The following is a 110206-nucleotide window of genomic DNA, read 5'->3' as shown; positions in this document are numbered from 1 at the left end:
CAAGGGCTTCGTGTCGATCTCCGTGCCGGTCGACAGCGTGGCGGCGACCGTCGCCGGAGGGCTGGGCGCGGCGGAGCGGACGATCGAGTTGATTACGCTGAACGCCGCCGGGCGGGTGCTGACCTCGACGGTCCCCGGCGCGGACGTCGAGCTCCACCTGCCCCCGGAGGACGGGCTGGCCGACCTCCTCGCGCAGCCCGGCCGCGTCCGGGTGGTGGCCGACGCCACGGGCGAGCGCAGGGCCTACGCGGTCGCCACGCTCGTCCCCGACGTGGCCTACGCGGTCGGCAGCTGGCCCGTCGCCTCGCAGACCCCGCCGTGGCTGTCCGCGCTGCGCTCGCTCGGGATGCCCTTGGCGATGTGGGCGACGTCGCTCGTGGTGGCGATCCTCGCGGTGGAGATGATGGTCGGACGCCCGATCCGGACCCTGTCGGACCAGATGCGCCGCTTCGCGCGGTCGCGCCGCCTCTCGGACTCGCCCGAGCTGGCCGGCGCGCCCGCCGAACTCGTGCGGATCGAGGACGACTTCCGCGACATGGCGGGGTCGATCCTGCGCGACGAGGCCACCCTCGAGGACAACCTCCGCGAGAAGAACGTGCTGCTGAAGGAGGTCCACCACCGGGTGAAGAACAACCTGCAGCTCATCTCGTCCGTCGTGAACATGGAGGGGCGGCGGGTCGCCGACGCCGCCGCGCGGGCGCCGCTCGGGCGGCTGCAGGACCGGATCATGGGGCTCGCGCTGGTGCACCGCGCGCTCTACCAGTCGGACGACCTCCACCGCATCGACCTCCGCCGCCTCCTGCGCGAGCTGGCCCAGCAGGCGGGGCAGGGCGGCGCCGCGCTCGGGCCCGCGCCGGCCGTGGAGGGCCCGGACGGGATCGCGCTGGACCCGGACCGCGCGGTCCCGCTCTCGCTGCTGGTGTCGGAGGCGCTGACCAACGCCCAGCGCCACGGCGCGGGCGGGGCGCGCATCCACGTCTCGGTCGAGGCGGGCGAGGTCCGGCTCCGGATCGAGAACCCCGTCGCCGCGGAGGGGGCCGGCGGCGCCGATGCCGAGCCGGGGGGCGCACGCCTCGGGTCGCAGCTGATCCGCGCCTTCGCGCAGCAGGTCGGCGGGCGGCTGGAGACCGGCGCCGACGGATCGGGAACCTACGCCGTCGAACTGCGCTTCCCCGAGGAGGCCAGCAAGCCACCGGCCAAGGATTACTGACATGGAACGGCGCGACGGTGCGGGCGAGCAGCCCCCCCCCGAGATCCACGTTACCGCCGCGGAGGCCTACCCCGCGTTCGAGCGCCACGTGCTGGGCGCGCGCGAGAGCGTGCTGTGCGCCTTCCGCATCTTCGACCTCTCCACCCGCCTGCGGACCGCCGAGGGGCAGGCGGTGGGGGGGGACTGGTTCGACCTAATCCTGCACGTGCTGCAGCGCGGCGTGGCGGTGAGGATCGTGCTGTCGGACTTCGACGGGGTCGTCGGCGAGGAGCTGCACGGCATGACGTGGCGGACGCTGCGCCAGGTCAGCGCGCTCCGCGAGCTGGCGCCGGCGGGCAGCCGCCTCGACGCGCATGCCTCGCTCCACCCCGCGACCATCGGCATGCTGCCGCGCCTGCTGCTCTGGCCGCGCGTGGACCGGATGCTGCGGGACAAGGCGGGGCGGCTGCTGAAGATGTCCGAGTCCCGCCGCGCGCGGTTCCGCTCGGAGCACCCGAACACCTCGCGGCTGCTGATGCTGGACGAGGACGCGGCGGGGCCGCGGCGCTGGCCCGTCCCGCCGCTCAGCCCGGTGACGCACCACCAGAAGGTCGCGGTGATCGACGACGAGATCGCCTACGTGGGCGGCCTCGACCTCAACGAGCGGCGCTGGGACACGCCCGCCCACGACCGGCCCGGCCCCGAGACGTGGCACGACGTCCACGTCACGCTGCGCGATCCCGCGACGGCGAAGGCCCTGCGCCGCCATGTCGAGGAGTTCGAGGCCGTGATCGCGGACGAGGCCGAGCCGTCGGACGCCGGCGGGCTGATCCTGCGCACGCTGTCGCAGAGGCGCAACTTCGACGGCATCCGCATGTCCCCCCGCCCGGTCCTGTCCGAGATCGCCGAGGCCCTGCACGACGCCATCGCCCGGGCCGAGCGCTTCGTCTACGTCGAGACGCAGTTCCTGCGCGACCGCCGGATCGCCGCCGCCTTGGCCGAGCGCGCCCGGGAGGTGCCGCAGCTGTCGCTGCTGGCGGTCGTGCCCGCCGCGCCGGAGGACGTGGCCTTCGAGGGGAACACCCGCGTGGACGCGCGCCTCGGGGTGTTCCTCCAGACGCGGGCGCTGCGGAAGCTGCAGGGCGCGTTCGGCGCCCGCCTCTACGTGGCGTCGCCCGCGCGGCGGGTGACGGCGCAGGGCTCCGGCCCCTCGATCATCCACGGCGCGCCGCTGATCTACCTGCACTCCAAGGTCACGGTCGTGGACGACGAGATCGCCGTGGTGGGCTCGGCCAACCTGAACGGGCGGAGCCTCTACTGGGACACGGAGGTCGCCGTGCCGATCCGGGGCGCGGCGGCGGGCGAGGTGCGGCGGCGCTGCATGTCGGGCATCCTCGGGCCGGGCGACTGGCCGGAGGAGTATCTCGACCCCAGCACCATGATCCGCGCGTGGCGGCGGCTGGGGGCGCACAACGCGGCGACCCGGCCCGAGGAGCGGCGCGGCTTCGTGCTGCCCCACGCGACGAAGCGGTGGCGCGATTTCGGGCAGGACGTGCCCGGCGTCCCCGAGGAGATGGTCTGAGACCGGACTTCGGGTTGCGCCCCGGCGGAGGGGGGGCGATGGTGCCGCGATGGACGGCCCCTTCGACGAGATGACCGACACGCCGGGGGCCGAGGGCGCCCGCGCGCCCTATCGCGCCTTCGCGGACTGGTTCCGCACCGAGGACCCCGCCCGCCTGCGGGCGAAGGCGCGGGAGGCCGACGACCAGTTCCGGCTGACGGGGATCACCTTCAACGTCTACGGCGAGAAGGACGCGGCGGAGCGGCTGATCCCGTTCGACATCGTGCCGCGCATCCTGTCGGCGCGGGAATGGTCGCGCCTGTCCAAGGGGATCGAGCAGCGGGTCCGCGCGCTCAACGCCTTCCTCCACGACATCCACCACCGGCAGGAGATCGTGCGCGCGGGGCGCGTGCCGGTGGACATGGTCGCCCGCAACGACGCCTTCCTGCCCGAGATGATCGGCGTGACGCCGCCGGGCGGCATCTACACCCACATCGTCGGCACGGACCTCGTGCGGACGGGGCCGGACCAGTTCTACGTGCTGGAGGACAACGCGCGCACGCCCTCGGGCGTCAGCTACATGCTGGAGAACCGCGAGACGATGCTCTCGATGTTCCCCGAGCTGTTCGCCCGCAACCGCGTGCAGCGGGTGTCGAACTATCCGCGGTCGCTGCGCCGCTCGCTGGAGGCCTCGGCGCCGCCCGCCTGCGACGGCGAGCCGGTGGTGGCGGTGCTGACGCCGGGCATCCACAACTCGGCCTACTACGAGCACTCGTTCCTCGCCGACCAGATGGGCGTGGAGCTGGTCGAGGGGTCGGACCTGCGCGTCGTGGACGGGCGCGTGGCGATGCGCACGACGCGCGGCTACACGCCGATCGACGTGCTCTACCGGCGGGTGGACGACGCCTTCCTCGACCCGCTTAACTTCCGCCCCGACTCGATGCTGGGCGTGCCGGGCATCTTCGACGTCTACCGCGCGGGCGGGATCACCATCGCCAATGCGCCCGGCACGGGCGTGGCCGACGACAAGGCGATCTACAGCTACATGCCCGAGATCGTGGAGTTCTACACCGGCGAGCGCCCGCTCCTCGAGAACGTGCCGACGTGGCGCTGCTCGGAGCCGGACGCGCTGGCCCACGTGCTCGACAACCTCGCCGACCTCGTCGTCAAGGAGGTGCACGGCTCGGGCGGCTACGGGATGCTGGTGGGGCCGGCGGCGTCGAAGAAGGAGATCGCCGCCTTCCGCGAGAAGCTGACCGCGCGGCCCGACAACTACATCGCGCAGCCGACGCTCGCGCTATCGACCTGCCCGATCTTCACCAAGAAGGGCCTCTCGCCCCGCCACGTCGACCTGCGCCCCTTCGTGCTGGTCTCGCCCGAGGGGATCGAGATCACGCCCGGCGGCCTGACGCGCGTGGCGCTGAAGAAGGGGTCGCTCGTGGTGAACTCGTCGCAGGGCGGCGGGACCAAGGACACGTGGGTGCTGGAGGAATGAGCGGCCGTCGGCGCAGGATCGCGGACGCGCTCGGGTGGCTCCTCCTCGCGCTCTGGTGCGGGGCGGTCGGCTTCGTGCTCGCGGGCGGGGAAGCCGGTCTCGTCCACCTCTACGCGCTCGGGGTCGCGGGCATGCTTTGCCTGTCCGCATGGCTGCGCGCGCGCCTCGGTCCGGGCGCCTTCAGGGGGAAGGCGGACTACGACCCGGTCTTCCCCGACATGGGGGGGCCGGACTGATGCTGGGCAAGACCGCCGGCGGCATCCTGTGGATGTTCCGCTACCTCGAGCGCTCCGAGAACCTCGCCCGCCTCGTCGAGACCGGCCAGCGCATCGCGCTGACCCGGCCCGACGCGGCGACCAGCGAGTGGACGAGCGTGCTCCAGACCTCGGCGACCCGCGCGGGCTACGACGCGCGCCACGAGGCCGTGGACGCCGAGGCGGTGATCGACTGGCTGCTGCGCGCGCCGGACAACCCGTCCTCCGTCCTGTCCTGCGTCGAGTCGGCGCGGACCAACGCGCGCCTCGTGCGCACGGCGCTGACCCGCGAGGTGTGGGAGGCGGTGAACGACGGCTGGATGTCGGCGCGGGACGCGCTGTCGCGCCGCGTCTCGGTGCGGGACATGCCGCGCGTCCTCGGGACGATCCGCTCCTCCTCGGGCTACGTGCGCGGCGCGCTGCACGGGACGATGCTGCGCGACGACGCCTACGACTTCGCGCGGCTCGGCACCTTCCTCGAGCGCGCCGACGCCACGGCCCGCCTGCTCGACGTGAAGTACTACGTGCTGCTGCCCTCGGCCTCCGGGCCGGGCTCGCGGCTCGACAACGCGCAATGGGAGGTGATCCTGCGGGGCGTGTCGGGCGAGGGCGCCTTCCGGCAGGTCCACGGGCGCAGGGGCGGGGCGGCGGAGATCGCGGCCTTCCTGATGCTCGACGGGCGGATGCCGCGCAGCCTCGCGTTCTGCGCCGACAAGATCGAGAGCAACCTGCGCTACCTCGAGGAGTGCTACTCGGCGCGGGGGCCGTCGCAGATCATGGCCGCGGACCTGCGCAAGCGGCTCGCCAAGACGACCATCGCCGGGGTGTTCGAGACCGGGCTACACGAGTTCCTGCAGGACTTCCTCACGGCCAACGTGGCCCTCGCCGCGCAGATCGAGCGCGACTACAGGTTCGTGGAATGACCCTCCTCCGCATCCGCCACGTCACCCGCTACCGCTACGACGAGCCGGTGCGCTACGGCCTGCAGCAGCTGCGCGTCACGCCCAAGAGCCGGGCGGGGCAGAAGGTGCTCGACTGGGACGTGACGGTCGAGGGCGGGCGGATCGAGACGGCCTTCGACGACAGCCACGCGAACCGGGTGCAGCTCGCCTCCGTCGACGAGGGCGCGACCGAGGTGGCCATCGTCGCCGAGGGGCGGGTCGAGGCGACGGACGGGTCCGGCGTGATCGGGGCGCATGGGGGCTACATGCCGCTGTGGATGTTCCTGCGGCCGACGGACCGGACGCGGGCGGGCAACGGCGTGCGGCGGCTCGCGGGGCAGGCGCGCGAGGCGGGCGGCGACGGCGCGCTCGACCGCCTGCACGCGCTCTCGGCCACGATTCGCGACGCGATCCCCTACGCCACCGGCTCGACCCATGTCGGCATGAGCGCCGAGGAGGCCGTCGATCACGGCACCGGCGTCTGCCAGGACCACGCCCACGTGTTCGTCGCCGCCTGCCGGTTCATGGACGTGCCCGCGCGCTACGTCTCGGGCTACCTGATGATGGACGACCGGGTGGCGCAGGACGCGACCCACGCGTGGGCCGAGGCGCATGTCCACGGGTTGGGCTGGGTCGGGTTCGACGTGTCGAACGGCATCTCGCCCGACGGGCGCTACGTCCGCGTGGCGACGGCGCTGGACTACGCCGCCGCCGCCCCCGTCACGGGGATGCGGCAGGGGGCGGGCGCGGAGCGGCTGGACGTCTCGGTCGAGGTCGAGCAGCAGCGCCAGCAGCAGCAGTCGATGAACGGCATGACCCAGTCGCAGGGCGACGGCGGGCAGTCGCAGGGCTGACGCCTAGCCCACGAAGGACCACGCCCCCGCCGCCTCCCACGGGCCGCCGCGGTAGTGCCAGAGGTCGAGCCCCTCGGCGGTCGCGTCGAAGGGCGCGAACCGGGCGCGGAGCATCTCCAGGGCGACGGCCACGGCCTCCTTGCGGGAGCGGTTCATCACCGTCGCGTGGGGCTTGCGCTTGGCCCGGTCCTGATCCGCGAGGGGGAAGGACCACTTGGTGGCCAGCCGTTCGCGCAGGCGGTGGAAGCCGTCCACCTCCAGCGCGATCGCGCCGCCCTGCGAGAAGGCGAGGATCCCCGCCGCCCGCGCGGGCATCGGCGCCGTGGCGCGCGCCACGGCCGCGCAGCCCGCCATCACCTCGTCCGGCCGGTCGTAGGGCAGGCGCTGGAACAGGGTGACGTGGGCGGGGATCACGTTGCGCGCCGCCGGGAAGAACGCGCGGCGCTCGACCTCGAGCCGGGACATCGCGTCCGCGTCGAGCCGCAGGGTCAGGATCATCGGGTCGGCCATGCGCCCCAACCCGCCCGCGCCCGACGGGTTGCGGCGGCGGGGGAGTCTCGCCAAGGGAGGCACGCAACTCGGGGATCTCCATGACCTACTGCATCGGCCTGCAACTCGACCGCGGCCTCGTCTTCCTGTCCGACACCCGCACCAACGCGGGCGTCGACAACGTGTCGACCTATCGCAAGACCTTCACGTGGGAGGTGCCGGGCGAGCGGGCGATGATCCTGATGACCGCCGGCAACCTCGCCACGACCCAGGCGGTGATCTCGCTCCTGGAGGAGCGCAACCTCGCGCCGAGCGAGCGCGAGCCGTCGCTTCTGTCGGTGCCGTCGATGTTCCAAGCGGCCCGGCTGGTCGGGGAGACCCTGCGGGAGGTGATCCAGTCGACGCGGGCGCCGCTCGAGAAGGAGGCGGGGTTCTCGGCCTCCATGATCCTCGGCGGGCAGGTGAAGGGCTCCCCGCCGCGCCTCTACCTCATCTACCCCGAGGGCAACTTCATCGAGGCCCAGCCCGAGACGCCGTTCTTCCAGATCGGCGAGACCAAGTACGGGCGTCCGATCCTCGTGCGCGCCTACGACCGGGACATGGGGTTCGAGCGCGCGGTGAAGCTCCTGATGGTGTCGTTCGACTCGACGATCCGGGCGAACCTGTCGGTCGGCACGCCGCTCGACCTGCAGGTGCTGGAGGCCGACGCGCTGCGGCTGGGCTACTCGCGGCGGATCGAGGACACGGACCCGGACTGGCGCGCGATCTCGGACGGCTGGGCGGGTGCGCTGCGGGCGGCGTTCGACAGCCTGCCCGACGTGGAGTTCTGAGGGCGGCGAGACGACGCGCGACTTCCCCCCGCCCGCGCCCTATGTCCGCCTCCATGCTCCGCGTCCGCGACCTCACCAAGGCCTTCGACACCGCCGACGGCCCGCTCCCGGTGCTGCGCGGGGTGTCGCTCGACCTCGCGCCCGGCGAGACGCTCGCGCTCACCGGCGAAAGCGGGTCGGGGAAGTCGACGCTGCTCTACCTCGTGGCGGGCCTCGACGCGCCCAGCTCGGGCACGATCGAGATCGGCGGACGGGCGCTCTCGGAGATGGACGACGCCGCGCGCGCGCGGCTGCGCCGGGCCGAGGTCGGGCTCGTGTTCCAGCAGTTCAACCTGATCCCCTCGCTCGACGTGGCCGCCAACCTCGCGTTCCACGCCCGCCTGAAGGGCGGGACGCCCGACGTCGCGCCGATGGCCGAGCGGCTGGGGCTGGCGGAGCACCTCTCGCGCTACCCCGAGCAGCTCTCCGGCGGGCAGCAGCAGCGGGTGGCGGTGGGACGGACGCTGATCGCGCGGCCTAGGCTGATCCTCGCGGACGAGCCGACGGGCAACCTCGACGAGGCGACGGGCGACGCGGTGCTGGACCTGCTGCGCGAGGCGGCGGAGGGCACGGGCGCGGCGCTGATGATGGTGACCCACAGCGAGCGGCTGGCCGGGCGCCTGTCGCGGCGGCTCCACCTGCGGGGCGGGGTGCTGGCGTGAGGGCGGCGCTGGGCGCGCTGCTGTCGCACTGGCGCAGGCACCCGCTGCAGGCGCTGACGCTGATCGTGGGCCTCGCGCTGGCCACCGGCCTGTGGACCGGCGTGCAGGCGATCAACGCGCAGGCGCGAACCTCCTACGATTGGGCGGCGGCGCAGCTGGGTCAGGACTCGCTGGAGCGGATCGTGCATCCCGGGCGCGACCTCGCGCTCGCCGACTTCGCCGCCTTCCGCCGCGCCGGCTGGCCGGTGACGCCCGTGCTGGAGGGGCGGGTGCGGGGCACGCGGGTGATCGGGATCGACCCCTTCACCGCGCCCCCGGGCGAGGGGGTGCCGGACCTGTCGGGGGCGGATGACCTGACCGCGTTCCTGACGGGCGAGCTGGCCTTCGGGGGCGCGGGCGCGGCGCTGCCCATCGCGGTGCGCCGCTTGGACGGCGTGGCGCCCGGGACGGCGGTGGCGGACATCGCCGCGGTGCAGCGCCTGCTCGGCACGGCGCGGATCGACCGTCTGCTCCTGCTGCCGGGGGTGGAGGGCGACCCGGCCTCGGTCGTCCCCGGCACGGCACGCGAGGCACCGCCCGCCGAGGGCGACCTCGACCGGCTGACGGACAGCTTCCACCTCAACCTCACGGCCTTCGGGCTGCTCGCCTTCGCGGTGGGGCTGTTCATCGTCAACGCCGCCATCGGTCTGGCCTTCGAGCAGCGGCGCCCCCTGTTCCGCACGCTGCGCGCCATCGGCCTGTCGGCCCGCGCGCTGACCGCGCTGCTGGCGGGGGAGCTGCTGATCCTGACCCTCGTCGCGGGGCTGATCGGCTGCGCGCTGGGCTACCTCGTGGCCGCCGCCCTGCTGCCCGGCGTGGCCGCGACGCTGGGCGGGCTCTACGGCGCCCCGGTCGACGGGGGCCTGACGCTGGCGCCGGCATGGTGGCTGACGGGGCTCGGGATGGCCGTCGCGGGGGCCGCGCTCGCCGGGGGGCAGTCGCTGTGGCAGCTCGCGCGCCTGCCGGTCCTCGCGCCCGCCATGCCGCGCGCATGGGCGCGGGCGCGGGCGGCGACGCTCCGGCGGCAGGGGGCGGGGGGCGTGGCGCTGCTCGCCGCGGCGGCGCTCCTCGGGGCGTTCGGGCAGGGGCTGGGCGCGGGCTTCGCGCTGCTCGGCGCGCTCCTCCTCGGGGCGGCGCTGCTCCTGCCGCCGCTGCTCGTCGCGGCCCTCGACGGGTTGTCCCGGCTCGTGCGCGGCCCGGTCGCCGAGTGGATGGTCGCCGACGCGCGCCAGCAGGTGCCCGGCCTGTCCCTCGCCCTGATGGCGCTGCTCCTCGCGCTCGCGGCGAACGTGGGCGTCGGCACGATGGTGGGCAGCTTCCGCGAGACCTTCACCGGCTGGCTGGACCAGCGGCTGGCCGCGCAGCTCTACGTCACCGGGGCGGACGAGGCGCAGGCGCGGGAGATCGCGGCCTTCGTGGGCGACCGGGCCGACGTGCTGCCCATCGTCTCGGTGCAGACCGACGTCGCGGGGGCGCCGGGCGAGCTGTTCGGCCAGCCCGACCACCCCATCTTCCGCGACGAGTGGCCGCTGCTCGACGCCGTGGCCGCGCCGTGGGACCGGCTGCACGCCGGCGAGGGCGCGCTGCTCAACGAGCAGACGGCGCGGCGGATGGACCTGTGGGCGGGCGACGCCGTCGACTTGGGCGGGACGGCGTGGGAGGTGCTGGGCGTGTATTCCGACTACGGCAACCCGCGGGGGCAGGCGATCCTCGGGCTCGGGGCGTTCGACGCGGCCTATCCGGAGGCGGACCGGCGGCGGCTGGCGCTCGTGACCGGGGACGCGGCGCTGCGCGACGATCTGGAGGCGCGGTTCGGCCTTCCGCCGGACCGGCTGGTCGACCAAGCGGGCATCAAGCGGTTCTCCCTCGACGTGTTCGAGCAGACCTTCGCGGTGACGCGGGCGCTGAACGTGCTGACGCTCGGGGTGGCGGGCTTCGCGCTGTGGGCCTCGCTGACGACGCTGGGGACGATGCGCCTGCCGCAGGTCGCGCCGGTCTGGGCGCTGGGGCTCACCCGCAGGGCCATCGCGCTGTCCGACCTCGCCCGCGCCACCCTGCTCGCCGCGCTGACGGCGGCGCTGGCCGTGCCGGTGGGGCTGGCGCTGGCGTGGGTGCTGCTGGCGGTGGTGAACGTGGCGGCCTTCGGGTGGCGGCTGCCGATGCTGGTCTATCCGGGGCAATGGCTGGAACTCGCCCTCTGGGCGCTGCTCGCCGCCGCGCTCGCCGCGCTGGTCCCGGCGTGGCGGCTCTGGCGCATGGCGCCCGCGCGGCTGGTCGGCGTGTTCGCGGGGGAGCGGTGATGCGCTGGCTGGTCCTCTGGCTCCTGTTTCCCGCGACCGCCCAAGCCCAAGGCTTCGCGGGCCTCGGCCAAGGCGGCGAGGGCTTCGCGCTGCCCGCGCCCGACCCGACCTTCGCCTTCCCCGAGGACCACGGGCCGCACCCGGACTACCGCATCGAGTGGTGGTACCTGACCGCCGTGCTCGACGGCGCGGACGGGCGCACCTACGGCATCCAGTGGACGCTGTTCCGCTCGGCCCTGACGCCGGAGGGGCCGCAGGTCTGGATGGGCCACAGCGGGATCACGACGCCCGACGCACACTTCACCGGCGAGACGCTCGCGCGCGGCGGGATCGGCCAGGCGGGGGTGACGGCGGCGCCCTTCGCGGCGTGGATCGACGACTTCGCGATGACCTCGACGGCGACCGACGGCGACGCCTACGACGCGCTCGCCGTCGCCGCGCGCGCGGGCGCGGCCTCCTACGCGCTGGACCTCGCCGCGACCGGCCCCCTGGTGTTCCACGGGGATGACGGCTTCTCCGTCAAGTCCGAGAGCGGGCAGGCGTCCTACTACTACTCGCAGCCCTTCTACGAGGTCGCGGGAACCCTCTCGCTCCCCGCCGGGGACGTGGCCGTGACGGGGCAGGGCTGGCTCGACCGGGAGTGGTCCTCGCAGCCCTTGGAGGGCGACCAGGAGGGCTGGGACTGGTTCTCGCTGCATCTCGACGACGGGCACCGCCTGATGGCGTTCCGCCTGCGGGGCGGCTCGCCCTTCCTCTACGCGACGTGGATCGCGCCCGACGGGACGGTCGAGGCGCTCTACGACGGCATCGAGATCGAGCCCTTGGAGACGGCCGGGGTCGAAGGGCGGGACGTGCCCGTCCGCTTCCGCCTCGCGATCCCGGCGAAGGGCGTGGACCTTGAGGTCGCGGCGGTGAACCCGGACTCGTGGCAGGCGACCCTGTTCCCCTACTGGGAGGGGCCGGTCGTCGCGGAAGGCAGCCACCGCGCCCGCGGCTACCTGGAGATGACGGGCTATGAGTGACCCCTTCGCCACCTTGGAGGGCACGCTCGCCCATGTCTGGCAGCGGCTCGGGCGCGGCACGGCGGACGCGCGCGACCCGTTCCGCTTCGTGACCTTGGCGACGGTCGGCGCGCGGGGGCCGCAGGCGCGGACCGTCGGGCTGCGCCGGGCGTCGCGGTCGGAGGCGGCGGTCGAGGTGCACAGCGACCTGCGGACCGAGAAGGTCGAGGCCCTCCGGCACGATCCCCGCGCGGAGATCCTCGCGTGGGATTCGCGGCGGCAGGTGCAGGTGCGGCTGGCCGGAGGGATGACGCTGATCCCCGCCGACCCCGACCGTTGGGCGCGGGTGCCCGAGGGGAGCCGCACGAACTACGGCACCGATCCCGCGCCGGGCACGCCCGTGGAGGCCCCGGAGGCGGTGGGCCGGACGCCGGAGATCGAGCGGTTCGTCGCCCTGCGCATGGCGGTGGCGCGCATCGACGTGGTGTCGCTGAAGCACGAGCCGCACCGGCGCGCGCTGTTCGTCGCGGCGGACGGGTTCGCGGGGGCGTGGACCGCGCCCTGACGCCGTCCCGGCCCGGCGGCCCGCGCCTACGTCATCCGCGCCTTGAGGGCCTCGGCTAGGTCCTCGATGGGCTCGCCGGTCTCGCGCGCGAGGCGCATGAGGCCGAACTGCACGCGCGCGACGTCCTGGTAGTAGCTCGTGAACACCCAATTCGTCGCCGCGCCCGCCACCGCGCCGATCACCGGGACGGCTTGGGCGGCGAGCTTCTGGCCCAACGGGATGGCGAAGCGGGGGGCGACGCGGGCGACCATGCTCTGGACCGTCTTGCCGGTCACCGTCAGGCGCAGGGTGAGGAAGGACAGGTCGGTGTCCTTGGCGTCGTCGAGCGGGCCGGAGGCGGCGAAGACGCGCACGCAGGCGGCGCGGGTGACGGGGTCGTCGGGGTCGAAGCCGTGCTCGTCCGCGATTCCTTGGATGGCGCGGAGGATCACCGTGGTCGTGACCGGCAGCTCCGCCAAGGCCGACGGCAGGCCGCCCGCGCCGCCGGCCGCGCCGGTGCCCAAGGTGACCGCGCGGGTCATCCAGTCGGAGGTGTCCGGGATACGCCCGCCGCGGGAGTAGGAGGCGGCGTCGAAGGCATGCTCGAGCGCGGCCTCGGTGGCCTTGGTGAGGCCCGTGCGGACCGCGTCGGGAAGGAAGCGGAGCAGCCCCTCGGCCTGGGTGCCGAGGGTGTTGAGCAGCTGCATGCCGACGCCGGACGCGCTCCGCATCCGGCGGGCGAGGCGGTCGAGCTCGGCCTCGCGGTCGAGCGCGGCGGGGACGGGCAGGTGCGAGGCGTCGGGCATGTTTCCCTCCGGGATCAGTCGGTTGTGGCGCGGGTCACGGGGCCCGTCACGCCGGTCCAGTCCCCAACGCCCAAGACCCGGCCGGGGTTCGTCGGGGGGGGCATCTCGACGCCGTGCAGGCGGCGGAAGCCGAAGCGGCGGTAGTAGGGCTCGTCGCCGACGAGGATGACGCGGGTGGGGGCGATGGACAGGACGGCGCCGATGAGCTGGGCGCCCAGCCCCTCGCCCTGCCGCGTCGGGTGCACGGCGACGGGGCCGAGGAGCAGGGCGGGGCGCGTCCCGACGGCGCAGGGCCACGTGCGGATCGCGCCCGCGATCGCCCCGCCGTCGCGGGCGACGAGGCACAGGGCGGGGACGGGATCGACGCCGTCCCGGAGGCGGTAGGACGACAGCGCGGTGCGCCCCGGTCCGAAGCAGAGGTCGAGCAGGGCCTCGACCTCCCACCAGTCCTCCGACGTCTCCGGCGCGATCTCCATGCGGCGGGGCTAGCAGGGCGGATTTCGGGGTGCACCCCCCGTGCGCGCCTCGTAGACCGGCGGGCAGACGAACCGGCAGAGGGAGTGCCCGATGTTCTACCGCCCCGAGGACGGCCACGGCCTGCCGCACAACCCGTTCAACGCCATCGTCGCGCCCCGCCCGATCGCGTGGGTGGGGACGCGCGGGCGCTTGGGCGACAACCTCGCGCCCTACTCGTTCTTCAACGCGGTGGCCTACGTGCCGCCCCAGGTGATGTTCGCCTCGACGAGCGCCAAGGACGACCGGGACGGGACCAAGGACAGCGTGGCGCAGATCGAGGAGACGGGGGTGTTCAGCATCTCAACGGTGGCGTTCGGGCAGCGGGACGTGATGAACCTGACCTCCGGCCCGCACCCGGCGGGCACGGACGAGTTCGCCTTGGCGGGCGTGGCGAAGGCCGAGTGCGAGACTATCGACGCCCCGCGCGTGGCCGACGCGCCCGCGACGCTGGAATGCCGTCTGACGCGCGTCGAGCGCCTGCCGGGCGCCGCGAACCGGGTCGTGTTCGGCGAGGTGGTGGGCGTTCACCTGCGCGACGACTGCGTGGTGGACGGGCGGTTCGATCTCACCGCGTTCGACGCGCTCGCCCGCTGCGGCTACCGCGACTACGCGGTGGTCCGCGACGTGTTCGAGCTGAAGCGGCCGGACGACTGAGGGCGGGCGACCACCATGGAGTTGATTGTGGTATTCGCCGGCCTAGTCGGGGTGATCCTGTTCTTCGCTCGGCCGGCGCGGCAGGATCGGCGCCGCGGGCCGCCGCCGCGGTCCCGGCCCCCGGCGCCGACGCGGGCCTCTCCGGCGCAGTCCAGACCTGCCGCGCCGCAGCGTGCGCCCCTGCCGACCGCTCCGTTCAGCGGGCGCTGCCATGTGATCGACGGGGACACGATCGTCGTCCGGGGGGTGCATGTGCGGCTCTTCGGTATCGACGCGCCCGAGATGGACCAGCCCTACGGGCAGAAGGCGAAGTGGGCCCTCGTGCGCCTGACCAAGGGGCTGCAGGTCACGGTCGAGCCGGATGGGGACCCGAGCTACGACAGGCTAGTCGGACGGTGCACCCTTCCCGACGGCACGGACCTGTCGGCGATGATGGTCGTCGAGGGGATGGCCTTGGATTGGGCCAAGTATTCCGGGGGGATCTATCGGGCGCTGGAGCCGGAGGGCGCGCGGAAGCGCATGTGGCGGGTCCGCGCCAAGCACGAAGGTCGCTTTCCGCCTGCTCGCGATCTGGCCGGCGCGACCGCGACGCGGCGCTGACGCGCCGGCCCAACGAACCCGCCTGCCGCTTTCCCCCCGAATCCCGCGCGCTACATGACGAATCCGTCAGGATGGCCTCCCTTGCGGGGGCCCCGTCGCCGTCGTTACGTGGCCGGGACGCGCCATCGGGTCCGCAAGGGAGGGACGCCATGAAGCTCTGGATCACGACCGCCGCCGTCGCGCTGGCGGCGCACGCGGCCTACGGCGAAAGCCACGAGACGGTCATCGAGACCCACGCCTACGTCAACTTCGGCGAGCCCGTGTACGGCCCCGACGCCGAGCGCCTCGCCTACGTGAACCCCGACGCGCCGAAGGGCGGCGAGATCAGCTTCTGGTCGCAGTCCACCTTCGACAGCTTCAACGGCTACACCCGCAAGGGCGTGGAGGAGACGAACGTCCGGTCCGTCATCCCCGAGAGCATCCTCGCCTCGACGGCGGACGACCCCTACGCGGCCTACTGCTACCTCTGCACGACGATGGAGTATCCCGAGGACCGCGCGTGGGTCATCTTCAACCTGCGCGAGGACGTCACGTGGTCGGACGGGGTGCCGCTGACCGCCGAGGACGTGGCCTTCTCCCACGAGATGACCTTGGAGCAGGGCCTGCCCGAGTTCGTGTCCGTGGTGGAGAACTTCGTCTCGGAGGTCGAGGTGCTCGGGCCGCACCGCGTGAAGTTCACCTTCAACGAGGACGCGCCGCTGCGCGACCGCGTCGGCTTCGCCGGCGGCAGCGTCTTCGCCAAGCACGACTTCGTGGCCGAGGACGGCACCGAGCTGCGCCGCCTCGACGAGACGCAGGACACCCCGTTCCTCGGGACCGGCCCCTACGTGCTGGGCGAGGTCGACATGGGCCGGTCGGTCACCTACGTGCGCGACGAGGACTGGTGGGGCGCCGACCACTGGATGAACGTCGGGCGCTGGAACTTCGACTCCGTGCGGGTCGAGGTGTTCGCGGACGCCGCCGCCGCGCTGGAGGGGTTCAAGGGCGGGGTCTACACGTTCCGCAACGAGAACTCCTCGAAGGAATGGGCCACCTCCTACGACTTCCCCGCCGTCGAGCGCGGCTGGGTCGAGAAGGTCGAGCTGCCCAACGGGGCGATCGGCCAGGCGCAGGGCTTCGTGTTCAACCTGCGCGACGAGAAGTGGCGGGACGCGCGGGTGCGCGACGCCGTGGCGATGATGCTGAACTTCGAGTGGGCCAACGAGACGCTGTTCTACGGCATCTACCAGCGGCCCGAGAGCTTCTGGCAGAACACCGACCTCCAGGCGGCGGGCCTGCCCTCGGCCGAGGAGGCGGCGCTCTTGCAGCCCCTGATCGACGAGGGTCTGCTCGACGCGTCCATCCTCGAGGAGGAGGCCCGCGCGCCCTTCGCCAACGACGCGGCGCAGAACGCGCCGGGCCGCCGGATGCTCCGCGCGGCGAGCCGCCTCCTCGACGAGGCAGGCTGGGAGACCGGGGACGACGGGCTGCGGCGCAAGGACGGCCAGACGCTGGAGGCGGTGTTCCTCCAGACCTCGCCCGCCTTCGACCGGATCGTGAACCCCTATGTCGAGAACCTGCGCCGGATCGGCGTCGACGCCCGGCTGGAGCGGGTCGACGTGAGCCAGTACATCGAGCGGCGGCGCGCCGGGGACTGGGACCTCGTGAACCACTCGCCGACGCAGGGCTACGAGCCGACGGTGACGGGTCTCAAGCAGTGGTTCCACTCCGACACGGCCGAGGACTCGTCGCGCAACCTTATGGCGCTGACCGACCCGGCGATCGACCGGCTGGTCGAGACCTTCGCCGACGCGGAGTCGCTGGAGGAGGTCACGGTGCGGGCCAACGCGCTGGACCGGGTGCTGCGCGCCTACGGCTTCTGGATCCCGCAATGGTACAAGGACGTGCACACGGTCGCCTACTGGGACATCTTCGACCATCCGGAGGATCTGCCGCCGCTCGCCTTGGGCGCGCTCGACTTCTGGTGGTACGACGCCGAGGCCCACGAACGCCTGCGCTCCGAAGGCGCGCCGATCTAACCCCCGATGGCCGCCTACATCCTCCGCCGCCTGCTGCTCATGATCCCCACGCTCTTGGGGATCATGGTCATCAACTTCACCCTCGTGCAGTTCGTGCCCGGTGGCCCCGTCGAGCAGATCATCGCGCAGCTGGAGGGCGGCGGCGACGTGTTCGAGGGCATCTCCGGCGGCGGATCGGAGATCGCGGAGGGGGGCGAGGGCTACGCGGGCGCGCGCGGCCTGCCGCAGGACTTCATCGAGGAGCTGGAGCGCCAGTTCGGCTTCGACAAGCCGCCCTTGGAGCGGTTCCTCGACATGATGTGGAACTACCTGCGCTTCGACTTCGGCGAGAGCTACTTCCGCTCCATCTCCGTGGTCGACCTCGTGCTGGAGAAGATGCCCGTCTCGATCACGCTGGGCCTGTGGTCGACGCTGCTGGCCTACCTGATCTCGATCCCGCTGGGCATCCGCAAGGCGGTGCGCGACGGGTCCAGCTTCGACACGTGGACCTCCGGCATCGTCATCGTGGCCTACGCGATCCCCGGCTTCCTCTTCGCCATCCTGCTGCTCGTGATGTTCGCGGGCGGGTCGTTCCTGCAGATCTTCCCGCTGCGCGGGCTGACGAGCGATAATTGGGAGCAGTTGAACGCGGGCCAGAAGGTGCTCGACTACCTGTGGCACATCGCGCTGCCCGTGACCGCCTCGACCATCTCGGCCTTCGCCGGCCTGACGCTGCTGACGAAGAACTCCTTCCTCGACGAGATCCGCAAGCAATACGTGACCACGGCCAAGGCCAAGGGGCTGTCCGAGGCACGCGTCCTCTACGGCCACGTGTTCCGCAACGCGATGCTGATCGTGATCTCGGGCTTCCCGGCGCTCTTCGTCAGCGTGTTCTTCGGCGGCTCGCTCATCATCGAGACGATCTTCTCGCTCGACGGGCTGGGGCGGCTTGGCTTCGAGGCCGCCGTCTCGCGCGACTACCCGGTGATGTTCGGCACGCTCTACGCCTTCGCGCTGATCGGGCTGGTGATGGGGCTGATCACGGACCTGACCTACATCTGGATCGACCCGCGCATCGACTTCGAGAGCCGGGAGACCTGAGATGGCGCTCTCCCCGCTCAACCGCCGCCGTCTAGCGAACTTCAAGGCGAACCGCCGCGCCTTCTGGTCCTTCTGGCTCTTCGCGGTGCTGTTCGGGCTGTCGCTGGTGGCGGAGCTGATCGCCAACGACAAGCCGCTGCTCGTGTCCTACCGCGGCGACCTGCACGTGCCCGTGTTCAACTTCTACCCGGAGACGGCCTTCGGCGGCGACTTCCGCACCGAGGCCGAATACCGCGAGGCGGAGGTCGAGTGCCTGATCGTGTCCGGCGGCCTCGAGGACTGCTTCGACTTCCCCGAGGAGGTGATCGATTCCGTGCAGGCGACCGGCACCTACGACGGCGAGAGCGTCGAGGCGGGCTGGCTGCTCTGGCCCGTCATCCCCTACAGCTACGACACGGTGAACGACATCGACGGGGCCGCGCCCTCCGCTCCGGACTCGCAGCACTGGCTGGGCACGGACGACACCGCGCGCGACGTGCTGGCGCGGGTGATCTACGGCTTCCGGCTGTCGGTGGCCTTCGCGCTGATCGTGACGTTCCTCACGTCGATCATCGGGATCGCGGCGGGCGCGGTGCAGGGCTTCTTCGGCGGGTGGATCGACCTGATCTTCCAGCGGATCATCGAGATCTGGGGCTCCACGCCCAGCCTCTACATCATCATCATCGTGGCCGCGATCCTGCCCATGAACTTCTGGCTGCTGGTCGGGCTGATGACGCTGTTCGGCTGGACGGCCCTCGTCGGCGTCGTCCGGGCCGAGTTCCTACGTGCGCGCAACTTCGAGTACGTGCGCGCCGCCCGCGCCCTGGGGGTCGGCAACGGCACGATCATGGCGCGCCACGTCCTGCCCAACGCGATGGTGGCGACGATCACCATGCTGCCCTTCATCGTGACGGGCACGATCGGGGGGCTGGCCTCGCTCGACTTCCTCGGCTTCGGCCTGCCGTCGTCGGCGCCCTCGCTGGGGGACCTCACGCTCCAGGCGAAGCAGAACCTGCAGGCCCCGTGGCTGGCCTTCACCGCCTTCTTCACCTTCGCGATCATGCTGTCGCTCCTGGTGTTCATCTTCGAGGGGGTCCGCGACGCCTTCGACCCGCGCAAGGTCTTCACCGTGGCGCCGGTGGCGGGGAAGAAGGCCGAGCCGCAGCCCGCGCTGGCGACCCCGGCGCAGGCGAGCAGCACGTCGTCGGAGGGGAACCAGTGAGCGGAAGTGTTGTCCCCTCAGCCCTTGGATGTCTGGCACTTGGTCTCGTGGTGTGGGCCTGCGTCCAAATGGCGGTGTTCCAATCGAACAACCCGGCTGCGCTCCGTTGGGGCGGCAGAGCAAGTGTCGGGAATGAGGATCTGGTCCAGGCGCACAAGCGCAGCATTTATGCTAAATGGGGCGCCGCTCTCATTCTCTTCATCCTTGCTGGCCTAGCCGCTCTCGCCTCGGGAGATGCCGCTTGACCCTCCTCCAAGTCCGCGACCTGCGCGTCACGTTTCGCCAAGGCGACTCGGTCACGAAGGCCGTACGCGGCGTCTCCTTCGACGTCGCCAAGGGCGAGACCGTCGCCCTCGTGGGCGAATCCGGCTCCGGCAAGTCGATCACCGCGCTCTCGACCGTGAACCTGCTGCCCGACAGCGCCGAGGTGGAGGGCTCCATCCTCTACGACGGCGCGCAGATGGTCGGCGCGGACGAGAAGGAGTTGCGCCGGGTGCGGGGCAACGACGTCTCGTTCATCTTCCAAGAGCCGATGACGTCGCTCAACCCGTTGCACACGATCGAGAAGCAGCTGGGCGAGTCGATTCGCGTGCACCAAGGGCTGGAAGGGTCGGCCATCCGGGCGCGCATCCTCGACCTGCTGACCAAGGTGGGCATCCCCGAGCCGGAGACGCGGCTGGCCTCCTACCCGCACCAGTTGTCGGGCGGGCAGCGGCAGCGGGTGATGATTGCCATGGCGCTGGCCAACGGGCCCAACCTGCTGATCGCGGACGAGCCGACCACGGCGCTGGACGTGACGATCCAAGCGCAGGTGCTGGAACTGCTCGCCTCGATCCAGCGCGAGGAGGGGCTGGCGATGCTGTTCATCACCCACGACCTCGGGATCGTGCGCCGCTTCGCCGACCGGGTCTGCGTGATGCGCCACGGCGAGATCGTGGAGGAGGGGCCGACGGTCGAGATCTTCGACGACCCGCAGCACGACTACACCCGGATGCTGCTCGACGCCGAGCCGGACGGGGCGCCCGAGCCGGTGGCGCCGGACGCGCCGGAGATCGCGTCGACGGACGGGCTGAAGATCTGGTTCCCGATCCAGCGCGGCCTGCTCAAGCGGACCGTGGGGCACGTGAAGGCGGTGAACGACGCCACGCTCTCGGTGCGGCGCGGCGAGACCGTGGGGATCGTGGGCGAGTCCGGGTCGGGCAAGACGACGCTCGCGCTGGCCATCATGCGCCTGATCTCGTCCGAGGGGCGGATCGTGTTCATGGGCCGCGACATCGACGGGCTGAAGAGCCGCCAGATGCGCCCGCTCCGCCAAGAGATGCAGATCGTGTTCCAGGACCCGTTCGGGTCGCTCTCGCCGCGGATGACGGTGGGCGAGATCGTGGCCGAGGGGCTGCGCCTGCACGACACGGGCGACGCGCGCCCCCACCGGGAGCAGGTGGCCGACATGCTGCGCGAGGTGGGCCTCGATCCCGAGGCGATGGACCGCTACCCGCACGAGTTCTCGGGCGGGCAGCGCCAGCGCATCGCCATCGCCCGCGCCATGATCCTGAAGCCGGAGCTGGTGGTGCTGGACGAGCCGACCTCCGCGCTCGACCAGACGGTGCAGGTGCAGGTGGTGGAGCTGCTGCGCGACCTGCAGCGCAAGCACGGGCTGGCCTACCTGTTCATCTCCCACGACCTGCGGGTCGTGCGCGCGCTGTCGCACCGGATCATGGTGATGAAACGGGGCGACGTGGTGGAGGCGGGCGAGGCGGCGCAGGTCTTCGACGCGCCGTCGCACCCCTACACCCGCGCGCTGATGGCGGCGGCCTTCGACCTTCAGGCGGACGCCGCGGCGGGCGTCTGACCCTCAGGCGCCGCGCATCACCTCGCAGTCCATGTCGCGCGCCGCGAGGCGCTGGCAGGCGCGCTGCGCCTCCGTCAGCGACAGGCCGAGGAACGAGGGGCGCCAGCCCCCCTGCACCACCTGGAGCCCCCGGATGGTGCCGTCGAGCGTCTCCAACTCGCGCATGGCCGCCGTGAGCAGGAGCTTGTCGGCGTCCGAGCGGGTCCGCCGCTTGCCCAGCACGATGCCGTAGTCGCGGTTGGGCGCGTCCGTGGTGACCACGCGCAGGGGACCGTCCTCGCCGGGGCGCATGGTCGGGCGCTGGGCCACCACGCGCTCGACGATGGTCGCGCCGTCCACGGCGGCCATCGCGCGCGTCTCCGGCTGGGGCGCTGCGGAGGCGGCCCAGACGACCTGCCGCATCGGCCCCGTCTCGGGGGTGGAGGCGCTGGCGATCACGAGGTCGTCCGCCGGCGCGCCGCCCGGCCGCATCCGGGGCCGCATGGAGGCGGCGGGCGCGCGCGGGCCGATGGTCGCCGTGGCGACGACGTCGGCCGCCGCCTCGGGGGCGGCGTCCCGCTCGCCCGACTCGGCGCGCTCGAAGCCCATGTCGAGCAGCTCCATCACCCGCTTGTTGCGCGTCGCCGTGGAGCGACCGCCGAACACCGTGGCGATGATCCGCGTCCCGTCGCGCTCGGCGGAGGCCACGAGGTTGAACCCGGCGGCGCGGGTGTAGCCGGTCTTGATGCCGTCGGCGCCGCGATAGGCGTCGAGCAGGCGCCGGTTGGTGTTGCGCACCTGCGTGACGCCCGCGTCGGTCGAGCGGCGCGAGAAGATGTTGTAGTAGGCCGGGTGGTCGCGGAAGAGGCGCATCCCCAGCGTCGTCATGTCCCGCGCGGTCGAGAGGTGGCCGGACATGGTGAGGCCGTGCGCGTTCTTGAACGTCGTGTGGTTCATCCCCAGCGCGCGGGCGGTGCGGTTCATGCGGCGCGCGAAGGCGTCCTCGGACCCGGCGATCGCCTCGCCGATGGCGGTGGCGGCGTCGTTGGCGGACTTCACCGCGGCCGCGCGGATCAGGTAGCGCAGCTTGATCCGCTGGCCCGCGCGCAGGCCCAGCTTGGAGGGCGGCTCGGCGGCGGCGTTGCGGGAGATGCGCACCTCGGTGTCGAGGCCGATCTCGCCCCGGCGCACGGCGTCGAACGCGATGTAGAGCGTCATCATCTTGGTGAGCGAGGCGGGATGCAGGCGCGTGTCGTGGTTGCGCGCGTGCAGGATCTCGCCCGAGCGCTCGTCGATCACCATCGCCGCGTAGGGCGCGGCCGCGGCCATGCCCGTCATCAGGATCAGCACGGCGCACAGCGCCGCCAGCCGCATGGTCACGGTTCTCATGAAATGCCTGCTCTGCCCGGTGAGCCGGTGGTTCGTGCCCCGGCTCGTGTTCTGTTTCGTCGACAGTAGCTTGCGCCGCGACGTAAAGACAGTGCTCAAACCCATTGCCCCAAAGACTCCCCATTCCGGGCGGGTCCCCGCCGCCCCCCGGCAGATGGGGTATGCGTGGGCAAGAGGGCCTACAACATGGGGGTGGGGGTCGTGGCGAAATTGCGGCACGATCCCGCGGAGGTCCGCCGATACCCTCCCCCCGGACCGACGGAGATTCGCTCATGCTGGACGAGACCGACCACCGAAAGCAGACCGCCAGCGCGTGGTTTCGCGCATTGCGCGACCGGATCGTGGAGCGGTTCGAGGCGCTGGAGGCGGCCCACGAATCAGGGCCGGGGTCGGACCTCCCGGTGGCGCGGTTCGAGGTCCGCGACACCAAGCGCACCGCCGAGGATGGCTCGGACGCGGGCGGCGGCCTGATGTCGGTGATGCGCGAGGGGCGGCTCTTCGAGAAGGTGGGCGTCAACTGGTCCGAGGTGCACGGCACGCTCCAGCCCCGCGCGGTGGCGGCGATGGCGGCGCGCAAGGACATCCCCGGCATGGCCGACGACCCGCGCTTCTGGGCGTCCGGCATCAGCCTCGTCGCGCACATGCGCAACCCGCACGTGCCGGCGGTCCATCTCAACACGCGGATGTTCTGGACGCCCCACGCGTCGTGGTTCGGCGGCGGGACGGACCTGAACCCCGCGCTGGAGTACGACGAGGACACGAGGCGTTTCCACGGCGTGCTGCGCGAGACCTGCGAGGCGCACGAGGCTGGGCGCTACGACCGGCTGAAGGCGTGGGCGGACGAGTACTTCTTCGTGCCGCACCGGGGCCGGGCGCGGGGCGTCGGCGGCATCTTCTACGACGACCTCGACACCGGCGACTGGGACGCGGACTTTGCCTTCACCAAGGCCGTGGGCGAGGCGTTCCTGCCCGCCTTCGTGCCGCTGGTGGAGCGGCGCAAGGACATGGCGTGGTCCGAGGACGACCGCGAGGCGCAGCTCGTCCACCGGGGCCTCTACGCGGAGTACAACCTCGTCTGGGACCGGGGCACCAAGTTCGGTCTGGAGACGGGGCACGACGCGAGCGCCGTGCTGATGAGCCTGCCGCCGCTGGCGCGCTGGCCCTGAGCGGGGAGGGGGCGCTGCCCCCGGCCCTCCGGGCCTCCCCCGAGGTATTTGAACCAAGATGAGGGGCAGGGGATCGCTCCGCCTGCCCCGGAGGACCAACGGCCCTCACCTTGGGCGGCCATCGGCTCCTCAGCCTGTACCGCGCGACCCTGGTGGGACGACGCCGGTAAAGGTGCGGTGAACGGCCCCCTCATCTTGGCGGAAATACCTCGGGGGAGCCGACCGGAGGGAGGCGGGGGCGGAGCCCCCTGAACGTCAGGCGCCCGTGCCGATCGGGCAGGTCACGCCCGTCCCGCCGATCCCGCAATAGCCGTTCGGGTTCTTCGACAGGTACTGCTGGTGGTAGTCCTCGGCGAGGTAGTAGTCCGGCGCGTCCACGATCTCCGTCGTGATCGCCCCGTAGCCCGCCGCGCGCAGGCGGGGCGCCATCTCGGCCCCGGTGCGCTCGGCGGCGGCCTTCTGCTCGGGCGAGTAGGCGTAGATGCCCGACCGGTACTGCGTGCCCACGTCGTTGCCCTGCCGCATGCCCTGGGTCGGGTCGTGGCCTTCCCAGAACACCTTCAGCAGATCCTCGTAGGTCGCCTTCGACGTGTCGTAGATGACGTGGACCACCTCGTTGTGGCCCGTGCGGCCCGAGCAGACTTCCTCGTAGGTGGCGTTGGGGGTGTAGCCGCCCGCGTAGCCCACGGTGGTCATCGTGACGCCCGGCACCTGCCAGAACATCCGCTCCACGCCCCAGAAGCAGCCCATGCCGAACATGGCCTGCGCCTCGCCCTCCTTCGGCTCGGTCCGCAGGGGCGTGCCGAAGACGTGGTGCGTCGTGGCGGTCGGGATCGGCGTGGCGCGGCCGGGCAGGGCGTCGTCGGCGCTCACCATCTCGGCCTTCTTGCGTTGGAAGAGGAACATGGGCGGTCTCCTTTCCGGACGATATGGGGCCGCTACTCCGCCGCCGCCAGTCGGGGGGCGAGCACGGTCTCGTGCCCCTCGACCGGGTGGCGCGGCACCAGCGTCGAGAGCGCGAGCGACGCGCCCGCCATCCCCGCCGCCGCCACGAACACCGCCATCGGCGAGGCGAGCCACAGGTAGCCGAGGCTCGCGGGCAGGAAGACCGCCGCGATGTGGTTGATGGTGAAGGCCACGGCCGCCGTGGGCGCGATGTCGGCGGGGTCGGCGATCTTCTGGAAGTAGGTCTTGATGGCCAGCGCGAGGGAGAAGAACACGTTGTTCGCCATGTAGAGGACGCAGGCCACCGCCACGCCCCAGTCGAACGCGTAGAGGCCCGCGTAGAGCACGAAGATCGTGCCCAGCCCCGCATACTCCACGATCAGCGCCGCGCGCTCGCCCCAGCGGCCCACGGCGCGCCCGATCAGGGGGGCGGAGACCATGTTGATGACGAGCGTCACCATGTAGAGCGCCGTGACCTCGTGCACCTCCAACCCGTAGCGCTCGACCATCATGAAGCCCGCGAAGACGATGAAGATCTGGCGCCGCGCGCCCGACATGAACTGCAGCGCGTAGTAGAGCCAGTAGCGGCGGCGCAGCACGATCTCGCGACGCTGGGGCGTGGCCTCGAACCGGGGGAAGACGGCCCACGCGATCAGCGCCACGACGGCGGTGAACCCGCCCGCGACCCAGTAGACGAGGTCGTAGGACAGGTCGAACGCGCGCCACGTCACCACGATCAGCCCGTAGGCCAGCAGCGTGGCGAAGGAGCCGACCGAGAGCAGGATGCCCAGCTTGCGCGGCGCCTCGGCCTTGGACAGCCACTGGAGCTGCAGGGATTGGTTGACCGTCTCGTAGTAGTGGTAGCCGACCGACGACAGGAACGTGATCCACAGGATGCCCGACAGGCTCGGGAACTGCGCCGTCAGCGCGGTGGTCACGCCCAGCAGGACGAGGGACGACAGCGCCAAGGTCTGCTCGCGCATCACGAAGAGGACCGCGATGACGCCGACCGCGAGGAATCCGGGGATCTCGCGGATCGTGTGGAGCCAGCCGATGTCCGAGCCGTCGAACGCGACCTCCTCGACGACGAAGTTGTTGAGCAGCGCCGACCACGTGGCGAACGCCACCGGCATGGCGAAGGCCATCAGCATCAGCAGCGCCTCGGGCCGGCGCCAGCGGGGCAGGGCGTGCGCGTCGGAGAGGCGGACGGTGGGCATGCGGATGCGCTACTCCCGCGGGGACGGTCTGTCCACGCGCGCTTCACGCGGGGGCGTCATTGAATAACCCTCGGGGCGCGGGCATCCGGACGGCGGATGGCGGGACGGGACTACTCCTTCGAGATCGGCGCGGACGCTGCCGATGCGCTGGCGCGCGCGGCGGTGGCCCGGCGCGGCGGCTGGGTCGTGGGCTTGGGCGCGGCGGCCTGCGCCGGCACAGCGGTGGCCGCCGCCGCGCTGCGCCCCGACTGGCCGTGGGCGCCGGTGGCCGCCTTGGCGCTCGGCGTCCTGCTGCTGGCATGGTTCGAGGCGGCGCGCGCGCGCGCCCGGCGGCGCGGCCCCCTCGTGTCCGGACCCGTGAAGGCCCGCATCGGGCGGCAGGGGGTGGACTGGCGGGCGGGGGCGGCCCGGCTGCAGGCGGGGTGGACCACCTTCGGGGCCCCGCGCTCGACCAAGGGCGACCTGCTGCTCTGGCGCGGGCCGGAGGACGTGCTGCCGATCCCCGCCGCCGCCCTCGCCGATCCGGCCCGCGCCGCCGAGAAGGTCCGCGCGTGGATCGCCCGGCGCGAGGGGGGCGCGTCGCTGGACCTGTCCTTCGACCTGCCCAAGCGCGGGCGGGCCCGCTGGACCCGCGCCGCCGCGCGGCCGGAGGGCCGCCGCGCGATCCTGCCGGACCTCCTCTTCGCGCTCGCGGTCCTGTGGCCCGTGGCGGTCTCGGCCTGGCCGGACTTCCCCGGGTGGGCCGTCCCGCTCCGCCTCGCCGTGATCGGGCTCCCGATGGGGCTGCTGCTGGCGCTGTCAGGCTGGGCGGGGCACCGCGCCCGCGCCTTGGCCCGGATGCGCGCGCCCGGCCTGCCGCATCGGTGGCGGGTCTCGCTGCGCCCCGAGGGGATGCGCGCCGAAGCCCCCGACCTCGTGATCGAGGCGCCGTGGACCAAGGGGATGCGCGCGGTGCCCACCTCGCTCGGCGTGGCGATCCTGCTCGACGGGGCGCGGATGGTGCCGCTGCCCGCCGCGGTGCTGGGCGACCTCTCCCCGCGCGAGGTCGCGCGGGTGGTGAACCGCTGGATCAGGCGCGGGCCGTGAGCCAGCCGATCGTCGCGCGCACCCGTGCGGGGAGGTGGTCGCGCGCGGGGTAGAGGGCCCATGCGGCGGCATCGAAGCCGGTCGGCGTCGCCTCCGCCTCCGAGACGACGGCGAGGCGGCCCGCGGCGAGATCCCCCGCCACGAGCCAGTCCGCCAAGAGCGCAACCCCGAGGCCCGCCCGCGCCGCCGCGCGCAGGGCGAGGGGGGAGGTGAAGGTCGCGCGGGGCGCGAGGGGGACGTCGCGCTCGCCCGCGCCGGTCCGGACGCGCCAGACCGGCGGCGCGCCGGGAAGCGCATGGACGAGCGCCCGCGCGGCGAGGACCTCGGGGTCGGCGCGTCCCGTGCCGGGCGCGGCCACGAGGCGATACCGCACCGGGTGCAGCTTGCGGGACACGAGGTCGCCGGTGGGCGCGGGTGCGAGGCGGACCGCGACGTCGATCCGCTCGCCGACGAGGTCGCGGGGCGCGTCGTCCAGCACGAGGTCCACGGCGAGGTCCGGGTGCCGCTCCAAGAGCGCGGGCAGGGCGGGGGCCAGCACCTCCGTGCCGTAGGCGACCGAGGCGGCGAGGCGCACCCGCCCGGTGACGCGGTCGGTGCCCGCGCGGGCCGCCTCCATCGCCGCCTCGATCCGGGCGGCGGGCTCCGCGACGTCCCGCAGGAACCGCGCGCCCGCCTCCGTCGGGGTCAGGCGGCGGGTCGAGCGGTGGAACAGGCGCGCCCCGATCCGCGCCTCGGCCTGCGCGACCGCGCGGGAGACCGTGGTGGGGTCGATCCCGTGGTGGCGGGCGGTGGCGGCGAGGCTGCCGAGGCGGGCCACGTCGAGCAGGAGATGCAGGGTCCGGGTGTCCATCCGTGCGGATCGTGCACGGGTGCCGGGCGGGGTCCAGCCCTGACGCGGGGCGCGCGGGTGGGGTAGGGGAGGGCGACAGAAGGAGCTTGCCCATGCAGATCGACGGCGCCCCCATCCTCATCACCGGCGCGAGCCGGGGCATCGGCGCGGCGACCGCGCGGCACCTCGCGGCGCGGGGCGCGAAGGTGGGGCTGGTGGCCCGCTCCGCCGCGCCGCTGGAGGCGTTGGCCGAGGAGACGGGCGGCCTCGCGCTGGCCTTGGACGTGGCCGACTGGGACGCCGTGGCGGGCGCCGTGGCGCGGATGGAGGCGGCGTTCGGCCCGGTGGCGGGGCTGGTCAACAACGCGGGGCTGATCGACCCGATCGCGCGGATCGAGGATAGCGACCCGAAGGCGTGGGCCACCGTCGTGAACGTGAACCTGACGGGCGCCTACAACGCCTTGCGAGCGGTGCTGCCGGGCATGGGCGCGCGGGGCACGGGGGTGGTCGTGAACATCTCGTCGGGGGCCGCGACGGGGGCCTTGGAGGGGTGGTCGCACTACTGCGCGACGAAGGCGGGGCTGCTTTCGCTGACCAAGGTGGCGGACAAGGAGATGGCGCCCAAGGGGGTGTCGGTCGTGGGGCTGTCGCCGGGGACGGTGGCCACAGAGATGCAGCGCGAGATCAAGGCGTCGGGGATCAATCCGGTGAGCCGGCTCGACTGGGAGGCGCACATCCCGGCGGAGGAGGTGGCGCAGGCGATCGGTTGGCTGTTCGAGGCGGGCGCTGCGCGGCACGCGGGCACCGACTTCAGCCTCAAGACGCCCGAGGGCCGGGCCGAGGTGGGGCTGCCCCCGAGAGGGTGAGCGCCGCGTGGCCAAGGCGACCCGAGGCGGCGTCCGCAGGGGGGCGCCCCCCGTGCATACGGCAGTGCGGCGCCCCGTTCGCGGCGCCGGGATGACCCTCGGTGCGGGTGGGCCGACGGATCAGGGGGCTCCGCCCCCGTCGCCTGACGGCGCCTCCCCCGGAATATTTCCGCCAAGAAAGGGGGGAGCGGGGGAGGGGCGGCGTCAGCTCGCCAGCACGTTCCGGAAGAGCCACGGGTCGGACTCGTCGATGTCCTCGGGGAAGTGCTGCCAGCGGTCCTTCAGCGGGGTCCAGTCGGTGTAGTGCGCCTCGACCGGTCCGAGGTAGGGCGTCTGGATCTCGAGGCAGCGGGCGTGGTCCATCTCGTCGGTCTCGACGATGCCCGCGCCGGGGTTCTCCAGCGCCCAGACCATCCCGGCGAGTACGGCGGACGTGACCTGCAGCGCGGTGGCGTTCTGGTCGGGGGCGAGGCGGACCGTCTCCTCGTTCGACAGGCGCGAGCCGTACCAGAGCGCGTTCTTGGCATGGCCGAAGAGCAGGACGCCCAGCTCGTCGATGCCCTCGACGATCTCGTCCTCGGTCAGGATGTGGTGCGCCTCTTGCTGACGGCCCGAGCCGAACATCTCGTGGAGCGACAGCACCGCGTCGTCGGCGGGGTGGTAGGCGTAGTGGCAGGTGGGGCGGAACTCCGGCGCGTCCACGGGGCCGAGCGTGTAGTAGTCCGCGATGGAGATCGCCTCGTTGTGGGTGACGAGGAAGCCGAACTGCGGCCCCGGCGTCGGGCACCACGTGTGGACGCGGGTGATCGCGCCGGGGCGGTCGAGCCAGATGGAGGCGCGGCAGCCCGTGTCGTGGCGGTGGCCGTTCTCGGGGAACCACGTCTCGTGGGTGCCCCAGCCCAGCTCGGCGGGCTGGAAGCCCTCGGCGATGAAGCCCTCGACCGACCACGTGTTGACGAAGGTGCCGCGCGGGCGGGGCGCGAGGCGGGCCTGCGTGTCGCGCTCGGCGATGTGGACGCCCTTGACCCCGAGGTCGCGCATCAGCGTGGCCCAGCCCGCGCGGTCGGCGGGGGCGGCGGCGTCCCGGCCCGTGTCGGCGGCCAGCCGGAGCAGCGCGGCCTTGACGAACCACGAGACCATGCCGGGGTTGGCGCCGCAGCAGGACACGGCGGTCGTGCCGCCGGGGTTGGCCGCCTTCTCGTCGCGGACGGCTTGGCGCAGGGCGTAGTTCGTGCGGGCCGCGTTGTCGGTGGTGTCGAAGTAGAAGCCGGCCCACGGCTCGACCACGGTGTCGATGTAGGGGACGCCGCGCGCGCGGCAGTGGCGCATCAGATCGAGCGAGGAGGTGTCGACCGAGAGGTTTACCACGAAGCCCGCGCCGGGGGTCATCACGGCATCGAGCTCCACGCGGTAGTTATCCGGCGTCAGCGCCACCTGCCGGCAGGCGATGCCGCGCGCCGCAAGGTCGGCGCAGGCGGCAGCGGACGGCTCGATGACGACGAGCTTCGACGCGTCGTGGCCGACGTGGCGCTGCAGCAGGGGCAGGAAGCCGCGCCCGATGGAGCCGAAGCCGATCATCACGACGGCGCCGTCGACGGTGGCGTGGATGGGGTGGTCGGGCATGAGGGGACTCCAAGGGCAGCGGGCGGACGCGACGGCGGGGCCTTAAGGCGCGCGCGGGGGGATCGGAACCCCCGATTCGCGAACCCGTTGGGCCGGGTCGTGCACCCGAACCGGAGCCCATGGACCCGATCGTGCTGATCCTCGGCCTCGTCGTGCTCGCGGCGGTGACGCTGGACTTCCTCGCCGTCACGGTGGGGGCGACCATGCGCGCCACCCTGACCGGCCATGTCGGCCACCTCGTGTTCATGGGGATGCGCGCGGCGGCGCGCTGGGGCGGAGAGGCGCTGTTCACCCGCGTCTCCGGCGTCGTGGTGATGAGCGCGGTGGCCACCGTCTGGATCGTCGGCACGTGGGTCGGATGGTCGCTGATCTACGGATCGTTCGCCGGGTCGCTGGCGATGGGCCCCACGGGGGTCGAGCCCGAGGCGCCGGACTTCGCCGCCCATACCGGCCACCTGCTCTCGACCTTGGGCGGCGCGCGGACGGCCCCGTCGGCCGCGCCGTGGGGGATCGTCGGCGTGCTCGTGGGCGTCAACGGGATGGTCGTGCTGACGGCGTCGGTGTCGTTCCTGCTCTCGGTGCGCCAGACGGTGCAGGCGGGGCGCGCCTTTGCGACCCTGCAGGATCTCGAGGCGCTCGATCCGGCGGAGGACCTGCCGCGCTTGGCAGAGCTGGTCGCGGGCCTGCACGCGGCGCCCTTCGCGCTGTGGTACGCCGCCCCCCGCCTCGATCGGCAGCTGCCCGCCGCGATCCTCGGCTTCGCGCGGGACTCCCACGCGCGGGGCGGGACGGCGTGGCGCCGGGTGGAGGTCGTGCTGCGCGACCTGCCGCACCTGCCGCAACGGGACGGGCCGCTGCTGCCCGTGCTTGCGGCGTGGGCGCAGGCGCACACCATCCAGAGGATGGACGAGGGCGAGGTCCGCGCGGCGGATGCCTGAAATGCGAACGGCCGCCCCCGGGGGGGCGGCCGTCGTCGGGGACCGTGACGGTCCGCCGGATCAGTTCTGCGCGTAGTACTCGATGACGAGGTTCGGCTCCATCTGCACCGCGAAGGGCACGTCGCCGAGGCCCGGGGTGCGGACGAACGACGCCGTCATCTTGTTGTGGTCCACCTCGAGGTAGTCGGGGACGTCGCGCTCGGCGAGTTGCGAGGCCTCCAGCACGAGGGCCAGCTGCTTGGACTTGTCGCGGACCGCGATCACGTCGCCCTCCTTCACGCGGTAGGAGGGGATGTTCACGCGCTGGCCGTTCACCGTGACGTGGCCGTGGTTCACGAACTGGCGCGCGGCGAAGATCGTGGCGACGAACTTGGCGCGGTAGACGACCGCGTCGAGACGGCGCTCCAGCAGGCCGATCAGGTTCTCGCCGGTGTCGCCGCGGACCCGCTGGGCCTCGGCGAAGATGCGCTTGAACTGCTTCTCGGTCAGGTCGCCGTAATGGCCCTTGAGCTTCTGCTTGGCGCGGAGCTGCAGGCCGAAGTCGGACATCTTGCCCTTGCGGCGCTGGCCGTGCTGGCCGGGGCCGTACTCGCGGCGGTTGACCGGGGACTTGGGGCGGCCCCAGACGTTCTCGCCCATGCGGCGGTCGAGCTTGTACTTGGCAGAGGTGCGTTTGGTCACCGTCTGATCTCCTTCGAGCGTGAAGGGCGTTGTCCTCTGCCTCCCCGTTCCCGGATCGGCCGACAGGCATCCCCTCGCGGGGGCCACCAACACCAATGGAGCGCGCCGTATGGGGCGGGTGGGGGAGGACGTCAAGCGGGGGCGCGGGCACGCGGGGCCGGACGTGGAAAGGGGTGGACGACCGCCGCCATCCACCCCATGCCTGCGCGTTCCGAACACCCCTCCCTCGGGAAATCCTGTCCGCGTTCCGCCCCTTCCCGCCGGTTGATCCGGCTGGGTTGCTCCGGTCACTGCCCGACCGTTGCGAGCGTTCTTAGGACGCCCGCGAATCGTCGGTCAACGGCGATTCCCGAATCGATGGAACTTTATCGAGCACCGATTCGTTGCCGTTCTTCGCCTTCTGGTTGAAAGCCCTTCGATCCCCGTGGGATATGGCGATTCCGCCCTCCGGCCACGTGACTCAACCGCCGATCAGCGCGTCCGTGTCGTAGCCGTTGAAGCGCAACACCTCGCGCGCGGCCCGCAGCCGGTCCGGCGGCATCGACGGGCTCCGGTCGAGGATCCACGCCGCCCGCCCGTCGGGGGACGCCACGACCGCCGAGCGGTAGGTCGCGTCGGCCCACAGGACCCAGAGGTCGCCTTCCCACGCGCCGTGGTCCAAGTCGGCGCGCAGGCGGCCGAGGCGCCCGTGCCGGAGCGTCCCGTCGATCCGGCGCACGGTCGCGCCGCCACCGTCCACGCAGGTCGTCCGCAGCGTCGCCACGTCGCCCGCGGGCGGCCCGACGCGCCAGCGGCCAGCGGCGCAGTCGTACTGGAACGCGACCGGCAGGCGCGCCGCCTCGTGCCACGTCCCGGCGAAGGCGCGCATCTCGAAGTCGGCCTTGGAGGCGACCGTCGCGTCCGCGTCGCGCCACGTCGGGGCGCGCGACGGCTCGGGGGGTGCGGCGGGGGCGCAGGCGGCGAGCGCGAGGGCGGCGAGGACGGCCCTCATCGCGGCATCGGGATCTCGACCATCGGGCTGCCAGCGAGGATCGCGCGGGCGCCGGGGGCCATGAGCTTGGACAGGGCCGGGTCGCGCGACCGCAGGCCCCCGGTGAAGGTGCCGTAGGCGGGCAGGATCAGGCGGTTGCCATCGTGCAGGAAGGCGGGGCGGCTGATCGCGCGGCCGCGGACGCGCAGGCTGGCCTTGGGGTGGTAGTGGCCCGACACCTCGTGCCGGCCCGCGTCGGTGGCGATGTGGACGAAGGATAGCGGGCCGCACTCCACCCCGTCGGCGGGGGTGCCGCCATAGGCGACGGGGGCGGGGTCGTGGTTGCCGGTGACCCACGTCCAGTCGACGGACTCGACCAGCCGCATGATCCACGCGCGGTGGTCGGGGTGCAGGCGGACGGCCGCCTCCATATCGTCGAAGCTGTCGCCCAGCGAGATGACGGCGCGGGGCTGCACGGCCTCCATGTCCTGCTCGAGGGTGCGGAGCGTGTCCTCCACCTCGTAGGGGGGCAACAGCATCCCCGACCGGCGGGCGATGCGCTCGGACTTGCCCAAGTGCAGGTCGCTGACCGTCAGCACGCCGGCGGCGGGCCACCAGAGCGCGCCGCTCGGCAGGGCCACCAGCCGTTCCCCCGCGAAGGCGAAGGCCTTCGTTCCGCTCATCCCGTCCCTCATGCGGCGACGGGAATCAGACCGCGATTCCGGCGGCAAGGGGGAGGGCGGGGGGATGCGCGGAAGTCGGCGCCTCATGTGGCGGGGCGGACTCGGCCGGGGCCGGGCGCGGTCACATGAAGCAGGGGGAGCTTCCGGCGCAGGTGCAGCCCGCGAGGGTCAGCGTCGGGAGCGCGAGGAGGAGGAGGAGCTTCATGGCGTCGTCTCCGGTGGGGTGCGAGCGGAGCCTAGCGGGCGACCCGGCCCCGCGCCACGCCCTCATTCGAGGCTGAGCCCCGCGTCGGCCATCAGTCGGGCCGCCTCCTCCTCGATCAGGCGGCTCTCGGCGCGGCCCTTGATGGGCACGCGGCCCCGTTCGAGGAAGAGCGGCGCGGAAAGCGGGGAGACCCGGTCCAGCGCCACGTGGTCGATGCGGTCGCCGATCGTCTCGAGCATCAGCTCGACGCGCCCGAAGTCGATATGGCCGCGCATCGCCTCCTCCTCGGTGATCTTCAGCATGAGGTGTTCGGGGTCGTAGCGGTGCAGCGTGTCGTAGAGGATGTCGCTGCTGAAGGTGGCCTGCTTTCCGCTCGTGCGCTTGCCGGGGAAGTTGCGGTCGATCAGCCCGGAGATGATGGCTGCGGCGCGGAACGTGCGCTTCATCACGGCGTTGCCCGCGAGCCACGTCTCCAGCGCTTCGTGCACGCCCTCGACCCGGAGGTAGGGGCGAATGTCGGCGACGGGCTCCAGCCCCCAGATCAGCGCGGCGTAGTCGGTGGCGACGAAGCCCAAGGGGTCGAGCCCGTCCTCCTCCATCCCCTTGGTGAGCAGGAGCGCCAGCGTCTGGTGCGCGTTCCGGCCCGCGAAGCCGTAGAAGCAGACGTGGTGGCGCCCGTCGCGGGGGAAGGTCTCCACCAGCAGGCGCCCGGGCTGCGGCAGCTTGGAGCGGTGCCGTTGCAGGTCGAGCCATTCGCGGGTGTGGCCGGGCAGGGCGGACCAGTGGGACGGGTCGGACAGGATCTCTTGGATGCGCTCGGCCAGTTGGACCGAGGTGGTCCACTTGTAGCCGATATAGGTGGCGATCTTCGGCTCCTTGTCGGGCTTGGGCGACACCTCGACGGTCATCTCGCGCATGTTCTCGTAGCGCACGACCTGGCCGCCCATGAGGAAGGTATCGCCGGGCGAGAGGGTGGTGGCGAAGCCCTCCTCGATCTCGCCCAAGGGCATCCCGCCGCGGCCCTTGAACCGGACCTTGAGCGTGTCGGTGTCGATGATCGTGCCGAGGTTCATGCGGATCTGGCGCGCGGCGCGCGGGTCGCGCAGGCCCCAGACGCCCGGCTCCCACTCCTTGAGGCGCTGGTAGCGGTCGTAGGCGCGCAGGGCGTAGCCGCCGGTGGCGACGAAGTTCAGGCACTCGTCGAACTGGGCGCGCGTGAGTTGGGAGTAGGGGCCGACGCTGGTGACCTCGGCGTAGAGGTCGTCGGCCCGGAACCGGCCCGCGCAGGCCACCAGCGCAATGTGCTGGCAGAGCACGTCGCGCGGGCCGTCGAGGCGGAGGTCACCGTCGAGTTGGCCCGCGCGCACGGCCTCGAGGGCGGCGGTGCACTCGATCACCTCGAAACGGTTGGCGGGGACGAGCCGGGCCTTGGACGGCGCGTTGTAGCGGTGGTTGGCGCGGCCGATCCGCTGGACGAGCTGCTTCACCTTCTTGGGCGCGCCGACTTGGATCACGAGGTCGACGTCGCCCCAGTCGATGCCGAGGTCCAGCGACGAGGTGGCGACGATGGCCTTGAGCTTGCCCTCCGCCATCGCCTGCTCGACCTTCACGCGCTGCTCGCGGGCCAGCGCGCCGTGGTGGATGCCGATGGGCAGGTCGCCCGCGTTCTCCATCCACAGCGCGTGGAAGAAGAGTTCGGCTTGGGCGCGGGTGTTGTGGAAGATGAGCGTCGTCTCGTGGCGGCGCACCTCGCGCAGGATCGAGGGGATGGCGTAGCGGCCCCCGGCGCCGGCCCAAGGCGGCGTCTCGGCGGTCTTGAGGATCTCGATGTCCGGCGGCGGGCCGGGATCGGCGTGAAGGATGGGGCAGGGGTCGGGGTGGCGGGCGAGGTAGTGGGCGATGACGGCGGGGTCGTCGACGGTGGCTGAGAGGCCGACGCGCTTGAGGTCGGGGGCCATCGCCTGGAGGCGGGAGAGGGCGAGCATGAGCTGGTCGCCGCGCTTGTTCTCGGCGAGCGCGTGGATCTCGTCGACGATGACGCGCTTGAGGCCTTTGAACGTGCGCGCCGCGTCCTCGTAGGAGGTCATCAGCGCGAGGGATTCCGGCGTCGTCAGCAGGATATGGGGCGGATCGGCGCGCTGGCGCTTGCGACGGGCCTGAGACGTGTCGCCGGTGCGGTCCTCGACCCGGACGGGCAGGCCCGCCTCCTCGATGGGGATCGAGAGGTTGCGGCGGATGTCGTTTGCCAGCGCCTTGAGCGGCGAGACGTAGAGGGTGTGCAGCCCCTCGTGGCCATGCTCGGTGATGTCGGCCAACGTGGGCAGGAAGCCCGCCAGCGTCTTGCCGCCCCCCGTGGGCGCGATCAGCAGGAGCGACGGCTCCTCCGCGCGCGCGAGCATCTCGCGCTGATGGGGGTGCAGCGTCCAGTGGCGCCGGGCCAGCCAGTCGGCCAGCGCGGGCGGCAGGAGGTCGTTGGGGAGGGGCGGTCCGTCCATGCCCCCTAGCTAGGGTCGGGGCGGGCAGGGGACAGGCCCCCGCCTGCCGCCCCGTCTCATCCGCGTCAGTGGGCGAAGTCCGTCTCGGCCACGAACAGGTTGGCCCATGCGCGGTCCACGAGGTCGGGCGTCATCTGGTAAGGGATCTGCTCGAAGTCGCAGATCGACTTGATCTGGTCGATCAGGAACGGCGCGTGGAAGTTCGCGTAGACGTTGTCGATCTCCGGGTAGCGCTTGCGCAGCATGTGCACGAGCGACGCCTCGTCGAGCGGGAGCTGCTTCTTCTTGGCGACCATGGCGAAGATCTTCAGGAAGTCCGCCTGCGACGGCCCGTCGATCAGCACCTTGTAGAAGATACGGCGCAGCGCCGCTTGGTCGAAGATCTTGTTGGGGTGGAAGTTGGTCGAGAACACCACGAGCGTGTCGAAGGGCACCTCGAACTTCTCGCCCGACTGCAGCGCGAGGATGTCGTAGCCCATCTCCATCGGGACGATCCAGCGGTTGATGAGCGCCTGGGGGGGCTCCTCCTGGCGTCCGAGGTCGTCGACGATGAACACGCCGCCCGAGGACTTGAGCTGGAGCGAGGCCTGATAGGTCCGCGCCACCTGGTTGTACTTCAGGTCCAGCATGTCGAGCGTCAGTTCGCCGCCGGTCATCACCGTCGGGCGCTGGCAGAGCAGGTAGCGGTCGTCGACCTTCATGCCCGCGCGGCGCAGCCCCTCGCCGTCGCCGGGCCGGGCGACGGGGGTGTGCACGATCGGGTCGAACACGGTGATGATCTGGCCAGAGTACTCGATCGCGTGGGGAACCCACACGTTGTCGCCCATCGCCGCGCGGATGCCCTCGGCGATGGAGGACTTCCCGTTGCCCGGCGGGCCGTACATCAGCACCGACCGCCCCGAGCCCACGGCGGGGCCCAGCTGGTCGATTAGGTCGGGGGGCAGGATCAGGTGCCCCATCGCCGCCAGCAGCTTCTCGCGGGTGAGGTGGATGTCGCGGATCGACTGTGCCTTGACCTGCGCCTTGTAGCGCTCCAGCGGCACCGGCATCGGGCCGAAATACTCGGACTGCGCAAGCGCGTCCGCCGCACGGGCCTTGCCGCCGTCGGTCAGCTGGAAGCCCATCTCGCCCGAGCCGCCCGCGTGGAGCGTGCCCGTCGCCTGCACAAGGTTCGCGTCGCGCAGCTGGTCGATCAGCTGCTGGGTCAGCGGGGGCGACATGCGGATGGCCGCCCCGATCTCGCGCGCCGTCTCGACGGAGGTGCGGAACATCGTCTTGAGCAGCACGTCGCGCATCGCGACGCCCGAAAGGCCCGTCTCGTCGAGGGTCTTGGGCGGGCGGGGGGCGGGGACCGTGGAGGTCGTGGCGGGATCGACGATGGCGTTCATGGCGCGCTCCTCAGGCGAGCCCCAGCGCGGCCGCGCCGAGGTAGCAGACCAGCGTGGCCGCGAGGGTGATGCCCATCGGGAAGTCCTTGGGCTCGTGCCACGACTGCCACTCCGGGGCGAGGCCGCGCACGGCGGGGACCGCGCGGGCCGTCCGGTGCGCGACGAAGGTCACGACGAGCAGGCCCGCGAACAGCAGTCCCACCTCCGCCGCGTCGCCGGGAGCGACGAAGGGCGCCATGGCGGCCGCGAACTTGGCGTCGCCCGCGCCCACGGCGCGGATCGCGTGGAGCACGAATCCCACGGCGAGGACGGCGGCGAACTGCAGCCAGCGCCAGCCGTACTCCGCCAGCGGCATCACGAAGGGCGCGGCGACCGCGAACAGGGCCATGAGCGCCAGCACCGCGACGTTGCGGATCTTCATCTCGCTCAGGTCGGTGTAGGCGACCCACGCGCAGACGGGCAGGGCGAGGAGGCCCAGCACGAGGCCTTGGGCGGCGGTGATCTCCAGCATGGCGGGGTCTCCTTTCGGCTCAGCCGAGCGCGTCGAGCGCGCGCTGCGCTGCGGCGAAGTGGCGGGGATGCGCGGCCATCGCCTCCTCGAGGAGGCTGCGGCCGGTCGACTCGTCGCCGCGCTTCACGGCGGCGAGGCCGGCGGTGTGGAGCAGCTGCGCGCGCTCCTCGCCGGTCATCGGGATCGCCGGGAGGTCGTAGACCCGGCGGCTGGCCCGCGCGAGGACGAGGTTGTTCTTGGCGGTGAACAGCGACGCGTCGTGGGTCAGCGCCTCGGCGAAGAGCCTCTCGGCCCCCGCGGCGTCCCCGCGGCTGAGCTTGGAGTAGCCCCAGTTGTTCAGCAGCGAGGCGGGCGTCGTCGTCAGCTCGGAGGCCACCTCGTAGTAGGTGTCGGCCTTGTTCCACTGCTGGAGGCTGTCTGCGATCATCGCCTCGAGGCGGTAGCGCTCGAAGGTCTCGTGCTGGGGGTCGACCCGGTCGAGCGTGGCCTTGGCGCGCGCCCAGTCGGAGGTGCGGACCAGCGAGTCGGCGAGCGCGACCTCGTCGGCGGGGCCGGCGTCCCCGTGGCGGACGACCTTCTGCCACGCGCCCACGGCCTCGGTGAAGCGCCCGGCGCGCACGAGGCTGACCGCGAGGCCGCGGTTCGACGCGAGGTCGGCGGGATCCTCCTGGACCTCGGCGGCGAAGAAGCTGACCGCCTCGGCGGGTTCCGCCACGGTGAGCATCACCTCGTGGAGGGTGCCCTTCTCGGCGTCGGCGGCCCCGGAGACCGCGCGGGAGACCTGTCCACCGCCTGCACAGGCGGACAAGGCCATCGCCCCCCCGAGGAGGGCGATCATCGTCAGATGGCGCATCTTGCGTCCTCTTTCACTGCTCGGGCCTTCGGTTATTGTCCTTGCGGGTCGCGAGGGGGCCGCATCTTGCGCGCGGCTCATGACGGAGGTCCCAAGACGTAGAGACCGCCGCCCTCGTGCCCGAGGGTGAAGGCTTCGTTATGCCCCGCATCGTAGCCGGGTTCGCCCAATCTGGCGAGACTTTCCGACAATCCGTCCCGCGCGAGCGTGTCCTCCGGGTCGAGGGCGAAGGCGAGGCGCAGCACGCGGCTGGCCTCGGCGGGGCGGTCGAGCGCGAGGAGCACGCGCCCGAACTCCGATTGGACGGCGGCGTCGCCGGGGGCGGACTCGGCCAAGGGGCGCAGCAGGCGCTCCGCTTGGCCCAGCCTCCCGAGGCCGACATTGGCCCGCGCCATGGCACGCACCACCTCCGGCGTGAGGCCGGCATGGCCCGCCGCGCGGGTCGCGTGCTCGAGCGCGGCCTCGGCGCGGCCGATCATCATCAGCTCCTCGCTGCGGTCGAGCGCGGCGCGCGCGCGCGGGCCGGTCGGCTTGGCGGCGAGCGTGCCGACGTGGAGGTCGGCGCGCTGCGCGACGTCCGCGCCGCAGCCCGCCGCGGCCGTCAGCGCCGCGACCGCGGCGATCCGGAGGGGCCCCCACCCCATCTCAGAAGCCCGCCCCGCCGCCCAGCTGGGTGGCGATGCCGTGGATCGACGGGCCGATCAGGATGATCAGCAGCGGCGGCACGCAGAACATCATCGTGCCGACCGTCAGCTTGGTGGGCAGGACGTTGGCCTTCTCCTCGGCGCGCATGACGCGCTTGTCGCGCATCTCGCCCGCGTAGACGCGCAGGGCGTCCGAGATCGAGGTGCCGAAGCTGGCCGACTGGATCAGCACGGTCACGAAGGAGGAGATGTCCTGGATGTCGCAGCGCTCGGCCATGGCCCGGAGCACGTCGGGCTTGTCCTTGCCTGCCTTCATCTCCTGGGCCACCAGCAGGAACTCGCCCGCGAGCGCGGGGAAGGTCGGCTCCATCTCGGTGGCGACGCGCAGGATCGACTGGTCGAGCGACTGGCCCGCCTCGACGCAGACGAGCAGCAGGTCCAGCGCGTCGGGGAAGGCGGCCTGGATCTCCTCCTGCCGCTTGGCGATGCGCTTGCCGAGCCAGTACTTCGGCCCGTAGTAGCCGACGACCCCCGGGCCGAGCGCGTAGAGGACGGTCATGTGCATGGGCTGCTCGCCCGCGAGCACGAGGACGTAGAGCACGCCGAGCGAGAGAAGGCCCATGCCGAGCACCAGCTGCGCGGCGTGGAGCGTGCGGACCGCGTCCTTGTGGGGGTAGCCCGCGCGGATCATCATCATCCGGGACTTGGACATCTCGTCCTTGTCCTCGGGCTCCAGCATCTTGGCGTACTTCGCGAGGATCTGGTTGCCCGCGCCGTAGCGGTTCAGCCGCTCCTCGGCGGCGGAGGCCTGCTCCTGGTCGACGCGGAGGCGCTCCATCGGGTCGATGCGCCGGCGCAGGATCAGCGGGATCGCGATCATCGCCATCAGGATGCCGGCCGCGCCCGCGCCGAAGATCAGCGCGTCGGGGCCGGTGAGAGCGGCGAGGATGGGTTCGAGGTGCTGCATGGGTCCCTCCTCAGACCTTGATGTTGACCATCATGCGCATGAACAGGACGTTCACGATCAGGAACACGACGACGACGGCGGCGAGCGGGATGAACATCGCGCTGTCCTTCACCCCGTCGTAGTAGTCGGGCTTGGCCACGTTGATCCCGACCATCGCGAGGATGGGGAAGACCGACAGGAAGATGCCGGACCACCGCGCCTCGGCGGTGATGGCCTTGACCTTGCGGAACAGCTTGAAGCGGGCGCGGATGACCTTCGACAGCCCCTCGAGGATCTCGGCGAGGTTGCCGCCCGACTTCTGCTGGATTGCCACGGCCACGGCGAGGAAGCGCATGTCCTGCAGGCCGGTGCGCTCGGCCAGGGCGCGCAGGGCCTCGGAGACGTCGCGCCCGTAGGCCGCCTCGTCGGCGATGAAGCCCATCTCGGAGCCCATGGGATCGGCGATCTCCTGGGCGACGATGCCGATGGCGGAGTTGAGCGGGTGGCCGACGCGCAGCGAGCGCACGATCAGCTCGACCGCGTCGGGGAGCTGCTCCTCCAGCATGGAGAGCCGGGTCTTGGCCTGCTTGTTGACCCACATGAACACGGCGCCGACGCCGAAGACCACAGACACGAGCATCCGGATCGGGAGCGAGGAGGCGGTCAGCACGGTCAGGAGCAGGAAGGCCACGACCACGAGCACGCACATCACGATGACCAGCATGGACGGCGCGAAGGCGAGGTTGGCTTTCTGCGCGCGCTCGGCGAGGAGCGAGTAGAGCGGGATCGAGCGGGCCTTGTCGTGCTGGCTCATCTCCTTGCGGAGCACGCTCATGACCTCGTCGCGCGACACCCCCTTCTCGAGCAGGGCGAGGCGGCGGTTCATGCGGCTGTTGAGCTTGATGCTCTTGCCGAACACCATGAGGTAGATCGCGCCGATCAGCAGGTAGATCGACGCGAAGATGGCGATGTAGATCAGCGGCTCGATGCTCAGCTGCATGGGGACCTCAGACGCTGGGTTCGTAGATGGAGGAGGGCAGGTCGTAGCCCCACTGCCGGAAGCGGTCGGCGTAGTGGCTGCGGATCCCGCTCGCGGTGAACTTGCCGATGATCTTGCCGTCCGGCTCCAGCCCGAGGCGCTCGTAGCGGAACACCTCCTGCAGGGTGATGACCTCGCCCTCCATGCCGGTCACCTCCGTGACGGAGACCATGCGGCGCGAGCCGTCCTGCAGGCGCGAGGCCTGCACGATGAGGTTCACGGCCGAGGAGATCTGGGCGCGCACGGCCTTGAGCGGCATCTCGATGCCGGCCATCGCGACCATGTTCTCGAGGCGCGAGATGCCGTCGCGGGCGTTGTTGGCGTGGATCGTCGTCATCGAGCCGTCGTGGCCGGTGTTCATCGCCTGCAGCATGTCGATGACCTCCTCGCCGCGGGTCTCGCCCACGATGATGCGGTCGGGGCGCATCCGCAGCGCGTTGCGCAGGCAGTCGCGCTGGGTGACGGCGCCCTTGCCCTCGACGTTGGGCGGGCGGCTCTCCATCCGGCCCACGTGGTCCTGCTGGAGCTGGAGCTCCGCGGTGTCCTCGATGGTCAGCACCCGCTCGGCATGGCCGATGAAGGACGACAGAGCGTTCAGCGTGGTCGTCTTGCCCGACCCCGTCCCGCCGGACACGATCACGTTGAGGCGGCAGGCCACGGCCGCTTGGAGGTAGGTGGCCATCTCCTCGGTGAAGGCGCCGAACTTGACGAGGTCGTCGACGGCCAGCTTCTCCTTCTTGAACTTCCGGATCGAGACGAGCGAGCCGTCGACCGCGACCGGCGGCACCATCGCGTTGAAGCGCGAGCCGTCCTTGAGGCGGGCGTCCACGTAGGGGTTCGACTCGTCGACGCGGCGGCCGACGGCGGACACGATCTTGTCGATGATCCGCATCAGGTGCCGCTCGTCCTTGAAGCGGATCGGCGACTTCTCGAGCTTGCCCGCGCGCTCGATGTAGATGTTGTGCGGGCCGTTCACGAGGATGTCGTTGACGCTGTCGTCCTTGAGCAGGGGCTCGAGCGGGCCGAGGCCCGTCACCTCGTCGAACAGCTCGGTGTTGAGGATGTCGCGGTCCTCGCGCCCGAGGATCACGCCCATGTCGGCGAGCTCCTCGGAGGTGATCGCGACGATCTCGGACTTGAGGGCGCCCGCCTCGGCCTTCTCCAGAGCGGAGAGGTTGAGGTTGTCGAGGAGGCGGTGGTGCATCTCCACCTTGAGCTCCTCGATCCGCTCGCGGCGGCGCAGGTTCTTGTCGGCGGGGACCGGCGCGGCCTCGACCTTGGCGGCGTCGGGCTTGCGCATCGCGGCCGGGGCGGGTCCGTCAGCCTTGGGCGCGGCCTTGCTCGGCGCCGCCTCGGGGGCGGCGTCGACCGGCGTGGCCTTGGCGATCTGGGGCTTCTTGTAGCGTTGGAACATGGGATCAGCCGAACTTCAGGCCGAAGATGGACTTCTTCTGTCCGGCCTCGGCGGTGACGGTCTCGCCGCGGACCTCGGCGACGATGGCGTCGGCCATCGCGCGCAACTCGCGGCGGAGCGGGTTCTTCGGGGCGGCCTCGCCCAGCATGACGCCTTGGTCGGCGGCGTCCTGCACGGCGGCCTTTCCGTCAGGGAGCATGTGGCCGAACTCGACCGACAGGGTCTCGGCCATGCGGTCGATCCGGCCCTTGGCCTGCAGGTCGCCCTTGCCCGGCGCGCGGTTGAGCATCCAGCCCAGCGAGGCGGGCGAGACCCCCTCGGAGCGGAGCAGCTTGCGCAGCCGCAGCGCGTTCTGCGCGGCGCGCACCTCGAGCTGCAGGACGCCGTGATACACGTCCGCCTCGCCCATGACCGCGTCGGTCCACTGGGTGACGCATTGCGGCATGTCGATGATCGTCACGTCGAAGCAGCTGCGCGCGAGCTTGAGCACGGCGAGCACGTCCTCGGCGGACACCATGTCGTAGGGCACGATCTCGGAGGGCGCCGTGAACACCTGCACGCCGCCCTTGTGGGCCGAGAGCGACTGGCGGAACGCCTGCTCGTCCATGGCGTCGGTGTCGGACAGGATCTCGAGGACCTGGCTCTTGCAGGGGAGGTCCATCAGCGTGGCGACGGAGCCGAACTGCAGGTCGAGGTCCATGATGCAGACCGAGAGCGGCTGCTGCCCCTTGGGGGTCTGGGCGACCTCCCACGCGAGGTTGGTGGCGATGGTGGTCGCGCCCACGCCGCCGGCGAGCCCGTGGAAGGCGACGACCCGGCTCTCGCGCCCGGTGCGACCGCCCGTGGCGGGCAGGCGCGGCGCGTCGGCGCCCTGCTCCTCGGCGGCGCGGGCGGCGGCCACCACCTGCGCCACCTCGGCGCGGTCCGACTGCAGCCGGTCGATGGTCTCGGCGAGCGCGGTCTCGGAGATGGGGTAGGGGGCGAAGTCGTCGGCGCCCACCCGCAGCAGCGCGTGCAGGCCCTGCGGCGACAGCGAGTCGGCGACGAGGATGATCTTGGGGCCGGCGGCCTTGGCGGCCTTCACGATGGCGAGGATGGCGTCGAGGTCGCCCTCGTCCGTGTCGTCGAGGGCGAACACCATGAGCTCCAGCCCGTCGGCGTCGCCCGCCGCGACGAAGACGTCCGCCTCCTCGAAGGTGAGGTCGCCCCACGCCTCGCCGAGGCAGGCCTCCATGCCGTCGATCAGCAGATCGTAGGCTTGGATGTCCCGACTCACCGTGACCGCGCGCAGGGGCGCGGGCTCGGGCTGCAAGGCGGCGGTTGCGGTCATGGCGTAAACCCTCGGCAGTCGGCCACGACCCGGGGTGCGGGGCGACCGGAACAATCGGTGCGCGGGACGCATCCGTCCCGCCGTCCGTTTCCGTGTCGCGGCCAAGTTGGGCGACATTGGGACGCAGAATATGAAAATGTTGGAAACGCGGACACGATGGCTGCCCCGCATTCGACGAAAATGCCCCCCGGAAATCCGGGGGGCATGTCGGGCGGCGTCGCGGCCGCGAGAGGGCGGGGTAGGGCCCTACTGGGCGCTGACCACGTACTGCCGGTAGACGATCCGGGCGTACTTGCCGTCGAGCGTCCGACCGTCGCCGGCCATGAAGCCGCCCACCTGCGTCACCGCGCGGCGGTTGGCGCGGCTCGGCCCGCCGGTGTTGACGACCAGCTCGGTCTCGCCCTCGGACACCACCGCCACGAGGCGGTCCGTCGAGACGCCTTGGGACGCGAGGTAGCGCACCACCGTCCGCGCCCGGCGCAGGCCGAGGTCGCGGTTGTAGCCCTCGGTGCCCACGGCGTCCGTGTGGCCGATGACGGAGAAGCGCACCTCGGGGAACTGGCGGATGAAGTGGGCCTGCCGGCGGAGGATCTCGCGGGCCCGTCCGTCGAGGTGGGAGCGGTTGAACGCGAAGTTCACCGTGTCCTGCACCGCCGCCGAGAAGCGGCCGTTCAGATGGGCCAGCGCCGCGCCTTGGCCCATGTGGACCTGCATGTTCTGCATGGTCGAGGCCCCGAGGTTCGGGTCGAGCAGCGTCTCGCCCGCGGGCCGGTTGAAGGAGGGCGCCGCGCAGGCGGCGGGGGCGGCGGCGAGCACGGCCAGCGCCGCGCGTCGGGTGAATCGATCGGTCATGTTCGCCTCCTCAGTCCAGCACGTAGCCGTAGTTCCCGGAGAAGTCCTGCTGCGCGGCCTCCGAGCGGGTCGAGAGCGTGGCCGCCGCGGGACGACCGCCGGAGACGCGCCCGTAGAGGAACAGCTCGTTCTCGGTGGGCGGGCGGATCCGGTCCGTCGGCAGCGCGAGCGCGTCGACCGACTTGGCGGGCGTGACCAGGTGCGCGGTCACGATGATCACGAGTTCGGTCTGCCGCCGCTGGTACGAGGCCGAGCGGAACAGCGCGCCGAGCACCGGCAGGTCGCCGAGGAACGGCACTTGGTTCGCGCTGTCGTTGAAGTCGTCCTGCAGGATGCCCGCGATGGCGAAGCTCTCGCCGTCGCGCATCTCGACGGTGGTGGTCGCGCGCCGCGCCGAGACGCCCGGCACGAGGCCACCGTTGACGCTGACCGCGTTGTCGAAGTCGATCGACGAGACCTCGGTCTGGAGCTGCAGGTTGATGATGTCCTGGTCGACCACGGTCGGCAGGAAATCGAGCGTAACGCCGAAGGGCTTGAACTCGACGCCCACGTTGCCCTCCTCGTCGATCTGCGGGACCGGGAACTCGCCGCCCGCGAGGAAGCTGGCGGTCTGGCCCGAGAGCGCGGTGAGGTTCGGCTCGGACAGGGTGCGGGCGACGCCGCGCTCCTCGAGGGCCTGGATCAGGACCTCGAGCCCGAGGGAGTTGGTCCCGAAGTTGAGCTGCAGGGCGCCCGCGTTGCCGCCGACCGCGCCGGTGGTGCCGGTGAAGCCGCCGCCGTTGAGGTCCGTGCCGTTCACCGCGAGCTGCGCGCCGATGGACTTGGACACGCTGCGCGACATCTCCGCGAAGCGGACCTTGAGCTGCACCTGCTGGGTGCCGCCGACCACCATGAGGTTGAGGACCGCCCCCGGCGCGTAGCGCTCGGCGATCTCGAGCGCCTGGTCGAGCTTCTGGCCGGAGGACACAACGCCCGACAGCACGAGGCCGTCGTTGGCGGTGCGGACCTCGATGGACTCGGAGGGGAGGATCTCGCGCAGGCGCTCCTTGAACTCGCCGATGTCGGGGGTGACCTGCACCTCGACGTTGGAGATCAGGCGCCCGTCCTGCCCGAGCAGGGTGAGGGTCGTGCGGCCCGGCGCCTTGCCGAGGACGTAGACCGAGCGCTCGCTCAGGGTGGCGATGTCGGCGATCAGCGGGTTGGCGACCGACAGCTCGCCGAACGGCACCTCGCTCTCGAGCACGACCGCGCGGTTGAGCGGGACGCGCAGCGGCGCCTGCGGGCGCCCCTCGGCGATGCGCAGGGTCTGCGCGATGGCGGGGGCGAGGGGCATGGCCGCCAACGCCGCCCCGAGCGCGATGGCGCGCGTGACCTTCCAGATACTCATGGATCCTGCCTCTCGTATCGAACTGCTCCGGCGCGCGATGATCCCGGCGGGCCCGCGCGTCCTTCTTTATTGGCGCCAACCTGACCCGCGCGGGCGCGTCCGACCAAGCCCGGCGTCCGATCGGTCCCGCCGATGCGCGTGTCGCGCCGCCCGGTGTGGGCGGCGCGACACGAATGGGGCTGCATTTGGGCACCCGGGGGGTGCGCGTGGGGTCGGGCGGAAGGCCGCCCGCCGCCCTCACTCGTCGGGGCAGGGGATCTGGATCGCCACGACCTCGGCCCCGCGGCGGGTCCGGATGGAGCAGGTGCGCGCGCGCTGCACGGTGTCCTGCGGGCCGAGGATCTCGTTGATGGTCGCCTCGACCGCGGCGCTCTCGGTCTGGTCGGTGACGCCCACGAGGGCGAGCGAGATGCTTCCGGTGGCCTGCGCCTGCGCCAGCTTGGCCACGACGTCGGCGGGGGCCTCGACGGTGATGGTGCGCGCGAGGATCGGGTTGTTGCGGTCCTCGTCGGTCACCTGGTCGACCGCGATCAGCTGCAGGTTCGCGTGGATCAGGCGGGTCAGGCCGCTGCTCTCGCGCCCGCCGCCGCCGGTCCAGTAGACGTCCACCCGGTCGCCGGGCCGCAGGAGGCCGGACACGCCCGACGACACGTCGACGCGCAGGGCGAAGGCCCGCATGCCCTCGCCGAGGCTGGCCGCGACGCCCGCGTCCTGGCCCGGCTCCGTGACCTTGACGCGCAGGAGGGGCTCGTTGCGCTCCATCGCGCGGAGCACCGTGCGCGTGCCCTCGGACCCGGCAGGGAACACCTCGTCGGGGGTGCGGAAGGCCCCCTCGGGCAGGGCGTTCGCCGGCCACGGCACGAGCTTTAGGTCGGCGCGGCGCACCGGCTGCCCGTAGCGGAGCGACCGCGCCAGCACGACCACGTCGGTGACGGGGATGATCGCGTCCTGCGAGGACTGCAGCGCGGCCTGGTACTGCGCGAAGCGGTTCTGCGCGGTGTGGACCGCGAACCCGGCGAGGCCGAGGCCGGCGAGCAGGATGACGGCGAATATGATGCGCATGACGGACTCCGGGCGGCCACAGACTGGAACGGCCCCGGTCTCGCCGGTGAATCGGGCGAAAGCGTGGACCGCGCCGGACGTTCGGGGGGCAGGCGCGCGGAAACCGCCGGGTCGCGTCCGTGACGCCGCGTTCAATAGATCCCGAGGCCGGTCCCGATCTCCCCGAAGGTGGTGCGGACGAGGTCCGCGCTCAGCAGGTCCGCGAGGCGGACCGAGACGTTCTGCACCCCGACGGATACGACGCCTGTCACGGCGAGGGACAGGCCCACGAGCCCGGCGGTGAGCACGACCCAGTCGACGGTGACGGCGCCGGTCTCGGAGCGGAGGAAGGACGAGAGCATTGGCAGGACTCCTGTGCGATGTAGGGGCTCGCGCGGCACGTGCCGCATCTCGGCCTTCTTCGCGTCAGAGTGTGGCGGAAATCGGAAGGAATCGGGCGGAACGGGGGCACCGGCGCGCGGTCCGCGAACCGGTCCGTGCCCGGGGCCCGGACCGTGTCCGGAAGCGGAGCGGGGGCCGCGCCTGCCAACGCGGCCCCCTCGAGTCCCTCGGCCCTGGGCCGATGGTGGGTGACGCCGTCATCTCCGTCTGGGGGTTCCGTCGGGCCCATGCCTGTGGCCCTCGGGTCGGGAGCTGCTCGTCGTCGTCACTGTCGATGCCCGGCGTTTGCGCCGGTGCGTCTTGTTGTGGGGCGCTGCGGTGGTCTGCCGTCACCGCGTCGTCCCGATAAGGACGGGATGCCGCCCGATTGCGGCGCGATTGGGGCGCATTCGGCTCGAATTGAGGACATTGCGTCCGGGCGCGGGGACCGTTGCTGCGATAGGGACACTGCGGGCCGAAACCCGGCCCTCCGGCCCGCACGCCCGTCGCCCGGACGTCCGCCGCGTGCCACCGTCGGACCCAAGAACCGATGAACAGGTCGAGCAGTCCCATGTCCCATTCCTTCCCGCGCCCCGCGCGTCCGGGCGCGCGCGCCCTCGCGTCCCGCCTCTCCGCCGCGGCCCTCGCCGCGGCCCTCGTCGCGCCCCTCGCCGCGCCGCCCGCCCTCGCCGAGGGGTTCACCTTCAAGCGGGTCGGCGTCACGCGCGGCGGCATCGCCGACCAGATCCAAGGCGTGCGGACCGCGCGCCCGGGCCGTCCCACGCGCCTGCCGCAGATCCAGCCCGCCGCGACGCCGGTCCTGCGCGAGGGGCCGACCGTCTCGCCGGAGGGGCGCCGCCGCGAGGCGGCCAACCACCAAGGCTGGTTCTGGTCCGAGGTCTCGCCGGAGATCGGGCGCCGCCCCGGCCGCTTCGGCCGCGCCGCCGAGCGGGTCGCCGAGGCTCCGGCGGACAGCGGCGTCCGCGCCCCCTCGCTCGAGCGGCTGCGCCGCATCGCGGACGTGCACGGCCAGACGATCCTGCGCCACAGCGTCGGCACGCAGGTGTCGCCCGCCCTCGTCCTCGCGCTCATCTCCGTCGAGAGCGCGGGCCGCATCGACGCGGTGTCCAACAAGGGGGCGACGGGCCTGATGCAGCTGATCCCCGCCACCGCCGCGCGGTTCGGCGTGCGCGACAGCCGGGATCCGGCGCAGAACATCAAGGGCGGCATCGCCTATCTCGACTGGCTCCTGCGGGAGTTCGAGGGCGACGCGGTGCTCGCGCTCGCGGGCTACAACGCGGGCGAGGGCGCGGTGAAACGGGCGGGCGGCGTGCCGAACTATGCCGAGACGCGCGCCTACGTGCCCAAGGTCGCGGCGGCGTGGAACGTGGCGCGCCTGCTCTGCGCGACGCCCCCGACCCTGCCGTCGGACGGCTGCGTCTTCTCCGCCGGGCTGCGCGTCGCCGGGTCCGCCGTCACCGACTGAGCCGCGGCCCCGGAACGGACGACGGGCGCGACCGGTCCCGGTCGCGCCCGTTGCGCATGGGTGGGGGAGGGCGCGGCATCACTCGGCCGCGAGGAGGTCCACCAGCGTGTCGGCACGGCGCCCGATCATCACCTCGCGGCGCATCCCGCGCTCCCACGGGGCGACGGGCAGGGTGACGTGGGCGCGGCGCTCCTCGTCGTGATGGGCGGCGGCGAGGGTGCGGTCGATCCAGTGGGTGCGGGACATTAGCTCGAACTCCGAAACGATTCTGTCGTTGGAGACCTGTTTGTCCGCGCCGTGGGGCGCGGCGCGGACCGGCCAAGGGCGGGATCGGACCGCGTCCGGGGCCATTTCGGGGCAGCTAGCCGGGGCAGCGGATCGCCGCGATGTGGCGCCCGTAGTCGGCCTCCCCCGCATGGGTCGTGCGCCGGTAGGAGAAGAAGCGGTCGGGGGCCGCGTAGGTGCAGTGCCCGGTCCACGCCGCCTCGAGGCCCAAGCCGCGCAGGTGGGCGACGCCGTAGCCGGGCAGGTCGAACTGGAAGCGGTCCCCCGCGCCCGGACGGAAGAAGCGGTCGGCCTCCGGGTCGGCGTCGAGCACCGCGTCGCGCAGGTCGGGGCCGACCTCGTAGGCGTCGGGGCCGATGGAGGGGCCGATCGCGGCGCGGATGCGCGCGCGCGCCGCCCCGAGCGCCTCCATGGCGTCCACCGTCGCCGCCAGCACCCCGCGCTGCGTCCCGCGCCAGCCCGCATGGGCGGCCCCGACGACGCCCGACCCCGCGTCCTCGAACAGCACCGGCTGGCAGTCGGCGGTGAGGACGGTGAGCACCTCGCCCGGGGTCCGGGTCACCATCGCGTCGGCCTGCGGGCGCGGCTCGGGGAGGGGGCCCTCCACCACGACCACGTCGCGCGAATGCACCTGGTGCACCCCGCGCAGGTCGTCCGCCCCCACCCCCATCGCGGCGGCGACGCGGGCGCGGTTGGCGGCGACGGCGTCCCTCTGGTCCGAGGAGCCGAGGCCGCAGTTCAGCCCCGCGAAGATGCCCGAGGACGCGCCGCCGCGCCGCCCGAAGAACCCGTGGGGCGCGGACAGCAGGTCGGAGCGGATGATGTCGAGCGGAACGTCGGTCATGGGAATCCCGGCGGCGGGGCCGTGCCCTCGGGATGGAGGGCGATCGCCTTGAACAGGTCGCCCATCTCCTCGGGGTGGGTCAAGCGGCGGTGGGCGGCGGCGACCGACACGTCGCGCGCGGCGAGAGTCTGGGCCCGCGCGGTGATGCCGAGCCGTTCGAGCCATTCGCCTTGGGTCGTCATCGCGGTCGACGCCGTGCCCGGCGGCGCGGCGCGGGCGATGGCCTCGAAGTCGACATGGGCGGTGAGGTCGGCCTCGCCCGGATGGGCGAGCGGGTCGGCCGGCCGCCCATTGCGGAGGGCCTGCAGCGTGTCGCCCCGCGCGCGCCAGTGCCCGTAGTCGACGAACAGGGCCGCGCCGCCGCGCGCGACGCGCCGGCCCACCGCCTCGATCAACGCGGGGAGGGCGGGGCACCACTCGACCAGCGTGCCGTCCGGGACGTCGTGGTGGGCGAGATGGGGCATCGGCGCGGGCGGTGCGAGGGCGAGGGCGAAGCCGTCGTCCCACGTCACCACCCGCTCGCGCCACGCGTCCCCGTCGCGGACGGCCTGCCGGATGGGCAGCGCGTCGAGCAGCTCGTTGGCGACGAAGAGGAGGGGGCCGTCGGGCAGGGCCTCGACGGTATCGTGATGGGTGGCGGCGGGGATCGCCTCGGTCTGCAGGGCGCGCAGGCGGGGCGAGGCCTCGATCAGGTGGGGCGCGCGGGGGAAGCCGGGGACGCCCTTGGTCGCGCGCAGGAGGTCCGCCATGAGGGTGCCGCGGCCCGGCCCGCCCTCGGCGAGGGCGGCGGGGGGGCGGCCTTGGTCGAGCCATGCCTGCGCGAGGCACAGGCCCGCGAGTTCGCCGAACATCTGGCTGATCTCGGGGGCGGTGACGAAGTCGCCCTTCGCGCCGAACGGCTCGCGCGTGGTGTAGTAGCCCATGCTGGGGTGGAGCAGGCAGGCGGCCATCCACTCGGCCACGGTCATGGGGCCGTCCGCGCGGATGCGGGCGGCGAGGACGTCCGCGAGGCTCATGCCGGGGCGGGCCGTCGGCGGAGCGACCATGCCGCGAGGGCGATGCCCGCGACGACCATCGGGAGCGAGAGGAGCTGCCCCATCGACAGGCCGAGGTCGCCGAGGCGGACGACGTGGCCCAGCGGGTTGTCGGGCGCGATGTACTGCGCGTCGGCCTCGCGGAAGAGCTCGACGGCCATCCGCGCCAGCCCGTAGCCCGCGAGGAAGACGCCGGTGGCGAGGCCGGGGCGCTTGAGGCCGCCGCGCGTCACGAGGAGCAGGAGGATCGCGAGGAGAAGGACGCCCTCCAGCCCCGCCTCGTAGAGCTGCGACGGGTGGCGGGCGCAGAGGCCCCCCTCGACCAGCGGGCCGCCGGGGCAGTCCTGCGCGGCCGCGCCGGGGAAGATCATGCCCCACGGCGCGTCGGTCGGGCGGCCCCAGAGCTCGGCGTTCACGAAGTTGGCGAGGCGGCCCAGCCCGATGCCGATCGGGGTGGCCACGGCGGCGGTGTCGGCCACCGACAGGAGCGGCACGCGCGCGCGCCTCGCCCAGACGACCACCGCCAGCGCCACGCCCAGCATCCCGCCGTGGAAGGACATGCCCCCCTGCCAGACGGCGGGGATCTCGAGCGGGTTCTGGAGGTAGTAGGCGGGCTGGTAGAACAGGACGTAGCCGAGGCGCCCGCCGAGGATCACGCCCAAGGTGATCCACGTCATGACGTCCTCGACCTGTGGCGGCGTCATGGGGGGCTGGCCGTGCGCCCAGAGGGCGGGGCGCTTCTGCAGCGCCACCGCGATGCGCCAGCCGATCAGCAGCGCGGCGATGTAGGCCAGCGCGTACCAGTGCAGCGAGAACGCGAACTCCCCCAGCGACAGGGTGAAGGCGACGGGGTCGATGTCGGGGAAGGGGATGGCGGCGCGCATGGGCGGGGGGTCGCCCGGCGGCGGGGCGGCGTCAAGGTTGGCCCCGCGCTTGGCACCGCCGCGGGGCGGCCCCATATGAAGGGCGACCGACCCGGAGGACGACCATGCAGACCCGCAACCGCTTCATGGACGACATGGCGCAGCTGATGACCAACGCGATGGGCGTAGCCCAAGGCGCGCGGGCCGAGGCGGAGACGGCGTTCAAGTCGATGCTGGACCGCTGGATGGCCGACCGCGACTTCGTCACCCGCGAGGAGTTCGATGCCGTCCGCGCGATGGCCCAGAAGGCCCGCGAGGAGAACGAGGCGCTGAAGGCGCGGCTGGACGAGATGTCCAAGGGCTGATCGGTCGGCGATGACCGTCTGGTTCCACGCGCAGACCGACGCCTACGCGGAGCTGTCCAACTTCGCGCCCTTCGGCGTGGAGATGGACGGCGCGTGGTGGCGCACCGTGGAGCATGCGTTCCAAGCCGCCAAGTTCGACGACCCCGCCCACCGCGAGCGTATCCTCGCGGCGCATCGGCCCAAGGACGCCAAGGCGCTGGGCCTGAGCCGCGCGGTGCCGATCCGGGGCGACTGGGACGAGGTCCGGGTCGAGGTGATGCGCGGTTTGGTGCGCGCCAAGTTCGCAATCCATGACGGGCCGCGCGCGGTCCTGCTGGGGACGGGCGACGAGGAGATCGTGGAGAGCACGCAGGATCTCTTCTGGGGCGGGGGGCCGGACGGGTCGGGGCTGAACTGGCTGGGTCGTCTGCTGATGGAGACGCGGGAGGCCCTGCGATGAGCTTCCTCGGGCGGATGGCGGAGCGGATGCTCCAGCGGCGCGCCGACGAGGGCGGGCTGGAAGGGCTTGCGGGAGAAGGGAAACCTCTGCCCGCGCAGCAGGTGGACCCGTTCGTCGATCCGGTGGACGCGGCGGGCTACAAGATGATGGCCAAGGCCGGGGCGGTGCCCGAGGAGGTCACGCTGACGCGCGAGGTCTCGGAGCTGTGGCGGCAGGTCCGGGTGGCCGAGGGCGAGGAGAAGCGGCGGCTGCAGCTGCGGCTGGCCGAGCTGGACATGCGGCGGAACATGGCCCGCGAGGCGCGGGTGCGGCTGCGATAGCGCGTGGATCGTACGTTTCGTACGGACCATCCGGCCCGGAATTCACATTTTGTACGCCCGCCAGCCGATGTCTCGCCGCACCGCGGCATCCGGCCAGTCCACCGCATCCACCATCTCGTAGGCCGCGTCCCGCGCCGCGCGCAGCGTGTCGCCCCGCGCCGTCATCCCCAGCACCCGGCCCCCTGCCGTCACGAACCCGTCCCCGTCCCGCGCGGTGCCCGCGTGGAACGCCATGCGGCGGCTGTCGGACGGCAGGTCGAGGCGGCCCAGCGGCGTGCCCTTGGCGTAGGCGCCCGGATAGCCCGCGGCGGCCATCACGACGCACATCGCATGGTCGTCGGCCCAGCGGACGCGGGCGTCCGACAGCCGCCCCTCGGCGCAGGCCTGCATCAGGTCGAGCGCCTGCCCCCCGAGCCGCATCATCAGGCACTGGCACTCGGGGTCGCCGAAGCGGGCGTTGAACTCGATCAGCTTCGGCGCGCCGTCCTCGATCATCAGCCCGACGAAGAGGACGCCGCGGAAGGGCGTGCCGCGCGCGGCCATGCCCGCCATGCAGGGGCGCACGATCTCGTCCAGCGCGCGGCGCTCGACCTCCGGCGTCATCACCGGGGCGGGGGAGTAGGCGCCCATGCCGCCGGTGTTGGGGCCGGTGTCGCCCTCGCCGATGCGCTTGTGGTCCTGCGCGGTGCCCAAGGGCAGGATGTCGGTGCCGTCCACGAGGCAGAAGAAGCTGGCCTCCTCGCCCGTGAGCATCTCCTCCAGCACGACCTCGGCGCCCGCGTCGCCGAAGGCCCCGCCGAGCGCGTCGCGCAGCGCGGCCTCGGCCGCCTCGGCCGTCTCGCAGACCGTCACGCCCTTGCCCGCCGCGAGGCCATCGGCCTTGACGACGATCGGGGCGCCGACCTGCGCCAGATGGTCGAGGGCGGGGGCCAGCGCGTCGAACCGCGCCCACGCGGCGGTGGGCGCGCCGACCTCGTCGCACAGTTCCTTGGTGAAGGCCTTCGACGCCTCCAGCCGGGCCGCCGCCGCCGAGGGGCCCAAGGTCGCCACGCCCGCGTCGGCCAGCGCGTCGGCCACGCCGGCCGCCAAGGGCGCCTCGGGGCCGACGATCACGAGGTCGATGCTCTCCTCGTCCGCGAAGGCAGCCACGGCGGCGCCGTCCTCGGCGTCGAGCGTCGCCACCTCGCAGGTGCGGGCGATGCCCGCGTTGCCGGGCGCCACGATCAGGCGGTCGCATTTGGGGTTCTGCAGGCAGGCCCACGCGAGCGCGTGCTCGCGGCCCCCGCCGCCGAGGATCAGGATGTTCATGGCGCGTCCCCTCCCGTTGCGGGTCGGGGCTTATTGGGTGGCGCGGGAGGCGGCAACCGGGGCGCGCGCGGAGGGCGCCGGGGCTCTGCCCCGGACCCCGAGGTATTTCCGCCAAGATGAGGGGGACGCGGATTGAGGGGGCCGGGCGGCGGGGCTAGGTCGGGGACATGGACCTGATCGACGACGACGTGCCGGGGCGGAACGAGCCCGAGTTCTCGGTCTCCGAGATTTCCGGCGCCGTGAAGCGGACCTTGGAGGCCGAGTTCGGGCGCGTGCGCGTGCGCGGGGAGGTGGGGCGCGTGTTCCGGGCGCGGTCGGGGCACCTCTACTTCGACGTGAAGGACGACCGCGCCGTGCTGGCGAGCGTCTGCTGGAAGGGGCAGATCGCGGGGCTGTCCATCGTGCCCGAGGAGGGGATGGAGGTCGTGGCCTCCGGCAAGCTGACGACCTTCGGGTCGCAGTCGAAGTATCAACTGACCGTCGACGACGTCTCGCTCGCGGGGCAGGGCGCGCTGATGGCGATGCTGGAGAAGCGCCGCACCAAGCTGGCCGCCGAGGGGCTGTTCGAGGCGGACCGCAAGCAGCCGCTGCCCTACCTGCCCGGGACCATCGGCGTGGTGACCTCGCTGCAGGGCGCGGTGATCCGCGACATCCTGCACCGGCTGCGCGACCGCTTCCCGCGTAGGGTGCTGATCTGGCCCGTGGCGGTGCAGGGCAAGGCCTGCGCGCCGGAGGTGGCGGCGGCGATCCGGGGCTTCGACGCGGCGGAGGGGGCCCTGCGGCCGGACCTGATCATCGTCGCGCGCGGCGGTGGGTCGATCGAGGATCTCTGGGGCTTCAACGAGGAGGCGCCGGTGCGCGCCGCCGCCGAATGCACCATCCCGCTGATCTCGGCCGTGGGGCACGAGACGGACACGACGCTGATCGACCACGCCGCCGACATGCGCGCGCCGACGCCCACGGCGGCGGCCGAGATGGCGGTGCCGGTGCGCACGGAGCTGGTGGAGCGGGTGCGCGGGCTGATGGGCCGGGCGTGGCGCTCGGCGGCGGGGGGCGTCGCGGGGCGGGGGCAGCGGCTGGCCGACCTGTCGCGCGGGCTGCCGCGCGGGGCGGCCTTGGTCGAGGGGCCGCGGCGGCGGCTGGACGGGGCGGGGCGCAGCCTCGGCCCGGCGCTGCGCGGGCGCGTGGGCGCGGCGCGGCTGCGGGTCGAGCGGCTGTCGGCGGCGGTGGCGCCCGGCGCGCTGCGCGCGCGGGTCGCGGGGCAGCGGGCGCGGCTGGACGGGCTGTCGGCCAAGCTGGAGGAGGGGCGCCGCGCGGGCGTGGCCGAGGGGCGGCGGCGGCTGGACCGCGCCGCGCTGCCGCCAGCGCGCTTGGCGCTGTCGGGGGCGCGATCGAGGTTGCGGGACGGGACGGCGGGGCTGGCGCGCGCGGCGCGGCTGGCGGGGCGCGTCGAGCGGCGGCGGCTGGACGCGGCGGCGGCCCGGCTGACCCCCGCGGCGCTGGCGCGGCAGGGCGCGCGCGACCGCGAGCGGCTTGAGGGGCGGGTCCGTCGCTTGGTCGCGGTGGCGGGGTCCGAGACCCGCGCGCTGCGGGCGCGGCTGGAGGCGGCGGACCGGCTGCGGGAATCGCTGGGCTTCCAGCGGACCTTGGAGCGGGGCTTCGCCGTGGTGCGGTCGGGCCGGGCGGTCGTGACGACGGCCGAGGCGGCGCGCGCGGCGGGCGCGCTGACCTTGCAGTTCGCGGACGGGGAGGTGCCCGCCGGGGGCGGCGCCAAGCGGTCGGCGAGGCCGAAGGACGCGCCGCCGGAGCAGGGGTCGCTGCTCTAGGCCAAGCGGTCCTGCGTATGGGAACAGCGGGCGCCGCCGAAGGCGGCGAGCACCGCGCCCCACGGGCCGTCGGGGTCCACCGTCTCGAACAGGGTCATGGACGAGCGCAGCTTGAGCGCGTCGACGGTGCCGAGGATCGCGTCGAGGTCGCCATCCGCATGGCGCAGCAGCGCAGTCGCCCCGCGCGCCAGACGGTCGCGCAGGACCGGGTCGGCGAGGTAGGCGCGCGCCTCGTCCGCGCCGTCGATCCCGTAGCGCCATGCCATGTCCGAGCGGCCCAGCCCGCGCAGTTGCGGGAACACGAACCACATCCAGTGGGTGCGCTTGCGCCCGGCCTCCAGTTCCGCGAGCGCGGTCTCCCACGCGCCCTCCTGGGCGGCGTGGAAGCGGGCGAGGTCAGACACCGAGGTCGGGCAGGGGGCAGTCGAGGTCCTCGTCCACGGTCTCGCGGGTCACGAGGTCGTCCGCCGGCTCGGCCCCGTTCGCGCGCGCGTGGAACGCGCCGCCGGGCATCTCGAGGAACGACCAGCATTGCGGCGTCGGATCGCCGTCGTAGACGAAGCAGATGTCGCCGCCCGCGTTCTCGAACCAGATGCCGCGCTGGCACTGGCCGTCCTCGAAGGCCCAGATGACGCGCTTGTCGTCGAAGTACTGCTCGGAGCCGAAGGGGGCGCCGTATCGGTCGAAATGGAGCGTGCGGCCGGTGACCATCTGCTCGAACTCGGCGGGGGAGACGGGGCGCTCGGCCCATGCGGGCGCCGCGCAGAGGGCGAGCGCGAGGCCCGCGCGGATCACGCCGCCACCCCGTCCACCGCGTCCGTGAAGCGCGGGGGCACGGAGACGTCCTCGTCCCGGTGGCGGCCTTGGACGGCGTGGACGCGGGGGTTCATCATGCGTCGCCAATACCACGGCCAGAAGGCCAGCGTCACCATCACGGGCAGCGCGTAGGGCAGCATCGGCATGGATCCGGCATCGAGCTCGAGCTCGTTGTAGGGGCGCTGGGGGTTCGCGTGGTGGTCGGAGTGCCGCGCGCCCTGCAGGGTCAGCAGGCCGCTGATCTCGTGCGGGGCGTTCCACGAGTGCTTCGGCCCCACCGGCTCCCAGCGGTCGCCGCGGCGGCGGCGGCGGAGGCCGTAGTGCAGCACGTAGTCCGTCATCAGCAGGAGCAGCGAGGCCATCGATCCGACCGCGAGGTAGGCCGCGAGGCCCGCCGGGCCAAGGGTGCCGTAGGCCAGCGCCATGCAGGCGAAGGGGCCGAGGATGTACTGCCAGTAGGGGTTGCGGACGGACCACGGGGCGTCGCCGCGCTGGACCCGGCGCCGCTTCTCGAGCGCGAGGCCGCGGCGGAAGCTGTCGCGCCACGCGCGGATCGAGAACCGCCACCACGATTCGTCGTAGCGCGACGTGTTCGTGTCGAGCGGGGTCGCGGCGTGGACGTGGTGGATCAGCGGATGGGCCGTCGTCTGGTGGCCGTAGAGCAGGGTCACGTAGATCCAGCGTCCGATCGCGCGCTCCCAGCGGGTGCGGGCGTGGATCAGCTCGTGGGCGGTGGAGTTCATGATCTGGCCGAAGAACAGGCCGGAGGCGAGCACGAACACCGCGACCGTGAGCCACCAGCCGCCTTGGGCGATGGACCACACCGCGCCGGCCAGCAGCGGGAAGTGCAGCAGGCCCAGCGCGGCGGGCAGGTAGCGCGCGACGCGGCCCGTCGGCTGCGCGCCGGGACGCTGCATGAAGTGGTCGAGCGCGGCCACGACCCACGCCATCCAGAGCCACGACGCCCAGCGCCACGGCCCCTCGGCCAGCACGCCGGCGGCCAAGAGGCCCACCGAGAGCCCGAGAGCCAGCACGTATGGCGTCAGACCGTCCTTCATCGTCGCATCCCCCCTGTCCGTGGCGGGCAGATACACCGCGAATCGGGCCGCGTCATGGCGACACTGCGTTGCACCCCAAGGCGTTATCGAAATTCGCGGCCGTGGCCGGCCCGCCGAGGGGCCGCGCCGTCAGGCGGTCGCCGCTCAGCCGCACCGCCACGAGGCCCGACCAGTCGGCGTCGGCGAGGACGATCTCCGGCCCGGCGCCGCAGTCGCGCCGCCCGCCGGGGATGCCCGGGTCGCCGATGCGGTGGTTCGTGACGCCGGGCAGGGCCGCCACCTCGGCCAGCCCGCCGCCCGTCCAGCGCCACGTCCGCAAGGTCTTGGCGAGGTGCGGGCGGTCGACGAAGGACACCTCGACCGCGCCGTCCCCGTCGAGGTCGGAGACGTCCGCCACCGCATACCAGCGGTTCGCCCGGCCGACGAACGGCGTCGCCCCGATCCGGGCGAGCGCCCCGTCCCGCAGCCCGTAGACGGCGACCCGCGCGCCCCGGCGGGGGTCGCTCTCGACGACGACGACCTCCGGGCCGGGGCGGCCGTCGACCTCGGCCACGCGGGGCGCGGTGTCCTCGAAGACCATCTCGGGGTGGCGCAGCGCCCGCCGCGTGCCGTCGGCGAGGGCGACCTCCAAGGCGGCGAAGTTGTGGTCGCGGCCCAGCACGAGATGCGCGTAGCGCGCCGTCGGCTCGGCGTAGCGGGCGGAGACGATCTCGGCGGCGGCGGGCGCGGCGAGCAGGGCCACCGCCGCCGCCCAGCGGATCAAATCTGCTTCTCCGGCATCTGCACCACGAGGCCGTCCAGCGCGTCGGTGACCTTGAGCTGGCAGGTCAGGCGGGACCGGGCGGGGTCGGGCTCGTAGGCGAAGTCGAGCATGTCCTCCTCCATCGGGTCCTTGGCGGGCAGCTTCTCGACCCAGGCCGGGTCCACGTAGACGTGGCAGGTCGAGCAGGCGCAGGCGCCGCCGCAATCGGCCTCGATGCCCGGCACGTCGTTGTCGCGCGCGCCCTCCATCACGGTCAGCCCGACCGGGACGTCGACGACATGCTCTTTGCCGCCATGCTCGATATAGGTGATCTTCGGCATCAGGCCCTCCGGTGGATCGGCGGAAGAGGTAGCGCCCGCCCTCCCCGCCCGCAAACACGTTTTCGTCCGCGCGGCGGCGGTCTAGGGTCGCGCCCGACGGACGGGGGACCCCATGCGCGCCATCTGGATCATCGCCCCGCTGGTGGCGGGCTGCGTCGCGGGGGACGTGACCCGCGACGAGGTGCTCGTGGGCGAGGGGCCGGCCGACGCGCGCCCCGACGCGTGCTACTCCCGGCTGGTCGAGGGCGCGGTGTTCGAGACCGTCACCGTGCAGGAGGTCGTCTCGCCGGAGGTGCGCGACGCGGACGGCGTCGTCACCCAGCTCGCCGTGTTCCGCGAGGAGGTCGTCACGCGCGAGGTCTCGCCCCGCCGCCTGTCGTGGTTCGAGACGCCCTGCGCGGCGCGGGGCGACGCGGCCTTCGTCGCCTCGGTCCAGCGGGCCTTGGCCGCGCGGGGCCTGTACGGCGGCGCGGTGGACGGGGTCTACGACGCGGCCACCGCCGACGCCGTGCAGGCGTTCCAAGCGCCCTTGGGCATCGACAGCGGCATCATCTCGAACCGCGCGGCGGTCGAGCTGGGGCTGCTCGCCGTGGGGCGCGGCGCGGCGTGACCGCGGCGCAGGGCGCCGGGCCGGGCCGCGTGGCCGCGGTCGACCTCGCGCGGACGCTGGCCTTGGCGAACATGATCGCCTTCCACTTCATGTTCGACCTGTGGCTGCTGGGCCTGCGGCCGCAGGGATGGGGGGCGTGGTACCTCCCGTGGGCCAAGGGGATCGCGGGCTCGTTCCTGCTGCTCGCGGGCCTCTCGCTCTGGCTCGCGCATGCGCGGGGCATCCGTTGGAGGGGCGTCCTGTGGCGGCTCGGGCAGCTCGTCGCGGCGGCGGCCTTGGTCTCGGGCGCGACCTACGCGGCGATGCCGGACGACTGGGTGCGGTTCGGCATCCTCCATTCCATCGCGGCGTGCAGCGTGATCGGCCTCGCGTGCCTGCGGCTGCCTTGGGCGGTGACGGGCGGCCTCGGGGCGGCGGCGCTCGCGCTGCGGGAGCCGCTGCGCGACGCGGTCCCGCTCGACGGCGCGGCGGGCCTCGTCACCGGCCTGATGCCCCAGGCGCTGGTGCCGCGGATGATGGACTACGAGCCGATCCTGCCGTGGGCCGGGCCGCTGCTGCTCGGCCTCGCGGGGGCGAAGGCGCTCGACCGCGCATGGCCCGCGCTGGGCCGGCTGACGCCGGAGACGCGGCTCGTGCGCGTCCTCGCGTGGCCCGGACGGCACTCGCTGCTCGTCTACCTGATCCATCAGCCGGTCCTGCTCGGCGGGCTGACGGCGTTCGTCTGGCTGTCCGGCGGGCGCTAACCTTCCGTTAACCTTTCGCGGGCAGGGCTGGGCCCGCGCGCGACGCCGGTGCCACCAGCGGACGGCGCACCGTCCCGCCGGGCGCCCCGCCCGGCCCCGGCGGGGCGATCCCTCCTCCCGAACGAGGACGGGCACCCCGAGGGGTGCCCGTCCGCCTTCCGGGATGTCCTGGCCTCACTCGGAGACGCCCTCCATCTCCGCGTCGTCCAGCGCGAGCGCCACGAAGCGCGGGTCGGCGCCCCGGCGGATCAGCAGGAGGAAGGACTTCTGCCCCGCCTCGCGCGCCTCCTCGATCCGGGTCTCCAGCTCGCCGATCGTCGAGACGCGGACCTGCCCCGCCTCCTCGATCAGGTCGCCCGCCCGCAGCCCCTTGGCGTAGGCGTCCGAGTCCGGGTCGATGTCCGACACGACCAGCCCCTCGGCGTCGGCGTCGAGGCCGAGCTGCTCGCGCAGCTCGTCCGTCAGCGTCGAGACGGTGAGGCCCATCATCTGGGCCTCGCCGGGCTCCTCGGTGGTGACCGAGGCCGGGACCGCGCGCTCCGCGTCCTCGCGGCGGCCGAGCGTCACGGCCAAGGTCTGCACCGCGCCGTCGCGGAACACCTCGACGTCCACGGCCACGTCCACGGGCGAGTTGCCCACGGTGCGGACCAGTTGCCGGGTGTCCTCGATCTCGGTGCCGTCGAAGGTCAGGATCACGTCCCGCGCCTCGATGCCGGCCTCGAGCGCCGGGCCGTCCGGCACGTCGGTCACGAGCGCGCCGCGCGCCTCCTCCAGCCCGAGCGCCTCGGCGAGTTCCGGATCGACGTCCTGGATGCGGACGCCGAGCCAGCCGCGCCGGGTCTCGCCGAACTCCTGCAGCTGATCGACGACGCGGGTGACGACGTTGGACGACATCGCGAAGCCGAGGCCGATGGAGCCGCCGTTGGGCGACAGGATCGCCGTGTTCACGCCGATCACCTCGCCGTCCATGTTGAACAGCGGGCCGCCGGAGTTGCCGCGGTTGATGGCCGCGTCGGTCTGGATGTAGTCGTCGTAGGCGCCCGAGAGCTCGCGCTCGCGCGCCGAGACGATGCCCGCCGAGACCGAGAAGCCTTGGCCGAGCGGGTTGCCCATCGCCATGACCCAGTCGCCGGTGCGCATGGCGTCCGAGTCGCCGAACGGCACGTGGGCCAGCTCGCCGTCGAACTCGACCTTGAGCACCGCGATGTCGGTGTTGGGGTCGGTGCCGATGACCTCGGCCTCGAGCTCCTTGCCGTCGTAGAACTCGATCAGGATCTCGTCGGCGGACTCGATGACGTGGTTGTTGGTGACGATGTAGCCGTCGTCCGAGATGACGAAGCCCGAGCCGAGCGCGCTGCCGCGGCGGCGGTCCGGACGCTCCGGCCCGCCATCGGGGCCGCGGCGGCGGAACTCCTCGAAGAAGTCCTCGAGCGGCGAGCCTTGGTTCGGGCCGCGCCCGGCGGCGGTCACGGACTGGCTGGTGGTGATGTTGACGACGGCGTCGGCCACTTGGTCGACGAGGTCGGCGAAGGTGTCGGGCGCGCGCTGCGCGGCGGCCGACCCGGCCTGCACCAGCAGCAGCGCGAGCGCGGCCAGCGCGGTCCACGCGGCGCGCCAGGTCTGGGTCGGCACGGCGATCATCTGTCTCACGGGGTGTCCCCTCCTCGGTTCCCTGCGCGGCCCGCCCGATGGTTCGACCCCCGGTCGCCCCGAGGCCCCATCCGTGTCCGTCCGCACGCGTTGCATATCCGCCGCAGGTGCGGCGCAGACAACGGAGGGGGGGTTCACATGGGTGTGAGACGCGCCTCGGCGCAGAAGGTAGGGCCGATTCCCGCCGACGGGAAGGGCGGGGGTCAGGTGGTGCCCGTCGTGGCGGGCGGGCGCGGCAGCTCCAGCCGCAGGACGAGGCCCTCCGGCCCCCAGTCGCGGCGCACCCATGCGCCGAGCGAGCGCGCGGCGCGATCGACCATGGTCTGGCCGAAGCCGTGCCCGCTGACCCCCTCGTCGCCGCTGGCGGGCAGGGGGCCGCCGGTCTCGGCCCAGTCGAGCCGCAGCACCTGGGGCGTCGAGGACCACACGGCCTCAACCCGGCCGCCGGGCCGGGACAGCGCGCCGTGCTTGAGCGCGTTGGTCGCGAGCTCGTGCAGCAGCAGCGCCAAGGGCGTCGCCTCGCCGCGGTCGAGCCGGGGCAGGGCCTCCTCGCCGCGGGCCGTCGCGGCCGCGTAGGGCGCGAGGATCCGCAGCGTCAGCGCGACGGGATCGACCGGCTCGCCGAAGTCGCCCGCGCAGATCGGGGAGCCGGGCACGGGCAGCCCGGTCTCCGTCGCGGCCGAGAGCGCGTCGATCCGGCCCGCGATCAGGTCGCCGGGATTGGCGCCGGTCTCCGCGGCCTCCTGCACCGAGAGGCGCACGGTGGAGCGGGCGAGGGTGAGGAGGTTGCGGATGCGGTGCCGCAGCTCGGCGGCGAGCAAGGTCTCGCGCTCGCGGGCCGCCTCGGCCGCCGCGCGCTCGCCGAGGCGGGCGATGCCGGTGGACAGCACGTTGGCCAGGCCTTGGAGGAAGCCGAGGTCGGCCTCGGTGAAGCGTCCCGGATCGCGCGCGTCCGCCTCGAGGACGCCGTAGGGCGTGCTCCCGTCGACGACCGGGACGTTCAGCGCGCGGGTGACGCCGTGGTCGAGCAGCAGCGCGGGCGTGCGGAACCGGTCCTCGGCGTCGAGATGGTTCGACAGCACGGGACGCTCGGTCCGGTAGGCGTAGCCCGCGGGGCTGCCCTCGTCGCAGGCCATCACGGTCGCGCCCACCACGCCCGCGTGCCAGCCGACGCCCGCCTCGAGCACGAGGTCGCCCTCCTCCGCCCGGTGGCGGAGGTACTTGGCCAGCGAGACGTCCAGCCCCTCGGCCACGCGCGCCACGGCGGCGCGGTAGAGCTCGTCGAGCGTGCCGGCGCGCAGCGCCTCGAGCGCGAAGGTCGAGAGAACCTGCTGCTGGCGGAGGCGGTAGGCCAGCTCCTCCGCGTCCGTCGGCAGCGGCGCGTCGCCGCCGCGCACGGCCTCGACCTGCGCCCCCTCCAGGGGCGGCGCGCCCTTGGTGCGGGGCGGGATGGCGGACGCGGCGCGGGTCATGGGAGGGCAACGTCCCCCGCGCGCCGCCCGTTCCGGAAAGGACGGATTCGACGTTCCGCGCGGGCCGGACGCAAAACGGCCCCGGCGCGGGACGCCGGGGCCGTGACGGTGGGGGCCGCAGCCCTCAGTTCCCGGTGACGATCGGGACCGTCGTGGTGGTGGCCTCCGGGTCCGGGGCCTCGGTCTCCGGCGCCTCGGCCTCGAGCACTTCGGTCTCCGACGCCTCGGGGGCGGACGGGGCCTCCGGCGCGGCGGCGGCGTCGTCCCGCGTCCCGGCGGCGGACGCCGCCGGCAGGGTCGGCGCCGCGCCCGCCCGCGCGTCCGAGCCGTCGTTCCGGAGATAGTCGAAGAACTCCGAGTCCGGCGACAGCACGAGGGTCGAGTTGTCCCCCCGGAGGGCCCGCTGGTAGGCCGTCAGCGAGCGGTAGAACTCGAAGAACTCCGGGTCCGCCGTGAACGCCTCCGCGAAGATGGCGTTGCGGTTGGCGTCGGCCTCGCCTCGGGCGATCTCGCCCTCGCGCCGCGCCTCGGAGGTCAGCTCCACCACGGTCCGGTCGGCCTGCGCCCGGATGCGCTGCGCGGCCTCCTCGCCGCGCGCGATCTCGTCGGCGGCCTCGCGCTCCCGCTCGGCCCGCATCCGGGCGAAGGTCGCGTCGAGGTTCTGCGGCGGCAGGTCGGTGCGCTTGAGGCGCACGTCGATGATCTGCAGCCCGAGGCTCGCCGCCTCGTCGCGCGCCCCGCCCGCGATGCGGTTCATCAGCGCGGCGCGGTCCTCCGACAGGATGTCGTTGGACGAGACCGAGCCCAGCACCTCCCGCATCTCGGCGGTCAGGATGCGGTCGAGCCGCTGGTCGGCGGCCTGCACGCCCCCGGCGCCGACGGCGTTCCGGAACTGGACCACGTCGACGATGCGGTAGCGTGCGAAGGCGTCCACCACGAGGCGCCGGTCGTCCGACGGCGTGACCTCGATGGCCTCGACGTCGCGCGACAGGATCCGGTCGTCGTAGTAGACGACGTTCTGGACCAGCGGCAGCTTCACCGCGAGGCCCGGCTCCTCCTTGACGTCGACCACGCGGCCGAACTGGAGGACGAGCGCCTTCTGCCGCTCGTCGACGACGTAGAGCGAGGAGAACAGGCCGATCAGCACGAGGGCGAGGATCGGCAAGAGCCAGACGGAACGCTTCATCAGTTGGTCCCTTCCGTGGCGCGGTTGCGCTGCAGCTGGTCGAGCGGGAGGTACGGGACCACCCCTTGGCCGCCGCCCGTGCCGCCGCCGACGGCGTCGCCGTCGAGGATGATCATGTTCACGTCGCCCAGCACCTGCTCCATGGTCTCGAGGTAGAGGCGGCGGCGCGTGACCTCGGGGGCCTGCGCGTACTCGCCCAGCACGGCGGTGAAGCGGCTCGCCTCACCCTGCGCCTCGTTGACGACCTGGGCGCGGTAGGCCTCGGCCTCCTCCAGCACCTGGGCCGCCTCGCCTCGGGCGCCCGCGAGGACGCGGTTGGCGTAGGCGTCGGCCTCGGACTGCAGGCGGTCGCGCTGCTGCTCGGCGGCCTGCACCTCGCGGAAGGCGTCGATCACCTCGCGGGGCGGGTCGGCGCGGTCGAAGTTCACGCGGACGATGTTGATGCCCGAGTCGTAGCTGTCGAGCGTCGACTGGATCAGCTCCTCCAGCCGGTCGGCGATGATGCCCCGGTCCCGGTTGAGGATCGGCGCCAGCTGCGACTGGGCCACGATCTCGCGCATGGCCGACTCGGCCACGGCGCGCATGGTGGCGTCCGGGTCGCGCAGGTTGAACAGGAATTCGGCCGGGTCGATGACGTTCCAGACCACCTCGAAGTCGATGTCGACCACGTTCTCGTCGCCGGTCAGCATCAGGCCCTGCTCGCCGCGGTCGCCGCGGTTCACGCCGATGGCGACCGTGCGCTCCGTCGTGACCGGGATCACCTCGCGGGTGACGACGGGCCACGGCGCGAAGTTGAGGCCGGGATCGCCGACGCCCGAGAACTCGCCGAGGAACAGCTCGACCGAGCGCTCCTCCGGGCGGACGGTGTAGAAGGACGCGAACAGCCACAGCGCCACGGCGACCAGCGCCGCGATGCCGATGGTCACGCGGTTCAGTTCGAAGCCGCCGCCGCCCCCGCCGTTCGGACCCGTGGGGCGCCCGCCGCCGCGCCCGCCCATGAGGACGCGCAGCTGCTCCTGCCCCTTCTTCATCAGGTCGTCGATCTCGGGAATGTTGCCCTGCTGGGGCCTGCGCCCCGGCGGGCGCCCCCCGTTCGGTCGTCCCGGTCCGCGGGGCGGCTCGCCGCCGCCGCCGCCGGACCCCGATCCGCCACCGCCCCCCCAGGGGCCGCCGTTTCCAGCCATCAGCCGTCCTTCGGTGTCATTCGTTGATTGGTCCCTGGCACAGATGTTGCCAAAGGCCCTCGACTTCAAGGCGAACCCGCCCCCGAGGCCGAGGTCGAAGCGTCGCGGCGGGGCTCAGTCGAGCGTCCGCACCGGCTCCTTCATGGTCACCATCTCCTCGGCCATCGTCGGGTGCAGGGCGACGGTGGCGTCGAAGTCCTCCTTGGTGGCGCCCATCTTCACCGCCACGGCGGCCATCTGGATCATCTCGGCGGCGTGCGGCCCGACGATGGTGACGCCCAGCACCTTCCGGGTCTCCTTGTCGACGAGCATCTTGAAGAGCACCCGCTCCTCGCCGCCGGCGAAGGCCATCTGCATGGGCCGGAACGCGGTCGCGTAGACGAGGGTGGGGCCGCGCTCCTCGGCCTGCTCCTCGGTCATGCCCACCGTGCCCATCTCGGGCTGGGTGAAGGTGGCGGAGGGGATCAGGTCGTAGTCCATCTTGGTGGGCTCGCCGCCGAACACGGTCTTGTGGAAGGCCACCGCCTCGCGGATCGCGACGGGGGTCAGCTCGACCCGCCCGATGCAGTCGCCCAGCGCGTAGATCGAGGGCACGGCGGTCTGGAAGTGGTCGTCCACCTCGATGGCGCCGCCGCGGTCGAGCCTGACGCCCACCTCCTCCAGCCCGAGCCCCTTGGTCGAGGGGTTGCGCCCCGTGGCCCAGAGCACCGCGTCGAACTCCTCCTCGTGGCCCGACGAGCCCTTCACCCAGATGCGCCCGTTCCGCTTCTCCATCTCCGTGGGGGAGCAGCCGGTGTGGATCGTCACGCCGCGCATCTTCATGCAGTCCGCCACGTGGCCCCGCGCCTCGTCGTCGAAGCCGCGCAGGATCTGCGCCTTGCGGATGAACATCGACACCTCGGTGCCTAGGCCGTTGAAGATGCCCGCGAACTCGCAGCCGATGTAGCCGCCGCCCACGATCATCAGCTTCTTGGGCATCTCCCTCATCGTGAACACGTCGTCCGAGACCATGCCGAGGTCGGCGTTCTCCAGCCCCGGCACGTTCGGGTGCCCGCCCACCGCGACGAGGATGTGCTTGGACGTGAAGGTCTGCCCGTCGGCCAGCTCGATCGTGTGCGCGTCCTTCAGCACGGCGCGCGACTTGTAGATCGTGACCCCCGCCTTCTCGGCGTTGGTCTCGTAGGCGTTCTCGAGCCGCCCGAGCTCCGACTCGAGGTGCTGCTGGAACTTCGGCCAGTCGAACGGCCCGAGGTCGAAGTCCCAGCCGTAGCTCTGCGCCAGCTCCGCGCTCTCCTTGTACTCGGAGGCGTAGACCATGAGCTTCTTGGGCACGCAGCCGCGGATCACGCAGGTGCCGCCCATGCGGCTCTCCTCGGCCAAGGCCACCTTGTGCCCGTCCTGCGCGGTCAGCCGCGCGGCGCGCACCCCGCCGGAGCCGCCCCCGATGACGAAGAGGTCGTAGTCGAAGGCCATGCCGTTAGCTCCTGTCCGGGGTCGGGTCGCGTCCAACGCGCGTAGCCCGTCCCGTGCGGGTGCGGCAAGATGGCGCCCCGCGCGGCCGGGGACGGGCGGCCCCCGCGCGCGGGCCTAGTCGGCGAAGAGGTTCCCGCCGTCCCCGTCGTCCACGCGCGCGCGCCGGACCCCCCCGGTGGCGATGTCGCGGATCTCCACCGTCCCGTCCGCCGAGCCGGCGACGACCACGTCCGCGAGGTCGAGGAACAGCCCCGTCTCCACCACGCCGGGGATCTGGTTGAGCGCGAGGGCCAGCTGCTTCGGGGCCCCGATCCGCCCGAGATGCAGGTCGAGGATCAGGTTCCCCTGCTCGGTCTCGAACGGCCCGTCGCGGCCCTGCCGCAGGGCGATGTCGCGGCGGTCCACGTCCATGCCGACGAGGAACTCGTCGATGAGCGCCTCGGTCGTGCGCCAGCCGAAGGGGACCACCTCGACGGGCAGGGGGAAGGCGCCCAGCGTCTCGACCCGCTTGGAGGCGTCCGCGACGATCACGAGCTTGTCGGACGCCGTCGCCACGATCTTCTCGCGCAGGAGCGCGCCGCCCCCGCCCTTCACGAGGTCGAGCCGGTCGTCGAACTCGTCCGCCCCGTCGATCGTCAGGTCGAGCCAGCGCGCGTCGTCCAGCGTCGCCAAGGGGATGCCCGCCGCCTCGGCCAGCGCGGCGGTCCGCGCGGAGGTCGGGACGCCGACCACCTTCAGGCCGTCGCGCACGAGATCGCCCAGCGCGCGCACCATCCACGCCGCCGTCGAGCCGGTCCCGAGGCCGACGCGCATCCCGTCCTCCACGTGCTCCACCGCCTGCAGCGCGGCGACGTACTTGGCGCGGTCGATGGGGTTGGGCTTGGACGGGCTGGACATGGCGGCTCTCCCGGCGGGGTCGGCGGCCTCCTAGCCCCGCGCCGGGCCGAGGGGAAGCGGATGGCCGAGCCCGGCCAGAAGCGCGTCCAGCGCCTCCAGCGGCAGGAGCAGCGCGACCGGCCCGCCCTCCAGCCGCAGGCGCACGGGGCCGGTCGCCGCGTTCGACGTCCCCACCGGCCCCTCGGGCCGCAGCGTCAGCCCGTCCAGCGGCCAGCGCAGCCCCTCGGACGTCCCCGCCGCCGGGCCCAGGGGCCAGAGCGAGACGCGCGTCCCGGGCGGGACCTCCAGCGACAGGGCAGGGGGGGCGAGGCAGACGCAGTCCTCCGCCGACAGGAGCACGACCGGACGCGCCTCGCCCGCGAGGGCGGACAGCGCGGCGAGGGCGTGGTCGAACCGCCCCCCGAGGAAGCCCACCCCCAGCAGCACCCGCGCCCCGGTGGTCCGCAGCGCCTTCTGGAGGTCGGTGGTGTCCTGCTCGGCCACGTGCTCCATCCGGTCCGCGAAGGCCGCGCGCGCGGCCGCCGAGATCGAGTCGAGATCGCCCACCACCCGCTCCGGGCGCAGCCGCCGCGCCCGCGCCACGTCCGCGCCCCCGTCCACCGCCACGAGGCGGGGCGCGCGGGTTAAGGCGATGGAAAGAACCTTCGGGTCAGAAGGACCGGCGCCGAGCAGCGTCACCGCCGACCCGTCGGCGGCGCGGGCCGAATGCTGGGATGCGGGTTCGGAATCTGGCAGCATTCCGCCCTCGCCTTCCCGGAATGGTCCCGATGCGGGCACGGTGTGGATGGAATCGCGTTGTCTGTTGTCCGGGAAGTTTGGTCAACGAATCCCTACGGAGGGGCAGAAAATGGGTCCGAAGAACACGATCCTCACCGTCAGCTACGGCACGTTCTCCTGCACGCTGGAGGGCTTCGACGACCCGTTCTCCACCATGCGGGAGATCAGCGAGTACTTCCGCGACCTGTCCGAGCGGGACCGCTACTTCGGCGCGGAGCCGCCGCAGCCCGACATCGCCATGCTCCGCCGCATCGCCGAGACGAACGCGCGCGGCCCCGTCGACTCGGTCGAGGCCGAGGGCGGGCAACTGACCCTGCGCCAGGCCGACGCGGCCGACGCCGCCGACGCCATCGACGGGGCCGCCGCCGTCGAGGAGGCCGTCGAGGCCGAGGCGCCCGCCGCGGGCGACGCAGGGACCGACACCCTCGTGGACGAGGTCGCCGCCGCGGCGCCCGAGGCGGAGGCCGAGGTCTCCGGGGCGGAGACGCGCGAGGCCGAGGTCGAGGAGGCCGCCTCCGACGCGAGCGCGGAGGCCGACGAGGAGGCCGCGCCCGCCGCCGAGCCGGTGGAGGAGGTTGCCGAGGCCCCGGTTGGGGAGGCGTCCGAGGAGATCGCCGCGGAGCGCGCCGACGCGCCCGCCGATGCCGACGCGCCCGCCGATGCCGATGCGTCCGCCGATGCGGACGGGGCCGGCGATGCGGAGGAGATCACCGATGCGGACGGATCCGCGGACCCGGAGGATCGCCTCGCGGGGGACATCGCCGCCGCCTTCGCCGAGCCCGACGCGGATGACGCGCCGGAGGAGGACCGGCTCGCCCGGCTGCGCGACGCCGCCGCCGCCGACGCCGACGTGATCGATGCCGACGAGGACGCCCAGGACCTCGCGGCCATCGCGATCGACGGCCCGGAGCCGACCGAGGCGCCCGCCGCGGCGCCGGTGGCCGCCGAGGCGCCCGCGCCGCGCCCGCGGCCCAGCATCCGCGTCCGCCGCCTGCGCACGGCGCCGCCCGCCGCCGCGGTCGCCCCGGCCGTCGAGGCCCCCGTCGAGGACGCGCCGGAGGCCGCCGAGGTGGCCGCGCTGGCCGAGGCCGACGACGCCGGGGCGGACACGGCCTCGACCCTGCCCGCGCAGGACGAGGACGACCTGATGGCCGAACTCGCCGCCATCGAGGCGGAGCTGACCCGTGACGCGTCCGGCCCCGCGCCCGCCGCCGACCCGGCCGCGCCGACCGCGACGCTCGACGCGGCCCCCGTCGAGGCGCCCGTCGAGGCCCCCGGGGCGACCGCCGGGGCGGAGGACGAGGATGACGGCGTGGCCGACACGATCGCCGCGCTGTCCGACCTCCTGCGCGCCGACGAGGCGCACCGCGCCGCCGAGGCCGCGTCCCGCGACGCGGCGCCCGCCGTCGAGGCGCCCGCCGCCGACGAGGCCGAGGCCCGCGCGGCGCGCTCGGAGCGCCGCCGCCTGATGTCGGAGCTGCAGGCCGACGAGGACAGCGCGCGCCTCTTCGACGCGACCGACGACCAGTTCTCCGGCGAGGAGACGTCGCGCCGCCACGCCAACATCTCGCATCTCAAGGCCGCCGTGGCCGCGCGCCGCGCCGACGCCACGCTGCCCTCGCCGGGCACGGAGGATCCCGAGCCCTACCGCGAGGATCTCGCCGAGAGCGTCCGGGCCCGCCGCCCGCGCCGTCCCGCCGAGGCCGCGCCGCTCGTACTCGCCTCCGAGCAGCGGGTGGATCCCGCGGAGGACGAGGCGGAGGCCGCGGACGCGTCCGAGGACCGGGCCGACGACGTGGCCGCGACCGCCGAGGCCGAGGCGCCCGCCGCCGACGTGGTGGCCTTCGAGCCTGCCGCGGAGGCCGATGCGGCACCCGAGGCCGACGCCGAGGCGCCCCGCCGCCCCTCGCCCCGCCGGGCCTTCGTCGGCGCCCTGCCGATGCGGTCCGAGCCGAAGGCCGCCCCCGCGCCGGTCGAGGCCGTCGAGCCCGCCCCCGCGCCGGAGCCGAAGGCCCCCGCCGCCCCCCGCCGCGTCCGCCGCGCGCTCGCCGAGGTCGCGCCGGAGGCGGAGGCCGATGCCGCGCCGCAGCGTGCCGCCGACGCCCCCGACTTCGAGACCTTCGCCGAGGAGGTGGGCGCCCGCGGGCTGTCCGAGGTGCTGGAAGCCGCCGCGGTCTACGCGTCGAGCGTGATGAAGCAGGACACCTTCTCGCGGCCGCGCCTGCTGCACATCGCGTCGGAGGCGCATGACGACTTCTCGCGCGAGGACGGGCTGCGCTCCTTCGGGCAGCTCCTCCGCGACGGGCGCATCCGCAAGGTCGGGCGGGGCGTGTTCGCCGCCGCCGAGGACTCCCGCTACGTGGAGGACGCGGAGCGCATGGCCGGCTGAGCCGAGCATCGCCCCGTCCGCGCCCCGGCGCGGGCGGGGCCCCGAGGTCCATCTGGACGCTCGTTCCGACACTTCGGCGGGGGATCGCACCCCGGTCCTCCGCCCCTTTTCGGACAGGTCCCGATGACCCGGAAGGGCGCGCCATCCCGGTGGCGCGCCCCTTTCGCGCGGGACGGCGCTAGGGCGGGGCGGCCGTGGCGGGCCGCCGGACGGCCCTCGCCTCCGTCCGAATGCCCGTCCGCGACGCGGCGGCGGGCCGCGCGGGGCGGGCTACTCCTCCGGCGGCGCGTCGGGGTCCGCGCGCCCGATGCCCTTGAACACCGCCTTGAACGGCAGCGCCCACGCGATGCCGAGCGCGACGTAGACGGCCAGTTCCAGCCAGATCGGCGGCCGGTCGAACAGGTTCACGACGGCGACGGCCACGAGCACGTAGACCGGGAGCCCGACGAGCAGGATCAGGAAGGAGAGCCGTTTGCGGGTCTTGTAGGAGAGCGCCATGCCGGGGGAGGTAGGCGGGTTCGGCCCGCGGCCCAACCCCCCTGCGACATGCGCGCGCCCCGCGCGGGCCGCCGGCCGCGCGGATCAGCCCGCGAAGGGGTCCGTCACGAGGATCGTGTCGTCGCGCTCGGGCGAGGTGGAGAGCATCGAGACCGGGCAGTCGATCAGCTCCTCGATGCGGCGGACGTACTTGACCGCCTCGCCGGGCAGGTCGGCCCACGAGCGGGCGCCGGCGGTCGAGTCGGACCAGCCGGGCATCTCCTCGTAGATGGGCTCGCAGCGGGCCTGCGCCTCGGCGGCGATGGGCAGGTGGTCGAGGGTCTCGCCGTCCAGCTCGTAGCCCGTGCAGATGCGGATCGTCTCGAACCCGTCGAGCACGTCGAGCTTGGTCAGCGCGATGCCGGTGACGCCCGAGGTGGCGCAGGTCTGGCGCACGAGCACCGCGTCGAACCAGCCGCAGCGGCGCTTGCGCCCCGTGGTGGTGCCGAACTCGTGACCCTGCACCCCGAGGCGCTCGCCGTCGGCGTCGTGCAGCTCGGTCGGGAAGGGGCCCTCGCCCACGCGGGTGGTGTAGGCCTTCACGATGCCCAGCACGAAGCCCACCGCGCCCGGCCCCATGCCGGTGCCGGTGGCGGCCTGTCCGGCGATCACGTTGGACGACGTGACGAAGGGGTAGGTGCCGAAGTCGACGTCGAGCAGCGCGCCCTGCGCGCCCTCGAAGAGGATGCGCTTGCCCGCGCGGCGGGCGTCACGGAGTTCCTTCCAGACGGGGCCGGCGAAGGGCAGGATCTCGGCGGCGATCCCGTTCAGCGCGTCGAGCAGCGCGGCGCGGTCCACCGGCTCCATCCCCAGCCCGCGGCGCAGCGCGTCGTGGTGGGTGAGGGCGCGGTCGACGCGCGCCTCCAGCGTGGCGGGATCGGCGAGGTCGGCCACGCGCACCGCGCGGCGCCCGACCTTGTCCTCGTAGGCGGGGCCGATGCCGCGGCCCGTCGTGCCGATCTTGGTGCCGGGGTTGGCGGCGGCCTCGCGCGCGCGGTCCAGCTCGCCGTGGAGCGGCAGGATGAGGACGGCGTTCTCGGCCACGGTCAGCGTCTCGGGCGTGATCTCGACGCCTTGGCCGCGCAGGGTCGCGATCTCCTGCACGAGGTGCCACGGGTCCAGCACCACGCCGTTGCCGATGACCGAGCGGGTGCCGGGACGCACCACACCCGAGGGCAGGGCGTGCAGCTTGTAGACGGTGCCGTCGATGACCAGCGTGTGGCCCGCGTTGTGGCCGCCTTGGAAGCGCGCGACCACGTCGGCGCGGGCCGACAGCCAGTCCACGATCTTGCCCTTGCCCTCGTCGCCCCACTGGGCGCCGATCACCGCCACGTTCGCCATGCCGCTTCCCTCTCGCGAGTCCGGGGGCGGCCTTATCGGGCCGGGGCGCGGGGGGAAAGGTGCGGATGGGCCACGCATGGCCCGCGCGCCCTTGCGGGGGTCGGGGGCGGTCTCTAGGTAGGCCGCGCCCCATGACCGGAAGGCCCCCATGGAAAACGTGATCCTCGTCGTCCACCTGATCCTCGCGGTCTGCCTGATCGGCATCGTGCTGCTCCAGCGGTCCGAGGGCGGCGGCCTCGGAATCGGCGGCGGGGGCGGCGCGGCCACGGGCCGACCGGCGGCGAACCCGATGACGAAGGTGACGTGGGCGCTGGCGATCGCGTTCATCGCGACGTCCATCACGCTGACCATCGTGGCGGCAGCGGACGGGGCCGGATCGTCGGTGGTGGACTTGGTGCCCGAGGGCGAGGCGGGCGGCGACGCGCTGCTGCCGCCGGTGCCGTCGGGGGACTCGCTGCTGCCGCCCTCGGCGGGCGACGGGCCGCTGGTGCCGCCGACCCCGTCGGAGTGACGGCGTAGGGTGGGCGAGGGCCCACGCGTCGTGACGGTCCCGATCGGCGGACCGCGTGGGCTTTCGCCCACCCTACGATCGCGGGGACAGGAGGTCCTCGGGCCGGGCCCGAGGATGACGTCGCGGACCTGACGCCCGAGCCCCCACCCGTCGCGGGCTGACGCGACGCAACCGCCACATCTTGCGGCCCGTCCCTTGCGGCACCCCCCGGCGGGGCCCTAAGATGGACTCCCGTGAGCAGATCAGGCCGACGGCAGATTCGGCCACCGCGGGGGTCCATGGCACGATACATCTTCATCACCGGCGGCGTCGTGTCGTCGCTCGGCAAGGGCTTGGCGTCGGCGGCGCTGGGGGCGCTGCTGCAGGCGCGGGGCTACACCGTGCGGCTGCGCAAGCTGGACCCCTACCTCAACGTCGATCCCGGCACGATGAGCCCGTTCGAGCATGGCGAGGTGTTCGTCACCGACGACGGGGCGGAGACGGATCTCGACCTCGGCCACTACGAGCGGTTCACGGGCGTCGCGGCGCGGGGGACGGACTCGGTCTCGTCGGGGCGCATCTACTCCAACGTGCTGGAGAAGGAGCGGCGAGGCGACTACCTCGGCAAGACGATCCAGGTGATCCCGCACGTCACCGACGAGATCAAGGACTTCCTGCGGATCGGGGACGACGAGGTCGACTTCCAGCTCTGCGAGATCGGCGGCACGGTGGGCGACATCGAGGGGCTGCCCTTCTTCGAGGCGATCCGCCAGTTCGCGCAGGAGCGCCCGCGGGGCGAGTGCATCTTCATGCACCTCACGCTGCTGCCGTTCATCAAGGCGTCGGGCGAGCTGAAGACGAAGCCCACGCAGCACTCGGTCAAGGAGTTGCGGTCCATCGGGCTGGCCCCGGACATCCTCGTGTGCCGCTCGGAGGGGGACATCCCCGCGAAGGAGCGCGAGAAGCTGGCGCTGTTCTGCAACGTCCGGCCCGAGAGCGTGATCGCGGCCAAGGATCTCGACAGCATCTACAAGGCGCCGCTGGCCTACCACGCCGAGGGGCTGGACCAAGCGGTGCTGGACGCCTTCGGGATCAACCCCGCGCCGCGCCCCAACCTCGGGCGGTGGGAGGACGTGGTCGACCGCATCCAGAACGTCGACGGCGACGTGCGCGTGGCCGTGGTGGGCAAGTACACCCAGCTGGAGGACGCCTATAAATCGATCGCCGAGGCGCTGACGCACGGGGGCATCGCCAACCGGGTGAAGGTGCGGGCGGAGTGGATCGACTCGGAGATCTTCGAGCGCGAGGATGCCGCGCCGCACTTGGAGGGCTTCCATGCGATCCTCGTGCCCGGCGGCTTCGGGGAGCGGGGGACCGAGGGGAAGATCAAGGCCGCCGAGTTCGCGCGGACCCGCGGCATCCCCTATCTCGGCATATGTCTGGGCATGCAGATGGCGGTGATCGAGGCGGCGCGGAACGTGGCGAAGATCAAGGACGCCGCGTCCGAGGAGTTCGCGGGCGCCGATCCCCGCGCGTTCACGCCGGTGGTCTACCACCTGAAGGAGTGGGTGAAGGGCAACGCCAAGGTCACGCGCAAGAAGACCGACGCCAAGGGCGGCACGATGCGGCTGGGCGCCTACGACGCGCATCTGACGGACGGCTCGAAGGTGGCCGAGGTCTATGGCGAGACCGCCATCGAGGAGCGCCACCGCCACCGCTACGAGGTGGACATCGCGTATCGTGACAAGCTTGAGGACGCGGGGCTCTGCTTCACGGGGGTGTCGCCGGACGGCAAGCTGCCGGAGATCGTGGAGTGGGCGGACCACCCGTGGTTCATCGGGGTGCAGTTCCACCCCGAGCTCAAGTCCAAGCCCTTCGCGCCGCATCCGCTGTTCGAGGGGTTCGTGAAGGCGGCGAAGGAGCAGTCGCGCTTGGTGTAGGGGTGGGCCGCGCCTATTCGTCCGGCAGGTAGCGGCGGGCCACGTCCTGCGCTGTGCCGGAGGCGATCAGCGTCAGGAGCGCGACGTCGAGCGGCTGGCGCAGGTCGCTGTCCTTCGGCAGGGCGAAGGTGACGAGGACGGGGTCGAGGCGCGTCTCGGTGATGCGCAGGTCGCCGTCGCTGGCGGCGCGCAGCGCGGGCGCGCCGCCCAAGGCCACGTCGGCATCCTTCGCCTTCACGGCGGCGAGCGCGGCGACGAGGTCGGGGACCGCCTCGTAGGGCAGGCCGACGCGGCGGACGTAGGCTTCGGCCGCGCCACCCTCGGCGACCACGACGCGCTGGCCTTCGAGATCGCCGGGAAGCGAGAGCGCGGCCTGCCCGCCGCTGGCCATCGAGACGACGGCGGCGGTGAGCGACGCGGACACGGCGAGGCCGGTCAGCATCCAGAGCATCGCCACCGCGCGCCCCGCCGTCGTGGCGGGCGCCTTGTCGCCGTAGCCGATCGTCGTGAGCGTCACCCCCGCCCACCAGAACCCGTCGCCGAGGCCGCGCTTGAGGTCGGGGTGGAACATCTCGTCGTTGCGACGCCGCTCCAGCAGCCAGACCACCGCGCCGACCACGAGCAGGAGCGCGCAGACGCCGAGCACGATGCGCAGGAACGTCCACGAGGCGAGGCCCTGCAGGACCGCGAGGATGCGCCCCCCGCCGGCATCGGCCGCGCCGAGGGTCGCCGTGTAGATCGGCACCGTGAGCGCGGCGGTGCGGGCGAGGTCGGGCGAGGCGGAGACGGGCAGGACGATGTCCGCGCCGTCGGCGAGCGCGGCGGGGGCGGTGCCGTCCGCGTCCTCGAACGTGGCGGACAGGCCGAGGTCGTCGAGCGCGAGGCGCAGGAGGTCCACCGCGATGCCGGTGCGCGCGCCTTCGGGGCCGGTCTGGGCGAAGGGAGGGGCGTCGATCACCGCGACGCGGAGGTCTTGGGCGGCGGCGGGGACGGAGGCGAGCAGCAGGAGGAGCGGGGCGGCGCGGGCGGCGGATCGGAGCATGTGCCTCAAGGGGGGCGGGGGCGCTCGGGTTCCACAGCGGCGGAACCGGCGGGTCGCGCCGCCCGTTCCCGATGCACCCAACCGGAGGACGACGCGATGACCGATGGCACGCAGGACAAGGCCGAGGGCCGGGGCAAGGATCTCGGCGGCAAGGTCAAGGAGACGGCCGGCGACCTGACCGGTGACGACGACCTGAAGCGCGAGGGGCAGGCCGACCAGGTCGAGGGCAAGGTCCAGAAGGGGGTCGGCGACCTGAAGGACAAGCTGTCCGGCAAGTGACGAGCGCCGTCGCGCGGCGGGACGCGCGGGCCCCTAGGGGTTGCGGTAGACCGCGCAGCCGCAGCCCCGCGCCCTGATGCCTTGGCAGAGGCGGGCGGCCTCGCGCCGGGTCTGCGCCGCGAGGCGGACCGCGATGTAGGCGCGTCCCCCGCCGCGGCGCGCGGGCTGGGGGACGAACTCGACCCGGGCCTCCTGGCGGCATTGCGGCAGGAGCAGCGCGTAGGACGCGCGCGCGCGCTGCGGCGTGTGCCCGTACCCGACCTGCACCCCCCACGGAGCGAAGACCACCGGCGGGGGCGCGGGCGGCGCCAGCGGGCGCAGGCGCCGCTGCCCCGCGAGCGCGAGGCAGGCGGAGCCGAACGGGCCGTCGGACAGGCGCATGTCAGGCTTCGGGTCGCCGTCGCGCCAGTCCTGGACCGTCTTGCCGGTGATGATCGACACGTAGTCGATCGTCTCGCGCGCGAAGCCGCCCTGCCGGGCGATGAACCGTTCCACCCTGCGCTCGCCCCCGTTGTAGCCCGCCGCGGCGAGGCCGAGGTTGCCGTAGCGGCGCGTCATCTCGCCGAGGTACTCCGCGCTGCGGAAGACCGACTCGGCCGGGTTGAACTGGTCCTTGAGGCCGCGCAGGCGGGCGGTGGAGTCGATGAACTGCGCGATGCCCTTGGCGTAGGCGGGCGAGACCGCGCGGGGGCGGAAGCGCGACTCCTGCCAGAGCAGGCGCGCGAAGTAGTCCGCCGGGATCCCGTGGGCCGCCGCCTCCGCCTCGATCTGGCGGCAGAGGTCCGCGTCGAAGCGGTCGGCGCGGATGCAGTGCCGCGCGCCGGTCTCGGCCGAGCACCACAGCCGCGGGGGCGGGTCGGCGGCGGCGGGGACCGCGAGCAGCAGCAGGAGGGCGAGGAGCAGGCGCATCGCCCCTCCACGGTGGCGACGCGGGCGCGTCTGTCAACCGGGGTTTCCCGTGATCCGTCCGGGCGGTAGGACGGGCGCCGGACCACGCGACGTGGCACGGGGAGCCGAGATGTCCTTCTTCCGCAAGCTGCGCGACCGCCTGACGCGATCCTCCTCGAAGCTGGAGGAGGGGCTGGACGCCATCGTGGAGGAGGGGGCGGAGACGGGGTCCGAGCCGGCCCCGGCGCCCCCGCCGACGGAGGACGCACCGCCCGCCCCCGCCGCCGAGGCGCGGCCCGCGCCGGAGCCCGCGCCGTCCGCGGCGGACCAAGCGCCTGCGCCGCGGCCCATCCCGTCCCCCGCCATCCCGCCGCTGGACCAGCAGCCGGAGACGCCCCCGACGCCCGCGCCCGCGCCGGAACCGGAGCCCGAGCCGTCGAAGCCCGGCCTCCTCGGACGGCTCATGGGGCGTGCTGCCACGCCCGCCGCGCCGCGCCGTGTCCTCGACGACGAGATGCTGGAGCAGTTGGAGGAGTTGCTGATCGCCTCGGACATGGGGGTGGACACCGCGCTTCGCGTTGCCGCCAACATCGCCGAGGGCCGGATGGGGCGGCGGCTGTCGACGCCCGAGATCAAGGCGCTGCTCGCCGCCGAGATCGCGCGCATCGTCGAGCCGGTGGCCCGGCCCATGCCCCTGATGCCGAAGCGGCCCCAGGTCGTGCTGGTCGTCGGCGTCAACGGCAGCGGCAAGACGACCACCATCGGCAAGCTCGCCTCGCAGTTCCGGGCGGCGGGCAAGTCGGTGGTGATCGCCGCCGGCGACACGTTCCGCGCGGCGGCCGTGGAGCAGTTGAAGGTCTGGGGCGAGCGCGCGGGCGTGCCCGTGCTGGCGGCGGCGCAGGGCACCGACCCGGCCTCGCTGGCCTACGACGCGCTGGAGAAGGCCGAGGCCGACGGCGCGGACCTGTTGATGATCGACACCGCCGGGCGGCTGCAGAATCGCGCCGACCTCATGGAGGAGCTGGCCAAGATCGTGCGCGTGATCCGCAAGCGCGATCCGTCGGCGCCGCACAACACGCTGCTCGTGCTGGACGCGACCACCGGCCAGAACGCCGTTACGCAGACGAGCGAGTTCCGCAAGATGGCGGACGTGACAGGCCTCGTGATGACCAAGCTGGACGGCACGGCGAAGGGCGGCGTGCTGGTGGCGCTGGCGGACAAGTTCGGCCTGCCGATCCACGCTATCGGGGTGGGCGAGCAGATCGACGACCTCGCGCCCTTCGACCCCGAGGAGTTCGCGGCGGCCCTGACGGGCGCGGAGGCGTGACCGGCATGGCCGGATGAGGATCCGCCTCTCCTCCGACCCGCCGGCCAGCGACGCGGATGCGGTGCGCCTGCAGGTGGCCTGCGGGCTGACCGCCTCGACGGACCGCCCCGAGGGGTGGGAGCCGGTGGCGGCGCTCTGGGCGCGGGACCGGGACCTGATCGTGGGGCAGGGCGTGATCCTCGAATGCGAGGACCGGCGCCTGCGCGCGCGCCTGCTGCCCGAGGGGATGGCGCCGGGGGTCCGCTTGGGCTGGATCGACAGGTTCGGGGTGATCCCGGAATACCGCGAGGCGGGGGTGGAGGAACGGCTGATGCGCGGCCTCGCCCGGCGGCTGGGCGGGATGGGGGCCAAGCGGCACGAGGCGCTGATCTTCGTCGGCGCCGCGCGCGCGCCGGTGCTGCTGTCGACGCTCGACGCGATGGGCGGGCGGCTGGCCGATCCCGCGCTGGGCGGGGCTCAGTAGGTGCCCATCCACTTCTCGATCCGCCGCACGGCCACCATCACGCAGACGACCACGACCGTGGCCAGCGCCGCGAGCGGCATCTGCCCGGCCCCGCAGGCCACGCCGACCGCGCCCGCCATCCACATCGACGCGCCGGTCTTGAGGTTCCGCACCTGCCCCCGCGACGTGAAGATGACGCCCGCCGCCATGAACGCCACGCCCGCCGTGACCGCCTCGATCAGGCGGAGGGGATCGACCTGCAGGTCCGCGTCCTCGTTGATCGGCACGTACGAGAGCTGCTGGCCCACCAGCACGAACAGGCAGGCGGCCACGGCCACGAGCATGTGCGTCCGGAGCCCGGCGGGCTTGTCGCGCCACTCCCGCTCCATGCCGATGACCCCCGCGAGCAGGATGGCCACGAGCAGCCGGGCCGCGATCACGGCGACGCTGGCAGAGCCGAACGGGGTCGAGACTTCCTCGATCAGGGCGTCGAGCATGGGCACCTCCGGCAGGGGAATCGCGGGGGCGGGGCCGGGGTTCCCGTGACGGAGTGGCTCGCGGGGATCGAGGGGACGGCGGCGGGGCATCGGCTCGCGCTGGCGCTCGCGCTCTTGGCGGCGGTTCTCCATGCGCTGTTCGGCGCGCTCCAGAAGGGGCGGTACGACCCGTGGACGTCGCGGGCGGCGATCGACTGCGGGATGGCGGCGCTGGCCGTGCCGCTCCTGTTCGTGGTGCCGCCGCCGCAGGGGATGGAATGGGCGGTGCTGGCGGGCGCGGTGGCGATCCACCTCGCCTACAAGACGCTGATGGCCGCGACCTACGACCGGGGGGCCTACACGGTGGTCTACCCGGTCGTGCGGGGGACCGGGCCGCTGCTGACGGTGCTGGCGGCCGGGGCCGTGTTCGGGGAGACGTTCACGCCGCTCCAGTGGTCGGGCGTCGGCCTCCTCGTCGCGGGGATGTTCGGGCTGTCGCTCTACAACGCGCGTCACATGGCGGACCGCGCGACGCTGGGGCCCGCGCTGGGCTTCGCGGTGGCCACGGGCGTGACGGTGGCGGTCTACACCACGTGGGACGCCTACGGCATCCGGCTGACGCCGAACCCGTTCACCTTCCTCGCTTGGCTGTTCTTCCTGTCGTCCTTGGACTTCCCCCTGATCGCGGCGGTGCGCGGCAGGTGGCGGTGGGATCCGCCCTTGGTCCGGCTCGGCCTCGCGGGCGCGGTGATCGCCTTCGGATCCTTCGGGTCGATCATGATGGCGACGCGTCTCGACGACGTGGGCGAGGCGGCCGTGCTGCGCGAGACGTCCACGGTGTTCGCGGCGCTGATCGGCTGGCTCGTCCTGCGGGAGCCGGTGGGGCCGCGGCGGGCGGGGCTGATGGCGCTGATCGCGCTGGGGGCGGTGGTGGTGGAGGCGGGCGGGTAGCGCGGCGGCGGGCCGCCCCCGCGATGCGGCGCCGTCGCGGTCCGGAGATGCCCCCGCCCTCCCCGCTGGACCATCCCGCCCCCACCCCATACCTCATCCCCATGACAGACGCCCCTCCCAAGACCGGCCGCCCCATCCCCGGCTGGCTCAAGACCGCGCTCGAACTGGGCCCAGTGCTGCTCTTCTTCGTCGCCTACCTGCGGCTGAAGGACCGGACCTTCGTGATCTCCGGGACGGAGTACGAGTCGTTCATCATCGTCACGGTGGCGTTCATCCCGCTCTTCCTCGTCTGCACGGGGCTGCTCTGGGCGCTGACGGGGCGCCTCAGCCGGATGCAGGTGCTGACCACGGTGCTGATCGTGCTCTTCGGGGGGATGGCCTTCCTCTTCAACGACGAGCGCTGGGCGAAGATGGACACCTCCGTCATCTACGCGATCTTCGCGGCGATCCTCGGGTTCGGGCTGTGGCGGGGGAAATCCTACCTCTCGATGGTGATGTCCGAGGCGCTGCCGCTGACCGAGCGGGGGTGGATGATCCTGACCAAGCGGATGGCGTGGCTCTTCGCGGGGCTGGCGGTCGCCAACGAGGTCGCGTGGCGGACCTTGGAGACGGAGACATGGGTCTGGCTCAAGACCTTCGGGCTGCCCGGCGCGATGTTCGCGTTCTTCATCTTCCAGGCGGGCCTCATCAAGCGCGAGACGCCGCCCGACTCCGACGCGGGATCAGCGGCCGAATAGCCGCTCGATATCCGCGAGCTTCAACTCCACCCACGTGGGGCGCCCGTGGTTGCAGGTGCCCGAATGCGGCGTCGCCTCCATCTCGCGCAGGAGCGCGTTCATCTCCTCGCCGCGCATCCGGCGTCCCGTGCGGACCGATCCGTGGCAGGCCATGCGGCTGAGGATCGCGTCGAGCCGCGCACGCAGGGCGGCGGCCGGGTCGCCGCCCTCGTCCTCCAGTTCCTCCAGCAGATCCCGCAGCAGCGGCGCGGCGGCGACCTGGCCGAGGATCGCGGGCGTCTCGCGCACGGCGACGGTGCCGGGGCCGAACGGCTCCAGCACGAGGCCGAGGGGGGCGAGGTCCAGCGACAGCAGCGTCTGCGCCTCCATCAGCCCGACCTCCACCACCTCGGGGATGAGGGCGGCCTGCGCGGGAACGTCGCCGTCGCGGGCCTGGCGCTTGAGCCGCTCCCAGACGATGCGCTCGTGGGCGGCATGGGCATCGACGAGGATCATGCCGTCCGCCGTCTGCGCGACGATCCAGTTCTCGTGCAGCTGCGCGCGCGCGGCGCCGAGGGGTCCGTCGGCGGGGGCCTCCGGTTCCGGCTCGACGCGCGCGGCGGGCGCCTCGGCGAAGCCCGCGCGGGGCTGGGCGGGGGCCTGCATCGCGTAGGCGGTCCGCGTGGCCGCGCGCGACGGCAGGTCCATCTGGTAGACGCGCGCCGCGCCCGCGACGGCCTCGGACGCCCCGCGCCCCGCGCCCCGGTCGGCGGCGAGGGCGGCGCGGACCCCGCCCACGATCAGCGCCCGCACGGCGGCGGCGTCGCGGAACCGGACCTCCGTCTTGGCGGGGTGGACGTTCACGTCGACCTGCCGGTGGGGGAGGTCGAGGAAGAGCGTCGCGACCGGATGCCGCCCGGCGGCCATCACGTCGCGGTAGGCCCCGCGCAGCGCCCCGGCGAGGGCACGGTCGCGCACCGGGCGCCCGTTGACGAACAGGAACTGGCGCGTGGAGTCGCCGCGCGAATGGGTCGGGCGGGCGGCCAGCCCCGCGAGGCGCAGGTCGTCGCGGTCGTGGGACACGGACAGGGCGTCGGCCGCGAAGTCCGCGCCGAGGAGGGCGCGCGCGCGGGCGAGGCCCGCCCCGTCCCCGGTGGCGGGATCGGCCCGGAGCAGGTCGCGGTCGCCGTCGCGCAGCGTGATCGCCACCCGGGGCGATGCGAGCGCGAGGCGGCGCAGGACGTCCACCACCGCTTGGGTCTCGGCGCGCCGGGACTTCAGGAACTTTAGGCGGGCGGGCGTGGCGAAGAAGAGGTCGCGCAGCTCGACCACCGTGCCGCCCGACAGGGCCGCGGGGCGGACGGGATGGGCGGCGCCGCCCTCGACCCTCAGCTGCGCCGCCTCGGCGCCCTCGACGCGGGAGGTGAGGGTCAGGCGGCCCACGGCGGCCATGGAGGCCAAGGCCTCGCCGCGGAAGCCGAAGGTCGCGATGTCGAGCAGGTCGGCGCCGTCGGTCTTGCTCGTCGCGTGGCGCGCGACGGCGAGGGGCAGCGCGTCCGCCGGGATGCCGTGGCCGTCGTCGGTGACGCGGATCAGGGCGCGCCCCCCGTCCGCGATGTCGACGTGGATCCGGGCCGCGCCCGCGTCGAGCGCGTTCTCGACGAGCTCCTTCACCGCGCTCGCCGGCCGCTCCACGACCTCGCCAGCCGCGATGCGGTCGATGGCGTGGGCGTCGAGGGGGCGGATCGGGGCGGCCATGGGACGGAGGTAGCGGAGGGAGGCGGACGGGGCCAGCGGCCCGCGCCGCGACGGTCCGTCGTCGGAGCGGAATCGCCGCAGCGGGGCCGCGGCCCGGACCTCTCGACGAGCGATCCGGGCCCCGCCCTCAGCCGTCGGCGGGGAGGGGGCCGTCCTCGACGCCCTCGGGCTGGCCGACGACGACGAAGGACAGCTGATCCGGCGTCAGCAGCTCGCGCGCGACCCGGTTGGCCTGCTCGAGCGTCACGGCCTCCACCCGATCGTTGCGGGTGGGGATGTAGTCGATGGGCAGGCCGATGGACTGCATCCCCGCGAGGATGCCCGCGATGCGCGCGTTGCCGTCGAACCGGAGCGGGTAGGCGCCCATGACGTAGGTCTTGGCGGCCTCCAGCTCCTCCTCGGTCAGGCCCTCGGTCGCCATCCGCGACCACTCGTCGAGGACCACGTCGATCGCCTCGGCCACCTTGTCGTTGGAAGCCGAGAAGGAGCCCAGCCACTGCTCGGCATGGTCGCGGGGGGCGAGGCCCGTGCCGATGCCGTAGGTGAGGCCCCGCTCGACGCGCACCTCCTCGGTCAGCCGCGAGCCGAAGCCGCCGCCGCCGAGCACGTGGTTCACGAGGATCGCGGCGAAGTAGTCCGGATCGTCGAGGCCGATCCCGCCCTGCGCCCAGCGGACGGTGGACTGCGGGGCGGGGAACTCGATCACGTCGATGCCCGCGACCTCGGCCATGTCGGCCCGGCCCGGCCCCTCGGGACCGGTCTCGGGCAGCCCGCCGAGCAGGTCGTCGAGCAGCGGACCCAACTCCTCGGGCGTGATGTCGCCGGTGACGCCGACGATCACGTTGTCGCGGCGCATCGCGTTCCGGTGCGCCTCCGCCAGGTCGGCGGGCGTGAGGGCGGCCACCGATTCGCGCGTCCCCTCGATCCCGGAGCCGTAGGGGTGGTCGGGGAACAGGGACGCGGCTTGGGCGGCGGACGCGATCTCGCCGGGGTCGCTGGCGTTCGCCTCGATGATCGACTGGACCTGGCCGCGCACCCGCTCGACCGCCGCCGGATCGAAGATCGGGTCGGTGATCGCGTCGCGCAGCAGCGCGACCGCGTCGTCCAAGGTCTCGTCGGTCAGCATCTGCGCCGACACGGTGACCGAATCGGCGAACGCCTCGAAGGAGAAGCGCGCAGACAGCTCCTCGACGGCCTCGGCGAAGGCGACGTTGTCCCGTGCGCCCGCGCCTTCCTCGAGCAGGCCGTGCATCAGGAAGGTCGCGCCCCGCTTGCCCGGCAGGTCCAAGCCGGCCCCACCCTCGAACTGCAGCTCGATGGCGACGAAGGGGATCGACGGCTCCTCGACCAGCCAAGCGGTGATCCCACCGGGGGAGACGACCTCCTGGATCTCGACGGCGGCCAGCGCGGGCGCGAGCGGGGCGGTGGCGACGAAGGCCGCCGCGGTCAGGGCGCGGATCATTGGGAGACCTCCTCGGTGTTCTCGGCGGAGCCGTCGACCGGCTCGGTGACGCCCTCCTCGGCCGCGTCGAGCGCGGCGTCGGCGGCCTCGTCCACCACCTCGGCGGCGGGAAGGACCGCGTTCACGGGGCCGGTGTCGGCCCCGTCGGCGTCCGTCCCCTCGATCGAGGGGCGCGTCAGGTAGCCCGTCACGGAGCGGGCGGGGGTCAGGAGGCGGCGGGCGGCGGCCATGACGTCCTCCTCGGTCACCGCTTCGAGGACGCGCGGCCACGCCTGCACGTCCTCGACCGTCAGCCCGGAGGCAAGCGCCGCGCCGTAGGCGCGTGCGCGGCCCTGCAGCCCGTCGCGTCCGTAGATCTCCTCGGCGCGGATGCCGCTGCGGATGCGCTCCAGCCGCGCGGTGTCGACGCCCTCGTCGAGGAAGGTCGCGATCATGCGGTCCATGTCCGCCTCCGCCTCCTCCAAGGACCGGCCGGACACGGGCATGACGACGAAGCCGAAGCGCGTATCGTCGAGCGACACCGGCGAGTAGAACGCCCCGGTGTAGAGCGCGACGCCCTCCTCCTGCTCCAGCGTGCGGCCCATCAGCGAGGTGGCGGAGCTTCCGCCCATCAGTTCCGCGAGGACCACGAGGGCCGCGGCCTCCTCCTGCGCGCCCGCGTCGCGCTCGGGGGCGAGGTAGGTGCGGATGACGTAGGGGTTGGAGACGCGCGGATCCTCCAAGGTGAAGCGGCGCGCGGCCGTCTGCGGCGGCTCCTGCGGGCGGGCGCGCTCCTCGAGGCCCTCGGTCGGCTCCAAGGGGCCGTAATGCTCCTTTGCCAGCGCCAGCACGTCCTCGGGGGCCACGTCGCCCGCCACCACGAGCGTGGCGTTGTTGGGGGCGTAGAACCGCTCGTAGAAGTCGAGCGCGTCCTCCAGCGCCAGTTCCTCGATCTCGTGGCGCCAGCCGATGATCGGGATGCCGTAGGGGTGGTTCATGTACTGCAGCGCGGCCTGCTGCTCGTTGAGCAGCGCGCCGGGCGAGGATTCGAGCTGCTGCGCGCGCTCCTCCAGCACGACGTCGCGCTCGACGAGGATGTCCTCCTGCGTGATCCGCAGGTCGCGCATCCGGTCCGCCTCGAGCTCCATCATCAGGCCCAGGTGCTCGGAGGCGACGCGCTGGAAGTAGCCGGTGTAGTCCTGCGCGGTGAAGGCGTTGTGCGAGCCGCCGAGGCCGTCGACGATTGCGTCCAGCTCGCCCGGGCCGTAGTCGTCCGTGCCCTTGAACAGCAGGTGCTCGAGGTAGTGGGCGATGCCGGACTTGCCCGGCGGCTCGTCGGCGGCGCCGACGTCGTACCACACCATGTGCACGACGACGGGCGCGCGGGCGTCCTCGATGACCACCACGTCCATGCCGTTGTCGAGCGTGTAGGTCGTGACGGTGTCGTCCGCATGGGCGGCGGTGGCGGTCGCCGCAGCGAGCGCGGCGGCGGTGGCGAGATGGCGCACGGTGTCCCTCCGTTCGGCCCGTCGCGGGCCTTTGGGGGGATGTGGACGCATCCGCCCGCATTTCAAACCGGGGGAGGGTGGGGCGCTCACGCGAATGTCAGGGGGCGTCGGCCTACTGGAACCCCGGTCCCGGCGGGGCGGCCACGGTCCGCACCCCGAGGCGGCGCAGGCGCGCGAGCTCCGCCTCCTGGTCGAGGGCAAGCGGCGCGTAGGCGCGGAAGTAGACGTTGACGTCGAAGATCCGCTCCAGAAGGCGCCCGTCGTTCTTGCGGCGGAAATCGAGGTCCTCGGCCGCGAGCGTCGCGCGGATGTTGGGCGAGACGCCGAAGCGCGAGGCCGCCGCGACCAGCGCGCCGCCGCCCGCGCCCGCGTCGGGGTTGCCGCCCAGCGCGAGGATGGCCTCGGCCTCCGGCTGCGGGTCGGTGCGGTTGCTGCCGCCGGGCGTGGGCGGCGGCAGCGCCGAGAAGTCGTCGGGCGCCTCGAGCGGCTTGGTGGGCAGGATCGAGAACTCGTCGGGCGCGCGGCTGGACGTGCCGACGTTCATCAGGCGCGGATCGGCGTCGCTGCAGGCGGCGAGCACGGTGAGCAGGATGGCGGCGCAGATGCGGATGTGCATGTCGTCCCTCCGGGCCGCTACGGGCCTCTTGGCGGCGTGTCTAGCGCCTGTCGCGGCGGAGGTCACGCCGTCTTGCGCTCGCCCCAGAGGATCAGACCGAAGGCACCGGCGAAGATGAAGACGTCCGCGAGATTGAAGGCGAAGGGGTTGTCGATCCCGCAACAGGACATGTTGAGGAAGTCGGCCACCGCGCCGTAGATCACCCGGTCGAGCGCGTTCGCGAGCGCGCCGCCCACCACGAGGCCGGCCGAGACCTGCGCCAGAGGGGGCAGCCTGCGCGCCCAGACGATCAGCGCGAGGGAGATGACGACGGCGAGGCCGGTCAGCACCCAGCGCATCACCTCCGGCCCGCCCGCGCCGAGGCCGAAGTTGATCCCGGTGTTCCAGCCCATCATGAACACGAGGTAGGGCGGGAAGACCTCGATCTCCTTGACGCGGTCGAGGTTCAGGCCGTGCACGACGACCAGCTTTGAGAGCTGGTCGAGGGCAAAGGCCGCCGCGGCTGCGATCCAGAGGCGCGCCATGTCAGTGGCGGAAGTGGCGCATGCCGGTGAACACCATCGCCAGACCCGCCTCGTCGGCGGCGGCGATCACCTCGTCGTCGCGCATGGACCCGCCAGGCTGGATGACCGCCGTGGCCCCAGCCTCGGCCGCCGCGAGCAGTCCGTCGGCGAAGGGGAAGAAGGCGTCGGAGGCGACGACGGAGCCCACGGCCGCCGACTGGGGCAGGCCCGTCGCCTCGGCCACGTCCTGCGCTTTGCGGGCTGCGATGCGGGAGCTGTCGAGGCGGCTCATCTGGCCCGCGCCGATGCCCACGGTGGCGCCGTCCTTGGCGTAGACGATGGCGTTGGACTTCACGTGCCGCGCCACCGTCCACGCGAAGAGGAGGTCGGCCATCTGCATCGAGTCGGGCGCGCGCTTGGTGACGACCTTCAGGTCCGCCGCCGTGATGCGGCCCACGTCGTGATCCTGCACCAGCCAGCCGCCCGCCACCTGCTTCATCATGCGGCGCGGCGCGGTGGGGTCGGGCAGGGCGCCCGTGGTCAGCAGGCGGAGGTTCTTCTTGGCCGCGAAGACGGCGGCCGCGTCCTCGTCCACGTCCGGCGCCACGACGACCTCGGTGAAGATCTCGGCGATGGCCTCGGCCGTGGCGCGGTCGAGGGTGCGGTTGACGGCGACGATGCCGCCGAAGGCCGAGGTCCTGTCGCAGTCGTAGGCGGCGCGGTAGGCGGCAGGCAGGTCGTTCGCCACGGCCACGCCGCAGGGGTTGGCATGCTTGACGATCACCACGCCCGCCCGGTCGCGGGGCAGGTCGGCGGCCAGCTCGATCGCCGCATCCGTGTCGTTGATGTTGTTGTAGCTGAGGTTCTTGCCCTGCACCTGCGTGGCCGTCGCCACGCCCGCGCGGTCCGAGCCGTCGGCGTAGAAGGCCGCGCGCTGGTGCGGGTTCTCGCCGTAGCGGAGCGGCTGGCGCAGCGTCGCGGCAGCGGAGACGCGGCGCGGCGCATCGTCCTCGCGCGACATCCACGCGGCCACGGCGGCGTCGTATTGCGCGGTGCGCCCGTAGGCGGTGGCCGCCAGCCGGGTGCGGAAGGGCAGGGTGGTGGCGCCGTCATGGGCCTCCAGCTCGGCCAGCAGGGCGTCGTAGTCCTCGGGGTCCGTGACCAGCGCCACGCGGGCGTGGTTCTTGGCCGCCGCGCGGACCATGGCGGGGCCGCCGATGTCGATGTTCTCGACCGTCTCGGCGTGGTCCGCGCCGCGCGCGACGGTGGCCTCGAACGGGTAGAGGTTTACCACGGCGAGGTCGATGGCGGGGATGCCGTGCTCCGCCATCACGTCCGCGTCCTGGTCCCGGCCCAGCAGCCCGCCGTGGATGCGGGGGTGCAGCGTCTTGACCCGTCCGTCCATGATCTCCGGGTGGCCGGTTACCTCGGCCACGTCGCGGACGGTCAGGCCGGCGTCGCGCAGGGCCTTGGCGGTGCCGCCGGTGGAGATCAGCTCGACGCCACGGTCCGCGAGGGCGCGGCCCAGATCGGCGAGGCCGGTCTTGTCGGAGACGGAAAGGATTGCGCGGCGGAGGGTCACGTTCGTCATGGGCGCGCGGGTAGCGTGGCGGGGCGGGGAGGGCCAGAGGCGGCGGGGGGATTCCGCCGGGGGACGGGTCGAGCGGAGCGCCTGCGCGGTACGCGAGCGCCAGCGAGCCGCGCATCGCCGGGCCGTCCCCCGGCCCGGCGATCCCGTTCCGACGGCGCTCCGCCGGGACGTCGTGCGGGGGTGAGGGAAAAAGCGCTTCGCGGAGGGGGAAGATCGCCGCGCCACGGCCCTGCGATGCGCTCGCGTCGTTCGTAGTACTCCCCGAAGGTCCCCGGGTCTTCGCCCGGGGATGACGAGGGCGCTCAGCCCCGCCGCAGCCGCGCCATGTAGAACCCGTCCATCCCGCCGCGCTCGGCCCACATCTCCGGCGTGGTGCGCAGGCCGGTCTCGACGGCGGCCTCGGGGGGCAGGCCGAGCGCCCCCGCGTCGAGCGGGTCGGCCGCCAGCCCCGGATGCCGCTTGAGCGCGGCGGCGACCTGAAGCTCCCCCTCGGCGGGCAGGAGCGAGCAGGTGCAGAACACCACCGGCGCGCCGGGCTTCGCGAGGTCGAGCGCGCGGTCGAGCAGGCGGTATTGCAGCTCGGTCAGGCGCTCCACCTCCTGCGGGCGGCGGATGAGCGGCAGGTCCGGGTGGCGGCGGATCGTGCCGGTGGCCGAGCAGGGCGCGTCGAGGAGGACGGCGTCGAAGGGCTCCGCTTCCCAGTCCAGCGCGTCGGCGACGACGACCTCGGCCTCAAGCCCGGTGCGGCGCAGGTTGTCGCGCAGGCGGCGGGATCGGCCCTCCGAGGCGTCCACGGCGGTGACGCGGGCGCCCGCGGCGGCCAGCTGCATCGTCTTGCCGCCCGGCGCGGCGCAGAGGTCCAGCACGCGCAGCCCCGCCACGTTGCCCAAGAGCCGCGCGGGCACGGCGGCGGCGGCGTCCTGGACCCACAAATTCCCTTCGTCCCAGCCGGGCAGGGCGGTGACCTGCCCGCCCTCCATCCGCAGCGAGCCGGTCGGCAGGCGCGTCGTGCCCTCGACCTCCAGCGCCGGGTCGCGCGGCGTCAGGTCGGTCGGTGCCGGGATCAGGTGCGCGGCCTCGATGGCCAGCAGGCGGTCCTGCCCGAACCCCTTGGCGATGCGCGCGCGCATCCAGCCGGGCAGGGCCGGCGGCGGCAGGGCGGCCCAGTCCTCGCCCCGGTCGGCCACCTTGCGCAGGATCGCGTTGACCAGCCCCGCGACGCCAGCCGTGGCGCGGCGCGACTTGGCGACGGCCACGAGGTCGCCCACCACGCCGTGCGGCGGGGCGCCCGCCTCCAGCATCTCGACGGTGCCCAGCCGCAGCATCGCCATCGCATCGGCCTTGGGCTTGCGGCCCAAGAGCGGCAGCAGCAGCGCATCGGCGCGGGAGAGGTGGCGCAGCGTGAGCGCGGCTAGGCGCAGCGCGCGGGCGGCGTCCGCGCCGGTCAGGCCGCTCTCCCCCTCCTCCAGCATGCGGCGGTCGCGGGTGACGGCGACGATCAGGCGCACGGCGGCGGCACGCGCGTTCGAGGCGGCGGGGGATGGAACGGACATGGGGCGGCCCGTATATCCGTTACGTGACCCCGTCGAGGAGGCGATGATGGCCGAAGCCGTCCCGGACCGCATGATGGTCGATCCCAGCGACCTGCCCCAGAGCGCGCAGGATCCCGGCTGCCCCACGGCGCCGCGCCTGGCCGCGCCGGTCGAGCCGCTGTCGCCCGAGGCGGAGGCCGCGCGCCGCGCCGCGCTGCCCGAGGTGGCGCGCCGCGCGCTGGAGGAGGCGGAGGCGCGCAAGGCCGCCGAGGCGGCCCGCGCGATGCCCGTGGAGCTGGGCGGGCGCGACGGGCCGGAGCCGGTCCGCTACGGCGACTGGGAGCTGAAGGGGCTGGCGATCGACTTCTGAGGGGCCGAGTTCCTTCGACGGAACTCGCAAATCCCTTCGGAGGGATTTGGCTACCGCAGCCCCAGCACGTCGATCATGTCGTAGTGCCCGGGCGCTTGGTCCTGCCCCCACCGTGCCGCCCGGAGCGCGCCGCGCGCGAAGACCGTCCGGTCGGACGCCTTGTGACCCACGACGACCCGCTCGCCGTCGCCCGCGAAGATCACCTCGTGGTCGCCCACCACGTCGCCGCCGCGGATCGCGTGGAAGCCGATCGCGCCCTTCGCGCGCGCTCCCGTGATCCCGTCGCGGCCCCGGTCGGCCACGTCCGCGAGCATGACGCCCCGCCCCTCCGCCGCCGCCTCGCCCAGCATCAGCGCCGTGCCCGAGGGGGCATCGACCTTGTGGCGGTGGTGCGCCTCGACGACCTCGACGTCGTACTCCTCGCCCAAGGCGCGGGCGACCTGCGCGACGAGCTGCGTCAGCAGGTTGACCCCGAGGCTCATGTTCCCGGCCCGCACCACGACGGCATGGCGCGCGGCGCGGTCGAGGGCCCCGATGTCCTCCGGGGCAAGCCCCGTGGTGCCGACGACGTGGGTGCAGCGCGCCTGCGCGCAGATCTCCGACAGCGCCACGGTTGCGGCGGGGGCGGTGAAGTCGATGACGGCCTGCGCGTCCTTCACCAGCTCGATGGGGTCGTCCGTCACCGGCACGCCCCACGTCCCCGCGCCCATCGCCTCGCCGAGGTCGCGGCCGATCCAGTCACCGCCCGGCGCGTCGGTGCCGCCGAGCAGCGTCAGGTCGTCCGCCTCGCGCACCAGCCGCGCCAGCACCTGCCCCATGCGGCCCGAGGCCCCCGCGATCACCACGTTCGTCATCGGCCATCCTCCACTCACGGCGTCCTTGGACCGGGGGCGCGGGGCGTGCAACGGTTGCGGCGGGGGGCGGGCGCGCCTAGGTGGCGGCGCTCGGGCACGGAAGGACGGCACATGGCCAAGCGCTTCGACACCGGCGGGGGACCGTCGCAGCGGCAGCTCCGCGTGGGCGAGCTGCTGCGCCGGACGCTGTCGGAGGTGCTAGCCCGCGGCGAGGTCCACGACCCCGAACTGAACGCGATGTCGATCACCGTGGGCGAGGTGACGGTGTCGCCCGACCTCAAGGTGGCGACGGCGTGGGTCATGCCCTTGGGCGGCGGCAAGCGGGACGAGGCCATCGCCGCGCTGGCCCGCAACCGGGGCGAACTGCGCCGCGCGGTGGGCCGCGAGATGACCACCAAGTACACGCCCGACCTGCGCTTCCGCATCGACGAGACCTTCGACCGGATGGACGACGCGCGGCGGCTCTTCGCCTCGGAGGAGGTGGCGCGGGACACGGCGGAGCCGGAGGAGTGATCCGCCTGCTCGCGCTCTTGGCCTTCTTGGGCGCCCCCGCGGCGGCCGAGGAGGCGTGCCGGGGCGTCGAGCATCGCGGCAAGCCCTTCACCGTCTGCAGCGCCGACCTGTCGGAGCATCGCATCGACCTGCACCTGCGCGACGCGGCGGGCGCGGTGCTGGGCGAGTTCGCCGCGCTGCCGGGGGACACGCTCTTCGCGATGAACGCGGGCATGTACCATCCCGACCGGCGGCCCGTGGGCCTCTATGTCGAGGACGGGGCCGAGGCGGCGCGCATCGTCACCTCGCACGGGCCGGGCAACTTCGGGATGCTGCCCAACGGGGTGTTCTGCATCGGCGACGACGCCGCGCGCGTGATCGAGAGCCGGGCCTACGCCGCCGATCCCCCCGCCTGCCGCGATGCCACGCAGTCGGGGCCGATGCTGCTGATCGACGGGGCGGTGCATCCGCGCTTCATCGCCGACAGCACCTTCACCAACCTGCGCAACGGGGTCGGCGTGTCGCCGGACGGGGGCCTCGCGCATTTCGCGATCTCGGACCGGCCGGTGACCTTCCACGAGATGGCGACGCTCTTCCGCGACGAACTGGGCGTCCGCGACGCGCTCTACTTCGACGGGCGGGTGTCGCGCCTCTTCGCGCCGGGGATCGGGCGGGACGATCCCGGACGACGCATGGGGCCGATCGTCGCCGTGAGCCCGCGCTGATCCGATGGGGCGGCGCAGGAAGGGACGCGACGTCCACGGCTGGCTCGTGATCGACAAGCCCGCGGGCATCGGCTCGACCCCGGTGGTGGGCCGCGCGCGGCGCAGCTTGGACGCGCGCAAGGCGGGGCACGCGGGCACGCTCGACCCCGACGCGACGGGCGTGCTGGCCGTGGCCTTCGGCGAGGCGACCAAGACGGTGCCCTTCGTGACCGACGCGCCCAAGGGCTACCGCTTCCGCGTGGCGTGGGGGGCGGAGACGCACACCGACGACGCGGCGGGCGAGGTGGTGGAGACCTCGGACGCGCGGCCGACGCGGGACGCGGTCGAGGCCGCGTTGCCCGCATTCCGGGGCGAGATCGCGCAGGTGCCGCCCTTCGTCTCGGCGGTGAAGGTGGACGGGGCGCGGGCCTACGACCTCGCCCGCGCGGGCGAGCGGCCCGAACTGGCGCCGCGCCCGCTGAGGGTGGACCGGCTGGACCTGACGGCGTTCGACGACGACGGGGCGGAGTTCGTCTTCGAGTGCGGCAAGGGCGGCTACGTCCGCTCCGTCGCGCGCGACCTCGGGCGGGCCTTGGGCTGCCTCGGGCACGTCGCATGGCTGCGGCGGGAATGGTCGGGGCCGTTCCGGGCGGAGGACGGCGTCGGCCTGGAGGCGCTGGAGGGGGACGTGTCGGACCGGCTGCTGCCCTTGGAGGCGGGGCTGGGTGGGCTGGCCGAGGTGAGGGTGGATGCGGTCGCCGCCGCGCGGCTCTCGCACGGGAACCCGGCGGAGGCGCTGACGGGCGCGTCGCCCGGAGAGACGGTGTGGGCGTCGCTCGACGGGCGGGCGGTGGCCGTGGGACGGTATCTCGGGGGGATGGTGCAGCCGACGAAGGTGTTCGTGCGGTAAGGGGCGCGATCGTGGCGCCCGCCGCGCCGCGCGATGGGGCCGACGCGCAAACGCCGCCCCGGTGGGGCGGCGTTTGTCGCTTGGTTGGCGGAAACCGTGGCGACCGTCGGGCAAGCAATCCCGAGGACCTGACTAATCAGGTGACAGCCAGGTAGCCGGACCACGATCCGACCAGAGCCAGCCATCGTTCGGTTGCTTAAGGCCACCGGATATTCTGCCCATGGATGACGAGAAGCACAGAAATCCGCCAAGCCCCGAACTAGGCGGGCGGGCCTCCGCCGACAAGGGAGGGAGGTGGCGGCTGGACGTCGATTCACCTTTCGTTCAGGTTCGGTGCCCATGAAGGACCTGATCACATCCGCCGAGCTGCCGCTCGACGCGCCGCTCCAGCCGGGCCAGCTGCTCGCGCGGGGCGTGATGCGGCATCTGCGCGACCACGACATGGCCTGCCTCGAGGAGTTCGTGCCCGAGCGCGGGCTGCGCGTGGACGTCATGGCGCTGGGGCCCAAGTCGGAACTGTGGGTGGTCGAGTGCAAGTCCGGCCGTGCCGACTTCGCGGGCGACCACAAGTGGCAGGGCTACCTCAGGCATTGCGACCGGTTCTTCTGGGCGGTCGACACCGACTTCCCGACCGAGTTGCTGCCCGCGGACACCGGCCTCATCATCGCGGACGCCTTCGGGGCCGAGGTCGTGCGGATGCCCGAGCCCTTGGGCCTGTCCCCGGCGCGGCGCCGCAAGCTCGTGCACAAGTTCGCGCGCAACGCGGCCACGCGGCTGCACTGGACCCGCGACCCGATGCTGGGATCGCGCTAGCCCCTCGCCTTGCGCGCCATCTCGACGGCGGCGAGGATCTCCTGCGCGATCTCCTCGGCCTCCTCCGGCTCGAAGTCCATCGGCAGCTCCACGCCGCCGCCCTCGACGTAGATGCGGACCATGCCCTGATCGGTCGGTCCGATCTGGAGGCCCGCCTCGGCGTCGCTCTCGTCGTTGATGCCCATGCGCGGTCCCTAGACGCGCCGCCCCCACCGGGCAAGATGGCGTGCATGGACGAGATCACCTTCCGGGACCTGCAGCCCGGCGACGCGGGCTGGGTCGCGCAGCGCCACGGCGCGCTCTACTGGGCCTACGAGGGCTACGACATCCGGTTCGAGGCGCTCGTGCTCCGCCTCCTGGCCGATTTCGTGGAGAGCCGGACCGAACACGAGCGGGCGTGGATCGCCGTCGATGCCGAGGGCGGGCGGCAGGGCTGCATCTTCACGACCCGCCCGGTGCCGGGGACGGCGAAGCTGCGGATGTTCCTCGTGGAGCCCGCGATGCGCGGCACCGGGCTCGCCCGCCGGATGCTGGACCTGCTGATCGACCATTGCCGCGCGACCGGGGCCGCCGAGGTGGTGCTCTGGACGCACGAGAGCCACCGCGCGGCGGGGCGCCTCTATGCGCGGCGGGGGTTCGAGCTGACCTCCGAGGCGCCCGTCGAGGCGTTCGGCCAGCCCACCGTCGAGCAGACGTGGCGGCTCGCCCTGTGACGGGGGCCGTGACGTCCGGCCCCCTTGCATGGGCCGGACCGCTTCGCTAATTCCACCCCGCGTGCCGCCTTAGCTCAGTTGGTTAGAGCGCCTGATTGTGGATCAGGAGGTCCCCCGTTCGAGCCGGGGAGGTGGTACCATCCCCCCCTTCCTCAGGCCCGGCGCCGCCGGAGTCGTCCGCCCCGCCGGCCCTTCCGCCGCGGCGCCGCGCCGAGCGCCTCGGCCAAGGCCTCCGGCGTCGCGTCGAGCGGCAGGAGGTGGCCGTTCGGATGGTCCCGCAGCGCGTCCGCCTGCGCCCCGAGGTCGAAGGCGTGGACCGGCAGGCCCGTCGCGAGCGCCTCGTGCGTCGTGTAGGAGAACGTCTCCGGCCAGATCGAGGGGATCAGCCACCGCTCGATCCCCGCATCCGCGGCGAGGTCGGCGATGTGGTCGCGGTCGTAGTCCCCGTGGACATGCAGGTGCGGATGGCTCCATCCCGAACTGATCCGCCCGATCACCACGAGGCGCAGCCGGTCCCCCGCCGTCTCGGCCAAGCGGTGCAGGACCGCGGCGCCCTTGGCCTGTCCGATCGCGCCGAGCACGCCCACCACCGGTAGCCCGTCGGCCCGTGCCGGGGGCGCGACGGTCGCGGGCACGACCGACGGGTCGTGGGGGCGCACGAGGATGCGGTCGGCGAGGTGCGGCCAGACCCGCGCGACGAGGTCGCGGGAGGAGGGTGCGAAGGTCACGATCTCGTCCGCCCGTCCGAGCACCCCGCGCCATTGCGCCCGCCACGCGGGCACGTCGACCGGGCGCGCGCCCTCGCCCGCGCCGCTGTCGACGAGCGTTGCGTGGCAGGCGTCGCAGGCCGCCCGCGCGGGCAGGCCGCAGAACGCCCCCTGCGCGGTCAGGAGGTTGTAGGAGGGGCAGAGCGGGTAGAAGTCGTGGAAGAGGACGCGCAGCCCGTCCTCCGGCGCGAGGGACGCGACGGCCCGCCGCAGCAGCGCGAGCGGCGCGCGCGCGCCCACGAGGCAGGAATAGGTCAGCTCCCGCCGGACGGGCAGGGCGAGGAACGCCTTCAGGTCGTCGAGCGGGACGTCCACCCGCGTCACCCGGGGCGGCACGTCGCCGCGCCGGGCGCGGTGCAGCTCGATCAGGGCGTGGTCGCTGCCGATTCCGTCGCGGACGACGATGGCGTGGCGCCCCGCGTCCCTGTCGCGGCCGAGCGTCTCGCGCAGCCACTGCTCGGCCCCGCCCTTGAGATGGTGGCCGAGGTAGATCGGCAGCGGGCCGGTCCCGTCCGCTCCGGTCTCCGCCGCCGCGGCGGCGAGGTCGAGGGCGAAGCGCGGGCCGATCAGCGGGTCGCGGGCGACGAAGGCCGCGACCTCGGCGTCGTAGCCCCGGTGGCGCTTGGAGACGATCCGGTTGTTGCGCGCGACGCGCTCGGCCTTCTCCGCCCCGAAGGATCCGCCGCCCCGGTGCCGGACGAAGACCGCGCCCGTCAGGAGGTGGCGCCCGCCGAGAGCCTCGACCTTGCGGCACCAGTCGACCTCCTCGCCGTAGCCGCGCCCGAACGCGGGGTCGAAGGCGGGGACGCGGTCCAGCCAGCGCGCGGCCATCGCCATGCAGAAGCCCACGCCGGTGGGCGCCTCGACCGTCGCGCGGAGCGGGTCGAGCCGCAGCGCCGCCGCCTCCATCGCCGCGAGGGCCGCGTCGTCGGGCTCGCTGCGGCGGCAGATGCGCGGGGCGGACGCGATCTCGCCGTCGGTGGTCAGCGGGGTGACGGTGGCGACCGTCGGGTCGTCGCGCATCGGCCGCATCAGCCGGTCCAGCCAGCCGGGCGAGACGAAGGCGTCCGTGTTCAGCAGGACCACGTCGCCCCGGGCGGCGGCGAGGCCCGCGTTGGCGGCGGCGACGAAGCCCCCGTTCTCGTCGAGGCGCAGGACGAAGGTCCCGGGACGGCGGGCCGCGAACGCGGCGAGGAGCGGCGCGATGCGCGGATCGGGCGAGGCGTCGTCCACGAGGATCACCCGGTGCCGCGGCTCCGTGTGCCGCTCCAGCCGCTCGAGGCAGGCCACGAGGTCGTCATGGGCGTCGTGGACCGGCACGACGATGTCGACCGGCTCGACGGGGGCGGGCACGGGCGGCGCGTCCCGGTCCGCGAACAGGCGGGCCGCCGCGCGCGGCACGCTCGGCGCGGGCGGCGCGGGGACGAGCAGCGCCTCCAGCCGCGCCGCCGCGACGGCGTCGCCGCGGACGAGGTAGCGCCACAGGTCGCGCCCGTGCCGGAACGGGATCGCGAGCGCGACCGTCGGGTAGAGCCGCGCCCACGCCTTCGTCCATTGCCACGGGGTGTCGAGCCGGACCCGCAGGGCCGCGCGGCTGTCGACGGCGACGTCGAGGAAGGTCACGCCGCGCAGGCGCGCCTCGAACCCGCGCGCGCCGCCGGGGATGCCGACCACGTCCTCGCGCGCGTCGCGGGGGGCGAGGGTGAGGGTCTGCTGCTCGGTCCGCAGCGTCACGCGCCGCCCGCCGGTCCAGCCCTTCACGAAGGTCTCGCCGCGCTCGACCCGCACGGCGTCGAGATGGCCAGGGTTGCCCGACCGCGCGAGGGACAGCCGCGGGCCGCGCACGCGGCGGGCGATCCTGCGGCGCACCGCCTCGAGGACGACGCGCCACGCCTCGGCGACGCGGCCCTGCGCCACGCCTCCGCCGACCCGGACCGGGCCGGGCGGGGCGACCGTGTCGGGGCGGTCGGTCACGGCGCGGCCTCCGGCGGCGGCGTTCCTTCGGCGATGGCGCGCCACACCGCGCGCTGCCGCTCCCCCGCCGCGTCGGCGCGCAGGTGGGTCCACGCCGCCTCGGCGGCCGCGCGGGCGGGGGCCGGATCCTGCAGGGCCGCCTCGATGGCGGCGGTCCAGGCTTCCGCGCCGCCCTCGACAGACAGGGCGCGCCCCGCGCGCCGGGCCGCGTCCCCGGGTGCCCACCCGGCCTGGCCGAGGACCGCCGCCCCGGCGACCGCGTGCTCGCCGAGCTTCGCGCCGGACCGGGACGCGTTGAACGGGCCGCCCGCGAGGTGGGGGACCAGACCGAGGTCGTAGCTGCGCCCGCGCAGCCGGTCCCAGTAGGCGGGCCACGGGGCCTCGGGGCGCAGATCGGCCCGGGCGTGGCCGCGCAGGGGCGCCATGCCCGATCCGGCGCCGGTCACCTCGACCCGGAGGTCCGGCCAGCGCGACAGCAGGTCCGCCAGCGCCGCCCCCAAGGGGGCCGCGTCGCGGGCGTGCGAGAGACCCATCGAGAGGGCCACCCGCCGGATCGGGCCGGTGCCGGGCCGGGCCATCGCGTCCGCGGGCCACGCGGGCGGGAGGACGGTGATCGGCGCCGTCGCGCCGACCGCGCGCAGCCGGTCGGCGAGGGCGGGCGAGGCCGCGAGGATGAGGTCCGCGCGCCGCGACCACCGCCGCCATGCGGGCCATGCCGTCCGCGCGAGATGCGCCCGGTAGGCCCATGGCAGCGCGCGATCGCCCAACCCTGCCGCGACGTCGTCGTCGATCAGCCAAGCCACCCGGCGGTGCGGGGGTGGGCGGCGCAGGCCCCGCGCGTGGCGCAGGATGACCAAGGTGTCCCCGGCGAGGGCGACCGTCGGCGCGACCATGCGCAGCACGCCGTCCGCCCTCAGAGGCTCGGCCGAGAACCCGAGGTAGAGGTCCGCCGTCGGGCTGGCCCCGGCGCGCGGGCCGCGCGGGGCGGACGGCATGGGCGGCCGGGGCGCGACTCGCGCGCCCGCCGATCCGCTCCGGTCCGCGACGGCCGTCTCGCCTTCCATCGACCCTCCCGCGCGGCGGCACGTTCCCGCCGGTCCCGCCCCGATCCCCCGACGGGGCCTATACCTCGGCGGCGGGGGCGTCCAATGGCCCGCGTTCCATCGGCGGACCCGTGCCCTCGGGTTGTCGCCGGTGCAGGCGGTGGATAACCACGATGCAGTCGATCCGAACGGCCCCGGACCGGCCGAGCGAGGTGGGAGCAATGGACGAAACGCGTCCCGACACGACCGGGTCCCGCATCGCGATCACCGGCTACGCCGCGACCCTGCCGGGCGCGGACGGCGCGGACGCGGCGTGGGACGTCCTCGCCGGCGGGCGCTGCACCGTGGGCGAGATCGGGCCCGAGCGGTGGAGCGCCGCCCGGTTCGCGGCGCCGGGCCTTCGCGCGCGCGGCCTCTCCTACGTGACGGCGGCCGGCGTCCTGGACGACCCCTTCGCCTTCGACACGTCCTATTTCGGCATCTCCCCCGCCGAGGCCGAGCAGATGGACCCGCAGCAGCGGCTCCTGCTGCAGAACGTGGCGCGGGCCTTCGACCACGCGGGCATCGAGCCGGGCCGGCTCGACGGCGAGCGGGCGGGGGTGTTCGTCGGGGGCTCCTCGGCGGACTACGCGCTGACGGCGCTGGGCGACATGACGATGGCCGGCCCGCAATACATGCTGGGCAACACGCTCTCGATCCTGTCAAACCGGATCGCGCATCTCTACGACCTCCACGGGCCGTCGCACACGGTGGACACGGCCTGCTCCTCCGGGCTGTTCGCGCTGGACCAGGCGCGGCGCGCGCTCGCCTCCGGGGAGATCGACCTCGCGGTGGTGGGCGCGTCGAACCTCCTGCTGTCGCCGCTGCCGTTCGTCGGCTTCTCGCAGGCCGGGATGCTGTCGCCCGACGGCCTGTGCCGCGCCTTCGCGGCGGGCGCGGACGGCTACGTCCGCGCGGAGGGCGTGGTCGTCTTCGTGCTGGAGCGGGCCGAGGCGGCCCGCGCGGCCGGGCGGCGGGCGCGGTCGGAGCTGGTGACGACGGCGGTCGGCTCGGCCGGGCGGACGGCGGGGATCGCGCTGCCCTCGGGCGCGCGGCAGCAGGCGCTGATGGAGCGCGCGATGGAGGGGGCGGGCTTCGACCCCGGCGACCTCGCCTTCGTGGAGGCCCACGGCACCGGCACCGCCGTGGGCGACCCGCGCGAGGCGGCGGCCATCGGCGGGGCCTACGGCGTGCGGCGGGACGCGCCGCTGCCCATCGGCTCGGCCAAGACGAACTTCGGGCACCTGGAGCCCGCGGCGGGGTTGGTGGGGCTCCTGAAGGCGCAGATGGCGCTGGAGCACGGCCTCCTGCCGCCGTCCCTCCACGCCGACGTCCTGAACCCCGAGATCGACTTCGACTCCCTCGGCCTCCGCGTCGCGCGCGAGGCGGTCCCCTTGGACAACGCGGAGCGGCCCGCGCTGGCCGCCGTGAACTCCTTCGGGTTCGGCGGCGCGAACGCCCATGCGGTGATCCGGGCCGCGCGGTGGCACCCCGAGCCGACGTCGCAGGCCCTGCCGACCGCCTTGATGCTCACGGCGGCGACGGCGGATTCCCTGAAGGCGCTCGCCCGCGGGTGGCGGACGCAGGACGGCCCGGCCTTGGGGGACCGGATCGCCACGGCCAACCATCGCCGCGCGCGGCTCCGGCACGCGCTGGTTCTGCCCGCCGGGGATGCCGCGACGCTGCACGACGCCTTGGACGCCTGGCTCGCCGACGCCCCCGGCAGCGGGCCGGACGCCGCCCGCGAGGGCGGGCTGCGCGATGCGCCGGTGGCCTTCGCCTTCTCGGGCAACGGCGCGCTCTGGGCCGGGGCGGGGCGGCACATGATGGCGACCGACCCGGTCTTCGCCGCCTCCCTGCGCGAGACCGCCGCCCTGTTCGCCGCCGAGGGGATCGACGGGCTCGAGGAGACGCTCGCAGATCCGGGGCTGGACGCCCGCCTGGGCGAGGGGGCGGTGGCGCAGCCGCTGACCTTCGCGCTCCATCTCGCGATCGTGGACGCGCTGGCCGCCGCGGGCGTGACGCCCCATGCGGTCCTGGGCCATTCGCTGGGCGAGGTCGCGGCGGCCGTCGTCGCGGGCCGCATCTCGCGCGCCGAGGGCGCGCGCATCGTCGCGGGCCGGGTCCGGGCGTTCGCGCCCTTGGAGGGGACCGGCGGGATGGCCGCCTTCGCCGCCGCGCCCGCGCGGATCGAGGCGCTGATCGCGGAGGCGGGCCTCGCCTGCGAGATCTCGGCGGTCAACGCGCCCGAGAGCGTGACCGTCTCGGGATCCGCCGACGACGTCGCCGCGCTCGCCAAGGCCGCGCGCAAGGCGCGCGTGGCCGGGCGCGTCCTGAAGATCGCCTTCCCCTACCATTCCTCCGCGCTCGACCCGTTGGAGGCCGACCTGCGCGCCGCCGTGGACGGCATCGCCGGGGACGGCGTCTCGGACGTGGCCTTCGTCTCGGGCTGGTCCGGCGCGGTCCACGACGGCCCGCTCGACGCGAGCTACTGGTGGCGCAACGCCCGCCGCGCCGTGGCCTTCCGCGACGGGGCGCGGGCCTTGGCCGACGCGGGCATGGGGGTGATCCTCGAGATCTCGCCCAAGACCGTCCTGCGCGCCTACCTCCGCGACAGCCTCGCGGGGCACGAGGCCGAGACCGTCGTGCTGGAGACGCTGGACGCGACCCGGGCCGAGCGCCGCGACGCCCCCGCCATCGCCCGCGCGGTGACCGCCGCCGGCGGGCGGGTGGACCGCGCGGCCGTCCTCGGGCCGGAGCGGCGGGCCATCGACGGGCTCCCCGCCTATCCGTTCGAGAGGACGCGTCACCGGCTGGCCCGCGCGGACGCGCTGGACCTGTTCGCCCGCCGCCCGCAGCACCCGCTGATGGGCGGACGGCCGCGTCCCGACGGGGACGAGTGGCGCGGCGCGATCACGCTCGCGCGCGACCCTTGGCTCGGGGACCACGTGGTCGGCGGGCGCGTCCTGCTGCCCGGGGCCGCGATGGTCGAGATGTTCGCCGCCGCCGCGCGCGAGGGGCTCGGCCTCGACGCCGTCGAGCTGCGCGACGTCGAGTTCCTGCGCCCGGTCGAGCTGCCCGAGGACGCGCCCCTTCCGCTGCGCGTCGTGCTGGACCGCGCCGCGCGGGCGCTGCGGCTGGAGACGGGCCCGGTCGGCGGCGGGCCGTGGTCCGTGGCCGCGGTCGCGCGCGCCTTCGCGGGCGAGGCGGTGGCGGAGACGGTGTCGCCCCCCGCGTCCGACGAGGCGGGCGCGACGCTCTACGACGCGCTCGGGCGGAGCGGGCTGCGCTATGGCCCCGCCTTCGCGCGGGTCGCGGATCTCCGGCGCGGACCGGGGGAGGTCCACGCCCGGATCCTCCCCCGCGACGCGGTCGACCCGGCGCTCCTGTTCGACCCGGCCGCCGCGGACGCGGCGCTGCATCCGGCCGGGGCGCTGGTGCGCGACGAGGGGTTCGACGCGGAGGTGCTGCGCGTCCCCGCGCGGATCGACCGGGTCCGGCTCGGACCGGGCGGGGCCATCGCCGGCTCGCGGGTGCGGCGCGCGGGCGGCTGGGCCGAGAGCGTGGCCGTCGACGTCGTCGCCCATGACGCGGAGGGGCGTGCCGTGCTGGAGATGGAGGGGCTGCGCCTGCGCATGCTGCCGGACATGGCGCGAGGCGCGGCGGTGAACCCCTACTGGGACGAGGTCCTGGTCCCGCTGGCAGGGACGGGCGCCTCGGGGCTGGCGGACGCGGTCGCGGCCGTCGCGCGTTCCGAGGGGGTCGAGCCGTCGGACGCGGACGTGCTGCGCGCGGCGCTCGGCGGGCGCCTCGCGTGGGAGCGGCGGGACGCCGACCCCGCCGCCGCCGCGTGGCTCGCGGAGGCGGGCCTCGCGGACGAGGCCGAGCCGTTCCCGTCCTTGGACGAGCTCGCCGCGATGGTGCCGGTCGAGGCGCCGGAGGCGGCGACCGAGCTGCGCGCCGCGCTGGAGGCGGGCGAGGGGGACGGATCCGCGCCGCTTCCCGATCTCGCGACGACCGCCGTGGCGGTCCTGCGGGCGTGGCCGGGCCGCGTGGGGCGCGCCGCCGTGGCGGGCGACGCGGGCGACGCCGTGATCGCCGCGCTGCGCGGGGTGGCCGACCACGTCACCGTGCTGGCCGAGGACGACGACGCCAGCGCCCGCCGCCGTGCCGCGCTGGACCCGTCCGTTCCCACCGCCTTCGCGACGACGTCCGAGGCCGAGGATGCCGAGGCGGGTTTCGACCTGATCGTCGGCCTGTCGCTCTCGACCGCGGCGGGCGGCGCGGCGGCGCAGGCCGCCTTGGCGCGCTTGCTCGTCCCCGGCGGCGGCATCGTCGCGTTCGAGGAGGCCGCCGACCTCTTTGCCCGGATGACCGGGCGCCATCGCCGCGCCGACGCGCTGGCGGCCTTGCGCCACGCGTGGGCGGGCGAGGGGCTGGACCCGTCCGAGACGCCCTCCGCCGGACGCGAGGCGGTGCGGATCGTCCATGCCCGCCGTACCGGCGGCGCCGTGGACCTCCCCGTCCCGCGCCTGACCGTCACCGGCGCGGGCCCGCTCGCCGACGCGCTCGCCGAGATGTCGGGCCGGGGCGCGCCGGTCGCGGCGCATGTCGTGGACCCGCAGGACGACGCGGCATGGTTCGCGATCCTGCGCGACCTGCCGCCGTCGCGGGGGCCGCTCTGGCTGGTCGCGCCGGTGGCCGACCGGTGGGAGGTCGGGGCCGCGTGGCGGCGCGTGGCCGCCAACGAGATGGAGCGCGACATCCGCCTCCTCGCCCACGGGCCGGAGGCCGACGCGGCGGAGGTCGCCACCCTCCTCGCCTCCGCCGAGCAGGAGGTCGTGTGCGGGGCCGACGGGTCGGCCGCGCCGCGCCTCGTGCCGCTGCCCGACCCGGCGACGGTGGCGCGCGGTCCCCGGCGGCTCGAGGCGGCGCGGCGGACGATGGCGCTCGACGGGCTGCGCTGGCGCGCGGTGACGGAGGCGGCGCCGGGGCCGGGCGAGGTGGAGGTCGCGGTCGAGGCCGCCGGGGTGAACTTCCGCGACACGATGTGGGCGCAGGGCCTTCTGCCGCCCGAGGCGCTGGAGCGGGGCTTCGCCGGGGCCTGCCTCGGGATGGAGATGGCGGGCACCGTGACGCGCGCCGGCGACGGTGCCGCCTTCGCGCCGGGCGACAGGGTGATGGGTTTCGCGTCCCATGCCTTCGCCACCCACGCGACCGTCGACGCGCGGGCCTTGCTGCCGCTGCCCGAGGGCATGTCCTTCGAGGCGGGGGCGGCCCTGCCGGTGGCGTTGCTGACGGCGCGCTACGCGCTGGAGGAGGCGGGGCGCCTGCGTCCGGGAGAGACCGTGCTGATCCACGGCGCGGCCGGCGGGGTGGGCCTCGCGGCCGTCCAGGTGGCGAAGGCGATGGGCGCGCGCGTGCTCGCGACCGCCGGCTCCCCCGCCCGCCGCCGCCTCGCCCGCGCGATGGGCGCGGACCTGGCGTTCGACAGCCGCTCGCCCGGCTTCGAGCGCGAGGTGCGCGCGGCGACGGACGGGCGCGGCGCGGACGTCGTGGTCAACAGCCTCGCCGGCGAGGCGCTGGAGCGGGGCCTCGGCTGCACCGCGCCGTTCGGGCGGTTCGTGGAGCTGGGCAAGCGCGACCTCTACGAGAACGGGGCGATCACGCTGCGCGCGCTGCGCGAGAACGTGTCGCTGCACGTCGTGGACGTGGACCAGCTCCTGTCCCACCGGGCCGACTCCCTGCGTCCGATGATGGAGGCGTTGCGGACCGACCTCGCCGCCGAGGACCGGCCCGGCCTGCCGGTGACGGTGCTGGAGGCGGGCGACGCCGCCGAGGCGCTGCGGCGCATGTCGCGGGCCTCGCACATGGGCAAGCTCGTGCTGCGCGCGCCCGTGGCGGGCGCGGCCGCGACGCGGGAAGCGGCGCCCATCCGGGGCGGATGGGTCGTCGTCGGCGGCCCCGGGGGCTTCGGGCTGGAGACCGCGCTCTGGCTGCACGCGCAGGGCGCCGAGCGGCTGTGGCTGGTCTCGCGCTCGGGCCGCATGGGCGCCGCCGATCGCGCGCGGGCCGAGGCGGCGGGCCTGCCCTTCGAGGTGCTGCGCGCGGACGTCACGGATGCGGCCGCGCTCGCGGCGGCGCTGGACGCGGCGCGGGCCGCCGGGCCGATCCGGGGCGTCGTCCATGCGGCGACCGTCTACGACAACGCCGATCTGGACGAGATGACGGAGGCGCGCGTCGCCGCCGCCCTCGCGCCCAAGACGCTCGGCGCCGCGAACCTCGACCGGCTGACGGCGGACGATCCGCTCGACCACTTCTGGATGTACGCCTCCGTGGCCTCGCGCTTCGGCTCGACGGCGCAGGGGCCGTATTGCGCGGCGAACATGGCCCTCGAGGCGCTGGCCCGCCGCCGCCACGCCGCCGGACGGCCCGCGCTCGCGGTGGCGTGGGGGCCGATCGAAGACGCGGGGATCCTCGACCGCTCGGAGGCGCTCCGCACGGCGCTGGCCCGCCGGATGCACCCGATGCCCGCCGCCACCGCGCTGCGCCGCCTGCGCGAATGGCTGGACGGCGGCGACCCGCGCCCGACCGTGACGCTCGCCCCCGTCGAGTGGAGCCGCGTCGCGGTGCAGGCCGTGGTGATGTCCGGCCCGCTCTTCGACCTCGTCGACGCACGGCGGCCCAAGTCCGAGGGCGGACGGCTGCACCTGCCGACCCTCCTCGCCGAGAAGGGGGCCGAGGGCGCGCGCGCCGCGCTGCTGGAGGCCGTCGTCGAGGAGGCGGCCCGTGTGCTGCGCCTCGCCCCCGCCGACGTCGATCCGCGGCAGCCGCTGATGCAGATGGGTTTCGACAGCCTGCTCGCGATGAACCTGCGCCTCGGGGTCGAGGAGCGGATCGGGCAGGCGATGCAGACGATGGCCGTGGACGAGGCGCTCACCTTGGCGAAGATGGCCGCCTCCCTGCTCGACGGCGCGGCGGAGGCGCCGGACGGCGACGACGCCTTGGCCGAGATGGAGCGCCGCCACCTCGCGGACGAGGACGCGCTGGGCGCCGAGTCCCGCGCCCGGCTGCGGCGGATCGCGGCCCCCGACGCGCCCGGCGAGAGGGCGGAGGTCGAGCGCCATCCCCCGCAGGCCCCGGCGGCCTCCTGATGGGGGGCCGGATGAAGGACCTGCGGGCGCTCCACGGGCGCGTCGCGGCGACCCCCGCCCCCGAGGCGTCGATCCCCTCCGCGCCGCCGGAGGCCGCGCCGCGGGCCAAGGTCCGCTCGCGCGGGGCCGACGTCGGTAGCCATCCGCTCTTCCGGCAGGTCTCCGTGGGACGGGCGATGGGGCAGGTGACCGGGCTGGCCAGCCCGTTCTTCCGCACCGTCTCGGCCGTCGACGGCATCCGCGCCGAGGTGGAGGGGCGCTGGGTCGATCACTTCGCCTCCTACGACTACCTCTCGATGAACGGCGACCCGCGCCTCCATGACGCGGCCACGGCGGCGATGGCGACCTACGGCGTGTCCGCGCGCGCGGCGCGGCCCGCGGGCGGCAACCTCGCGCTGCACGAGGATCTCGACGCCGCGCTCGCCGCCTTCGTGGGCCACGAGGCGGCGCTCGTTACCGTGTCGGGCCACGCGACCAACGTCGCGATCATCCGCACCCTGATGGGGCCGGAGGACGTGGTGCTGGCCGACGCGCTGTCCCACAACTCGGTCTTCGAGGGCATCCGCGCCTCGGGGGCGACCCACGTCTCCGTGCCGCATGACGACGCGGACTGGCTCGACGACTGGCTGACGGCGAACCGGCACAAGTACGGGCGCGCGCTGATCTGCGTCGAGGGGCTCTACTCGATGGACGGCGACTGCGCCGACCTGCCCGCCTTCGTCGAGGTGAAGGAGCGGCACGACGCATGGCTGACCTTGGACGAGGCGCATTCCTTCGGGGTGCTCGGCGCGACGGGCCGGGGCCTGTGCGAGGCGACGGGCGTGGACCCGCGCCGGGTCGACGTCATCATGGGGACGCTCAGCAAGACGCTCTGCTCGTGCGGGGGCGTGATCGCGGGGTCGCGCGACCTGATCGACCTGATGCGCTACAACGCCCCGGGCTTCCTCTACTCGGTCGGGATGCCGGTCCCCTCGGCCGCCGCCACCCTCGCGGCGCTCCGGATCATGGCGGCCGAGCCGGAGCGCGTCGCCCGCCTTGCCTCGCGCGGGGCGACGATGCTGCGCCTGATGACGGAGCGGGGGCTGGAGACCGGACCCTGCGCGGGCCACGCGGTGACGCCGGTGATCATCGGCGACTCGCTGCGCACGGCGTGGGTGTCGAACGGGCTCCTGGAGGACGGGGTGAACGTGCCCTGCATGGTCGCGCCCGCGTTGCCGGACCGCTCCGCGCGGCTGCGGTTCTTCCTGAACGCCGACCACACCGACGACGTGCTCGAGCGGGCCGCCGACCTGACGGCGGCCCGGGTCAGGGCCTCGCGGGAGGTTCGTCTCTGACCTCGTCCGCGTCCGGCGCGATGCGGGCGGCATGACCCGCCACCGCGCGATCCGCCCAAGGCCCCGGCAGCGCCTCGCCCAGCCGTGCGAGCCACCACAGGCGCCGCGGCGCGGCGACGACCCGCGCCCCCCGCGCGAGGCCGTCCGCGAAGCGCCGCGCCGCCGCCTCGGGCGCGAGCAGGAGGGGCGTCGGCCCCGCGTGGCGATCGGTCATCGGCGTGTCCACGAAGCCCGGCACCAGCAGCGTGACCCCCACGCCCGTCCCGGCCACCGCGCGCCGGAGCCCCTTCGCGTAGGCATGGAGGCCCGCCTTGCTCGCCGCGTAGGAGAGCAGGTCCCCCACGGGCGCGACCGCCGCCATCGAGCCGGTCAGCGCGATCCGGCCCCGCCCGCGCGCCTGCATCGCGGGCAGCACGGCGCCGACGGTGGCGAAGGCGGCGCCGAGGTTGACGTCGAGCACCCGCGCCGTCTGCGCCGCCGGCTCAACGCCGCGCGCGTTGCCCGTCTTGACGCCCGCGTTCGCCACCAGCAGGTCGACCGGATGGCGGCGATCGAACTCCTGCAGCGTCTCGGCCAGCGCCGCCCGGTCCGAGAGGGGCAGGGCCGCGGTCTCGACCGCGCCGCCCCGTGCCCGGACTCGCGCGGCCGCCGCCGCGAGCCGGTCCGCGTCGCGCCCCATCAGCAGCAGCGTCCGACCCGGCGCCGCCACCGCCTCGGCCAGCGCCGCGCCGATCCCGCCGGACGCGCCCGTGATCGCGATCCCGCGCCAGTCCGGTCCCTTCGATGACATCGCGTCCTCCCTCCGCGGGGATGCCCCGCACGGTGCTCCTGCTGCAAGGCCCGCCCGGCCCGTTCTGGCGCGACCTCGGCCGCGCCTTCGAGACGGCTGGGCACCGGGTGGTCAAGGTGAACTTCGGCTTGGGCGACCGCCTCTTCTGGGGCGCGCGGGCGGCGATCTCCTACCGGGGCAGGCTGGAGGACTGGCCCGCATGGCTGGCCGACCTGATCGCGCGCGAGGGGGTCACGGACGTGATCTACTACGCCGACCGGGTTCCGCAGCATGCTCGCGCCCTGGACGTCGCGCGCAAGGCGCGCGCGCGCGCGTGGGCGGTCGAGTTCGGCTACCTGCGCCCGGACTGGATCACCTTGGAGCCCGAGGGAATGGGCGCGGTGTCGCGCTTCCCCTCGGATCCGGCGGCGCTGGCGGCCCTCGCCGAAGACCGGCCCCTGCCTGACATGGAGGTGCGCCACGGCCATCGCTGGTTCCGCGACGAGGCGATGGCCGACGTGGGCTTCCACCTCGCTCAGTCCGCGTCGTGGCCGTGGTGGCCGCACTGGCGGCACGACTGGCCGCTCTGGCCCCCGTTCTTCTATCTCGCATGGGTGGCGCAGTTGCTGCGGATGCCGGTCCAGGCGCGGGCGGCGGAGCGCGAGATCGCGGCGCTGCACCGCTCCGGCGCGCCGTTCGACCTCGTCCCGCTGCAGATCGCCGAGGACTACCAGATCCGCGAGTCCTCGCGCTACGACGACCTCGCGGACTTCGTCGACGAGGTGCTCGCCTCCTTCGCCGCGCATGCCCCGGCGGGGCGGCGGCTGCTCTTCAAGACGCATCCGCTGGACGTGGGCCTGCGCCGCTGGAGCGCGGTGGTGCCGCGCATGGCCGCGCGCCACGGGATCGCGGACCGGGTCCACGCGGTGCGGGGCGGCGACCTCGGCGACCTGCTGCGGGCCGCGCGCGGCGTGGTCACCGTGAACTCGACCGTGGGGCTGACG

Annotated in this window: 103 protein-coding genes and 1 tRNA gene (2 of these 104 running past the window's edge); 46 read left to right on the top strand and 58 right to left on the bottom strand. The window is 73.7% G+C overall.

What is annotated here, in order from left to right:
• The 6 genes in view from JQC91_RS18190 to JQC91_RS01070 are tightly spaced (at most 49 nt apart) and all read left to right on the top strand, a layout consistent with a single transcriptional unit that may run on beyond the window.
• Nucleotides 1–1210 carry the 3' portion of a sensor histidine kinase gene (locus tag JQC91_RS18190; protein WP_203284931.1) on the top strand. The gene continues 506 nt to the left of window position 1, outside the view, so the window shows 1210 of its 1716 coding nt (coding positions 507–1716); its start codon lies beyond the left edge, outside the window; its stop codon occupies nucleotides 1208–1210.
• Between the two features lies 1 nt (nucleotide 1211).
• Entirely contained in the window at nucleotides 1212–2771 is a 1560-nt protein-coding gene (locus JQC91_RS01090) for a phospholipase D-like domain-containing protein (protein WP_203284930.1), read from the top strand.
• A gap of 49 nt (nucleotides 2772–2820) precedes the next feature.
• The gene (locus JQC91_RS01085; RefSeq protein WP_203284929.1) at nucleotides 2821–4245 is read left to right on the top strand and encodes a circularly permuted type 2 ATP-grasp protein; all 1425 of its coding nucleotides are present in this window, start codon (nucleotides 2821–2823) and stop codon (nucleotides 4243–4245) included.
• The gene (locus JQC91_RS01080) at nucleotides 4242–4481 is read left to right on the top strand and encodes a hypothetical protein (RefSeq protein WP_203284928.1); all 240 of its coding nucleotides are present in this window, start codon (nucleotides 4242–4244) and stop codon (nucleotides 4479–4481) included. Before JQC91_RS01085 ends, JQC91_RS01080 begins: the two co-directional genes overlap by 4 nt.
• On the top strand, nucleotides 4481–5422 hold the full coding sequence (locus JQC91_RS01075) for an alpha-E domain-containing protein (RefSeq protein ID WP_203284927.1): 942 nt from the start codon (nucleotides 4481–4483) through the stop codon (nucleotides 5420–5422). Before JQC91_RS01080 ends, JQC91_RS01075 begins: the two co-directional genes overlap by 1 nt.
• A complete protein-coding gene (locus JQC91_RS01070; RefSeq protein ID WP_203284926.1) occupies nucleotides 5419–6294 on the top strand; it encodes a transglutaminase family protein in 876 nt (291 codons plus the stop codon). Before JQC91_RS01075 ends, JQC91_RS01070 begins: the two co-directional genes overlap by 4 nt.
• Nucleotides 6295–6297: 3 nt before the next feature.
• Here the strand turns inward: JQC91_RS01070 and JQC91_RS01065 are convergent, their stop codons facing one another.
• The gene (locus JQC91_RS01065) at nucleotides 6298–6858 is read right to left on the bottom strand and encodes a 2'-5' RNA ligase family protein (RefSeq protein WP_203284925.1); all 561 of its coding nucleotides are present in this window, start codon (nucleotides 6856–6858) and stop codon (nucleotides 6298–6300) included.
• A gap of 26 nt (nucleotides 6859–6884) precedes the next feature.
• On the opposite strand from JQC91_RS01065, the gene JQC91_RS01060 reads away from it, so the two are divergent.
• The 5 genes from JQC91_RS01060 to JQC91_RS01040 are packed head-to-tail and all read left to right on the top strand — an operon-like array spanning nucleotide 6885 to nucleotide 12219.
• Nucleotides 6885–7613 carry a proteasome-type protease gene (locus JQC91_RS01060; protein WP_203284924.1) on the top strand — a complete coding sequence of 243 codons (729 nt, stop codon included), beginning with the start codon at nucleotides 6885–6887 and terminating at the stop codon, nucleotides 7611–7613.
• A 53-nt stretch (nucleotides 7614–7666) separates the two neighbouring features.
• Nucleotides 7667–8314 carry an ABC transporter ATP-binding protein gene (locus tag JQC91_RS01055; protein ID WP_238941237.1) on the top strand — a complete coding sequence of 216 codons (648 nt, stop codon included), beginning with the start codon at nucleotides 7667–7669 and terminating at the stop codon, nucleotides 8312–8314.
• Nucleotides 8311–10653 carry an ABC transporter permease gene (locus JQC91_RS01050; protein WP_203284922.1) on the top strand — a complete coding sequence of 781 codons (2343 nt, stop codon included), beginning with the start codon at nucleotides 8311–8313 and terminating at the stop codon, nucleotides 10651–10653. Before JQC91_RS01055 ends, JQC91_RS01050 begins: the two co-directional genes overlap by 4 nt.
• The gene (locus JQC91_RS01045) at nucleotides 10653–11675 is read left to right on the top strand and encodes a lipocalin-like domain-containing protein (protein ID WP_203284921.1); all 1023 of its coding nucleotides are present in this window, start codon (nucleotides 10653–10655) and stop codon (nucleotides 11673–11675) included. The genes JQC91_RS01050 and JQC91_RS01045 overlap by 1 nt, the downstream gene beginning before the upstream one ends.
• A complete protein-coding gene (locus JQC91_RS01040) occupies nucleotides 11668–12219 on the top strand; it encodes a pyridoxamine 5'-phosphate oxidase family protein (protein WP_203284920.1) in 552 nt (183 codons plus the stop codon). Before JQC91_RS01045 ends, JQC91_RS01040 begins: the two co-directional genes overlap by 8 nt.
• Before the next feature lie 26 nt (nucleotides 12220–12245).
• Here the strand turns inward: JQC91_RS01040 and JQC91_RS01035 are convergent, their stop codons facing one another.
• Both JQC91_RS01035 and JQC91_RS01030 read right to left on the bottom strand, forming a co-directional pair.
• Entirely contained in the window at nucleotides 12246–13004 is a 759-nt protein-coding gene (locus JQC91_RS01035; protein WP_203284919.1) for an EcsC family protein, read from the bottom strand.
• Nucleotides 13005–13018: 14 nt separating this feature from the next.
• Nucleotides 13019–13480 carry an N-acetyltransferase gene (locus JQC91_RS01030; protein ID WP_203284918.1) on the bottom strand — a complete coding sequence of 154 codons (462 nt, stop codon included), beginning with the start codon at nucleotides 13478–13480 and terminating at the stop codon, nucleotides 13019–13021.
• A 91-nt stretch (nucleotides 13481–13571) separates the two neighbouring features.
• Here JQC91_RS01030 and JQC91_RS01025 point away from each other — a divergent pair, with 91 nt between their 5' ends.
• The 6 genes from JQC91_RS01025 (at nucleotide 13572) to JQC91_RS01000 (ending at nucleotide 20922) form a co-directional block, all read left to right on the top strand.
• Complete coding sequence (locus JQC91_RS01025; protein WP_203284917.1) at nucleotides 13572–14174, top strand: flavin reductase family protein; 603 nt, start codon at nucleotides 13572–13574, stop codon at nucleotides 14172–14174.
• 252 nt (nucleotides 14175–14426) lie between these two features.
• Nucleotides 14427–14774 carry a thermonuclease family protein gene (locus JQC91_RS18185; RefSeq protein WP_203284916.1) on the top strand — a complete coding sequence of 116 codons (348 nt, stop codon included), beginning with the start codon at nucleotides 14427–14429 and terminating at the stop codon, nucleotides 14772–14774.
• 149 nt (nucleotides 14775–14923) lie between these two features.
• On the top strand, nucleotides 14924–16792 hold the full coding sequence (locus JQC91_RS01015) for an extracellular solute-binding protein (protein WP_203284915.1): 1869 nt from the start codon (nucleotides 14924–14926) through the stop codon (nucleotides 16790–16792).
• A 6-nt stretch (nucleotides 16793–16798) separates the two neighbouring features.
• Nucleotides 16799–17872: a microcin C ABC transporter permease YejB gene (locus JQC91_RS01010; RefSeq protein ID WP_203284914.1), complete on the top strand. Its 1074-nt coding sequence runs from the start codon at nucleotides 16799–16801 to the stop codon at nucleotides 17870–17872.
• Between the two features lies 1 nt (nucleotide 17873).
• A complete protein-coding gene (locus JQC91_RS01005; RefSeq protein WP_203284913.1) occupies nucleotides 17874–19073 on the top strand; it encodes an ABC transporter permease in 1200 nt (399 codons plus the stop codon).
• 241 nt (nucleotides 19074–19314) lie between these two features.
• Entirely contained in the window at nucleotides 19315–20922 is a 1608-nt protein-coding gene (locus JQC91_RS01000) for an ABC transporter ATP-binding protein (protein WP_238941236.1), read from the top strand.
• A 3-nt stretch (nucleotides 20923–20925) separates the two neighbouring features.
• Here JQC91_RS01000 and JQC91_RS00995 read toward each other — a convergent pair whose 3' ends face one another.
• Nucleotides 20926–22290 carry a D-alanyl-D-alanine carboxypeptidase family protein gene (locus JQC91_RS00995; RefSeq protein ID WP_203284911.1) on the bottom strand — a complete coding sequence of 455 codons (1365 nt, stop codon included), beginning with the start codon at nucleotides 22288–22290 and terminating at the stop codon, nucleotides 20926–20928.
• Between the two features lie 272 nt (nucleotides 22291–22562).
• Between JQC91_RS00995 and hemF the strand changes: the two genes are divergently transcribed.
• Complete coding sequence (gene hemF, locus JQC91_RS00990) at nucleotides 22563–23456, top strand: oxygen-dependent coproporphyrinogen oxidase (RefSeq protein ID WP_203284910.1); 894 nt, start codon at nucleotides 22563–22565, stop codon at nucleotides 23454–23456.
• 255 nt (nucleotides 23457–23711) lie between these two features.
• Here the strand turns inward: hemF and msrA are convergent, their stop codons facing one another.
• Together msrA and JQC91_RS00980 are read right to left on the bottom strand one after the other, a co-directional pair.
• Complete coding sequence (gene msrA, locus JQC91_RS00985; protein WP_203284909.1) at nucleotides 23712–24362, bottom strand: peptide-methionine (S)-S-oxide reductase MsrA; 651 nt, start codon at nucleotides 24360–24362, stop codon at nucleotides 23712–23714.
• 32 nt (nucleotides 24363–24394) lie between these two features.
• The gene (locus JQC91_RS00980; protein ID WP_203284908.1) at nucleotides 24395–25618 is read right to left on the bottom strand and encodes an MFS transporter; all 1224 of its coding nucleotides are present in this window, start codon (nucleotides 25616–25618) and stop codon (nucleotides 24395–24397) included.
• Nucleotides 25619–25714: 96 nt separating this feature from the next.
• Here JQC91_RS00980 and JQC91_RS00975 point away from each other — a divergent pair, with 96 nt between their 5' ends.
• A complete protein-coding gene (locus tag JQC91_RS00975) occupies nucleotides 25715–26704 on the top strand; it encodes a hypothetical protein (protein WP_203284907.1) in 990 nt (329 codons plus the stop codon).
• On the opposite strand, the gene JQC91_RS00970 is transcribed toward JQC91_RS00975, so the two are convergent.
• Complete coding sequence (locus JQC91_RS00970; RefSeq protein ID WP_203284906.1) at nucleotides 26688–27554, bottom strand: LysR family transcriptional regulator; 867 nt, start codon at nucleotides 27552–27554, stop codon at nucleotides 26688–26690. The two genes, JQC91_RS00975 and JQC91_RS00970, sit on opposite strands and share 17 nt — an antisense overlap.
• 92 nt (nucleotides 27555–27646) lie before the next feature.
• Between JQC91_RS00970 and JQC91_RS00965 the strand changes: the two genes are divergently transcribed.
• Nucleotides 27647–28399: an SDR family oxidoreductase gene (locus tag JQC91_RS00965; RefSeq protein ID WP_203284905.1), complete on the top strand. Its 753-nt coding sequence runs from the start codon at nucleotides 27647–27649 to the stop codon at nucleotides 28397–28399.
• Nucleotides 28400–28603: 204 nt separating this feature from the next.
• Here JQC91_RS00965 and JQC91_RS00960 read toward each other — a convergent pair whose 3' ends face one another.
• Entirely contained in the window at nucleotides 28604–30022 is a 1419-nt protein-coding gene (locus JQC91_RS00960) for a saccharopine dehydrogenase C-terminal domain-containing protein (RefSeq protein ID WP_203284904.1), read from the bottom strand.
• 119 nt (nucleotides 30023–30141) lie between these two features.
• Between JQC91_RS00960 and JQC91_RS00955 the strand changes: the two genes are divergently transcribed.
• Nucleotides 30142–30960, top strand: coding sequence for a hypothetical protein (locus JQC91_RS00955; protein ID WP_203284903.1), 819 nt, complete (start codon nucleotides 30142–30144; stop codon nucleotides 30958–30960).
• 60 nt (nucleotides 30961–31020) lie between these two features.
• Here the strand turns inward: JQC91_RS00955 and rpsD are convergent, their stop codons facing one another.
• The 16 genes from rpsD to JQC91_RS00875 form a co-directional block, all read right to left on the bottom strand.
• Nucleotides 31021–31641: a 30S ribosomal protein S4 gene (gene rpsD / locus JQC91_RS00950; RefSeq protein WP_203284902.1), complete on the bottom strand. Its 621-nt coding sequence runs from the start codon at nucleotides 31639–31641 to the stop codon at nucleotides 31021–31023.
• 460 nt (nucleotides 31642–32101) lie between these two features.
• Nucleotides 32102–32632 (bottom strand): lipocalin family protein, encoded by a 531-nt coding sequence (locus JQC91_RS00945; RefSeq protein ID WP_203284901.1) that lies wholly within the window; start codon nucleotides 32630–32632, stop codon nucleotides 32102–32104.
• Entirely contained in the window at nucleotides 32629–33294 is a 666-nt protein-coding gene (gene pdeM / locus JQC91_RS00940; RefSeq protein ID WP_203285485.1) for a ligase-associated DNA damage response endonuclease PdeM, read from the bottom strand. Before pdeM ends, JQC91_RS00945 begins: the two co-directional genes overlap by 4 nt.
• Before the next feature lie 267 nt (nucleotides 33295–33561).
• A complete protein-coding gene (locus JQC91_RS00935; RefSeq protein WP_203284900.1) occupies nucleotides 33562–35994 on the bottom strand; it encodes a ligase-associated DNA damage response DEXH box helicase in 2433 nt (810 codons plus the stop codon).
• 65 nt (nucleotides 35995–36059) lie between these two features.
• Nucleotides 36060–37382, bottom strand: a complete 1323-nt coding sequence (locus JQC91_RS00930) for an ATPase (protein ID WP_203284899.1) — start codon at nucleotides 37380–37382, stop codon at nucleotides 36060–36062.
• 10 nt (nucleotides 37383–37392) lie between these two features.
• Nucleotides 37393–37893: a prepilin peptidase gene (locus JQC91_RS00925; protein ID WP_203284898.1), complete on the bottom strand. Its 501-nt coding sequence runs from the start codon at nucleotides 37891–37893 to the stop codon at nucleotides 37393–37395.
• A 19-nt stretch (nucleotides 37894–37912) separates the two neighbouring features.
• Nucleotides 37913–38746 carry a hypothetical protein gene (locus JQC91_RS00920; protein WP_203284897.1) on the bottom strand — a complete coding sequence of 278 codons (834 nt, stop codon included), beginning with the start codon at nucleotides 38744–38746 and terminating at the stop codon, nucleotides 37913–37915.
• Nucleotides 38747–38823: 77 nt separating this feature from the next.
• Nucleotides 38824–39390, bottom strand: coding sequence for a tetratricopeptide repeat protein (locus JQC91_RS00915; protein ID WP_203284896.1), 567 nt, complete (start codon nucleotides 39388–39390; stop codon nucleotides 38824–38826).
• 1 nt (nucleotide 39391) lies between these two features.
• Entirely contained in the window at nucleotides 39392–40357 is a 966-nt protein-coding gene (locus JQC91_RS00910; RefSeq protein WP_203284895.1) for a type II secretion system F family protein, read from the bottom strand.
• Between the two features lie 10 nt (nucleotides 40358–40367).
• Complete coding sequence (locus JQC91_RS00905; RefSeq protein WP_203284894.1) at nucleotides 40368–41336, bottom strand: type II secretion system F family protein; 969 nt, start codon at nucleotides 41334–41336, stop codon at nucleotides 40368–40370.
• A gap of 7 nt (nucleotides 41337–41343) precedes the next feature.
• Complete coding sequence (locus tag JQC91_RS00900; RefSeq protein ID WP_203284893.1) at nucleotides 41344–42789, bottom strand: CpaF family protein; 1446 nt, start codon at nucleotides 42787–42789, stop codon at nucleotides 41344–41346.
• Nucleotides 42790–42793: 4 nt separating this feature from the next.
• Nucleotides 42794–44119, bottom strand: coding sequence for an AAA family ATPase (locus JQC91_RS00895; protein ID WP_203284892.1), 1326 nt, complete (start codon nucleotides 44117–44119; stop codon nucleotides 42794–42796).
• Nucleotides 44120–44365: 246 nt separating this feature from the next.
• Nucleotides 44366–44971 (bottom strand): OmpA family protein, encoded by a 606-nt coding sequence (locus JQC91_RS00890; RefSeq protein WP_203284891.1) that lies wholly within the window; start codon nucleotides 44969–44971, stop codon nucleotides 44366–44368.
• A 10-nt stretch (nucleotides 44972–44981) separates the two neighbouring features.
• Nucleotides 44982–46358, bottom strand: a complete 1377-nt coding sequence (locus JQC91_RS00885; protein ID WP_203284890.1) for a type II and III secretion system protein family protein — start codon at nucleotides 46356–46358, stop codon at nucleotides 44982–44984.
• Between the two features lie 237 nt (nucleotides 46359–46595).
• Nucleotides 46596–47420, bottom strand: a complete 825-nt coding sequence (cpaB, locus tag JQC91_RS00880) for a Flp pilus assembly protein CpaB (RefSeq protein WP_203284889.1) — start codon at nucleotides 47418–47420, stop codon at nucleotides 46596–46598.
• A 131-nt stretch (nucleotides 47421–47551) separates the two neighbouring features.
• Nucleotides 47552–47761: a pilus assembly protein gene (locus JQC91_RS00875; protein WP_203284888.1), complete on the bottom strand. Its 210-nt coding sequence runs from the start codon at nucleotides 47759–47761 to the stop codon at nucleotides 47552–47554.
• 590 nt (nucleotides 47762–48351) lie between these two features.
• Here JQC91_RS00875 and JQC91_RS00870 point away from each other — a divergent pair.
• On the top strand, nucleotides 48352–49266 hold the full coding sequence (locus JQC91_RS00870) for a lytic transglycosylase domain-containing protein (RefSeq protein ID WP_203284887.1): 915 nt from the start codon (nucleotides 48352–48354) through the stop codon (nucleotides 49264–49266).
• Nucleotides 49267–49344: 78 nt separating this feature from the next.
• On the opposite strand, the gene JQC91_RS00865 is transcribed toward JQC91_RS00870, so the two are convergent.
• From JQC91_RS00865 to lgt, 4 genes are all read right to left on the bottom strand, one after another.
• On the bottom strand, nucleotides 49345–49512 hold the full coding sequence (locus JQC91_RS00865; protein WP_203284886.1) for a hypothetical protein: 168 nt from the start codon (nucleotides 49510–49512) through the stop codon (nucleotides 49345–49347).
• Between the two features lie 115 nt (nucleotides 49513–49627).
• Nucleotides 49628–50395, bottom strand: coding sequence for a peptidoglycan editing factor PgeF (pgeF, locus tag JQC91_RS00860; RefSeq protein WP_203284885.1), 768 nt, complete (start codon nucleotides 50393–50395; stop codon nucleotides 49628–49630).
• Nucleotides 50392–51411 carry an SAM-dependent methyltransferase gene (locus JQC91_RS00855; RefSeq protein ID WP_203284884.1) on the bottom strand — a complete coding sequence of 340 codons (1020 nt, stop codon included), beginning with the start codon at nucleotides 51409–51411 and terminating at the stop codon, nucleotides 50392–50394. Before JQC91_RS00855 ends, pgeF begins: the two co-directional genes overlap by 4 nt.
• Nucleotides 51408–52313 (bottom strand): prolipoprotein diacylglyceryl transferase, encoded by a 906-nt coding sequence (gene lgt / locus JQC91_RS00850; protein ID WP_203284883.1) that lies wholly within the window; start codon nucleotides 52311–52313, stop codon nucleotides 51408–51410. Before lgt ends, JQC91_RS00855 begins: the two co-directional genes overlap by 4 nt.
• Before the next feature lie 104 nt (nucleotides 52314–52417).
• On the opposite strand from lgt, the gene JQC91_RS00845 reads away from it, so the two are divergent.
• Genes JQC91_RS00845 through JQC91_RS00835 form a run of 3 tightly spaced genes read left to right on the top strand, consistent with a single transcriptional unit; the run spans nucleotide 52418 to nucleotide 53416 of the window.
• Nucleotides 52418–52657: an accessory factor UbiK family protein gene (locus JQC91_RS00845; RefSeq protein ID WP_203284882.1), complete on the top strand. Its 240-nt coding sequence runs from the start codon at nucleotides 52418–52420 to the stop codon at nucleotides 52655–52657.
• Nucleotides 52658–52667: 10 nt separating this feature from the next.
• Entirely contained in the window at nucleotides 52668–53096 is a 429-nt protein-coding gene (locus JQC91_RS00840; RefSeq protein WP_203284881.1) for an NADAR family protein, read from the top strand.
• A complete protein-coding gene (locus tag JQC91_RS00835) occupies nucleotides 53093–53416 on the top strand; it encodes a DnaJ family domain-containing protein (protein WP_203284880.1) in 324 nt (107 codons plus the stop codon). The genes JQC91_RS00840 and JQC91_RS00835 overlap by 4 nt, the downstream gene beginning before the upstream one ends.
• Nucleotides 53417–53458: 42 nt before the next feature.
• On the opposite strand, the gene purD is transcribed toward JQC91_RS00835, so the two are convergent.
• Complete coding sequence (gene purD, locus JQC91_RS00830; protein WP_203284879.1) at nucleotides 53459–54724, bottom strand: phosphoribosylamine--glycine ligase; 1266 nt, start codon at nucleotides 54722–54724, stop codon at nucleotides 53459–53461.
• A 167-nt stretch (nucleotides 54725–54891) separates the two neighbouring features.
• Here purD and xseA point away from each other — a divergent pair, with 167 nt between their 5' ends.
• Nucleotides 54892–56550, top strand: a complete 1659-nt coding sequence (gene xseA, locus JQC91_RS00825) for an exodeoxyribonuclease VII large subunit (protein WP_203284878.1) — start codon at nucleotides 54892–54894, stop codon at nucleotides 56548–56550.
• On the opposite strand, the gene JQC91_RS00820 is transcribed toward xseA, so the two are convergent.
• From JQC91_RS00820 to JQC91_RS00800, 5 genes are read right to left on the bottom strand one after another with little or no spacing between them, the layout of a single operon-like run.
• On the bottom strand, nucleotides 56547–56954 hold the full coding sequence (locus tag JQC91_RS00820) for a DUF1810 domain-containing protein (RefSeq protein ID WP_203284877.1): 408 nt from the start codon (nucleotides 56952–56954) through the stop codon (nucleotides 56547–56549). The two genes, xseA and JQC91_RS00820, sit on opposite strands and share 4 nt — an antisense overlap.
• Nucleotides 56947–57345, bottom strand: coding sequence for a hypothetical protein (locus JQC91_RS00815; protein WP_203284876.1), 399 nt, complete (start codon nucleotides 57343–57345; stop codon nucleotides 56947–56949). Before JQC91_RS00815 ends, JQC91_RS00820 begins: the two co-directional genes overlap by 8 nt.
• Entirely contained in the window at nucleotides 57342–58424 is a 1083-nt protein-coding gene (locus JQC91_RS00810; protein WP_203284875.1) for an alkane 1-monooxygenase, read from the bottom strand. The genes JQC91_RS00815 and JQC91_RS00810 overlap by 4 nt, the downstream gene beginning before the upstream one ends.
• Nucleotides 58425–58476: 52 nt before the next feature.
• Nucleotides 58477–59187: a VCBS repeat-containing protein gene (locus JQC91_RS00805; protein ID WP_238941235.1), complete on the bottom strand. Its 711-nt coding sequence runs from the start codon at nucleotides 59185–59187 to the stop codon at nucleotides 58477–58479.
• Complete coding sequence (locus JQC91_RS00800) at nucleotides 59184–59507, bottom strand: 2Fe-2S iron-sulfur cluster-binding protein (RefSeq protein WP_203284874.1); 324 nt, start codon at nucleotides 59505–59507, stop codon at nucleotides 59184–59186. The genes JQC91_RS00805 and JQC91_RS00800 overlap by 4 nt, the downstream gene beginning before the upstream one ends.
• Before the next feature lie 112 nt (nucleotides 59508–59619).
• Between JQC91_RS00800 and JQC91_RS00795 the strand changes: the two genes are divergently transcribed.
• Nucleotides 59620–60117 (top strand): peptidoglycan-binding domain-containing protein, encoded by a 498-nt coding sequence (locus JQC91_RS00795; protein WP_203284873.1) that lies wholly within the window; start codon nucleotides 59620–59622, stop codon nucleotides 60115–60117.
• On the top strand, nucleotides 60114–60860 hold the full coding sequence (locus JQC91_RS00790; RefSeq protein WP_343069878.1) for a heparan-alpha-glucosaminide N-acetyltransferase: 747 nt from the start codon (nucleotides 60114–60116) through the stop codon (nucleotides 60858–60860). Before JQC91_RS00795 ends, JQC91_RS00790 begins: the two co-directional genes overlap by 4 nt.
• A gap of 174 nt (nucleotides 60861–61034) precedes the next feature.
• Here the strand turns inward: JQC91_RS00790 and JQC91_RS00785 are convergent, their stop codons facing one another.
• The 7 genes from JQC91_RS00785 to JQC91_RS00755 all read right to left on the bottom strand — a co-directional run bounded on the left by JQC91_RS00785 (nucleotide 61035) and on the right by JQC91_RS00755 (nucleotide 69460).
• The gene (locus tag JQC91_RS00785) at nucleotides 61035–62501 is read right to left on the bottom strand and encodes a Do family serine endopeptidase (protein ID WP_203285482.1); all 1467 of its coding nucleotides are present in this window, start codon (nucleotides 62499–62501) and stop codon (nucleotides 61035–61037) included.
• A gap of 212 nt (nucleotides 62502–62713) precedes the next feature.
• Complete coding sequence (locus JQC91_RS00780) at nucleotides 62714–63982, bottom strand: GAF domain-containing protein (protein WP_203284872.1); 1269 nt, start codon at nucleotides 63980–63982, stop codon at nucleotides 62714–62716.
• Nucleotides 63983–64106: 124 nt separating this feature from the next.
• Nucleotides 64107–65168, bottom strand: a complete 1062-nt coding sequence (locus JQC91_RS00775; protein ID WP_203284871.1) for a protease modulator HflC — start codon at nucleotides 65166–65168, stop codon at nucleotides 64107–64109.
• A complete protein-coding gene (hflK, locus tag JQC91_RS00770; RefSeq protein WP_203284870.1) occupies nucleotides 65168–66352 on the bottom strand; it encodes an FtsH protease activity modulator HflK in 1185 nt (394 codons plus the stop codon). Before hflK ends, JQC91_RS00775 begins: the two co-directional genes overlap by 1 nt.
• A gap of 114 nt (nucleotides 66353–66466) precedes the next feature.
• Complete coding sequence (gorA, locus tag JQC91_RS00765; protein ID WP_203284869.1) at nucleotides 66467–67825, bottom strand: glutathione-disulfide reductase; 1359 nt, start codon at nucleotides 67823–67825, stop codon at nucleotides 66467–66469.
• Between the two features lie 114 nt (nucleotides 67826–67939).
• Nucleotides 67940–68722, bottom strand: coding sequence for a ribose-5-phosphate isomerase RpiA (gene rpiA / locus JQC91_RS00760; protein WP_203284868.1), 783 nt, complete (start codon nucleotides 68720–68722; stop codon nucleotides 67940–67942).
• Nucleotides 68723–68752: 30 nt separating this feature from the next.
• Nucleotides 68753–69460, bottom strand: a complete 708-nt coding sequence (locus JQC91_RS00755) for a thiamine diphosphokinase (protein ID WP_203284867.1) — start codon at nucleotides 69458–69460, stop codon at nucleotides 68753–68755.
• Between the two features lie 109 nt (nucleotides 69461–69569).
• Between JQC91_RS00755 and JQC91_RS00750 the strand changes: the two genes are divergently transcribed.
• Nucleotides 69570–71888 carry a hypothetical protein gene (locus tag JQC91_RS00750; RefSeq protein ID WP_203284866.1) on the top strand — a complete coding sequence of 773 codons (2319 nt, stop codon included), beginning with the start codon at nucleotides 69570–69572 and terminating at the stop codon, nucleotides 71886–71888.
• 270 nt (nucleotides 71889–72158) lie between these two features.
• Here JQC91_RS00750 and JQC91_RS00745 read toward each other — a convergent pair whose 3' ends face one another.
• Both JQC91_RS00745 and JQC91_RS00740 read right to left on the bottom strand, forming a co-directional pair.
• Entirely contained in the window at nucleotides 72159–72386 is a 228-nt protein-coding gene (locus JQC91_RS00745; protein WP_203284865.1) for a DUF2842 domain-containing protein, read from the bottom strand.
• An 84-nt stretch (nucleotides 72387–72470) separates the two neighbouring features.
• Nucleotides 72471–73766 (bottom strand): adenylosuccinate synthase, encoded by a 1296-nt coding sequence (locus tag JQC91_RS00740; protein ID WP_203284864.1) that lies wholly within the window; start codon nucleotides 73764–73766, stop codon nucleotides 72471–72473.
• Nucleotides 73767–73914: 148 nt separating this feature from the next.
• Here JQC91_RS00740 and secG point away from each other — a divergent pair, with 148 nt between their 5' ends.
• Both secG and JQC91_RS00730 read left to right on the top strand, forming a co-directional pair.
• A complete protein-coding gene (gene secG / locus JQC91_RS00735) occupies nucleotides 73915–74277 on the top strand; it encodes a preprotein translocase subunit SecG (protein WP_203284863.1) in 363 nt (120 codons plus the stop codon).
• A gap of 278 nt (nucleotides 74278–74555) precedes the next feature.
• Nucleotides 74556–76196, top strand: a complete 1641-nt coding sequence (locus tag JQC91_RS00730; protein ID WP_203284862.1) for a CTP synthase — start codon at nucleotides 74556–74558, stop codon at nucleotides 76194–76196.
• A gap of 13 nt (nucleotides 76197–76209) precedes the next feature.
• Here JQC91_RS00730 and JQC91_RS00725 read toward each other — a convergent pair whose 3' ends face one another.
• Nucleotides 76210–77238 (bottom strand): ion channel, encoded by a 1029-nt coding sequence (locus tag JQC91_RS00725; protein WP_203284861.1) that lies wholly within the window; start codon nucleotides 77236–77238, stop codon nucleotides 76210–76212.
• A gap of 96 nt (nucleotides 77239–77334) precedes the next feature.
• Here JQC91_RS00725 and JQC91_RS00720 point away from each other — a divergent pair, with 96 nt between their 5' ends.
• Entirely contained in the window at nucleotides 77335–77517 is a 183-nt protein-coding gene (locus JQC91_RS00720) for a CsbD family protein (protein WP_203284860.1), read from the top strand.
• Nucleotides 77518–77550: 33 nt separating this feature from the next.
• On the opposite strand, the gene JQC91_RS00715 is transcribed toward JQC91_RS00720, so the two are convergent.
• Nucleotides 77551–78426, bottom strand: coding sequence for a lytic transglycosylase domain-containing protein (locus tag JQC91_RS00715; protein WP_203284859.1), 876 nt, complete (start codon nucleotides 78424–78426; stop codon nucleotides 77551–77553).
• A 109-nt stretch (nucleotides 78427–78535) separates the two neighbouring features.
• On the opposite strand from JQC91_RS00715, the gene ftsY reads away from it, so the two are divergent.
• Complete coding sequence (ftsY, locus tag JQC91_RS00710; RefSeq protein ID WP_203284858.1) at nucleotides 78536–79732, top strand: signal recognition particle-docking protein FtsY; 1197 nt, start codon at nucleotides 78536–78538, stop codon at nucleotides 79730–79732.
• A 13-nt stretch (nucleotides 79733–79745) separates the two neighbouring features.
• A complete protein-coding gene (locus JQC91_RS00705) occupies nucleotides 79746–80195 on the top strand; it encodes a hypothetical protein (protein ID WP_203284857.1) in 450 nt (149 codons plus the stop codon).
• On the opposite strand, the gene JQC91_RS00700 is transcribed toward JQC91_RS00705, so the two are convergent.
• Complete coding sequence (locus JQC91_RS00700; RefSeq protein WP_203284856.1) at nucleotides 80189–80671, bottom strand: MgtC/SapB family protein; 483 nt, start codon at nucleotides 80669–80671, stop codon at nucleotides 80189–80191. The two genes, JQC91_RS00705 and JQC91_RS00700, sit on opposite strands and share 7 nt — an antisense overlap.
• 45 nt (nucleotides 80672–80716) lie before the next feature.
• Between JQC91_RS00700 and JQC91_RS00695 the strand changes: the two genes are divergently transcribed.
• Both JQC91_RS00695 and JQC91_RS00690 read left to right on the top strand, forming a co-directional pair.
• Nucleotides 80717–81601 (top strand): DMT family transporter, encoded by an 885-nt coding sequence (locus tag JQC91_RS00695; protein ID WP_203284855.1) that lies wholly within the window; start codon nucleotides 80717–80719, stop codon nucleotides 81599–81601.
• Between the two features lie 101 nt (nucleotides 81602–81702).
• A complete protein-coding gene (locus JQC91_RS00690; protein ID WP_203284854.1) occupies nucleotides 81703–82338 on the top strand; it encodes an inner membrane-spanning protein YciB in 636 nt (211 codons plus the stop codon).
• On the opposite strand, the gene mutL is transcribed toward JQC91_RS00690, so the two are convergent.
• From mutL to JQC91_RS00655, 7 genes are all read right to left on the bottom strand, one after another.
• The gene (gene mutL, locus JQC91_RS00685; protein WP_203284853.1) at nucleotides 82324–84075 is read right to left on the bottom strand and encodes a DNA mismatch repair endonuclease MutL; all 1752 of its coding nucleotides are present in this window, start codon (nucleotides 84073–84075) and stop codon (nucleotides 82324–82326) included. The two genes, JQC91_RS00690 and mutL, sit on opposite strands and share 15 nt — an antisense overlap.
• 127 nt (nucleotides 84076–84202) lie before the next feature.
• Complete coding sequence (locus JQC91_RS00680) at nucleotides 84203–85537, bottom strand: pitrilysin family protein (RefSeq protein WP_203284852.1); 1335 nt, start codon at nucleotides 85535–85537, stop codon at nucleotides 84203–84205.
• Nucleotides 85534–87024: a pitrilysin family protein gene (locus tag JQC91_RS00675; RefSeq protein ID WP_343069877.1), complete on the bottom strand. Its 1491-nt coding sequence runs from the start codon at nucleotides 87022–87024 to the stop codon at nucleotides 85534–85536. The genes JQC91_RS00680 and JQC91_RS00675 overlap by 4 nt, the downstream gene beginning before the upstream one ends.
• Before the next feature lie 112 nt (nucleotides 87025–87136).
• A complete protein-coding gene (locus JQC91_RS00670) occupies nucleotides 87137–87640 on the bottom strand; it encodes a DUF3035 domain-containing protein (RefSeq protein WP_203284850.1) in 504 nt (167 codons plus the stop codon).
• 62 nt (nucleotides 87641–87702) lie between these two features.
• The gene (gene lspA, locus JQC91_RS00665; protein WP_203284849.1) at nucleotides 87703–88164 is read right to left on the bottom strand and encodes a signal peptidase II; all 462 of its coding nucleotides are present in this window, start codon (nucleotides 88162–88164) and stop codon (nucleotides 87703–87705) included.
• A 1-nt stretch (nucleotide 88165) separates the two neighbouring features.
• Nucleotides 88166–89734 carry a bifunctional phosphoribosylaminoimidazolecarboxamide formyltransferase/IMP cyclohydrolase gene (purH, locus tag JQC91_RS00660; RefSeq protein WP_203284848.1) on the bottom strand — a complete coding sequence of 523 codons (1569 nt, stop codon included), beginning with the start codon at nucleotides 89732–89734 and terminating at the stop codon, nucleotides 88166–88168.
• Nucleotides 89735–90036: 302 nt separating this feature from the next.
• Nucleotides 90037–91287, bottom strand: coding sequence for an RsmB/NOP family class I SAM-dependent RNA methyltransferase (locus JQC91_RS00655; RefSeq protein ID WP_203284847.1), 1251 nt, complete (start codon nucleotides 91285–91287; stop codon nucleotides 90037–90039).
• Between the two features lie 157 nt (nucleotides 91288–91444).
• On the opposite strand from JQC91_RS00655, the gene JQC91_RS00650 reads away from it, so the two are divergent.
• Nucleotides 91445–91636, top strand: coding sequence for a DUF1674 domain-containing protein (locus tag JQC91_RS00650; RefSeq protein WP_238941271.1), 192 nt, complete (start codon nucleotides 91445–91447; stop codon nucleotides 91634–91636).
• 50 nt (nucleotides 91637–91686) lie between these two features.
• Here JQC91_RS00650 and dapB read toward each other — a convergent pair whose 3' ends face one another.
• Nucleotides 91687–92490, bottom strand: coding sequence for a 4-hydroxy-tetrahydrodipicolinate reductase (gene dapB / locus JQC91_RS00645; protein WP_203284846.1), 804 nt, complete (start codon nucleotides 92488–92490; stop codon nucleotides 91687–91689).
• Nucleotides 92491–92601: 111 nt separating this feature from the next.
• Between dapB and rbfA the strand changes: the two genes are divergently transcribed.
• From rbfA to JQC91_RS00625, 4 genes are all read left to right on the top strand, one after another.
• On the top strand, nucleotides 92602–93003 hold the full coding sequence (rbfA, locus tag JQC91_RS00640) for a 30S ribosome-binding factor RbfA (protein ID WP_203284845.1): 402 nt from the start codon (nucleotides 92602–92604) through the stop codon (nucleotides 93001–93003).
• The gene (locus tag JQC91_RS00635; protein ID WP_203284844.1) at nucleotides 93000–93707 is read left to right on the top strand and encodes a phosphodiester glycosidase family protein; all 708 of its coding nucleotides are present in this window, start codon (nucleotides 93000–93002) and stop codon (nucleotides 93705–93707) included. The genes rbfA and JQC91_RS00635 overlap by 4 nt, the downstream gene beginning before the upstream one ends.
• Before the next feature lie 4 nt (nucleotides 93708–93711).
• Nucleotides 93712–94596 carry a tRNA pseudouridine(55) synthase TruB gene (gene truB, locus JQC91_RS00630; RefSeq protein WP_203284843.1) on the top strand — a complete coding sequence of 295 codons (885 nt, stop codon included), beginning with the start codon at nucleotides 93712–93714 and terminating at the stop codon, nucleotides 94594–94596.
• 339 nt (nucleotides 94597–94935) lie between these two features.
• A complete protein-coding gene (locus tag JQC91_RS00625; RefSeq protein ID WP_203284842.1) occupies nucleotides 94936–95409 on the top strand; it encodes an MmcB family DNA repair protein in 474 nt (157 codons plus the stop codon).
• Here the strand turns inward: JQC91_RS00625 and JQC91_RS00620 are convergent.
• Nucleotides 95406–95594 (bottom strand): DUF6324 family protein, encoded by a 189-nt coding sequence (locus tag JQC91_RS00620; RefSeq protein ID WP_203284841.1) that lies wholly within the window; start codon nucleotides 95592–95594, stop codon nucleotides 95406–95408. The two genes, JQC91_RS00625 and JQC91_RS00620, sit on opposite strands and share 4 nt — an antisense overlap.
• Nucleotides 95595–95639: 45 nt before the next feature.
• Here JQC91_RS00620 and JQC91_RS00615 point away from each other — a divergent pair, with 45 nt between their 5' ends.
• Both JQC91_RS00615 and JQC91_RS00610 read left to right on the top strand, forming a co-directional pair.
• Nucleotides 95640–96122: a GNAT family N-acetyltransferase gene (locus JQC91_RS00615; protein ID WP_203284840.1), complete on the top strand. Its 483-nt coding sequence runs from the start codon at nucleotides 95640–95642 to the stop codon at nucleotides 96120–96122.
• A gap of 63 nt (nucleotides 96123–96185) precedes the next feature.
• Nucleotides 96186–96262: transfer RNA gene (locus JQC91_RS00610), tRNA-His, on the top strand.
• A gap of 12 nt (nucleotides 96263–96274) precedes the next feature.
• Here JQC91_RS00610 and JQC91_RS00605 read toward each other — a convergent pair.
• Nucleotides 96275–98863: a glycosyltransferase gene (locus JQC91_RS00605; RefSeq protein WP_203284839.1), complete on the bottom strand. Its 2589-nt coding sequence runs from the start codon at nucleotides 98861–98863 to the stop codon at nucleotides 96275–96277.
• Nucleotides 98860–99858, bottom strand: coding sequence for a hypothetical protein (locus tag JQC91_RS00600; protein WP_203284838.1), 999 nt, complete (start codon nucleotides 99856–99858; stop codon nucleotides 98860–98862). The genes JQC91_RS00605 and JQC91_RS00600 overlap by 4 nt, the downstream gene beginning before the upstream one ends.
• 269 nt (nucleotides 99859–100127) lie before the next feature.
• On the opposite strand from JQC91_RS00600, the gene JQC91_RS00595 reads away from it, so the two are divergent.
• Nucleotides 100128–107099, top strand: a complete 6972-nt coding sequence (locus JQC91_RS00595; protein WP_203284837.1) for a type I polyketide synthase — start codon at nucleotides 100128–100130, stop codon at nucleotides 107097–107099.
• An 11-nt stretch (nucleotides 107100–107110) separates the two neighbouring features.
• On the top strand, nucleotides 107111–108433 hold the full coding sequence (locus JQC91_RS00590; RefSeq protein ID WP_203284836.1) for an aminotransferase class I/II-fold pyridoxal phosphate-dependent enzyme: 1323 nt from the start codon (nucleotides 107111–107113) through the stop codon (nucleotides 108431–108433).
• On the opposite strand, the gene JQC91_RS00585 is transcribed toward JQC91_RS00590, so the two are convergent.
• A complete protein-coding gene (locus JQC91_RS00585; protein WP_203284835.1) occupies nucleotides 108405–109223 on the bottom strand; it encodes an SDR family NAD(P)-dependent oxidoreductase in 819 nt (272 codons plus the stop codon). The genes JQC91_RS00590 and JQC91_RS00585 overlap by 29 nt on opposite strands.
• A 20-nt stretch (nucleotides 109224–109243) precedes the next feature.
• Between JQC91_RS00585 and JQC91_RS00580 the strand changes: the two genes are divergently transcribed.
• Nucleotides 109244–110206 carry the 5' portion of a capsular biosynthesis protein gene (locus tag JQC91_RS00580; RefSeq protein ID WP_203284834.1) on the top strand. The gene runs 357 nt beyond the window's last position, so 963 of the gene's 1320 nt are visible here — the first part of the coding sequence; the start codon lies at nucleotides 109244–109246; its stop codon lies off the right edge, out of view.

Source organism: Jannaschia sp. Os4 (genome assembly GCF_016820245.1).
Lineage (GTDB): Bacteria > Pseudomonadota > Alphaproteobacteria > Rhodobacterales > Rhodobacteraceae > Jannaschia.
This window is presented reverse-complemented; position numbering and strand designations above follow the sequence as displayed.

Bases quoted from the DNA above. Each gene is read 5' to 3' on its own strand.
- JQC91_RS00795 (WP_203284873.1), top strand. From the start codon at position 59,620: ATGCGCGCCATCTGGATCATCGCCCCGCTGGTGGCGGGCTGCGTCGCG.
- dapB (WP_203284846.1), bottom strand. From the start codon at position 92,490: ATGACGAACGTGGTGATCGCGGGGGCCTCGGGCCGCATGGGGCAGGTG.
- JQC91_RS00960 (WP_203284904.1), bottom strand. From the start codon at position 30,022: ATGCCCGACCACCCCATCCACGCCACCGTCGACGGCGCCGTCGTGATG.
- JQC91_RS00595 (WP_203284837.1), top strand. From the start codon at position 100,128: ATGGACGAAACGCGTCCCGACACGACCGGGTCCCGCATCGCGATCACC.
- JQC91_RS00620 (WP_203284841.1), bottom strand. From the start codon at position 95,594: ATGGGCATCAACGACGAGAGCGACGCCGAGGCGGGCCTCCAGATCGGA.
- JQC91_RS00720 (WP_203284860.1), top strand. From the start codon at position 77,335: ATGACCGATGGCACGCAGGACAAGGCCGAGGGCCGGGGCAAGGATCTC.
- ftsY (WP_203284858.1), top strand. From the start codon at position 78,536: ATGTCCTTCTTCCGCAAGCTGCGCGACCGCCTGACGCGATCCTCCTCG.
- JQC91_RS00980 (WP_203284908.1), bottom strand. From the start codon at position 25,618: ATGCCCACCGTCCGCCTCTCCGACGCGCACGCCCTGCCCCGCTGGCGC.
- JQC91_RS00750 (WP_203284866.1), top strand. From the start codon at position 69,570: ATGGGTCCGAAGAACACGATCCTCACCGTCAGCTACGGCACGTTCTCC.
- JQC91_RS00725 (WP_203284861.1), bottom strand. From the start codon at position 77,238: ATGCTCCGATCCGCCGCCCGCGCCGCCCCGCTCCTCCTGCTGCTCGCC.
- JQC91_RS00875 (WP_203284888.1), bottom strand. From the start codon at position 47,761: ATGCTCTCGTCCTTCCTCCGCTCCGAGACCGGCGCCGTCACCGTCGAC.
- JQC91_RS01045 (WP_203284921.1), top strand. From the start codon at position 10,653: ATGCGCTGGCTGGTCCTCTGGCTCCTGTTTCCCGCGACCGCCCAAGCC.
- purD (WP_203284879.1), bottom strand. From the start codon at position 54,724: ATGAACATCCTGATCCTCGGCGGCGGGGGCCGCGAGCACGCGCTCGCG.
- JQC91_RS00865 (WP_203284886.1), bottom strand. From the start codon at position 49,512: ATGTCCCGCACCCACTGGATCGACCGCACCCTCGCCGCCGCCCATCAC.
- JQC91_RS00705 (WP_203284857.1), top strand. From the start codon at position 79,746: ATGAGGATCCGCCTCTCCTCCGACCCGCCGGCCAGCGACGCGGATGCG.
- JQC91_RS00755 (WP_203284867.1), bottom strand. From the start codon at position 69,460: ATGCTGCCAGATTCCGAACCCGCATCCCAGCATTCGGCCCGCGCCGCC.
- JQC91_RS00730 (WP_203284862.1), top strand. From the start codon at position 74,556: ATGGCACGATACATCTTCATCACCGGCGGCGTCGTGTCGTCGCTCGGC.
- JQC91_RS01085 (WP_203284929.1), top strand. From the start codon at position 2,821: ATGGACGGCCCCTTCGACGAGATGACCGACACGCCGGGGGCCGAGGGC.
- JQC91_RS00835 (WP_203284880.1), top strand. From the start codon at position 53,093: ATGAGCTTCCTCGGGCGGATGGCGGAGCGGATGCTCCAGCGGCGCGCC.
- gorA (WP_203284869.1), bottom strand. From the start codon at position 67,825: ATGGCCTTCGACTACGACCTCTTCGTCATCGGGGGCGGCTCCGGCGGG.
- JQC91_RS00910 (WP_203284895.1), bottom strand. From the start codon at position 40,357: ATGCAGCACCTCGAACCCATCCTCGCCGCTCTCACCGGCCCCGACGCG.
- hemF (WP_203284910.1), top strand. From the start codon at position 22,563: ATGCTGGACGAGACCGACCACCGAAAGCAGACCGCCAGCGCGTGGTTT.
- JQC91_RS01060 (WP_203284924.1), top strand. From the start codon at position 6,885: ATGACCTACTGCATCGGCCTGCAACTCGACCGCGGCCTCGTCTTCCTG.
- JQC91_RS00995 (WP_203284911.1), bottom strand. From the start codon at position 22,290: ATGAGAACCGTGACCATGCGGCTGGCGGCGCTGTGCGCCGTGCTGATC.
- JQC91_RS00800 (WP_203284874.1), bottom strand. From the start codon at position 59,507: ATGCCGAAGATCACCTATATCGAGCATGGCGGCAAAGAGCATGTCGTC.
- JQC91_RS00625 (WP_203284842.1), top strand. From the start codon at position 94,936: ATGAAGGACCTGATCACATCCGCCGAGCTGCCGCTCGACGCGCCGCTC.
- lspA (WP_203284849.1), bottom strand. From the start codon at position 88,164: ATGGCGCGCCTCTGGATCGCAGCCGCGGCGGCCTTTGCCCTCGACCAG.
- JQC91_RS00855 (WP_203284884.1), bottom strand. From the start codon at position 51,411: ATGAGCCTCGCGGACGTCCTCGCCGCCCGCATCCGCGCGGACGGCCCC.
- JQC91_RS01025 (WP_203284917.1), top strand. From the start codon at position 13,572: ATGTTCTACCGCCCCGAGGACGGCCACGGCCTGCCGCACAACCCGTTC.
- cpaB (WP_203284889.1), bottom strand. From the start codon at position 47,420: ATGCGCATCATATTCGCCGTCATCCTGCTCGCCGGCCTCGGCCTCGCC.
- JQC91_RS01005 (WP_203284913.1), top strand. From the start codon at position 17,874: ATGGCGCTCTCCCCGCTCAACCGCCGCCGTCTAGCGAACTTCAAGGCG.
- JQC91_RS01010 (WP_203284914.1), top strand. From the start codon at position 16,799: ATGGCCGCCTACATCCTCCGCCGCCTGCTGCTCATGATCCCCACGCTC.
- JQC91_RS00895 (WP_203284892.1), bottom strand. From the start codon at position 44,119: ATGACCGCAACCGCCGCCTTGCAGCCCGAGCCCGCGCCCCTGCGCGCG.
- xseA (WP_203284878.1), top strand. From the start codon at position 54,892: ATGGACCTGATCGACGACGACGTGCCGGGGCGGAACGAGCCCGAGTTC.
- pgeF (WP_203284885.1), bottom strand. From the start codon at position 50,395: ATGACCGACGTTCCGCTCGACATCATCCGCTCCGACCTGCTGTCCGCG.
- JQC91_RS00905 (WP_203284894.1), bottom strand. From the start codon at position 41,336: ATGCAGCTGAGCATCGAGCCGCTGATCTACATCGCCATCTTCGCGTCG.
- JQC91_RS00655 (WP_203284847.1), bottom strand. From the start codon at position 91,287: ATGTCCGTTCCATCCCCCGCCGCCTCGAACGCGCGTGCCGCCGCCGTG.
- JQC91_RS00585 (WP_203284835.1), bottom strand. From the start codon at position 109,223: ATGTCATCGAAGGGACCGGACTGGCGCGGGATCGCGATCACGGGCGCG.
- JQC91_RS00970 (WP_203284906.1), bottom strand. From the start codon at position 27,554: ATGGACACCCGGACCCTGCATCTCCTGCTCGACGTGGCCCGCCTCGGC.
- JQC91_RS00955 (WP_203284903.1), top strand. From the start codon at position 30,142: ATGGACCCGATCGTGCTGATCCTCGGCCTCGTCGTGCTCGCGGCGGTG.
- JQC91_RS00670 (WP_203284850.1), bottom strand. From the start codon at position 87,640: ATGCACATCCGCATCTGCGCCGCCATCCTGCTCACCGTGCTCGCCGCC.
- JQC91_RS00900 (WP_203284893.1), bottom strand. From the start codon at position 42,789: ATGTTCCAACGCTACAAGAAGCCCCAGATCGCCAAGGCCACGCCGGTC.
- JQC91_RS00945 (WP_203284901.1), bottom strand. From the start codon at position 32,632: ATGAGGGCCGTCCTCGCCGCCCTCGCGCTCGCCGCCTGCGCCCCCGCC.
- JQC91_RS00775 (WP_203284871.1), bottom strand. From the start codon at position 65,168: ATGAAGCGTTCCGTCTGGCTCTTGCCGATCCTCGCCCTCGTGCTGATC.
- JQC91_RS00740 (WP_203284864.1), bottom strand. From the start codon at position 73,766: ATGGCGAACGTGGCGGTGATCGGCGCCCAGTGGGGCGACGAGGGCAAG.
- mutL (WP_203284853.1), bottom strand. From the start codon at position 84,075: ATGGCCGCCCCGATCCGCCCCCTCGACGCCCACGCCATCGACCGCATC.
- purH (WP_203284848.1), bottom strand. From the start codon at position 89,734: ATGACGAACGTGACCCTCCGCCGCGCAATCCTTTCCGTCTCCGACAAG.
- truB (WP_203284843.1), top strand. From the start codon at position 93,712: ATGGGGCGGCGCAGGAAGGGACGCGACGTCCACGGCTGGCTCGTGATC.
- JQC91_RS00965 (WP_203284905.1), top strand. From the start codon at position 27,647: ATGCAGATCGACGGCGCCCCCATCCTCATCACCGGCGCGAGCCGGGGC.
- JQC91_RS01080 (WP_203284928.1), top strand. From the start codon at position 4,242: ATGAGCGGCCGTCGGCGCAGGATCGCGGACGCGCTCGGGTGGCTCCTC.
- JQC91_RS00780 (WP_203284872.1), bottom strand. From the start codon at position 63,982: ATGACCCGCGCCGCGTCCGCCATCCCGCCCCGCACCAAGGGCGCGCCG.
- JQC91_RS01055 (WP_238941237.1), top strand. From the start codon at position 7,667: ATGCTCCGCGTCCGCGACCTCACCAAGGCCTTCGACACCGCCGACGGC.
- pdeM (WP_203285485.1), bottom strand. From the start codon at position 33,294: ATGAGCGGAACGAAGGCCTTCGCCTTCGCGGGGGAACGGCTGGTGGCC.
- JQC91_RS00600 (WP_203284838.1), bottom strand. From the start codon at position 99,858: ATGCCGTCCGCCCCGCGCGGCCCGCGCGCCGGGGCCAGCCCGACGGCG.
- secG (WP_203284863.1), top strand. From the start codon at position 73,915: ATGGAAAACGTGATCCTCGTCGTCCACCTGATCCTCGCGGTCTGCCTG.
- JQC91_RS01035 (WP_203284919.1), bottom strand. From the start codon at position 13,004: ATGCCCGACGCCTCGCACCTGCCCGTCCCCGCCGCGCTCGACCGCGAG.
- JQC91_RS00785 (WP_203285482.1), bottom strand. From the start codon at position 62,501: ATGATCGCCGTGCCGACCCAGACCTGGCGCGCCGCGTGGACCGCGCTG.
- JQC91_RS00935 (WP_203284900.1), bottom strand. From the start codon at position 35,994: ATGGACGGACCGCCCCTCCCCAACGACCTCCTGCCGCCCGCGCTGGCC.
- JQC91_RS00840 (WP_203284881.1), top strand. From the start codon at position 52,668: ATGACCGTCTGGTTCCACGCGCAGACCGACGCCTACGCGGAGCTGTCC.
- JQC91_RS00715 (WP_203284859.1), bottom strand. From the start codon at position 78,426: ATGCGCCTGCTCCTCGCCCTCCTGCTGCTGCTCGCGGTCCCCGCCGCC.
- hflK (WP_203284870.1), bottom strand. From the start codon at position 66,352: ATGGCTGGAAACGGCGGCCCCTGGGGGGGCGGTGGCGGATCGGGGTCC.
- JQC91_RS01015 (WP_203284915.1), top strand. From the start codon at position 14,924: ATGAAGCTCTGGATCACGACCGCCGCCGTCGCGCTGGCGGCGCACGCG.
- JQC91_RS00690 (WP_203284854.1), top strand. From the start codon at position 81,703: ATGACAGACGCCCCTCCCAAGACCGGCCGCCCCATCCCCGGCTGGCTC.
- JQC91_RS00745 (WP_203284865.1), bottom strand. From the start codon at position 72,386: ATGGCGCTCTCCTACAAGACCCGCAAACGGCTCTCCTTCCTGATCCTG.
- JQC91_RS00845 (WP_203284882.1), top strand. From the start codon at position 52,418: ATGCAGACCCGCAACCGCTTCATGGACGACATGGCGCAGCTGATGACC.
- JQC91_RS00680 (WP_203284852.1), bottom strand. From the start codon at position 85,537: ATGATCCGCGCCCTGACCGCGGCGGCCTTCGTCGCCACCGCCCCGCTC.
- JQC91_RS00890 (WP_203284891.1), bottom strand. From the start codon at position 44,971: ATGACCGATCGATTCACCCGACGCGCGGCGCTGGCCGTGCTCGCCGCC.
- JQC91_RS01090 (WP_203284930.1), top strand. From the start codon at position 1,212: ATGGAACGGCGCGACGGTGCGGGCGAGCAGCCCCCCCCCGAGATCCAC.
- JQC91_RS00615 (WP_203284840.1), top strand. From the start codon at position 95,640: ATGGACGAGATCACCTTCCGGGACCTGCAGCCCGGCGACGCGGGCTGG.
- JQC91_RS00930 (WP_203284899.1), bottom strand. From the start codon at position 37,382: ATGAACGCCATCGTCGATCCCGCCACGACCTCCACGGTCCCCGCCCCC.
- JQC91_RS01075 (WP_203284927.1), top strand. From the start codon at position 4,481: ATGCTGGGCAAGACCGCCGGCGGCATCCTGTGGATGTTCCGCTACCTC.
- rpiA (WP_203284868.1), bottom strand. From the start codon at position 68,722: ATGTCCAGCCCGTCCAAGCCCAACCCCATCGACCGCGCCAAGTACGTC.
- JQC91_RS00810 (WP_203284875.1), bottom strand. From the start codon at position 58,424: ATGAAGGACGGTCTGACGCCATACGTGCTGGCTCTCGGGCTCTCGGTG.
- JQC91_RS00975 (WP_203284907.1), top strand. From the start codon at position 25,715: ATGGCGGGACGGGACTACTCCTTCGAGATCGGCGCGGACGCTGCCGAT.
- JQC91_RS00925 (WP_203284898.1), bottom strand. From the start codon at position 37,893: ATGCTGGAGATCACCGCCGCCCAAGGCCTCGTGCTGGGCCTCCTCGCC.
- JQC91_RS01070 (WP_203284926.1), top strand. From the start codon at position 5,419: ATGACCCTCCTCCGCATCCGCCACGTCACCCGCTACCGCTACGACGAG.
- JQC91_RS00590 (WP_203284836.1), top strand. From the start codon at position 107,111: ATGAAGGACCTGCGGGCGCTCCACGGGCGCGTCGCGGCGACCCCCGCC.
- JQC91_RS00885 (WP_203284890.1), bottom strand. From the start codon at position 46,358: ATGAGTATCTGGAAGGTCACGCGCGCCATCGCGCTCGGGGCGGCGTTG.
- JQC91_RS01040 (WP_203284920.1), top strand. From the start codon at position 11,668: ATGAGTGACCCCTTCGCCACCTTGGAGGGCACGCTCGCCCATGTCTGG.
- lgt (WP_203284883.1), bottom strand. From the start codon at position 52,313: ATGCGCGCCGCCATCCCCTTCCCCGACATCGACCCCGTCGCCTTCACC.
- JQC91_RS01030 (WP_203284918.1), bottom strand. From the start codon at position 13,480: ATGGAGATCGCGCCGGAGACGTCGGAGGACTGGTGGGAGGTCGAGGCC.
- JQC91_RS00870 (WP_203284887.1), top strand. From the start codon at position 48,352: ATGTCCCATTCCTTCCCGCGCCCCGCGCGTCCGGGCGCGCGCGCCCTC.
- JQC91_RS00915 (WP_203284896.1), bottom strand. From the start codon at position 39,390: ATGGGGTGGGGGCCCCTCCGGATCGCCGCGGTCGCGGCGCTGACGGCC.
- JQC91_RS00700 (WP_203284856.1), bottom strand. From the start codon at position 80,671: ATGCTCGACGCCCTGATCGAGGAAGTCTCGACCCCGTTCGGCTCTGCC.
- msrA (WP_203284909.1), bottom strand. From the start codon at position 24,362: ATGTTCCTCTTCCAACGCAAGAAGGCCGAGATGGTGAGCGCCGACGAC.
- JQC91_RS00920 (WP_203284897.1), bottom strand. From the start codon at position 38,746: ATGCGCCATCTGACGATGATCGCCCTCCTCGGGGGGGCGATGGCCTTG.
- rbfA (WP_203284845.1), top strand. From the start codon at position 92,602: ATGGCCAAGCGCTTCGACACCGGCGGGGGACCGTCGCAGCGGCAGCTC.